Below are 102,979 nucleotides of genomic sequence, written 5' to 3'. Positions count from 1 at the left end.
CCGTCGGGCCGGAGGGCCGACGGGTCGACGGTGCCGAGTGACGGGTGGCCGTCAGCGGTCGAGGAGCAGGGTGGCCGAGAACCTCGCCGTCGACGGCGTCGAGGCGCAGCGTGCGGGCTTCCGTGGGGCCGGCGGCCCGGTCGGCGGCGAGGGCGGGAACGGTGCCGTCCTCCGTCGTCGACACCGACTCGGAGGCGGGACCGGCGCCGAGCACGGCGAGGCCGACGGCGGCGACGGCGACGAGGCCGGTGAGCACGCGCAGGGGGACCCGGGACACGCTGCGCGGGGCTGCGGTGAGGCGGTCGGCGCCGAGGACGAGCAGGGCGATCGCGCCGATGCTCGTCAGCGTCACTCCGGCCGCGGGATACGACCCGATGAGCGCGAACGGGCCGACCTGGGCGGGCAGGTGCGCCTGGATGATCGAGACGACGAGGCCGGTGAGGTAGAGCCCGACAGCCCAGGTCAGCACCGTGAGCGGGATGCGGGCCTCGATGAGGGTGAGGAAGGCGAGCAGAAGCATCGGCAGGACGATGAAGAGCGCCCACAGCTGGCTGACGCCGGTCACCCCGAGAGGTTCGAGCAGCCCTGTCAGCCACGTGGGATCGAGCGGGGCGGGGAACCCGACGGCGAGGAGGTACGTCGGAGCGGTGCCCGGGGACAGTGTCTGACCGGGCATGACGAAGAGGGTGCCGGGGTGGGTGACGACCCCGACGAGCCACGGCCACGTGAGCACGAGGGTCGGGACGAGCAGCCAGAGATGACGCAGACCCCGCCGGCGGAGCACGAGGGCGATCGTGAGGACGAGGCCGACGACAAGCATGAGCGGGACGCCGGCGATGATGACGACGAGGAGCAGCCCGGCCGCCGCGGCCGCCGAGACCGAACCGGTGCGCAGACTGCGGGTGAGAGCGATGATGAACAGTGGTGCGGCGATCCACATGAGGATGACGCCGAGGCGGCCGGTCGACAGCCCCATGACGAAGAGCGGGGCGACGAGCCAGAGGAGGCCGGCGAACCCGCGGACCCACTTGCGGGACACGAGGATCCCGGCGCACGCGTAGGCGGCGATCGCCGCCGCGATCGGGGCAGCGAGGATGAGGACGCGGACCGTGACGTCGAGGTTGCCGAGGAACGGCAGACCGAGCACCGCGAGGACGAGCTGGAGCGGATCGGCCGGGGTGTCGATGCCCGTGCCGGCGTCGAGGAAGCCGCCGAGGAGCCGGGTGACGAGCTCGCCGTAGCCGATGTCGGTCGACCCCAGCGCACCCCCGACGAGGTGGCCGGGACCGAGCAGCCGGTGGGAGACGAGACCGCTGAGCAGACCGGCGGCGAGGATGAGGAAGAAGAGCGGGTGCGTGAAGATGCCGGCGCCGCCGCTGACCTCGAGGCGGGAGAACGAGTCGATGGCCTCCTCGGTGTCACCGACCTGGTTGAGGTCGGCCTCGTCGAGGGTGTCGTGGTCCCCATCGCCGGCACCGGTTCCGGTCCGGCGGGCCGCCATGCTGCGCCGGTGGACGGCGAGTTCCTCGGGGTCGGCGAACAGGGAGTTCAGGTGCGCGGTGTTCGCGCGCTTCGCCAGCCAACCGCGCGCGCGTGGCCGGCGCAGGCGGGCGTGGCGCGACCGTCGGCGGGCAGGCCGACAAGCGCGGCGAAGCGCCAGCCGACGGTCCGACGTCGTTGCCGAGCAGGGAGAGGAGCCCGGCGCCGAGCTGGGTGGCGGCCAGGATGATGAGCAGCCGGACGAGGCCGGGCCGGGCGAGGCTGAGCCGGTAGCGCTGTTCGGTGCGCACCTGCGCTCGGCGCGGTCGGGGGCTTGGCCGAGGTGCCGAGCTGGGCCGCCTCGGCGGCGGAGATGTCGAGTCGAGCGCCGGGGGCCAGGGCCACCCGCCGGCCGAGGTCGCGGAGGCGACGGGAGTATTCGATGCCGCGGTAGGCCGGGCCGAGTCCGCGGCTGGGAGCGCCGATGCGATCGAGGTCGGCGGTGGCGATGAGCATCCCGGGCAGGTCGAGCGCGAGCGTCTCGGACTCCCCGTCCCGCTGTCCCTGGTCGAGCTCTCCCGATCCGACGGGATTGACGCGCACCCCCGCCGAGGTGGTCGTCACCCCGGCGGAGACGATCCGCTCGCCGCTGAAGAGCTTCGGCCCGACCGCCGCGACCGAGTCCGCAGCACTCATCGCGTCGAGGAGCTCGTCGAGGCACCCCGGCGCGGGGCGGGAGTCGGGAGTGAGGAACCAGAGGTAGTCGCTGCCGGCGACGGCCGGCAGGGCGAGCGCCTCGGAGACGGCAAGGCCCCCGAGATCGACGACGGGGATCTCGGGGTGGATCCTGCTCAGGGTGGTTTCGAGCTCGGCCTTGCGGGAGTCGTCGCCGGAGATGACGACGACCGTGACGGCAGGTCTCACACGACTCGCTTCTTGAGCCGACGGCGTTCGCGCTCGGACATGCCGCCCCAGATCCCGAACCGCTCATCGTTGGCCAGCGCGTAGTCGAGGCATTCGGAGCGGACCTCGCAGGACTCGCAGACGCGTTTGGCCTCGCGGGTCGATCCGCCCTTCTCCGGGAAGAACGCCTCAGGGTCGGTCTGGGCGCACAGCGCCTGGTCCTGCCACGACAGCTCGCCGTCCTCGGCGGCGCCGAGGAGGAGCGAGAGCGGCGACACTGCCGCATCGTCGACGGGCAGCGGTGTGAGATCGTTCGGATCGATCGCCAATGGGTCCGGCAGCGTGTCCGGTGTGCGGGCGCCGGGTTCGACGAACCAGTCGCCGGCGCTGCGGGAGGTCACCCCCGGTACGGAGACGAACTCCTCATCCTCTAGTCTCTTGCTCTGTGCGCTCTGCACGGTTCTCCCCTTTCTCACGCTCAGCGTGTTGTGCCATGCGAATCCGAGAATTCGTGCTAAGCGCGTTCCCCTTAGGTATAAATTACACGCGTGTCATTACCGCTGAGTCAAGCCCTCGTGCAGTAATCAAGCGGGGAGAAACCGCGTATTCGAACACATCTTCACATACACACGCGCCGCCAACACAAGATATGGGGACCGGCATGCGCACCTGCCACAATCCATGGTGTCCACCTGATGGGATCGTGAGAATTTCGGATTCGTTCGGCTGGGATGGGAATATGGAGGAATGAGCCAGGGTGACGGTCCGCGAGCAGGCATGAACGACAGACTGCTGACCGTCTACGCGCCTCCCCTCGACGACGACATCCGGCCCGGTTCGGACCTCGCGGGCATCCTCATCACCAGTCTGCGGCGCAACCGCATCGATCTCAAGGACGGCGACATCCTCGTCATCGCCTCGAAGGTCGTGTCGAAGGCCGACGGGAGACTGACCTCGGTGGCTGACCGCGCCGAGTTCGAGGACCTCGTCCGAGCGTCCTCGACCCACCTCGTGGCCGAACGCAGCTATGCGTCGGGAACGACGGTCCAGGTCGTGCGGACTCAGGCCGGCACGGTGCAGGCCGCGGCCGGTCTCGACCAGTCGAACTCCGGCGGCGACGTCGTCCTCCATCCCGCCGACGCCGACCATTCCGCCGCTCAGCTGCGCGCCCGTGTCGAGGAGGCCTTCGCGGTGCGCATCGGCGTCGTCGTCTCCGATACGACATCGCGGCCGTGGCGCGTCGGGGTCGGAGACATCGCGCTCGGCCTCTCCGGGTTCTCCGGCCTCGACGACCAGCGCGGACTGCCCGACGACGACGGGCGCGTGCAGACGGTGACCGTGCGCGCCGTCGGCGATGAGATCGCCGCCGCCGCCGACCTCGTCAAGGGGGCCGCCCGCGGTCTGCCGATGGCGCTGATCCGCGGTGCCGGCGGCTACCTCGACAACGGCGGCGGCGGAGCGAAGGCACTGTGCCGGGACCTCGGCGAAGACTGGTTCCGCTTCGGTCACGTCGAGGCGATCCAGCGCGGGCTCGGCGTCGATACCGTACCCGGCCGTGCTCCCGCCGGGGACGGCGGCGACGACATCCTCGAGCGCGTCTCCCGGGCCATCCGCGTCGTCCGCGGCGGCAACGCGCGCACCCCCGGCCATGCGGCCTGGCGGATGCGCATCGAGGGGTCGGGCTCGCGGATCATCATGAGCCCCTCGACCTCCCCGGCGACGACGCAGGCCGACGGACCTCCGATCCTCGAAGCGATGGTCGGACTCGGCTCCCTCGTCGAGCGCATGCACACCGCGCTCTTCGCCGAGGACCTCTCCGCGACGACGAAGTGGCATTGGGCCGAGGGGGACCTCGGCAGCTTCCCGCGAGGAGTGACGATCGACATCGGACTCCTCTCCCCCGACAGCACGCACTGATCCCCCGACAGCACACGCTCGAGAAAGCAGGACAGATGGATCTCACCCGCCTCGCTGGCACCGGCGGTCCCGTGCTCTTCTGGCGCGGGCCCGACTTCGACACCCTCGACCTCACCGGCCCGGTCATCGCGAACTGGGTGAATAAGGGAGTCGGTCTCTTCGGCGACTACGATCTCGGCCCCGACTTCACCCTCTTCGTCCCGCTGCCCGGCGGTCTCCACTGGCGCGAACTCGTCGCGATCCTCAGCGTCCTCCTCGCCGGTGGCCGCGTCGTCCTCGGCGAGCAGGGCGATGCCGGTGGCACCGCTTCAGCCGGCGGCAGCATCTCGGCCGTCCCGGACGGGGACTTCCACGCGCTCGTCCCGGTCGGGTTCGAGTCGGACCCGGCGATCGCCTCGGCGGAGGAGATCTTCGTCTTCAATCCCCCGGCACTGGCGCTGAGCACTCCGGTCGATGCCGACTTCATCGACGTCAACTCCGCGATCCGGGCGTATCCCGACGTCACCCCGCGCCGCCTCGACGGCTCGGGCACCCTCGCCGTCCTCGGGGCTGCGGGGACGACGGAGATCCCGTGGACCGCGGCGATGACCACCGGTTCCGCGGGTCCCCCCGCGGGGATCCTCGTCTCCCACTCGACCCCGCAGGAGGACCAGTGGCCGGACCTGCTGGGCCACCTCCTCGGCGGGGGTGAGACCGTGCTCGGCACGGGAGTCGATGAGGCTCGCATCGCGGACCTCGCACGGGAGCTCGGTGAGGTCCGTGGCAGACTGGGGACATGGACAAAGTAGTTGACACGCCCGCAGAAGCAGTGGCCGATATTGCCGATGGATCGTCGATCGCCGTGGGCGGATTCGGGGTCGTCGGAGTCCCGGAATTCCTCATCCGCGCGATCAGGGAACAGGGGACGACGGACCTCGAGGTGATCTCGAACAACGCGGGCGTCGACGGCCGCGGGCTCGGGGTGCTGCTCGCCGACCATCGGATCCGGCGGATCATCGCGTCCTATGTCGGGGAGAACAAGGAGTTCGCCCGGCAGTACCTCTCCGGTGAGCTCGAGGTCGAGCTCACCCCGCAGGGCACGCTCGCGGAGAAGCTGCGCGCCGGCGGTGCGGGCATCCCCGCGTTCTACACGATCACCGGCGCCGGCACCCAGGTCGCCGAGGGCGGCATGCCGTGGAAGTACGACGCGGACGGCAACGTCATCAAGGAGTCCCCGGCGAAGGACACCCGGGTCTTCGACACCTTCGGCGAGGAGCAGACCTACGTCCTCGAGGAGTCGCTCGCCCCCGACTACGCCCTCGTCCGCGCCGCCGTCGGCGACCGCGACGGGAATCTCGTCTTCCACTCCTCGGCCCGCAACTTCAATCCGCCGGCCGCGCAGGCCGGTCGGATCACGATCGCCGAGGTCGAGAAGCTCGTCGAACCCGGTGACATCGATCCCGACGAGGTGCATCTGCCCGGTGTCTTCGTCCACCGCGTCGTCCCGCTGACGGCGGAGCAGATCGCCGACAAGCCGATCGAGAAGCGCACCCTCCGTCCGACCCCGACCGCCGCGAACGCCTGAGGAGAGCCCACCATGGCACTGACACGCAACCAGATGGCCGCGCGCGCGGCGCAGGAGCTCGCCGACGGCAGCTACGTCAACCTCGGCATCGGCATGCCGACCCTCGTCCCGAACTACGTGCCCGACGGTGTGCGGCTCGTTCTCCAGTCGGAGAACGGCCTCCTCGGCGTCGGTCCGTACCCGACCGAGGACGAACTCGACCCCGACCTCATCAACGCGGGCAAGGAGACCGTGACGATGCTGCCGGGCGCCTCGTACTTCGATTCGGCGGCGAGCTTCGGCATGATCCGCGGCGGCAAGATCGATGCCGCGATCCTCGGCGCGATGCAGGTCGCGGTCAACGGCGACATCGCGAACTGGATGATCCCCGGCAAGATGGTCAAGGGCATGGGCGGGGCGATGGACCTCGTCCACGGCGCCAAGCGCGTCATCGTCGTCATGGACCATGTCGCAAAGGACGGCACGCACAAGCTGCTCGGCGCCTGCGACCTGCCGCTGACGGGCAAGGGCGTCGTCGAACGCGTCATCACCGACCTCGCCGTCCTCGACGTCACCGGTGATGCCTTCACCCTCGTCGAGCTCGCACCGGGAGTCACCGTCGAGGAGGTCAAGGAGAAGACCGGCGCCGAGGTGGTCGTCCCCGACGACGTCGCAACCATCACCGTCCCCGACGTCTGAGTCGCGCGCGCCGCTGCCCACTGACGCTCCTTCGGAGTGTCGGTGCGCGGCGGCCTTGTGCGCTGTCCCGCCGCAGCCCGCCACGCGCAGCCCGGACCCGTAAATCGCAGTCCGCATCCGCACCGACAACGCCGACCCTCACACGCAACTCGTGGCCTCACGCACAACCCTGGGCTCTACACACAACGCGCAGCCCCACACACAACACTGGGCTTGCCGAGAGGCACCCGCAGCCGCGAACACACCGCGTGCACGGGTAGTGAAAGCCGCTCCACAGGCGGGATGCCGGAAACGCGCTCGATCACGCGCCGCTCAGCTCGCCACGCACAACCCGGAGCCGCCCTGACAACGCAGCACGTCACGCACAACCCTCAGCCCCACACACAACACTGGGCTCGCCGAGAGGCACCCGCAGCCCCGAACACACCGTGTGCACGGGTAGTGAAAGCCGCTCCAGGGACAGGGTTCGCCCGCGCGCTCCGCTCAGGAGCGAGGCAGCCTCAGTAGAGGGGAAACCTGAGGTGCGAGGCAGCCTCAGGCGAAGGGCAGCGCGCGATCGAGTCCGGTGGTCGCGACGAAGAGGTCTCCGTGACCGTCGGCCGTGACGGCGGGTTCGTTGGCGCCGACGAAGACGCTCTGCCCACGCGTCAGGGTCGTTGAGTTCCCCACCGACGTCAGGGTGATCGTCCCCGAGGTGCACAGCACGATGGCCGCCCCGCGCCGGTCGATGCGCTTCAGGCGCGGGCACCGCAGGGCCTGGAGAGCGAAGTCCTCGGTCGCACCGGTGAGGACGCCGTCGCGGTCGGGCTCGAGCAGCTGCGGGGGCGCGGCCGTGAACGTCGCGATCCGGGTGAGCTCGGGGATGTCGACGTGCTTGCTCGTCAGGCCCCCGCGCAGGACGTTGTCGCTCGAGGCCATGATCTCGATGCCCGTCCCGCCGAGGTAGGCGTGGAGGATCCCCGATTCCATCGCGAGCGCCTCGCCCGGCTGGAGGTGGACGCGGCAGAGCATGAGCGCGACGAGGACACCGGGATCGTCCGGATAGTCGGTGACGAGCTCGACGAAGGTCTGCATCGGGTCGACGGCCGTGCCGAGCTGGGAGGCGTGCCCGCGCGGCGGGGTCGCGAAGTCCTGGCTCGCGATCTCCGCGACGAGTCCCGGCGCGCGGTCGTCGCCGAGGATGAGCTCGACCGTCCGCGCGAACGCCTTGGCATCGCTGAGCGCCTTGAGCGACGCGAGGATCTCGCCGAGGAGGTCGAGCGAGGACGCCGACAGCGACAGGGAGAGGAACCGCTCGAAAGTCGCCCGCACGGCCTTGCGCGGGCGGAAGCCGGAGAGGGCGTGGAACTCGGTGAGGGCGTAGATGAGCTCGGGCTTCGCCGAGGCGTCCTTGTAGTTGCGGTCGGGAGCGTCGAGATCCGGCCCCGTCTCCTCCTCCCGGGTGAAGCCGGCAGCGGCCTGCTCCGGGGTGGGGTGGACCTGGATCGACAGCGCCTTCTCCGCGGAGAGGACCTTGAGGAGGAAGGGCAGACGCGGCCCGAAGACCTCGAGCGAGTCGCGTCCGAGAAGTCCCTCGGGATCACCGGCGATGTATTCGATGAGGTTGGGCCCGAGGTCGAGTCGCCCGGAGGTGCGGACATCGACGGACGAGGACGAGCCGACGTGTCCGTAGCCGACCGCCCCGTGGGTGCCCTGGGCGGCGGAGAGTTCGAGTCGTGAGGGGCTGAGCGGGTGCGCTCCCAGCCAGAGTTCGGCGCACGGCGTGCCGTCCGGGACGGTGCCGAGGATCGCGGGAATCGCGTCCGGGGTGCCCCAGTCGAAGTTCTTCACGGTGTTGTGCAGCCGACGCACTGGCATCACCTCTCCTGCGAATCGTCCGTGCGCTCTCGCGCATCCATCCCTCAACCGTAGCGTGTGCGCCTGCCGGAATTCCGCGATGACGCCGTGACTTCACTTTCTGTTCAGGCCCGGTCACACAGTGTTCACCGCACACACGCCAGCGGCCCCGAGACGCGGGTGCGTCTCGGGGCCGCTGCCGATGTGGTCACTCCCCAGTGATCACTGCGCGATGATCAGCCGATGACCCGGATGACCTTGGCGCCGCGGCTGAGCATCCACTCGTAGCTGCGCTTCGTCGTGTTCGTCCGCGTCGAACCCGCGTCGTACATCTGGCCCTTGGTCTCGGAGATGATTCCGATGTGACCGGGGATCCAGATGAGGTCGCCGGGCTTGGCGTCCTTGATCGAGATCTCCTTGCCGGCATTGCGCTGCTGGCTAGTCGTGCGCGGCAGATCGATGCCCGCCTTGCCGTAGACGTACTGGGTGTAGCCCGAGCAGTCCCAGCCGTTCGGCGTGGTCCCGCCCCAGACGTACTTGGTCCCGACGTACTTCTTCGCCTGTTCGATGACCTTGTCCCGCTGCGCCTGGATCTGCTCCTCCTTCGAGGGCTTGTCCTCCTTGGGCGGCTCAGTGGGCTTCGGCTCCTCCTTCGGAGGCTCGGTCGGCTTGGGCTCTTCCTTCGGCGGATCCGAAGGGGTGGGCTCCTGCGTCGGCTCATCGGTCGAACCGCCGTTGTCGGAGCCGTTGTCTGATCCGTTCGCGTTTCCGTCGGCTGCAGCACCTTCCCCGGAGTCTGCACCCGAACCGCCATCGGCGGCGCTGTCCCCCGGCGGGGGCGAGTCGCCCGGCGCGTTCTCATCGACTGCGGTGCCCGAGATCGAGCCCCTGGCGGAGAACTCCGTCGTGCCGTAGCCCTCGGCCCACACGAGCTTCGCTCCCTCGAAGAGCTGCTCGGCACGGCCGTCCTTGATCACCGGGTTGGACTTCGGGTAGCCGAGGTGGCCGCGCTCGTAGCCCTTGTCCTTCCAGTACTTGAGCAGGGTTCCGGTGGTGTAGGCCGCCCCGGTCTGGGGCGACCAGTGGAACGAGCCCTTCGAGAACGTCTGGTAGACGCCCCCGCCCTTGAGGCCGCCCTTCTCCGTGCTCACGGGCAGCCCCAGCTGGGTGATGGCCTCACCCTTGTACGCCGAGGCGATCGCCCCGGTGACGTGGTACGCGCCGGTCTTCTGCGACCAGTAGACGACGCCCTTCTCGTAGTTGCGGGCCTTGGCGCCGTCGACGCCCTTGACGTCGTACTCGCTGCCGGTGGCCTTGCCGAGGTTGTTGTCCGCGGCGTACTTCTCGATCGCGGTCTGCGGTGCCGGCTTCGGGGTCTCGTTCTTGCCGTCATCGCTGCTGTCCGAGGGCAGATCGCCGGACTTGAGGATGTTGTTGACGGTGTCGCGGACCTCGCCGAGCTTCGCGTAGAACGCATCGCCCGGGCAGTCGGTGCTGCCGAGGTCGCGGTGGCCGACGAGCGTCGACTTGCTCGCCGTCAGTCCGTACATCGAGAACTTCCACGCGATCGCCGAGGCGACGGCGTCGCGGGTGACCTTCGGCGGAGCCGAGCTGTTGTACGTGCCGAGCACCGAGATGCCGAAGGTGCCGGTGTTGTGACCGGAGGTGTGAGCGCCGACCACGGCCTTCGAGATGTCACCGTCACGGGCCTGCCACAGGCGACCGTACTTGTCGGCGACGACGTTGTATCCGATGTCGGACCATCCGCGTCCCTTCTGGTGGAAGGTCTGGATGCCGCGGATGATGCCGGGAACGTCCTCAGCCGAGTAGCTGTTCGATCCCGAGGTGTGGTGGACGACGGCCTGCTTGATGCTGCTCGCGTAGCTGGGGCTGCCCTTGTACGACTTCGCTCCCCACGACTTCCGCGAGGCGATGTCGGGCTTGGGCACCTTGGCCGACTTCGCGACGGTGTTGACCTGCGCGTCACCGGGCACGTAGTTCTGCGTCGTCACCGTGGCCGCACCGGTCGCCGACACCGTCGTGGCATCGGTCGCGCCGGTGTCGGTGGTGCCGGATTCGTCGACGGCGGGTGCGGTCGAGCCGGACTCGTCGGTCGAGGCGGCCGGATCGATCTGGACGGGCGCGTTGTCCGCGACCGCCTGCGCGTCGGCTTCGGAGAACTTGGGGTCGACGAGGACGAGTTCGGCATCCGTGGGCGCCTTGTCGCCGAGGATGCGCAGCTGCACGCCGCTGGCCTCGTTGACGGTGAACGGCTCGGAGCCCTCGTTCTTCGCCTCCTCCTGCTTGTCCTCGTCGAGATCCTGCCAGGATCCCCACCCGGAGTCGCTCTTGACGCGCACCTGGATGCGGATCGTGCTCGGCGCATCGGCGAAGGTGACTCCGACGAGGCTCGGGTTCTTCGTGGGCACGTCGAGGACGTCGGAGATGAGCGCGATGTTGACGCCGTCCTCGGTCTTCTGACGCACCGTGCCGGAGATGTCCTCGTCGTCCTGCGCGTCGTCGGCGGGGGTCGAGCCCTCGGTGGGCTCCTGGGCGGCCTCTCCGCCGTCACCGGCATCGCCGGACTCGGCGGGGGCGGTGCCCTCGGCCGGTGCGGGAGTCTGCGATCCCTCCGGGGAGGTCAGGCCCGCCGAGGTGGGGGCGACGGTCGCAGCGACCGGCTGAGCGCTCACGTTGACGGTCTCAGGCACCTGCGCGGCGGCCAGCGCCGACTGGGACTTGAAGATGTCGGGAAGGTTGGTCGCGCTCTGGTTGGAGACGCTCGCCTCGGCGCTGCTCGAATCGCGCGCGCCGGGGACGTCGAGTCCGTCTTCGCTCACATTGAGCGCTTCTTGGGTCACTTCCGGTTCGACGGTGGCAGCAAAGGCGTCCGTCGCCGTGACCGCTAAGGTGCCGACGAGTGCGACAGAGGCGCAGCCCGCGACTGTGGGCAGTATGTATTTCATCGTTACAGCCTTTTCGAGGAAGTCAGGGAAGTTCAGGCCCGGGAGTCCACTTCACCGTCGGCATACGGTGGGCGACCCCAACATCTCAAAATTGTTACACATTTCCGGCGTGTCAGAGTGGAAAATAACGAATGAAGATAATTACACCGGTGTGGTTCCCAGTGTTGGCAGGCGACACACCGTGCGAAAGTTTTTTCGCCGGGACGTTCTCAGGTCGTCATCGACCGGGTCGCCGGAGCGTCACGGGACGTAGCAGATCGCCCGTGCGTCGGCCTCTTCGCCCTCGTCAGGAGTGGTGTCACCGGCCCCGGAGGCCGTCACCGAGGCACCGGTGCCGATGCCCGCGGACACGCCCGCCCCGACGCCTGCCGGCATCGCGAGCGCCTCGGTCTGCTTCTCAGCGTCCCTGGAGGCGGCATCGATCTTCTCGGCAACCAGGCGACGGGCTTCGGCGAAGTCCGGTTGTGATGGTGTCACGCGCGGCGGAGTGAGGTCAAGCGACTCGATCTTCTGGCTCTTGACCTTGAGCGCGAGATCGACGAACGAGTCGACCTGTGAGGACGGGATGTCCGTCGACAGGGCTCCGGGGGTCGCCTTCGCGATGTCCTGGTAGCGGGTGAGCACCGTGGCCGGGTCGAGCTGCTTGACCATCGCCTCCTGGACGCACCGCTGCCGGATCATCCGCTCGTAGTCGCTCGAGAACTCACGGGAACGGGCGTACCAGAGGGCGTTGAAGCCGTCGAGCTTCTGCTCCCCGGGCTCGATCCACCCCTTGACCGGCCCGTGCTTGCCCGTCGTCGGGTCGACCTTCGAGGAGATCGGGACGCGTTTGCCCGAGACGATGGTGATCCCGCCGAGGGAGTCGATGAGGTTCTCGAAGCCCTTGAGGTTGATCATCGCGTAGTACTGGACCTCAAGGCCGGTGACGGCGGACACGGCGTCCATCGTCGCCTGCTCGCCGGCCCGCTCCGGGTCCTCGAACCGGTCCTTGTACTTCTCACCCTGCTGGAACACGGCGTTGAGCAGGCATTCGCTGCCGCAGTTGAAGCCCTGCGGGTAGACCGAGGCCAGGGGTGAGCCCTCGGCGAAGGGAACGTTCTGCATGTTGCGCGGCAGGCCGATGATGACGGTCTTGCCGGTCTCCGCATCGATCGAGACAAGAGACAGCGAGTCGGGTCGGATGCCGGTCCTGCCCTTGCCGGCGTCCGAGCCGAGGAGCAGGATGTTGTAGCGCCCGTCGACGGGCTTCGCGACCTTCCCGGAGGCGAAGAGGTCGCTGACGAGTCCGCGCTGGCTGTTGAGCATGTTCGTGCCCCACGCCAGCGGCCCGACGACGATGAGGACGAGGGCGCAGAAGGCGGCGAGGAAGCGCGGACGGGCCTTCTTCGACAGCGTCACCAGCCGGATGCGGCGAATCGTGTCGACGAGGCAGACGAACCAGTTGAGCCCGACGATGGGCACCCAGAGCGTGAGGAATGTGAGGATGATCGGGTTCGTCCCGATCGTGAACGCGAACGTGCGGTTGATGAGGATCGCGATGACGGCGACGATGAAGAGCAGCCAGCTGAGCGCGGTGATCGACAGCGAGATCCGCGCCCAGCGCCGGCTGCGGAAGAGCAGCTGGACACCGCCGGGCAGGAGGATGGTGACGAGAAGCAGCAACCACGCACGGACGTCCCTCGTCGGCTGCGAGGCGTACGACGGGAAGTGAATGGGGTCGATGTATCTCGTTTCGGCCACTGCCTCACCTTCGTCTCACGCGCTTCTCGCAGCAGCCGTTCGCGGCCGCGCCAGTGACCACTCTGCCAAAGCTTCGTCAGAGTCCACTGTGTTCATCCATTGTGTCGCGTGGATGCCGTGGATTCCCGCACCTGGGATCTGCGCATGTCGCGGCGGCCGAGTGATACTCCTCACACGCTGGTGACAGCCCCCAGCGGGCACGCCGACGCCCGCCGCCGACACGTCGGGCCGACAGCGGGCGCACCGGGTCTCAGCCGAGCAGCTGGCGACCCATGACGAGGCGCTGGATCTGGTTCGTGCCCTCGTAGATCTGGGTGATCTTCGCGTCGCGCATCATCCGCTCGACGGGGTGGTCGACGACGTAGCCGGCCCCGCCGAGGAGCTGGACGGCGTCGGTCGTGATCTCCATCGCGGCATCGGAGGCGAACGCCTTCGCGGCGGCCCCGAAGTACGTGAGGTCGGCGTCGCCGCGCTCGCTCTTCGCCGCCGCGGTGTAGGTGAGCTGGCGTGCGGCCTCGAGCTTCATGCCCATGTCGGCGAGCATGAACTGGATGGCCTGGAAGTCGGCGATGCGCTTGCCGAACTGCTGGCGCTCCTTGACGTAGCCCAGCGCGTAGTCGAGGGCGCCCTGGGCGATGCCGATGGCCTGGGCGGCGATCGTCACGCGCGTGTGGTCGAGGGTGCGCAGCGCGATCTTCAGGCCCTCCCCCGGGGCGCCGACGATGCGGTCGCCGGGCAGTCGGACGTTGTCGAAGAGCAGCTCCCGGGTCGGGGAGCCTTTGATGCCGAGCTTGCGCTCCTTCTCACCGAACGTGAAGCCCTCGTCGGACTTCTCGACGACGAACGCGGAGATGTTGCGTCCGCGGGCTCCGTCGGGATCGGTCACGGCCATCACCGTGTAGTACTCGGAGACGCCGGCGTTGGTGATCCACGTCTTCACGCCGTTGAGGATCCAGTCGTCGCCGTCACGGGTCGCCCGCGTCTTCATCGAGGCGGTGTCGGAGCCGGCCTCGCGTTCGGAGAGCCCGTAGGAGAACCCGGCCTCGCCGCGGGCGACGGGGGTGAGGTACTTCTCCTTGATCGCATCGTCGCCGCCGAGCTGGACGGGCATGCTGCCGAGCTTGTTGACCGCGGGGATGAGCGAGGACGAGGCGCAGGCGCGCGCGACCTCTTCGATGATGATCGCGACCGCGAGCGCGTCGGCCCCGACTCCCCCGTACTGCTCGGGGATGTGCGCGGCGAAGAAGTCGGTCTCGACGAGCGCGTCGTGGGCTTCCTGCGGGTACCGGGACTCGGCGTCGACCTCGGCCGCGAAGGGGGCGATCCGCTTCTCGACGACGTCGCGCACCGCCGCGCGGATCTCTTCGTGCTCTTCACTGGGCTGGTAGAGGTCGAACATCGTGCTCCTTTGACTGATCGATCGTTCAGTCAATAATTATTGCCCGAGTGCCGCCCCTTTGTCGAGGGCGACCTGGCGGAGGGCGGCCCGGTAGTCGTCGAGTCGGCCGCGGAGAGCGACCGCCTCGGCGTCGGTGCCGGCTGCGAGGATCCGTGCGGCAAGCAGTCCTGCGTTCTTCGCTCCCCCGATCGAGACCGTCGCGACGGGCACGCCGCCGGGCATCTGGACGATCGAGAGGAGGGAGTCCATTCCGTCGAGGTGTTTCAGCGGCACGGGCACCCCGATGACCGGCAGGGACGTCATCGAGGCGATCATCCCCGGCAGGTGCGCCGCTCCCCCAGCCCCGGCGATGATGACGCGCAGTCCGCGCTCGGCAGCGGTCCGCGCCCACTCGACCATGTCCTCGGGCATGCGGTGGGCCGAGACCACCTCGGCGGTCGAGGCGATGCCGAGTTCGGTGAGCGCCTCGGCGGCGGCCCGCATCGTCGGCCAGTCCGAGTCGGAGCCCATGACGATCCCGACGGGGACGCTCGCCGAGGCGGCCGCCTCGTCGGTCTGCTGCGTGGAGGTGGTCATGTCAGTCCCTTTCCTCGGGTGAGGTCTGGCGGGGCGCGGTGTCCTCCGCGCCCTCCGGGGTGAGGTCGGCCGGGGTCGGCAGGCTCGGGTGCGGGTCGACGTCGACGCCGGCGATGAAGTCCGCGGCGTGCCGGGCCCGGGCGAGGACGAGCGCGCGATCGGCGCCGTACGCGTTGACGTGGCCGACCTTCCGCCCGGGGCTGACGTCCTTGCCGTAGAGGTGGACCTTGACATCGGGGTCGTGGGCCATGACGTGGAGGTAGGGGTGGTAGAGGTCCTCGTGGTCGGCGCCGAGGATGTTGACCATGACCGAGACCTCGTCGCGGGCCGCAGGGCTGCCGAGCGGCAGGTCGAGGACGGCGCGCAGGTGCTGTTCGAACTGGCTCGTCACCGAGCCGTCCTGCGTCCAGTGCCCGGTGTTGTGGGGGCGCATCGCGAATTCGTTGATGAGGAAGCCGTCCGGGGTCTCGAACATCTCCATCGCCATCACCCCGGTGACGTCGAGGGCACCGGCGACGGTGAGGACCGCCTCGGTGATCGCGGTCGCCTTCTGCCCGGGCAGCCCGGGGGCCGGGGCGATCGCCTCCTTGCACACGCCGTCCTGCTGCCACGTCTCGACGACCGGCCACACGGCGGTCTGGCCCATCGGGGACCGGCCGACCATGACGGCGAGCTCCCGGGTGAAGTCGACCTTCTCCTCGGCGAGGAGGACGGGGACCTCGGCGAGCCAATCGGTGACCTCGGCGAGGTCGGAGATGACGCGCACGCCCTTGCCGTCATAGCCCCGCGCGGGGTCTTGAGGACGAAGGGCAGGCCCACCTCGGCGGCGAAGGCCTCGGCATCGGCGAGGCTGCCGATCTCCGCCCACCGGGGGTTGGGCAGGCCGAGGTCGTCCATCTTCCGGCGCATGAGGATCTTGTCCTGGGCGAAGATGAGCGCCCGCGGTCCCGGGCGGACGGTGTACCCGGCGGCGACGAGGGCCTCGAGGTGCTCCGGCGGGACGTGCTCGTGGTCGAAGGTGATGACGTCGACGGTCTCGGCGAAGGACTTGAGCGTCGCGAAGTCGGTGTAGTCGCCGACCGTGACGTCGTGGATGACCTGCGCGGCGGGGGCGTCAGCGGACTCGGAGAGGACGGCGAATCTCACGCCGAGGGCTTCGGCGGCGGGGGCGAGCATGCGGGCGAGCTGACCGCCGCCGATGACGCCGATGGTAGGAAAAGTCACGCCTGCCATCCTATCGCGGGGCCGCTCCGAACGGTGCGTGAGGGCAGTCCTCCGGCTCCGGTCGGCTCCCCTGTCCGCAGAGAACGTCTCTGTCTGCAGGGAGCTCTGTTGTCCGCAGGGAACACCGATCCGGCTGTCGTAGGATGACCTCGGGTCGGCGACCACGAGTCAGGGACCCCGATCCACGAGACCGCGATCCACGAGATGAGGAGGGGCATGGGACGCACCCGGTCCGAGCTCTCCCGTCTGGCGAAGTTCACCGCCGTCGGGACGATCGCGTTCCTCGTCGACCTCGGCGTCTTCAACCTCATCCTCTTCACCACCGACATCGGCCCGCTCATCCCCAAGGTCGTGTCCGTGGCGGCGGCGACGACGGTGAGCTGGCTCGGCTCCCGGCACTGGACGTTCCGCGACGGCCGCACGAGCCGGCCCTGGCGCGAGGCGATCGGCTTCTTCCTCGTCAATCTCGCCGGGCTCGGCATCGCCGGCCTCTGCCTCATCGTCAGCCATTACGTCATGGGCTGGACCTCGCCGCTGGCCGACAACATCTCCGCCAACGTCGTCGGCGTGCTGCTCGGCAACATCTTCCGCTACATCATGTACAGCCGTGTGCTCTACCGCGTCCCCGGCACCGCCTCGCTGAGGCGGGCCATCGTCCCGACCGACGACAACGACGCGATCGACGACGACGACGCGACCGACGTCAACGCCGCGACCAACGACGGCGAGAGCGCCGGCGCCACCGTCCGCCGGGTCCCGCGGACAGGCGTCAGACGACGAGGAGCGGAATCTCGAGTTCGCGTGCCGTAGTCGCCCCGTGATGGCCGATGAGCGCGAGCGCCGAGGCTGACTCCGTCTCCGAATCGACGACGGCGAAGCCGTCGGTGCAGATGACGACGACGTCCCCGATGCGCCCGATGACCCGGGGATCGACGGGACCGAAGTAGTCGCGGCGCACCGCTTCGGCCTGCGGCAGCACGAGGGCCCGGTCCCCCAGCGTCTCCGTCCACGCCGCCGCGACATCGCCGGCGGCACCGGGCTGCGCGTAGAGGTGAAGGGCCCGCGGCTCCCCGCCGAGGTGGCGCAGACCGGCCTTGAGCTCGGGAGCGTCGACGAGGTCGAGGCGCGTGTCGTGGTCGATGTCGACCATCCCGTGGTCGGCGGTGACGATCATCGCGGCATCGTGCGGCAGGTCCTGGGCGAGCCGGGACAGGGCGAGGTCGATGCGTTCGAGCTCCTCGGTCCACTGCGCCGAGTTCGAGCCGTGGACGTGCCCGGTCTTGTCGAGGCCGCCCCAGTAGAGGTAGACGAGCCGGGTGCCCGGAGCCCGCACCTCGGCGAGGGCCTGCGCACACCGCTCCTCGAGCGTCTTCGACGCCCGGAACCGGCCCCCGCGCAGGGAAGCGCGGTTGAGCCCGCGTCCGGCGAACTTCGCCTCACCGAGGCTGACGACGTCGACGTCGGCGGTCTCGAGGCGTTCGAAGAGCGTGGCATCGGGCACCCAGGTCACGGGATGACGTCGAGATCCCAGGTCAGCTGGTTGAACACCGCGTCCTTCGCGGGATCGAGCAGCCGGTAGCCGACGACGCCGTGGGCCCCTGGCAGCCGCCCGGTGGCGAACGAGGACAGGGAGTTCGCCGTCGTCGACGGGAATCCCGTCGACACGGTCCGCCGCTGGCCGGCCAGGGACCGGAAGAAGGGGGTGTAGCCGCTGTCGCGGGACAGCAGCTGCTCACCGAGGCCGTCGATGAGGACGACGATCGCGGTGCGCACCTCGCGGTCGAACCCGAGGCGCTGCGCGCGCAGGGCCGCGGTGTCATCGAGCACGCCGCCGGCACCGAGGCTGAGCGCCGCGGCCGGGACGACATCGGAGAGGAGGGGATTGCCGTAGTCGGGAGGAGCGAGCAGGCTCGCGGTGGGGGCCTGGTCCGAGGGGAGGTCGGCCATCAGCGCCGCGACCGGAGGCGGGCGTGGAAGACGGCGGCGCGCAGGCGGTCGGCGAAGTCGGCGATGCGGTCGACGGCGGCCTGGCCTTCGGCTTCGGCGGAGACGCGGAGGAGGACATCCTCGGCGAAGATCGATCCCCCGTACCCGTGGTCGCCCATGCAGTCCGGGTCACCGCAGGTCTCGGGGAACGCCTCGATGCGCCGGGCAGCGCCCCACGACAGCGTCAGCGAGACCTCGACCGGGGCATCGCCCGGCGCATACGAGGCGGGGTCGGCGAAGGTGCGCCCGACCATGACGGTGCCGAGGCGCTCGAGTTCGATGTCCTCGCTGCTCGTCACCGCCCGCGCCTTGCCGCCGGGGGCGACGGCGGGATCATCGTCGACGTGGGCGAGGAGGAGTCGGGTCTCGGTGAGGACGAACGCCGTGACGTGCCGGTGGATCGATTCGATGTCGACGTGGGTGTCGATGTGGACGAAGTGGCTGAGCACCGGTTCGTCGTAGAGGGAGTCGGCGAGGATCCCCTCGGTGAGCTGCGGGTAGTAGCCGGCCGATTGGAGATCGCGGACGAGGACGTCGGGTAGAGACATGCCCTCCATTGTGCCGTACTCGCACACCCGATCCCAGCCGCGAACGCACCGGTCGGGCACCTATGCTTGGGGTATGGAAGACTATCCTGCCGCGTGGGAGGCCGACGTCGTTCTGCGCGACGGCGGCACCGCGCACCTGCGTCCGATCGTTCCCGACGACGCCGAGGCGCTGTCTCGGATGCACGAGGCGCAGTCGCCGGAGTCGATCTACCTCCGCTTCTTCGCGCCACTGCCCAAGCTGCCCAAACGCGATCTCGACCGCTTCGTCAACGTCGACCACCACGACCGGGTGGCGCTCGTCATGACGATCGGCGACGACATCATCGGGGTCGGCCGCTTCGACAAGATCTCCCCGGGCACCGCGGAGGTCGCGTTCAACATCGCCGACGCCCACCAGGGCCGCGGGATCGGCTCGATCCTCCTCGAGCACCTCGCCGCGGCCGCGCGCGAATCGGGCCTGCGCAAATTCACCGCCGAGGTGCTCCCCCAGAACCGCTCGATGCTCCAGGTCTTCCAGGCCGCCGGCTACGAGGTCAGCCGCGGCTTCGACGACGGGGTCGTGGCCGTGAGCTTCGACATCGACCCCACCGCGCGCTCGCTCGAGGTCCAGGCCACCCGCGAGCACCGCGCGGAGGCCAAGAGCGTGCGCACCGTCCTCCATCCCGCCTCGGTGGTCGTCATCGGCGCCAGCCGCAAGCGCAACTCCACGGGCAACCTCCTCATCCGCAACATCGTCTCCGCCGACTTCAAGGGCGAGCTGTGGGTCGTCCACCCCGAGGCCGACCAGGTCGCCGGGGTCCCGGCGTACCCGAGCCTCGGCGAGCTGCCGGGCACCGCTGACCTCGCCGTCATCGCCGTGCCCGCGGAATCCGTCACCGAGGTGGTCCAGGAGTGCGCCGCCCACGGCGCCAAGGGCGTGCTCGTCATCTCCTCGGGCTTCGCCGAGACCGGCCGCGCCGGTGCCGAACTCCAGCGCCAGGTCGTCGCGACCTCGCGGGCGTACGGCATGCGGCTCATCGGGCCGAACTCCTTCGGCATCGTCAACGAGGCCGAGGACGTCTCCCTCAACGCCTCACTCGCCCCGTTCCTCCCCGAACCGGGCACCCTCGGCCTCTTCAGCCAGTCCGGGGCCCTCGGCACGGCTCTGCTCGCGGCGGCGAAGACACGGGGCCTGGGCATCTCGACGTTCGTCTCCGCCGGCAACCGCGCCGACATGTCCGGCAACGACGTCCTCCAGTACTGGGAGGAGGATCCGGCGACGAAGACCGTCGGCCTCTACCTCGAATCGATCGGCAACCCGCGCAAGTTCTCCCGCATCGCCCGGCGCGTCTCCCGCGTCAAACCCGTCATCGTCGTCAAGTCCGATGTCACCGGCCGCGAGCTGCCGCCCGGCCACGTCGTGCGCACGTCCTCGCTCGCCCCGCACACCCTCGACCAGGTGCTCGGCCAGGCCGGGGTGATCAGGGCCGACACCGTCCACCAGCTCTTCGATCTCGCACAGGTGTTCTCGACCCAGCCGCTGCCGGCGGGGCGGCGGGTCGGCGTCATCGGGAACTCCGCGGCCCTGTCGACCCTCATCGTCCAGCGGGCCCGGGCCGAGGGGCTGAGCGTCGAGTCCGCGACCGTCTCCCTCCACCCCGAGGTCGATGCCGAGACCTTCGGCGAGAAGCTCGCCGCGATGTACGACCGGGACGACATCGATTCCGTCATCGTCAACTTCACGCCCTCGGCCGGAGCCGAGGAGAGCGAGATCGCCGCGGTGCTCGCCGAGACCGCCGCCCGGTCGTCGAAGACGACGGTGGCCTGCTTCCTCGGCATCCTCGGCGTCCAGGACGAGCTCACGAGCTTCCTCACCGACTCCGACGGCAAGCGCGTGACCCACACCGTGCCGAGCTATGTCGGCCCCGAGGACGCCGTGTGGGCGCTCGCGCGGGCGACGGACTACGCCCGGTGGCGCTCGGCCGATCACGGCAACTTCCTCGAGATCGAGGACCTCGACGACAAGGGCGTGCGCGACATCGTCGACGCCGCGCTCACCGATGCGCGGCCCGGCTGCCCCGTCGTCCTCGAGCGCGACCAGGCCAGGGCGCTGCTCGACTGCTACGGGATCGAGACGATGCCCTACATCACGGCCGCCTCGGTGGACGAGGGGCTCGCGGCGGCCGAGACGCTCGGCTACCCGGTCGCGCTCAAGGCGGTGACGAAGGCCCTGCGCCACCGCATGGAACTCGGCGGGGTGCGGCTCAACATCGACACCCCCGACGAACTCGTCGAGGACTTCACCGCCCTCCAGACCCTCATCGAATCGCTCGGCACCGACGAGGAGCCCCTCGTCGACGTCCAGGCGATGGCCCCGCCCGGGGTGCCGTGCGTGATCCGCGCCGGCGAGGACCGCCTGCTCGGGCCGATGCTCTCGTTCTCGCTGGCCGGGGACACGACCGAGCTCCTCGGCGATGTCGAGCACCGCGTCTCCCCGCTCACCGACAAGGACGCGGGAGAGATGATCCGCGCGATCAAATCCTCGCCGAGGCTGTTCGGCTACCGGGGTCTGCCCCCGGTCAACATCGATCCGCTCATCGACGTCCTCGAGCGCCTCTCCGTCCTCGTCGAGCGCCATCCGCAGATCCTCGACGTCGAGATGCACCCGATCGTCGCGACGGAGACCGACAGCTACATCCTCAGCGTGCGGATTTCGCTGCTGGCGGACGCGACGCGGATCGATACGACAAGGCGCCTGCTCAGCTGACCTTGCCGAGACGGACCTTTAACGGGACAGAACGCGTCGGACCTGCGAATTCGACCCGATAAGTGGGAACCGACTGGCAGTTTGGCGCGTCTTATACCAATTCCGGCACCGAACCTGTAGTGTCTGATTCCGTTCCTCCATGAATAGTTATCGTTTTGTGCCATTCAACGAGAAGGTGAAAACGTGACATGGCAGTGAGCAGTGTTCGTCCTTCACCGTCAGCAGGCACCCTTGATCGGGAACAGCCGCATGAGAGCGAGGCTGAGAGTATTGATTTCGCGTAAAGATGTCGTCACGGATTCCGCGATCGCCGTCGTCGCCGAACAGGGAGTCCGCGGACTCACCCATCGGGCCGTCGACGCGATGGCGGAGCTGCCGGTCGGTTCGACGTCCAACGTCTACCGCACCCGCGACGCCCTCATCACCGGGATCATGGAGAGGATCGGCGAACTCAACGCCCGTCGCCTCGAGCGACTCCTCGACACTGCAGGAAACGACGAGACCACCCAGCTCGATGCCGCGGTCAGCCTGTGCATGGAGCTGCTGACCACCGACCGCAGCCGCTTTTACACCTCGGTGATGCTCGGCCTCGATCCCGCGCTGCCGACCGAGGCCGTCGCCGCGAAGCAGGCGAACATGGACCAGGTCGACGCCTTCGTCGCCCAGCTCAGCGGCGTCGAGCCCGAGCTCGCGAAGCGGATCTCGAGTTCGGTGCTCGGCATGATGATTACCGAGCTGATCTCGGGCACCGCGAGCCGGGAGCGCGTCGAGAAGTTCATCAGCGAACTCGACAAGTGGCTGCGCGCCGAATTCGCCTCCGCCTGAGCTGAGGTCCGCCCCTCTGCCCTCGCCGCACCCGGGTCCGCCCGTCCGGCCGGCCTGTCATGGGCGGAATCCGACACGAACCGGCGGAGATGAGCCGGTGAACCCCGCGCGAACGCTAGAATCGACGGGTGCCGTCAGCGCTCGGCGGCGCAGCAGTGGTCCACGTGTCGAAGGAGTTCCATGACCGAAGGCAGAGTCATCGATGTCGACGTCTCGGCGGAGATGGAGAGTTCGTACCTCGAGTACGCCTACTCGGTCATCTACTCACGCGCACTGCCCGACGCCCGCGACGGACTCAAACCCGTGCAGCGGCGCATCGTCTACCAGATGGGCGACATGGGGCTGCGCCCCGACCGCGGCCATGTGAAGTCCTCGCGCATCGTCGGCGATGTCATGGGCAAGCTCCATCCCCACGGTGACACCGCGATCTACGACGCCCTCGTTCGGCTCAGCCAGGACTTCATCATGCGCGTCCCGCTCGTCGACGGTCACGGCAACTTCGGCACCCTCGACGACGGTCCCGCGGCCCCCCGCTACACCGAGGCGAGGCTGACGACGGCGTCGATGCAGATGATCGCCGGCCTCGACGAAGAGGTCGTCGACTTCGTCCCCAACTACGACAACACGCTCACCCAGCCCGAAGTCCTGCCGAGCGCGTTCCCCAACCTCCTCATCAACGGCGCCTCGGGCATCGCGGTGGGCATGGCGACGAACATGGCTCCGCACAATCCCGGCGAGGTCATCGCCGCGTGCTGCCACCTCATTCGCAACCCCGAGGCCGATCTCGCCGAGCTCATGCGCTTCATCCCGGGTCCCGATCTGCCCACGGGCGGGCGGATCATCGGACTCGACGGCGTCCGGGAGGCGTACGAGACGGGGCGCGGGACGTTCCGCACCCGTGCGACGGTCTCGATCGAGAACATCAACGCCCGGCGCAAGGGCATCGTCGTCACCGAGCTGCCCTATCTCGTCGGCCCGGAGAAGGTCGTCGCGAAGGTCAAGGACGCGGTCGGAGCGAAGAAGCTCACGGGAATCGCCTCGATCGACGACTACTCGGACCGGAAGAACGGTCTGCGGCTGGTCATCGGGATCAAGAACGGGTTCAACCCCGAGGCGGTGCTCGCCGAGCTCTACCGGCAGACGCCGCTCGAGGAGTCCTTCGGCATCAACAACGTGTGCCTCGTCGAGGGCCAGCCGCGCACCCTCGGGCTGCGCGACCTCCTCACCGTCTACCTCTCCCACCGCATCGACGTCGTGCGTCGGCGCACGGTGTTCCAGCTGCGCAAGGCCAAGGACCGCCTCCACCTCGTCGAGGGTCTGCTCATCGCGATCCTCGACATCGACGAGGTCATCCAGCTCATCCGCTCATCCGATGACGCCGCGACCGCGCGGACCCGGCTGATGGACGTCTTCGATCTCTCGGAGCTCCAGGCCACGTACATCCTCGACCTGCAGCTGCGGCGCCTGACGAAGTTCTCGCGCTCGAGCTCGAGGCCGAACGCGATGAGCTCAAGAACCGCATCGAGTACCTCGAGGGTCTGCTCGCCGATGAGGCGAAGCTGCGTGAGCTCGTCGCCACCGAACTCGATGCCACCGCTGAGATCATCGGCACCCCGCGCCGGACCGTGCTCATCGAGGGGGCGATGAAGGAGCTCACGGCCAAGGGCAAGAAGGCGCCGGAGAACCTCAAGATCGCCGACGCCCCGACCCGGGTCCTCCTCTCGACCTCGGGTCGCATCGCGCGGACCTCCGATGCCGCGGTGCTCGCCCGGTCGGGCAAGCGGGCCAGCCACGATGCGCTCGTCTCGGAGATCGTGACGACGACGCAGGGCCGGATCGGTGCGGTAACCTCGACCGGTCGGCTCCACATGGTCGATGTCGTCGACCTTCCGGCGCTGCCGCCAGGGGCGGCGCGACCCAATGTCGCCGGCGGGGTGAAGATCGCCGAGTACATGGCGCTGGAGAAGGCCGAGAAGGTCATCGGGCTCATCGACCTCGACCGCGAGTTCCTCCTCGGCACCGCCGAGGGCGTCGTCAAGCGGGTGTCGGTGGCCGGACGGCCGAACAAGTCCGATTGGGATGCGATCGCCCTCAAGGGCAAGGACGCCGTCATCGGCATCGCCCAGCCGCGCGACATCGATGCGTCGCGGGCCGTGTTCGTCACCTCGAACGCCCAGCTGCTCGCCTTCGACGCCTCGGGGCTGCGGGCGCAGGGCTGGAACGCCTCCGGCGTCGCCGGCATCAAACTCGCCGCCGAGGCGACGGCGATCTTCTTCGGCGCCGTCCCCGCCGAGCCCGATGAGGAGATGGCGCTGTCGGTCGTGACGATCGCCAGCGGCGAGAACTTCTACGGTGCCCCGTCGTCGTCGATCAAGGTCAGCGAGTTCGTCGAGTTCCCGACGAAGGGTCGGGCGACCGCCGGTGTGCGGGCCCACAAGTTCCTCAAGGGCGAGACCGAACTCTCGCTTGCGTGGGTCGGCGACTCGCCGCAGGCGGCGGCCTCCGCCGGCGGTGCGCGGACGCTGCCGACCGAGATGTCGAGGCGCGACGGCTCGGGCTCCCCGCTCGAGTCGAAGATCGATGTCATCGGCACGCTCCCCCGCCTCGGCGGTCCGGATGATGTCGCTTCCGCAGGTGGCGGGGATGCCGGCGTCGGTGATGCCGGTGCAGGTTCCGCTGACACCGCGGCGGATTCCGGAGCGGCACAGGCACCGGGCACGGGAGGCCTGGCGACGAGCTTCGACGGCTTCGACCTCGACCTCGACGACGCGCGGGAGGAGATCGCCCGCGCCCGCATCGACACCGACAACGGCGTCATCGTCTCCCACGACGAAGACGACGCTGACGACGATTCAGGCGACGACGGCGACTCCGCGCTCTTCTGAGTTCCAGGGCGCTCTGAGCGCTGATCACTACCCGCAGCGTCACGCACACCGCGCAGCTTCGCGAGAGGCACCCGGAGCTTCACGCACACCGTGCAGCTTCGCGAGAGGCACCCGCAGCTCGACACACTCCACGTGCACGGGTTGTTCATGGAGCTGCGCGTGCGGGGCGCGTGCGCCAATGGCGACGGCGCACGGCGGTAGTGAAAGCGCAACCACCGCGCGTGACGTGGACACCCGACCACCGCGCGTGACGTGGACACCCGAGCCCGGCGTGTGACGTGGACACCCGAGCGGGGCGCGTGACGTGGACACCTGAGCGCGGCGCGCTCTCAACTGCGGGCTCAAGCCTCGGAACTCAGGACCCGGAACTCAGCTCTCGTCGTCGAGGTCGAGCTTCATCCGTGCCGCGGTGCCGCGCAGCATCTGGCAGATGCCCGTCTCCCCGAGACCCTGCAAGGTGAGCGATCCGCGGGGTTCGAAGACGTAGGCGTCGGAGGTCGACAGCACGCGCGCGGTCTCCTCGTCGGTGAAGATCGTTCCGGGTTCGGCGACGGCCGTCAGCCGGGCGGCGAGGTTGACGCTCGATCCGAAGATGTCGCCGAGGCGGGAGAGCACCCTCCCCCACACGAACCCGACCCGCGCCTGGGGCAGATCGGCGGCCGCGGTCACGCGCTCCATGAGGGTCATCGCGATCTCGGCGCCGGCCATCGGGGTCTCGGCGGCGAAGAACACCTCGTCGCCGACGGTCTTGATGATCCGCCCGCCGCCGGTGGCGACGATGTTGTAGCAGATGCCCTGGAACTCCTGGACCATGTTCGCCAGCTGCCTCGGCTCGAGCTTCTGCGACAGCCGCGTGTACGAGACGAGGTCGATGAACCCGACCGCCCGCGCCAGCGGCATCGACGAGTCGTACCAGCCCTGCCGGTTGTCCATCGCGAGACCGTCGGACACGTTGACGTTGAGGCGGCCCATCACCTCGGCGAGGTTGCGCCGCCACGAGTAGACGAGCATCTTCTGCATCGGATCGATGAGATCCTCGATGACCTCGAGCGCCTCCCGCCGGGCCTCGGGCTCGCTCATGCCCTTCTCCTCGGTGAGGTACTCGACGAGCGTCTCCATCTGCCACACGACGAGGCGGTCCGTCGTCTGCCCGATCGCGCGCGCCAGCGACAGCGCCGTCTCCTGATCGATGAGCCCGTCGGCCACCGGCTTCGCCCACATCCGCAGCGCATGCGCATCGCTGACCGTGTACGCCTTGTCATGCTCATCGGTCTGCGACATCCCGAGCGCCCGCCACATCTTCCGCGCCGAGACCGTCGAGATGCCGCCGAGCTTCGCCGCTTCACGACGATCGAGCACGCGCTTCCCGTCGAGGAGGATCTCCTCGAGGCGTTCGGCGGCGCTGCGGGTCTCGTAGATCGGATCGTCGTCGGTGTCCTCGTCGACGATGCTCAGCGCCGAGGTGCGCGGATCCTCGTGCAGGCCACCGAAGAAGTCGGACGACTTCGGCTTCCCGGTCGGATGTGCGGTCGTGTTCGACTCGGAGGCGTCGTCGTCTTCGCCAGACTCCGCTGACCGGATGACCGGCATCACCGAGGTGGCCGGCAGTTCGGCATCGGCCGTGGCCTGGGGTGAGCGCCCGTGATCGTGGTCCTCTGCCGCGGCCCGGTGCGCGGGCTCGTCAGCGTCGGCGGCTTGTGCCGAAGCGTCCTGTGCCGTGACATGGAGTGAGGATACGTCGTCATCGTCGCCCGTAGCCGTGGCCCCGTGCGCGGGCTCGTCAGCGTCGCCATCGGTGTTCGGTGCCGTGGCACGTGGTGCGGAGTTGTCAGCGTCGGCAGCTGATGCCGGCGCGACCGGGGCCGGCGTCGAATCACCGATCGAGGTCGCCGGTGCGGAGTCAGCGGTCGTGGCCGCGGGGGTGACCGGTTCGGGGGCGGGTGTGACCGGTTCCGGCGCGACCTCAGGTTTCGGGGGCGCCGATGCGGCCGGGGTCGGGGATTCCGACGTCGGAGAGGCTTCGGTCGCCGATGACTGTGCGGCACTAGCTTCGACCGCTGCAGTGTCGGTTCCGGTCTGCCGGCTCGGATCGGTCGACACAGGAGTAGCTGCAGACGAGGCCGTCCCGGCAGCTGACGGCGCGTCAGCCGACAGTGTCTGTGTGCGATCCTCGCTCACGGTGTCGAGAGACGCGTCGCGTTCCGCAGACGGTGCGGCACTCGGTTCGCCCGCTGCAGGGTCGGTTCCGGTCGGCCGGCTCGGATCGGTCGACGCAGGAGGCGCGGTGCCGCGGCTGTCAGCAGCGCCCGTGTCCTGGCGACGAGACGGGTCAGCGGCGTGCGAGTCACCCTTGGGTCGGGTGCCGGATGCCTGCGCAGAACCATCCTCGGGTCGAGTGCCGGTGGCCTCAGGTCGGGTGCCGGTGGGTGGCACAGACCCGTCCGCGCGGCCGTCCCCGCGCACGTGCGCGCCGCTGCTCGCCCGCACCACGGGGCGCGACTCCGGGTCGCGTTCGACGATGCCGCCCGTCCGGTCCCGACGAGCCGAGCCGTCACCGGTCATCGCTGCGTCGTCCCACTGTCGGGCGGGGTCGCACTCGCCGCACTGTCCGAGGCACTCGCGGCCCCTGCGTCCGAACCGGCCCCGCCATCCGAACCATTCCCGCTCGCCGAACCGGCCCCCTCGGCCGGTGCGGCCGGGCGCAGATGGTGGACGTCGCCGGCGCTCACGGAGACCGCATCGTCGATGACGAGGTCACCCGTCGCGTCGAGGCCGGTGGCCTCGCCGACGAGGAAGCTGCCGTCGGGTCGTTCGACCTTGACCCGCGTGCCCAGCGTCACCATTCCCGCGCGCACTCTCGCGGCGAACGGACTGCGACCGAAGTCCTCTCCATACTCTGCCAACTCCCTCAGGCCGGGAACAAGTGTGCCGAGAATCGACAGTAGCAACCGTTCATGATCGATCTCTGAACCCGCGACGCCGAGCTCGATCGCCAGTGAGCTCGCGTCCTCCCGCGGCAGGTCCGCAGGCTCGAGGCGCGTGTTCGTCCCCATCCCGAGGACGATGCGCGGACCCTCCGGCGTCGTCTCGATGCGGGCGAGGATCCCGCACAGCTTCCTACCCTCGGCGGTGAGCACATCGTTGGGCCACTTGAGCACGGCGGGCACCCCCGCCTCGGCGATCGCCGCGCGCACCGCCTCTCCGGTGATGAGCGGAATCCAGCCCCACGTGCGCACGGGCGTCGTCGGGGCCAGGAGGATCGAGAACGTCAGCGAGCGGCGCGGCGGCACGGTCCACGTGCGCCCGAGTCGGCCGTGGCCCGCACTCTGGAAATCGGTGCCGAGGATCGTCAGCTCCGCCAGCTCCGCAGCGGGGGCGTCCCCGGCGAGGCCACGGACGACACCTGAGGAGGCGGTCGCCTCGGCGGGATGGTGGACCAGGGCCGCGAGCGCATCGTTCGTCGACGGGCACGACTCGTCCCAGATGACGAGCGGAAGGTCGATTCCGATGGCCTCCGCACGGGCGCGGAGCGATTCGACATCGACGAGGAAGGGCGCGTGTTGGCTGGTCACCAGACCACTCTAGATTCTTTTGGTGGGAGTGCACAATGAACTCGGCTCCCCTCGATAGGGTGGGAGCATGACGGAAACTCCACGCACCACCGCCGATCGCATCGACGCCTTCCTGACGCGTCGCGAGGCGGCCCACACCGGCAACGAGAAGTCGGTGGAGAACCAGCACAAGCGCGGCAAGCAGACGGCCAGGGAACGCATCGACCAGCTCCTCGACGAGGGCTCGTTCCAGGAGATCGACGAATTCGCCCGGCACCACAACACCCAGTTCGGGATGGAGAAGAACCGTCCCGACGGCGACGGCGTGGTGTGCGGTCTGGGCACGATCGACGGGAAGACCGTGGCCGTGTTCGCGCACGACTTCACCGTGCTCGGCGGGTCACTCGCCGAGGCGAACGGCCGGAAGATCGTCAAGGTCCAGAAGCTCGCGCTCAAGCTCGGCTGCCCGATCATCGGCATCAACGACTCCGGCGGCGCCCGCATCCAGGAGGGCGTGGGATCGATCGCGCTGTTCGCCGAGATCTTCCGCCTCAACGTCGCCTCCTCGGGCGTCATCCCCCAGATCTCGCTCATCATGGGACCCTCGGCCGGCGGTGCGGTCTACTCCCCCGCCCTCACCGATGTCACGATCATGGTCGACAAGACCAGCCACATGTACATCACCGGTCCCGACGTCATCAAGACCGTCACCGGTGAGGAGGTCGGCCACGAGGAGCTCGGCGGCGGGCGGACGAACAACACCGTCTCCGGCAACGCCCACTACCTCGCCAGCGACGAGGAGGACGCCCTCAACTACGTCCGCGACCTCCTCTCCTTCCTCCCGCAGAACAACCTCGACCCGGCCGACGCCGACGTCTTCGAGTCCGACCTCGAGCTCACGCCTGAGGACGAGGCGCTCGACACCCTCATGCCGGACTCGCCCTCGCAGCCCTACGACATCCTCGACGTCGTCACCACCGTGCTCGACGACGGCGAATTCCTCCAGGTCTCCGAGCTCTTCGCCCCGAACGTCGTCACCGGCTTCGGCCGTGTCGAAGGGGTGAGCGTCGGCGTCATCGCCAACCAGCCCATGCAGCTGGCCGGCACCCTCGACATCGACGCCTCGGAGAAGGCGGCCCGGTTCGTCCGCCTCTGCGACGCGTTCAACCTGCCGATCCTCACCTTCGTCGACGTGCCGGGATTCCTCCCGGGCACCGACCAGGAGCTCGGCGGCATCATCCGCCGCGGGGCCAAGCTCATCTACGCCTACGGCGAGGCGACGGTTCCGCTCATCACGCTCATCACCCGCAAGGCCTACGGCGGCGCGTACTGCGTCATGGGGTCGAAGCAGCTCGGCGCCGACATCAACCTCGCGTGGCCGTCGGCGCAGATCGCGGTCATGGGCGCCCAGGGCGCGGCGAACATCGTCTACCGCCGCAGGCTCAAGGCCGCCGAGGAAGCTGGTGAGGACGTCGACGCACTCCGCGCCGACCTCATCCAGGACTACGAGGACGCCCTGCTCAACCCGTACCTCGCGGCCGAGGAGGGCTACATCGACGCCGTCATCAAGCCGAGCGAGACCCGCAACCGGATCGTCCGCGCACTGCGTGCCCTGAAGAACAAGCACGTCGACGCGCCGGCGCGCAAGCACGGTAACATCCCCCTATGAGCACGGATGCGCAGTCAGATCCCCGGAGCGCCGAGGCGGTCGGAGCCGACCCGGCGGCGACGGCCCAGGCGGGCGCGTCTGCGAGCGTGCCCTCGATCGAGGATCGCGCGCAGGTGCGCGCCGACGACGGCCAGCCGGTGAGCGACGAGATGGCCAGTGCCGCCGCGGTGGCCGCTGTCGTCGCGATCCGCCAGGTCGCCCTCGCCTATGCCGCTCACCAGGCCGAAGCCCTCGCCGAGGTGGAGACGAAGAAGCACGACCGCGCGGGCTTCAACGCTCCGCGCCGCAACGTCCGCAGGCGTCTCCCGCAGACGTGGACGCAGCCACTCGGCCGCTGAGCGCTGCCGCCTGGCGCTGAGCGCTGTCGTCTGACGCCACTGAGCACTCGCTGATAACCGCCCTCTGCGCCGCACGATTGTTCGGCGCGGAGGGCGTCACTGTTCTGCGCGGAGGGCGTCGTCAGCCGTCGTCGAAGATCGTGCGCAGTTCGTCGAAGAGGTCGTGGATGATCGGCGCCGGATCGCCCTCGACGCGACGCAGACGCACGAAGGTCGCCTTGATTGCCATCATCGCGAGCGCCGCGAGCACCTCGGCCTTCGGTGAGACCGGCGGTCCGTCGTCGACCGTGCACCGGCCGACGGCACCCGGATTCTGCCCACAGCCCGACCCCTCGGCGGCACCGACCCTGTCGAGCCGTCGCTGGATCATCTCGCGGAAGAGGCGTTCGTTCTCGCCCATCCGCGACATCTGCGCCTGCATGAGCGCCGGCTCCTGCTTGAGGATCTGATGGTACTGGTGGCGCTCCTCCCGGTGACTGAGCCGAGTGCGCACGATGCCGGCGAGCAGCCGCTCGAGGTCCTCGAGCAGCCGGCCCGTCGGTCCCCCGGCTTCGAACACGGCGATCGCGGTTCGTCCTCGTCGTCGAAGACCGTGTCGGCCCGCCCGAGGAGAGCCTCCTCCTTGCTCGCGAAGTAGTTGAAGAAGGTCCGCCGGGAGACCCCGCAGCGCTCGCAGATGTCCTCGATCGTGATGGTCGAGAACCCCTTCTCCAAGGTCAGTTCGATCGCGGCACGACGCAGTGCGCGCTGGCGTTCGCGCTTCTTCCGCTCGCGCAGGCCCTCCTTCGGGGCAGCGCCTTCCTGCGGAGTAGCTCCCTCCCGCGGGGACATCCCCTCCTTCGGGGCGACGGAGTCCTCTCCGGAGTCGACGTGCGCAGGGCTGTCGGTGATCGCCATATCCTCATTCTCCCACTTCGCGCGGCACACCCTCAGGCACCCGGCTCACACGGACACCGGGGTCTCACGCAGGACCCGGGTCCCACACTGCCGACCGGGTCTCACGCCGGCGCTTGCACACGCACCCGGGTCCGCGGGTCCGCGGTGGGGTCTAGTACCCGAGCTTCGCATTCGCAAGGACGGGCAGCGCCTCGGCGGCCTCATCGGCGAGTCCGAGGTCGAGGTCGACGATCTCGAGGGCCTCCTGGCCGCCGAGGGCGACGATGACGTGCCCGAACGGATCGGACACGAGACTGTGCCCGACTCCCGTCGGTCCTTTCGGGGGCACGGCCACGCCGCTGACCTGCGGATCGGCCTGTCCGACGGCGACGACGAACATGTTCGAGTCGACCGCCCGCGCCCGGGCCAGCAGCTCCCACTGCTCGACCTTCCCCGGCCCCGCACCCCACGATGCGGAGACGATGGCCAGCCGCGCGCCTCGGCGGCTGAGTTCGGCGAAGAGCTTGGGGAAGCGGATGTCGTAGCAGATGGCGATGCCGACGTCCTCTCCGCTCAGGGCGACGAGCGCCGGGTCCTCGCCTGCCTCGACGGTGTCGGACTCCTTGAACCCGAACGCGTCGTAGAGGTGGATCTTCGCGTACTCGGTGCGCGTCCCGTCCGGGGCGTAGACGGCGAGGAGGTTGACGACCTTGCCGGCGGAGACTGCGAACTCCCCGACGACGATCGCCGTGTCGGTGTCGGCGGCGAGCAGGGTGAGCGCCTCGCGCCACCCCTCGGATTCGCGTTCGGCGATCTCCCGCAGACCCGACCCGAACGCCGACATCGTCGCCTCGGGGAAGATGACGACCTCGGCACCGGCGGCAGCGGCCCGACCCGTGTAGTCGCGCACCTTCTCGAGGTTGCCGGCGACATCGGTGGTCGTGTTGATCTGGGCGAGTCCGAGCTTCATCCTCATCCTCCGTGGGCAGTCGGTGACGTGCTCTCAGGCTACTCGGATCACCCGCCGAGGTCACCCGACGAATTCGCGTCCCGGCCGGCCACCGCGTCCGCGACCGTGGACGACGAGGTAGACGAGCATCGAGACGACGACGAGACCGGCGCACAGCAGGAACATCCCGCTGCCCCCGGTGATCGGCATGAGCGCGCCGAGGATGATCGGACCGATCCCCGAGCCCGCGTCGAGGAGGAGGAAGAACGAGGCCGTGGCCACCGGGACCCGGGACATCGGCACGGACTTCACGGTGATCGTCTGCGCGCTCGGCATGAGGGAGCCGAAGCCGAAGCCGATGAGGATGCCGGCGATGACGATGCCCGCCGTCGTCGGCCACAGCGCGAGGAGGACGTTGCCGAGGGCGTTGAGGATGAGCACGGGGTAGATGACGACGTTGTCGCCGTAGGCGTCCTGGATCCGCCCGATGAAGAGGCGGGCGACGAGGGAGGCCGCGGCGTAGGCGATGAAGAAGAGGGACGCGGCGCCGGGCACGCCGTTGTCGGCGGCGTAGCCGGCGAGGAAGACGAGGGCCGCAGCGAACGCGACACCGGCGATGAGCATGATGAGCCCGATGCGCAGTCCGTCCCGATCGACCATCGTGCGCGGATGGAGATGCCATTTCGTGTCCCGCTGGGCCTGAGTGAGCTCCTGCTTCGGCAGGTCGAGGAAGAAGCAGAGGACGAGGGAGATGGCCGACATGACCGCCGAGGCGATGAAGAGGACGGTGAAGTCGAATTCGGCGGGCAGGAGCACGCCGAGGTAGGGCCCGAGCGCCGTCGACAGGGTCGTCGCGGTGCCGAAGTAGCCGGTGCCCTCGCCGCGCCGCGAGGCCGGGATGACCGACTGGATGGCCGTCATGATCGCCGTGTTCCCCGCCCCGAAGGCGATGCCGTGAATGAGGCGGATGACGATGAGGAGGGTGAGGGTGTCGGCGGCGATGTAGGCGAGGGAGGCGAGGACGAAGACGGCCATCGAGATGACGAGCAGGGTGCGGCGGCCGATGAAGTCGAGGTACTTGCCGGTGAGGATGCGGGCGACGACGGCGCCGACGATGAAGCTCGAAGAGGCGAAGCCGGCTGCGGCCTGACCGGCGGAGAAGCGCGCGACCGCGTATCCGGCCATCGAGGTCATGAGCAGGTAGAAGACCATGGACATCGTGAGATTGAGGCCGATGCCCACGATGAAGTCCTTGGTCCACAGCTGTGCTCTTGCCACGTTCTCTTCTCTCGATTCACGGTTGTCCGGCGGTCGGGCTCAACCAGGGTATAGCTTCAGCGAATTCCCAGACGGCGCATTCCAGCCCGTGGCCGTGTGCCTCTCCTCATAGGCTGTCGGCCCGGTCACGGGGTGTGTCCGGCCTCATATATGGTGAGGTCATGACTGAGAAGAGAACCCCGTCGGCCGTTGACGCCGTCGCCGAAGAGTACGTCGATCGCTCCCTCGCCCTCTCCCCCTCGCTCGCCCTCTACCTGGGGATCGACGGGGCGAAAGGCTTCGACGACTTCTCCCCCGCCGGGCTCGCCGCCCACCACGAGCTCACCGTCGAGACGCTGGCCAAGCTCGACGAGGTCGAGGCGAGCGCCGACCTCGACGACATCGATCGGGTGACGATCGACGCGATGCGCGACCGCCTCGGCGTCGACCGGGACCTCTACGACGCCGGCTTCATACATGCCAGCCTCAATGTCATCGCCTCCCCCGTCCAGGACATGCGCGACATCTTCGACCTCATGCCCACGGCCACCGTCGCCGACTGGGAGACCGTCGACGAGACGCTCGCGGCGATTCCGGCCTCGGTGACCGGGTACGAGGAGTCGCTGGCTCTGGCCAAGGACCGCGGGCAGGTCGCCGCGCGCATCCAGATCGAGAAGGTCATCGACCAGGTGCAGGCGATCGCCGGGGACGAGTCCCCGTATCTCACCGTCATCGCCGGGGCCGACGACGTCGCCGAGGTGCCCCAGACCCTGCGCGATGATCTGGCCTCCCACGCCGAAGCGGCCCGCACCGCATTCGCCGGACTCGCCGATTTCCTCGCCTCCGAGCTCCTCCCGGTCGCCCCGGAGAACGAGGCGGCCGGCCGGGCCGCGTACGCCCTGCATTCGCGGGACTTCCTCGGCGCCGAGATCGACTTCGACGAGACGTATGCGTGGGGTCTGGCCGAACTCGAGCGCATCGACGCCGAGCAGCGGCGCGTCGCCGAGCAGATCATGCCCGGCGTCGACCTCTTCGACGTCATGAAGGCCCTCGACAAGGACCCCGAGCGGATGCTCGTCGGCAAGGAGGCCCTGCGCGAGTGGATGCAGGGAGTCGCCGACGAGGCGATCGCCGAACTCGGGAAGACCCACTTCGACATCCCCGAACCCGTGCGCACGATCGAGTGCATGATCGCGCCCTCGTCGACCGGCGGGATCTACTACACGGGCCCGACCGACGACTTCTCGCGGCCGGGACGGATGTGGTGGTCGGTGCCCGAGGGGGTCACCGAGTTCGCGACGTGGCAGGAGAAGACGACCGTCTACCACGAGGGAGTGCCCGGTCATCACCTCCAGGTGGGGCAGGCGACGTACGTCTCCGACACCCTCAACCGCTGGCGCCGGCTCATGTGCTGGGTCTCCGGGCACGGCGAGGGCTGGGCGCTCTACGCGGAGAAGCTCATGGCCGACCTCGGCTACCTCGACGACCCGGCCGACTACCTCGGGATGCTCGACTCGCAGCGTCTGCGGGCGGCCCGCGTCGTCCTCGACATCGGCTTCCACCTCGGTCTCGAGGCCCCCGAGAGCCTCGGCGGGGGCACGTGGGATCGGGAGAAGGCCTGGCAGTTCCTCACCGACAACGTCGCGATGGACCGCAGCTTCCTCGCGTTCGAACTCGACCGCTACCTCGGCTGGCCGGGGCAGGCGCCGAGCTACAAGATCGGCCAGCGCCTGTGGGAGCAGTTCCGCGACGAGGCGGCCGCCGAGGCGGGCGAGGACTTCGACCTCAAGGCCTTCCATTCGAAGGCGCTGGGTCTCGGATCCGTCGGTCTCGACACCCTCGGCCGGGCGATGCGGCGCTGAGGTCACGGCCCCGCCTGTCCGGCATCGGGTGCCCACCGTCCGCGCGACGGTGGGCACCCGTGTCCGTGCCCCGCGAAGTGAGAGAATGAGCGCGTGAAGAACAACGACACCCCCCGGTCGGAGACGCTGCGGGTCACCGAGGTGCTGCGCGGTGAGATCATCGACGGTCAGCGGGCGCCGGGCAGCCGCCTCGTCGAACGCAACCTCGCCTCCGAGCTCGGGGTGAGCCGGGTCCCGATCCGGGAGGCGCTCAAGCAGCTCGCGTCCGAAGGGCTCGTGACGCACCGGCCGAACACGTGGGCGACGGTGCGCGAGTTCTCTCCCAGCGATGTCGCCGACCTCGCCGAGGTGCGGCAGGCCTTCGATCTCCTCTCCTTCGAACTCGCCGCTCAGCGTCACACCCGCGAGGGGCTGGAGCGGCTCGAGGCGACGATGACGGCCGGTCGCCGCCAGGCCGAGGCCGGAGACGCCGTGGGGGCGCATCGGTCCGCCGCGGACTTCCACGCCATCGTCACCGAGCTCTCGGGCAACCGGCTCCTCGTCGAGGTCGGCGAGCTCCTCGATTCGCGGATGCGGTGGCAGCTGAGCCAGCATGACGAGCTCGACGTCGTCGCAGCTGAGCATGCCGAGCTCTTCGATGCCATCGCCCACCGCGACCTCGAACGGGTGCGCGCGCTGGCCGCCCACCATCTCGACACGAGCCGGCAGCAGCACGACAAGCACCGCGAACGTCTCGCGCACGAACCGCAGGAGATCTCCGACCCCGGCGGGGCCGCGGATTCGGACTGACCGGGCCTCAGGAGGCCCGGGTGACGGGGTCGTGCCGCGTCACGGTCTGCGGGTCCGACGGGGACGCTCCCGCTGCCGCGGCGAAGGGCCAGCCGTCGAGGCGCTTCGGGCGGGCCGGGGCGTACGTGCGCACCTTCGACGTCGTCAGCCCCAAGCCGACGAGCGCCTCGGCGAGCCTGACCGCGGCGGCCACGCCGTCGACGACGGGCACCGCGCAGCGGCCGACGATCGTCTCGGTGAGGTCGGCCATCCCGCCGCAGCCGAGGACGATGACCTCGGCACGATCGGTCTCGACGGCCTCGGCGGCCGCCTCGGCGATCGCGGCCACTGCCCGATCGGGATGGGCCTCGAGGTCGAGCACGGGCATCCCCGACGCCCGCACGGACGTGCAGTGCCGGTCGAGTCCGGCGAGCAGCAGGCGGTCCTCGATGAGGGGAACGGTGCGGTCGAGGGTGGTGACGACGGCGTACCGGCGCCCGAGCATCATCGCCAGCTGCGCCCCCGCCTCGGTGATGTCGACGACGGGGACGTCGAGGAGCTCCTGGAGGCCCTCACGTCCGTGCTCGCCGTACCCGGCCTGGATGACGGCGTCGTAGTCCCCGGCATAGCCGAGCACGGCATCCATGACGCCGAGCGCGGCGAGATGGCTCTCGACGTTGCCTTCGCAGGATTCGGCGCCGAAGGTCGGCGTGAGACCGATGATCTCGGTGCCCGCCGAGGCGGCCTCGCTGGCCGCCCGGGCGATGCCGGCGGTCATCGCCGCAGTGGTGTTGACGTTGACGACGAGGATTCTCATGGGCGAAGTCCTTCGCAGGATCGGAGGGGTGTCGGGGTGCGTGTCAGAGTGAGCGTCTGAGCGGGCCTCAGTGGGCGGTGGGCACGGCGATCTCCTCGCCGTCGACCTCGCGGAACGTGAAGTCCCGGCGGGCGATGACGAAGTAGATGACCGCGGCGATCCCTGCGCCGAGGAACCAGGAGAACTGCGAGACGCCGGAGAACGCGGGGACGAGGGCGAGGATGAGCGAGAGGATCGCGGCGGGGATGAACGCCCCGATCGCCCGCCAGTTGACGCCGTGGTGGTAGAAGTACTCGCCGTCGTGGGCCTCGGTGTAGAGCTGCGGGACGTTGACCTTCGTCTTCCGCACGAGCCAGTAGTCGACCATGATGACGCCGAACAGGGGCCCGAGCAGCGCGCCGAGGCCGCCGAGGAAGTAGACGATGACGACGGGTGAGTCGTAGAGGTTCCACGGGAGGATGACGAATCCGATGATCGCGGAGATGATCGCGGCCCGGCGGAAATTGAGATGGCGCGGGAAGAGGTTCGTCAGGGCGTAGGTCGGGGCGACGAAGTTCGCCATGAGGTTGACGGCGATCGTGAGCACGAGCAGGGAGAGCGAGGCGGCGGCGAGCAGGACCGGATTGCCGATGGCCTGGACGATGTCGGCGGGCGAGCTGATGACCGTGCCGTCGATCGAGTACTGGGCGCCGGCGAGCGAGATGACGACGAGGCCGAAGACGAGCATGTTGATGGGGATGCCCCAGAAGTTGCCGACGACGATCGAGCCCTTCTTCTTCGCCGACCGGGTGAAGTCGGAGAAGTTGAGGACGAAGGTGCCGTAGATCGCCACCCACAGAGCCCCTCCGCCGAGGATGTTCGTCCACATCTGCCACCCGGTGAGCGGGTCGTCGATCGACCACGCGATGCGGAAGTCGACGCGGACGAGCATCCAGATCGCCAGGGCGAGGAAGGTGACGAGGATGATCGGGCCGGCGATCGCCTCGTAGCGCCGGATCATTCCCATCCCGTAGCTGACGATGATGACCTGGACGATCCACAGCAGGGTGAAGGAGAACCAGCCGAGGCCGCTCAGTCCGAGGAACTCGACCTCAGTCCACGCCTGGAGGCCGGGGATGAGGGTGATGGGGAGGACGTTGAGGACGTTCGCGGCGAGGTAGGTCTGGATCCCGAACCAGGCGATCGCGACGATCCCCCGCACCGAGGCGGCCAGCTGGGCCCCGTGGATGCCGAAGGCGATGCGGCACATCACCGGATAGGGAACGCCGGTCTTGTGACCCATGAACCCTGAGAGGGTGAGGAGGACGAAGAGCAGGGCCGCACCGACGAGGAGGGCGACGAGGATCTGCCACGCGCCGAGGCCGAGGGCGAAGAGGCCGAGGGCGAACCCGTAGTTGCCGAGCGAGTGGACGTCGTTGGCCCAGAGCGAGAAGACGCTGTACGCCGTCCAGCTGCGGCCCTCCTTCCTGCTCGGCGCGAGATCGGCGTTGTAGAAGCGCGGGCTGATCCGGTGCGCGGCGAGCTGTTCCGGGCTCGGTCCGAGCCGGTGCGGCATGGTGCTCGACTGCGGGTCGGGCACGGACTGGTCGGACGTCACGGTGTGGGCCATGGGAGTTCTCGAATCAGACGGGCGCGGCGCTGGAATACCAAAGTCGTTCTTCCCGGCGTCGCGGCGGTGAGAGCTGACCTCGTGAGCGTAACCTGGGTCACAGTGATTCCGCAATGGGGTCATCGCCGTCAGTCCAGCAGTGACAACGCCTGGTGTGCGCGAGTCAGACTGCCGGACCTGGGATGATGCCGGCGGATCGGCGGCGCTCGGTAGTGGAATATTTGGCATACCATTTAATCGGATCACCGTCGGCGGTCACGGCCGGCGCACGGGCCGCCCTTGACTTCGACTCGAACACGTGTTCGAATGCCGGTGTGAGATGGAATGACACGGAACCGACAGCCGGGCTCTTCGGAGTCACCGGGCTCATCCGCACCGTGCGCGCCCCGGAGTTCGCGGGGATGACGTTCCACGAGGTCCTCGCGAAGTCCGCGCTCAACCGTGTCCCGCAATCGAGTGCGATGCCGTTCTCGTGGACGATCAACCCGTATCGGGGCTGCTCCCACGCGTGCGTCTACTGCTTCGCCCGGAGCACCCACCGGTATCTCGACCTCGACTCCGGCGGCGACTTCGACCGGCAGGTCATCGTCAAGGTCAACACTCCGGAGGTGCTCGCCGCGGAGGTCGCCAAGCCCCGCTGGTCACGCGACCTCGTCGCCCTCGGGACGAACACCGACCCCTATCAGCGAGCCGAGGGCCGCTACCGCCTCATGCCCGGGATCATCACCGCCCTCGCCGAACACGGCACACCGCTGTCGATCCTCACGAAGGGCACCCTGCTGCGTCGCGACCTCCCGCTGCTCGCCGAGGCCGCCCGCGACGTGCCCGTCGAGATCAGCATGTCGATCGCCGTGTACGACGACGAGCTCCAGCAGGCGATCGAACCCGGGACGCCGACGACCGCGGCGCGGTTGGCGACGGTGCGCGCGGCTGCCGAACTGGGCTTCCGAGTCACCGTGTTCATCATGCCGGTGCTGCCCAAGCTCACCGATTCGCGCGAGCATCTCGAAACGGCGCTCGCGGCGATCAGGGACGCCGGTGCGAGCAGGGTCGTCTACGGCGCCCTTCACCTGCGCCCGGGCGCTCGCGAGTGGTTCTTCGCCTGGCTCGACCGCGAGCACCCCGAGCTTCTCCCCCGCTACCGGCGCATGTATGCGAACTCGGCGTATGCCTCGAAGGAGTACCGGACCTGGTTGGCGGCGCGGATCAATCCGCTCATCGACCGCTACGAGCTGCGCGGGACCAGCGACGACGACTATCCCGCGACGAAGCGGTGGACCCGGCGCGGCACCACCGGCGGCGGGCAATCGTCACCGAACGCCGCTGCCGAGTCCGCCCTGCTCGATCCCCAGGCGGCACTGTTCTGACAGCACTGTTCTGACGCCGCTGCTGTGACGGCACTGTTCTGACGGCGTCGCCTCCCCATCGTCCGCGACGGTCGGGTCCTCCAGGTCGAGACAAACACCTCGGCGGGTCGCGCCTCCGGGTCGAATGTGACGACGGTCGCACCCGGCCCCGCGGCGGGAATAACCTCCATGGGCAGGTAGTTGAAAAGTGTATGAAAATTGAGATCTGGTCGGACATCGCCTGTCCGTGGTGCTACATCGGCAAACGTCGCTTCGAAACCGCGCTCGAGGTTTCCCGCACAAGGATGACGTGGAGGTCGAGTGGCGCAGCTTCCAGCTCGATCCCACCCTTCCCGCCCATGTCGAGGAGTCGGAAGCGAATTACCTCAGCCGGTCGAAGGGCATGCCCGCCGAACAGGTGCGGCAGATGTTCGCCCAGGTGAGCGAGCAGGCGGCGCGCGAGGGCCTCAACTACGACTTCGATTCCGTCGTCGTCGCGAACAGCTTCACCGCCCACCGCTTCCTCCACTTCGCCAAGAGCCACGGTGTCATGGCGGCCGCCGAGGAGGCGCTGATGTCCGGGCATTTCGAGTCCGGTCGTGACATCGGAAGCATCGACTACCTCGCCGAGGTGGGTGAGTCGCTCGGGCTCGATCCCGCCGAGACCCGTCGGGTCCTCGAATCCGACGCGTACACCGACGCTGTCGAGGCCGATGTCGCTCAGGCCCGGATGCTCGGCGCCAATGGGGTGCCGTTCTTCGTCATCGACCGCAAATACGGAATCTCCGGCGCGCAGAAGCCGCCGGTCTTCACCCAGGCGCTCGAGACCGCGTGGGACGAGAGCCGGAAGCTCACCGTGCTCACCGGCACCGGCACCGACGGCGCCGACGACTACCCCGAGGGTGCCGTCTGCGGCCCCGAGGGCTGCAACTGACACAGCTCCATCCCCATCACCTCCACAGACGTCGAAAGGACCACCACCCATGACTGAGACCCCGTCCACCCCGCTCATCCGCATCATCGTCGGCAGCGTCCGACCGGTGCGCGTCGGCGACCAGATCGCCTCCGCCGTCGCCGAGATCATCTCCGATGCCGCCGATGCGCGCACCGAGATCATCGACCTCGCCGATCTTGACCTGCCGCTGCTCGACGAGCCGCGGATGCCGGCGCTCGGCGACTACCAGAATGCGCACACGAAGGAATGGGCGCGGATCATCGACGAGTCCGACGCGGTCGTCTTCGTCACCCCGCAGTACAACGCCGGCTACCCGGCGTCGCTGAAGAACGCCATCGACTACCTCTTCGCCGAGTGGAAGGACAAGCCGTCGCTCATCATCAGCTACGGCGGCCACGGCGGTGGGATGTCCGGCGCGCAGCTGCGTGCCGTGCTCGAGTTCATCGGTCTCGACCTCGTCGGCGACAACGTCGAGATCACTCTGCCGCGCGACTCCTACGGCCCGGACTGGCGACTCACCGACGCCGAGGAGGTCGTCGCCGGCTACGCCGATGAGCTCCGCACCGCGGCGCGGGCGCTCGATCGCAGCCTCGTCCCCCAGTCCTGATCGCTCCGGGCTCCGGCCCGGCCAGCCTTCCTCTTCGAACTCCGCGGATGACATCATCCGCGGAGTTCTCCGTGTCCCGGCTGTCCCACTCGTCTTGTCCCGGCTGTCCCACCCGGCGATGACCGGAACCGTGCTCTCGACGGGGCAACCGGACTAAGGTGAGCGACTATGGGCTCATTCGGCGACATCTTCGGTTCGAACATCCTCCTCGAGGGCACCCTGCTGTTGGCGAGCTTCGTGCTCTGCTCGCTCATCGGCTTCGAACGGCAGTTCCGGCAGAAGAGCGCCGGCTATCGCACGCACGTCCTCGTCGGGATCGGCACGTGCGCGTTCACCCTCGTCTCCGCCTACGGGTTCGCCGGGGTCCTCGACAGCGACGTCCAGCTCGACCCTTCGCGGATCGCAGCCCAGATCGTCTCCGGCATCGGCTTCCTCGGCGCCGGAGTGATCTTCAAGGGCCGGAACATGGTGCGCGGGCTGACCACCGCAGCCTCGATCTGGGTGTGCGCCGCCGTCGGCATGGCGTGCGGGGCGGGAATGCTCGCCCTGGCCACGATGCTCACCGGCCTGCACCTGCTCACGCTCTTCGTCGTCGCCCCGCTCATCCGCAGGATCCCCGACCGCAACCGCGGCAAACTGCTGCGCATCGTCTACCGCGACGGCGGCGGGGTGCTGCGGGAGATCCTCGGGGTGGCGAGCACGATGGGCTTCTCGAACACGATCCTCGATTCCCAGCGCTTCGAGGCCGAAGACGGTGCGAAGATGGTGCGCATCGACGTGAAGTTCGAGGGCAAGCGCCCCCTCGACCACCTCGTTCCGCTGCTCATGGAGCTCGACGGGGTCGACAAGGTGGCCCTGCGCGAGGACCGCGTCCACTCCGTCGATGCCGACGGCGACACCGTCTGAGGCCGCAGCCTGACCCTTCAGCCTGCTTCCTCGGCCTGACCCCTCAGCCGCGCTGCGACCGCTTCCAGGCCAGGGTGGCCAGAGCGGCGGCCTGATCGGCGAGGTGTCGGTCGTCGAAGAGGACCTCTGGTGAGTGGTTGACCGCCGCGGTGTCGGGGTCGACGCCCTCGGGGGTGACGAAGAGGAAGACGAACGCGCCGGGAACCTCCTCGAGGACGTAGGAGAAGTCCTCGGAGCCCATGACGGGGTCGGGGGCGTTGACGACGCGGTCGGCGCCGAAGGTCTCGGTGAGCGTCTCAAGGGTGAACGCGGCCTCCGCGGCGTCGTTGACGGTCACGGGGTACTGCTCGTTCCACACCACCTCGGCGGTGCATCGGTGAGCTGCGGCGATCGAGTCGGCCAGGCGGGTCGCGAGCTCGGGGAACCGCTGCGTCGTCTCCGGGGACAGGGTGCGCACGGACATGCCCAGCGTCGCCGTCGACGGGATGATGTTGACGGCGCTGCCGGCGTCAAGGAGGGTCACCTCGGCGACGATGGGGTCGAAGACGCTGAAGGACCCGGTGATCATCGAGTACACCGCCTGCCCGAACTCGAGGAGGGGACGGACGGGATCGACCGCGTCCTGCGGTCGGGAGCTGTGGCCGCCCTTGCCGTGCATTGTCAGGTGGAAGGTGTTGGCGCCGGCCATGATCGAGCCGGGGCGGGTGACGAACGTGCCGGGGACGCCGGGGGCGACGTGGATCGCGTAGGCGGCGTCGGGCATCTGGCCGGCGAGGTCGAACATGCCCTCGTCGATCATGATCTTCGCTCCGCCCTGCCCCTCTTCGCCGGGCTGGAACATGAAGACGACGGTGCCGGCGAGCTCGTCCTGGTGCGCGGCGAGGAGTGTGGCGGCGCCGACGAGGCCGGAGACGTGGAGGTCGTGGCCGCACGCGTGCATGTTCCCGTTCGTCGAGGCGAAGTCGAGGCCGGTGGCCTCGACGACGGGCAGGGCGTCCATGTCGCCGCGCAGGAGGATCGTCGGACCGGGCCGGCCGCCGCGGAGCACGGCGACGACAGAGCTGAGCTCACGGCCCAGGGTGATCTCGAGCGGCAGGCCCTCGAGCGCGTCGAGGATGCGCTGCTGGGTGAAGGGCAGATCGAGTCCGAGTTCCGGATTCCGGTGGAGGTCCCGGCGGAGGGCGGTGAGTTCAGCGCCGATCGCGGCGGCCTCGGCGGTGAAGTCGATCGTCATGGTGGGGTGGTTCCTTTCGCGGTGGGTGCTCTGGTCGGTGATTGGTCGGGTCGGTGGTTGATCGGTGCTCGGGTCGGTGGGTGGTCGGGTCAAATGCTTCCGGTCGGGCGGATCAGCGTGCGAGCAGCGGCGGGACGGGGGCGTCGGTGAGGCGCGCATCGATGTCCTTGACGACGGTCCCGCCCTGCATGACGACCCTGATGCTGTCGGGATCGGCGAGCGGGGTGATGTCGGCGAGCGGATCGACATCGACGACGAGGAGGTCGGCGAGGCGGCCGGCTTCGATCGTGCCGACCTCGTCGTCGAGGCGCAGCAGCTGCGCTGCCGTCTGTGTTCCGGCGACGATCGCCTGCATCGGAGTGAGGCCGAGTTCGACGGCGTGGACGGGTTCGCGGAGGTTCTCACCGTGCGGGCAGACTCCGGCATCGGTGCCGAGTGCCACCTTCACTCCGGCGGCGAGTGCGGCGGCGACGCGTTCGCGGGCGATCGCCGACCAGCGCACCTTCTTCTCGTAGAGGTACGCGGGCACGACGGCGGGGTCGGGTACGCGCAGTGCGCTGCTGAGTGTAGGCACGAGGAATGTGCCGCTGGTGAGCATGAGGTCGATGCCCTCATCGTCGATGCCGTAGCCGTGTTCGACCGAGCGGACGCCCCCGCGGATCGCCGCCTTGATCCCGGCGGCGCCCTGGGCGTGGGCGGCAACGGGCTGACCTGCACGTTTGGCGGTCTCGGCGACGATGAGACGAACGTGTTCCTCAGGGACGCCGAGGTCGTCGGGAGTGTCGGAGGGACTCGAGACGCCGCCGGTCGTGCAGACCTTGATGACATCGGCACCGGAGCGGACGAGGAGTCGGACGGTGCGCCGCACCTCGTCGTCGGTGTCGATGATCGGGTCGACGGGCAGGTGCATAGGCACTTCGCGGCCGTTGGGCAGCGTGAAGTCGGTGTGACCGCCGGTCGGTGAGAGGGCGGAGATCGCCAGATGCAGGCGCGGGCCCTGGATGAGGCCGTACCCGATGGCGTCGCGGAACCCGCGGTCGATGCCGCCGAGGTCGCGTGCCGTGGTCACTCCTGCCATGAGGGTGCGGCGGGCGTTGAGGGCGGTGCGCAGGGTGCGCTCGGTGGCGAAGCGGTCGGCGTCGGCGGTCTGGTCTTCGATGGAGAGACCGAGATGGACGTGGCAGTCGATGAAACCGGGCAGAACGGTGGCCCCGCGCAGATCGATCGTGCGTGCGCCCGTGCGGGGACGATGGGCGCTGGGGCCGACGCTCGCCGAGGCGGTTCCCGGTTCTCCGGTCATCGGCTGCGGCTCAGGCTCGCCGGGCACAGCTCCCGACTCCCGCGGTCCGGACCGTTCACGGCGTGCCGGTCCCGCGTAGACGATGCGATCGCCGTCGATCTCGATCTCGGCGTCGAGGACGGGGTCCCGTCCGGTGCCGTCGATGAGTCGAGCCCCCGTGAGCAGCAGGTGCTCGGTGCCCGGAACGGTGGCGGGCAGGTGGGCCGCGGCCATGGTGATCCTTTCGGGTCGTATCGAGTGGTGGTCGTATCGCCGGGTGGCCAGCCGTGTGGCGGCCAGCCGTGTGGCGGTCAATCGCGCGGTGGTCTCGCCGGCACGGCCGGTCTCAGTGCTCCGCGCCGACGAGGGATCTCGCCAGGGTGCGGTATCTGTCCGTGAGCGCAGCGTCGTCCGGCAGTGGACTCTCGGTACGGAGTGTCATCGTGAAGAGGGTGAGTCCGGCGAGCGTGTCGAGGATGAGATCGTGGTCGAGCGCGGCGCTCATCTGTCCGCGATCGACGGCGCGGGCAAGGATCGCCCGGCCCCTGGCATGGCGCTCCTCCATGAAGTCGGCGGAGATGAGGGGGATGACGTCCATGTTGAACATCGCGAGCAGGAGGCCGTTTCCGTGCGTGCGGACGCCGAGCGAGCGGCGGAAGTTCTCGATGTTCTGCCACGCATGCGCGACGAGATCGTCGACGACGTCGCCGGTGTCGGGCATCTCGCCGAGTTCGAGGGTGTCGAGGATGGCGGCGGCGACGAGTTCGGGTTTGGTGGGCCAGCGGCGGTAGATCGCCGTCTTCCCGCAGCCGACGGTGGTGGCGATGCTCTCGATGCGCAGGTTCATGAAGCCGTGCTCCGCGACCTCGGCGCGCACAGCGGCGAGCACGCGGTCGGTGAGCTCGGGGTCGAGCGGTCGACCCTTCGGTGTGGCCTGCGTCATGGGCCGAGCCTTTCACGCAGGTCTCTCGTTCCGCAACACTGCGTATCGTTTGTCTCGGATCGTGGTGACCGCGGGATCAGCTCTCGAGCTCGGCGAGGAGCGCGGCCATCGACCCGGTGACGCGCGGTCGGACCGCCGGACCGAGCACGGCAGTCTGGACGATGCCGCCCTGGACCATCGCGAGTGCCGCCGGTGACGTCTCGCGTGCACGCGCCTGCGCCACCATTTCGTCGAGACCGGCAGTGCGGTGGAAATAGGCGGCGAGGTAGGTCTCGAAGCGGGCCTGCACCTCGGCGAAGATCTTCTCGGCGATCGCCGCGAACTCAGGCACGCGGGCGGCTTCGCCCCAGACTTGGAGGACGAGAGAGGGGAACGGGGTGTCGTCGAGAATCGCATCGAGCAGCCGCGGGAAGACGACGCTGGGCGGCGGCACCGCCTCGGTGTCATCGAGATCGCCGAGCACGGTGATGCGCTCCTCCATGATCCGCTGACCGGCGGCGACCATGAGTTCGGACTTCGAGGAGTAGTAGAGGTAGACGGCCCCCGCCGACAGGTCGGCCTCCTTGACGATGTCGGCCATCGACGCCGCCGCGAAGCCCTTGCGCGCGAAGCATGCGAGCGCGGCGTCCTGGATGCGCGTGCGCATCGCAGCCTTGTGTTCCTCTGTGACCTTCGGCACCGATCCCCCAAAAACGAATGTTCATTCTTGATTAATTGTAGACCACGGCGTAAAAATGAACGTGCATTCGTTTTCGAGGATTGGACGACCATGACCACGAGACTTCTCAGGACCTCTTCCGACTCCGGAAGCGGTGCTCCGGGGACCGACGGCGACGACGACCACCTCGGCGCCGACTCCGCGGACCAAGCCGCTGATCAGGGCGGGGATCGAGGCAGAGCCGCTGGTGCGAGCGGGGACCAGGCAGCGGATCCCGCCCCCGGCGCGATCGGCGATGAGCTGCCGAAGCACAGTGTCGGACGCGCGATCCTCGTCGCCCTGTTCGCGGCGGCGATCGTCAGCATCGTCCTTCTGGCATTCAGCTGGCCGACGGTGACGGCCGACCCGAAGGACCTGCCCATGGCCGCCGTCGGCGACAGCGCTCAGGTCGAGCAGATCACGAGCAGTGCACCGGAGGGAATGCTCGATCTCGAGCGCGTGAACACCCGCGCCGAGGCGGAGCAGATGATCCGGGAGCGCGAGGTCTACGGGGCATTCGTCCTCGGTGGCGAGGACCCGGAAATCCTCGTCTCCTCGGCGGCGTCGCCGGCGGTGGCTCAACAGCTGAGAGGCCTCGCCGCGCAGATGCAGCAGTCCATCGACTCCCAGGCGATCTCGGGGATGCAGGACGGCATGGAGCAGATGCAGGAGGCACTCGAGGCGGCTGCTCGGGCGGCCGAGAACCCGCAGGCGCCGGGTCAGGCTCCCAGCGTCGCCGGTGGAGGAGAGGGTGCGGGCACGCTGCCGGATGCCTCGGCGATGGACGTCCCGCAGGTCACGGTCACCGATGTCGTGCCGCTCTCCGACGACGATGCGACAGGGGCCGGGCTGGCGATCGCGGGACTGCCGCTGTCGATCGGCGGCATCGTCGGTGGTGTTCTCACCAGCACTCTTGTGCATTCGCGGCGGATGAGAGCCGTCGCGGTCGTCGCCTATGGGGCCTTCGGTGGAATTGCGCTCTCCCTCATCCTCCAGACGTGGTTCGGCATCCTGCAGGGAGAGTTCTGGCTGAATGCGCTCGCAGCCGGGCTGGCGGTGGCGTCGACGGCGGCGATCATCAACGGCTTCGTGTCGCTCATGGGTCCGGGCGGCATCGCGATCGGTGCCGTGCTCACGATGTTCATCGGCAATCCGATCTCCTCGCTCACTCAACCGAAGGAGTTCCTCGCCGGGGCCTGGGGCGACATCGGCCAGTTCTTCGTGCCGGGCGCGGCGGGCACACTGCTCCGCGACATCTCGTACTTCCCCGATGCGCCGATGGCGATGTCGTGGTGGGTGCTCGTCGCGTGGTTCGTCCTCGGCATCGCCCTCATCCTCATCGGCCACCTGCGTGCGCATGCGAAGCTCGTCGCCGCGCAAGCCGGGAAGGGCTGAGCCCTCGCGGCTTGAGGGACAGACATTCGCCTGCCCGGATGCGGTGACCCACCGCATCGGGGCCGGCACTCCACTTCCGGGGATGACTCACCGCGACCGGGCAGGCTGGGGGTAGGAGGTTCGGGCACTGACGGCATAGGCTCGAATGAATGACGAAGTCGTCGGCATGCGAACCTCGCTGCAGGGTCGGCACCGACACCGGAACCGGCTCCGCAGCGAACTGGTGCCACAGCGAACCGCGACTTCAGACACTCAGCGAGGAGGGTGAGACAGTGACCGATCCCGCGTCGGAGAACGCACGCGATCCACGCGACGAGGCAACAGAACGAGACTCACCCGCGCCCGGCGGACCCAGTGACCCCGGCGTGATGATCTGCCGCAACTGCGGAGTGGAGACCAGTCCTCCTCCCTCGGCGGTGTGCCCGATCTGTGCCGATGAACGCCAGTGGGTGCCGCGCTCGGGCCAGGAGTGGGTGAGCCGAGATGACCTCGAGGCCGAGGGCCACCGTGTCGTCATCGACGAGCGCGAACCTGGGCTTCATGCTCTGCGCGTCGAACCGAGGCTCGGCATCGGGCAGACGTGCTATCTCGCCCAGACGTCGGAGGGCAACCTTCTCTTCGACGTGCCGCCATACATCGACGCCGAAGCAGTGGCGGCCGTGGCCGCGTTCGGTGGAGTCGCAGCGATCGTCCCGAGTCATCCGCACATGTTCGGCATGCAGCTCGCGTGGAGCGCCGCGTTCGATGATGCCTCGGTGCACGTCTGCGCTCGAGATCGCGAATGGCTGCAGAGACAAGGTCCCGCCATCGAGTTCTTCGACGACGGCACCGAGCCGCTCCCCCAGGTCTCGGTGCACCGAGTCGGCGGTCATTTCCCCGGCAGTGTGCTTGCCCTGTGGGAAGGAGGAGACGGTAGCGGCGTCATGCTCGCTGGCGATTCGATCGGGCCGGTCGTGCGCGACGGGTGGGTGACGTTCATGCGCAGCTTCCCCAACTACCTGCCGCTCTCCGCTGCGGTCGTGCAGCGCATCGCCGCCTCGGTGTCGGATCTCGATTTCGACCGCATGTACGGCAACTTCGGTCAGACGATCGCCGGAGGAGCCCACGCGGCAGTCCAGTCTTCGGCCGACCGTTATGCCCGGTGGGTCTCCGGCGAGTACGACGATCTCACCTGACTTCGTCACGACTGTCAGAACGGCGGAGGATCATCGCGGTTGTCCTGATGCCATGTGATCGGCACGCTCCAGAACTGGTCGAGCGGCTCCACCCAGGTGTCACCGGCGTCTTTTCGACGCCGCCGGGCTTCCTTCACTGACAACCGGCGGCCGGGCATCAGCCTCTTCATCGTCACCGGGTCGGATCCTCGCGGCAGGCACAGTGGGAACACCTCGTTGCGCCAGTTGAGCAGCTGGGCAAGCCTCTTCCGGCGGGCGAAATCACGAGCGCGCTCGTATCTCTCCTGGATCCTGCGCTTGCGTTCGGTCTCCTCGGCGGATCTCCGCATCGCGTCGCGGCGCTGTCTGACCAGCTGTTCGTTCGGTTCGAGTTCGATGATGTACTTCGGCGGTGGGACCGGATGCTTCGGCTTCCACACGACGTGGGGTCGCATCCCACTGAGCGCAGCGAGCTCCATCGCCTGGGCCACCTCGATCGGCTGGTCAGGAGCGCGTGAGGTCGCTGTCACTCCGTGCCTGAACTCGTACTCGACACAGCCCGGTTCCGTCATCCGCACTCGCAGGAGGCATGCGGTCTTGAGGGCATGGTGCTTCCTGCACAGCGGATGGAGATTGCCGAACCGTGTGAGACCGCCTTTGAGCGGATCGAGCTTGAAGAACGGAACGATATGGTCGATCTCGGCCTTGACGGCAGCGCGAGCGCACCCCGGGACACTGCAGCACTCCCACTGGGCGATGAGTGTCTTGCGCACATCATTGGGAATTCGGTATGTCGTGGCCTTGGCATCGATCGGGGTGCCCGTCGCCGGGTCGGTGAGGATCCTCGTCACGGTGGAGCTGTGTCCGGCGATGCGACGCGCGGTTTCGGCGGGGATCGGTGAACCGTCGGGCAGTGTGCCCGGCAGGTTCGATTCGCCGAGGAGGGACATCACGGGAACGGTGGTGACCATCGTCGCCTGAAGCGCGATCCACCACGAGTGCATCGGCATCTCAGCGGCGATCCAGCTCTCAACGGTCTGCGTCTCATCGCCTCCGGCCCTGCAGAACGCGCTTCCCCGATCGGCCGCCTCGGTGCCGTGCCCGGGAAGGGGCAGTCCCTCCACACCTGCACTGTTCGCTGAGGTGCTGTTCGTCGCGGTGCCGTCCGCTGGGGCCCTGCCCGCTGAGGCGTCGCTCACCGAGGTGCCGTTCTTCATGATGATGGAGCCGTCGGACCCGAGGTCGAAGAGCAGGTTTCCGTCCTCGTCGAGCAGCGGCTCCTCCTCGACGGTCTGGATCCCGGTCACAGGGTCGATGCGGCGCACCTTGATGCTCAGCTTCGGCTGCGGTCGGGTGACGATGTCGTACATGAGGTTGTCGAAAGCACGATCATCGATGATCTCGACTCCCGGCGGCAGGTCGAATGCCGCACCTCTGCGCGAGTGGATGGCGCGCGCCATCGCTTCGACTCGCAGGTAGCACGCATGGAGTTCCTCGGCCGGCCCTGTCAGGGACATGCAGGCCGAGCCGTTCTTGTACGTGTGCAGATCGACGCGGCGACGCTCCTTGGCTGTCTGCGATCGGTCGTCAACCGGTTCGAGCACGGCGATGAACTTCCGCAGGGCCGTCCGGAGTCGGTCGCTCGTGACATCGGACCGGCGTGCGGCGAGGTGGTCGTCGATCTCCGGGAGGTACCGGAGGGCCACTGTTCGGCAGAGGTCGCCGACGACCTGGACATGGGCGATCGTGAACTCGCCTGCACGGACGCGATCGGCGAAGCGCGGCAGCCCGTGGATGATCGTCATCGCCGTGCGCAGGTGCCGATAGGTGCGGGCGATCGACTGACCGAGGATGGTCGCGGTCTCGATGACGTCCTCGTCGGCAACGTTGTCCTGCACCCATTCGGAGACAGTGGTGTCGAGGCGGAAGCCCGGGAAATCGGGGGCATCAGGTGCGTCGCCTGATTCCTCGGTCTCAGCCGAGACAAGTGCCGTCGACGGCGGGGCGAGAGCCGCTTCGCACCGCCGCCGCCACGCCAGCAGTGCGGGGTCGCGGAGGGCCACGGTCGTCGACGTGCGCGGCACCCTCACGAGCTCGGTCGATGCGGTCACGTCGACATCGGCTGCCATCGCGTCGAATGCGGCGGCGAAGGGAGTCGAGGGCGCCGGCTCCCGTCGCGTCCCGGCGGGTGCTTTCGCGGTCGTGCCCTTTGCTGCGGTTCCCTGTGGCGCTGCGTCTTCGCCGGTCTCGTCGGTCGGCGTGGCGGGATCGGAATCCATAGCCGCCTCAGCGACTTCGTGCCGGAGCACGGATGCGGCGATCGTGGCAAAGCGATACGGTGCGTCGCCGTCAGGCAGGGGGACGTCGAGACGCCGGACGACGCGCTCCAACGTGATGCCTGCCGTGACGTCGAGCGTGCGGAGCTGGATCTGGTCGGATTGTGCGGAGATCTCCGCGAGCTCGCTGATCCTCGATCCGAGTCGAATCGTCGGTCGAGCGGAATCACTGCGAGAGGCACCGTCGGTGATGCACCGTTCACGGGGACCGCGCCCGGTGGTTGCAGCGGAATCGCGCGCGTCGCGCCACCGAGGACCGGCTTCTGCACCAACTGCGTCGAACGACGCGCCCGAGGCACGACCGGGCCGCCGTCCGTCTCCACCGGGGAGGTCTTTCACGCTGGCTCACCTGCCTCTGACAACAGCGTTGGGGAAGCGATCTGTGAATCATAGTGCGTCGTACGTCAATGATAGACTATTCGAACATCGAATGGAATAGCCTGATTGAAATTCATGAGAAAAAGATTATTATCTCTCTCTGACCGATGTTTCCTTGTGCGCTCCATTGTTGCACTCGGCACTGACACGACCTCGGACGTCACTGATGACCTGCGATGATTCTCGTTTCACCACATCTGCCCGCTCGACAGTCCCTTCTTCTCAGCCGCTCCGATCACCCACGGAACCGCGGGAAGGTGCGTCACGCAGGGCCGCCTCGGCGAAGCGGTGCCGCGTTGACCACGACAGGGCCAGGTAGAGGAGGAACGAGATGACGAAGGACGGAATCGTCGCGCCCACGGGGCTCGCCCACACATAGGTGAGCAGGTAGGAGGCGAACGCCCCGACGATCCACACGATGACCGCCGCCCAGTTCACCCCGCGGACGTAGGCGTACATGCCGCCCTCGTCGCGGAGGATGTCCTTCGAGTAGAACCCGCGTTTGACGATGTAGTAGTCGGCGATGACGATCGCGAAGACGGGCACGAAGAACGCCCCGATGACGGTGAGGAACGCGGTGTACTGGTCGAGCAGCGCAAGCCACGTCGACCCGATGATCGAGATCGCCCCGAGGATGAGCGCTACCGGCAGGAAGCGCAGCCGGGACTGCTTCCTCGCACCGATGACGGAGTTGACCATGCCGTAGACGACCATCGTGTTCGTCGCCATGACGGAGAGGAAGATGACGATCGCGAGCGGCCAGCCGAAGCGGTCGGCGAGCGCGGTGGGGTCGAAGGGTTCGGCCGCTCCCCCGTCGAGGAGGATGAAGCTGAAGGCGGTGAGCCCGAGCAGCATCGCGAGCACCGTCGAGGTGATGTATCCCAGCCCCGAGCCGACGATGCCGGCGCGCTGGCTTCCGGCGAGCCGATTGAGGTCGGCGGAGAGCACGGTCCACGAGATCGCCGTCGCGATGACGATGTCGAGTGCGAGGACCGGCGTGAAGCCGAGGCTCTCATCGGCGGGAATGGTGAGGTATTCGCGCGGTGCGTGGCCGATGAACGCGGTGACGAAGATGTAGGCCATGACGACGAGGATGAGGAGCGCGAACCACGGCTCGGCCTTCTCGATGCCCTCATGGCCGAGGATCGCGAGACCGACGACGAGCGCCTGGCAGAGGACGGAGAAGAGGACCGGGTTGGAGAAGCCCGTGGTCTGCTCGACGACGTAGTTGACGCTGATGCCGGCGAGCATCGCCTGCACCCAGCTCCAGCCCATGAGGATGATGACGTTGGCCGCGACCGGCAGGAAGCTGCCCTTCGCCCCGAACGCTCCCCGTGTCACGGCCATCGTCGCCAGTCCCGTCCGGGTCCCGATGTTGCCGATGAGCACGAGGACGACCGTGCCGATCACCGTGCCCGCCGCGATCATCAGCGCCGCCGTGCCGTAGTCGATGCCCGGCACGAAGAGGGTTCCCGTGAGCATCGTCGTCACGACGAGATTGGCAGCGAGCCAGATCATGAACATCCGTCCGGTGCCGAGCCTGCCCTGCACGACTCCCGAATCGTCCGAATCCGCAGCCAATCGGGCGTCGAGGCGGCGGTACCAGTTCACGGTGCGACCTCCTCGGCGGTGGTGGTGTTCGTTTCGGCGGCGACCCCGGCCGGTTCCGGAGCGGTCGCGGCGGTGTCCGGGACCGGGGACAGATGTTCGTGGATTGCGATGAGGTCACCGTCGCCGAGGTGGCGGAACACAATGCTCTCGCGTTCCCGATACGATTCCCGGCCCTCCCCGGTCTCGACGGTCGTGTCGACCGTGTGCGAGAAGACGGCGCCGCCCGGGAACGTCTGGATGAGCGGATCGCTGGAGACGCAGTCGATGACGGACCAGCCGTCGGCGAGCCAGCCGTTCCATGTCTCCTCGTACTCGGCGCGCGAGTTCAGCCGGTGGCTCTCCGGGTGGAAGACGAACGAGGCGTCCGCAGCGAATCCGGCGAAGTACGCTGCGGTGTCGGTGGCGGCGAAGGCGCGCACGATGGCTGCGGCGGCGCGTTCGACGGCCTCGGCGCTGGGCGCAGAGGGGTCTGAGGGCACAGGGATCGACTTCTCTGTCATGATGCTCGGCAACTCTCTGTTGATGGTTGTTGAGCAACTCTAATGACGGAGATTCAGGACGCACTATCCATCCTGGACAAGTTTTCCTGCTCACGCGCCAGCGTGGATACGTGTGGGGTCAGCGGGCGAGCTCGAGCCGGGGGGCAGCGGTGCGGGGTCGGCAGGCGACCGTGGGTCCGGGCGGCGCCGGTGCCGCCGGCTTCCCAGCCTCCCCACAGTCTCGACAGGTGGTTCGGCCCTCGACGCCGAGGCGCTTCCGGGCCCACCCTGGAAAGGGACACCAGTCACGACTCACCGCGGAGGAGACATGGGCAGAGACGACGCGACGGACCGGATCAGAGCGGCCGTCGACGCCAACTTCGCCGAACAGCTGGCGGTGACGGCCGAACTCGTCGGGCTGCCGACCACTCGCGGTGCCGAGGAACCCGGGCAGGATCTCATCGAACGCACCCTGCGCGGCCTCCGCCTCGACGTCGACCGCTGGACGATCGACTCGGCCGAGCTGCGCGACCATCCCGGATTCGGTCCGACCACGGTCGACTACACGCGGATGACGAATGTCGTCGGAACCTATCGCCCCGAGCGCGACCGGGGCCGCTCCCTCATCCTCAACGGCCATATCGACGTCGTCCCCGCAGGACCGACCGGCCGTTGGTCGCGGTCACCGTGGGACGCCGAGGTCCGCGACGGGTGGATGTACGGGCGCGGAGCAGGCGACATGAAGGCCGGGCTCGTGGCGAATCTCTTCGCGTTCACCGCCGTCCGAGATGCGGGGTTCGACCTCACCGGACGGGTGCACATCGAATCCGTCGTCGAGGAGGAGTGCACCGGCAACGGCTCGCTGGCGGCCCTGCTGCGCGGATACACCGCCGATGCCGTCATCATTCCCGAACCGGAGGAGGATGCACTCGTCCGGGCGAATGTCGGCGTCATCTGGTTCACGGTCCTCGTCAGCGGAGAACCCACTCACCCGCGGGAGATGGCCAGCGGCTTCAACGCCATCGACGCCGCCTACCACGTGATCGGCGCGCTGCGCGGGCTCGAGGAGAGGTGGAACGAGCGGAAGGCCGACCACCCGCACTTCGCCGACCTCGACCATCCCATCAACGTCAACTTCGGCGGCATCCGCGGCGGCGACTGGCCCTCAAGCGTCCCGGCCTGGTGCGAACTCCAGGTCCGCGTCGCCATCTACCCCGGCACTGATCCCGACGACGCATGGGCGGAGATCGTCGACTGTGTCACCGAGGCGGCCCGCGGCACCGACCGACCGCTGAGCGGCCCGCCGGTGCCCGCGTTCACCGCGGAGCTCACGCCGAACGGGTTCTATGCGCGGGGGTACGTGCTCGAGCCCGGAAGCGATGCGGAGGCTGTGCTCGCCTCAGCGCACGCCTCGGTCGCCGGCGAGGAGCTGACCGCGTTCACCACCCCCGGTTACCTCGACGCCCAGGTGTTCGCGAACTTCGCGAACATGCCGGCGCTCGTCTACGGACCGGTGACGGAGGACATCCACGGCTTCGACGAACGGGTGAGCGTGGAGTCGATCCGCCGCTGCACGACGACGATCGCCCTGTTCCTCGCACAGTGGTGCGGAATCGACGAGCGTCGACAGGCCTAGGAGCTGACCGGGTTCACGCCCTGGACCAGGAGCGCGGCGGCCGGATCGCTGCCGTGGCGCCCGTCGAACTCCGCGAACGCGGTTTCCACTTCGGCATGGACAGCGCGCACGAGCGGCAGCCATTCCCCGTGGGTGACGATGAGGAACTGGCCGGCCCTCATCGCCTCAACGACCTGTTGCCCGACAGCGTCGGGGTCGGCACCCTCAGCGAGCATCGCCGAATTCGCCGCGACCGCCTCGGCGTTCGCCTCCTCCCCGAGCAGCTCCGCCTGCCCCGCTGCCGCGGTCTCGGCGATCCGGGTCGACACGCTTCCCGGTGCGAGCACGGAGACTCCGATGCCGCTGCCGGCGAGTTCGCTGCGCAGCACCATCGAGAAGCCGACGCTCGCGAACTTCGAGGAGGCGTAGGCGGCGACGTCGGCCATCGGGATGATGCCCGCGAGCGACGCGGTGTTGAGGATGTGCGCGGGCCTGCCCAGGCGGCGGAACCGCGGCAGGAACGTCGAGGCGCCGAGGTACTGTGCGTCGATGTTGATCGTGTGCACCCGGCGCCACACCTCCCACGGGGTGGCCTCCGCCGAGCTGCCGCCGTTGACACCGGCGTTGCTGCAGAGGATCGTCACCGGACCGAGCTCGGCCTCGACGGCATCTGCGGCGGCCTCCCAGGCATCCGGGTCGCCGACGTCGAAGCGCACCGTGGTCACGGTGCCTCCGGCCGCCCGCAGCTCCTCCGCCACCTGGGCGAGGCGGGCGTCGTCGATGTCGACGAGTCCAACCCGGGCCCCGGCCGCGACGAAGGCGCGGGAGAGTCCGAGGCCGATGCCGGAGGCCGCGCCGGTGACGAAGGCGACCTCCCCGCGCGGCCATTCCTCGGTGTGGGCGGTCGCGCTCGCGGTGCCGGGGGTCGCTGTGCTGCTCGTGTTTTCGGGCATGATTCTTACCGCTTTCTCTCGGTGATCTCTCTTCGTGACGGCCGCAGGTTGTTCGGCCGCCGGTGCGGGCACCGCTGGGTCAGCGCGTGCCTTCCGGTGCGGGCACCGCCGGGTCAGCCGGTGCCTGCCGGTGGGGCGGGGCCGGCTACCCGCCGAGGCGGCGCAGGAACTCCGCGCTCATGTAGCGCAGTCGACCGACGGTCGTGCGCGGGTCGTAGCCGAGCCGTGTCGTGATCGACTCGTGCCGGGCCTGCAGGGTCGAATGGTGCATCGCCAGCCTCCCCGCAGCCGCGCGCAGACTGTCGGCGTCGACGAGTTCGCGCAGGATCTCCGTGGTCACCGCGTCGAGGGATTCCAGGGCTGTGACGTCCGGGTGAGGGGTGGTGGGATCATAGGCGCGGGCGAGGATGAGCATCGACCCCAGATCTACTGCGTCGAGCACGGTTCCCGGTCCCTCGCCGAGGAGGCGGTGGGCGATGAGCGCAGCCTCCCACGAGTCCGGGGCCGAGTCCGCTCGGGTCCACGTGCCGATGCCGACGCGGGAGTGACCGTCCCAGGCATGGTCAGCGGGTGCGACTCCGCCGGGGCGCACCTCGAGGGTCGCATGGAGAACGCCGAGCGGAGTCGGGACCGGGGCGGTCTTCGTCCAGCGCGGTCCCGGGTCGTCATCGCTGAGGATGACCCTCACAGAGGCGCCGGGATCGATCCCGAGCCGCACGAGCGCCGTCCTCCTCTCGGCCACCGCCCGTTCGGCATCGACAACCACTTCGATCTCCCGCGTCGGTGAGTGCTGGGACGTCAGTCCCTCGACGGCGACGCCGAGACGATCGGTGATCATCGCATCGTTGGCGTGCGGGGTGCCCTCGCGGACCAGCCACACCGCACCCGACCGGAAGGCGACTGCGGATCCGCGGGGACGGTCGGCCGCCTCGGCGAGGCGCCTGCCAGAGGGATCGTACGCGGTCACCCTGCCGTCCACCTCGGCGACGGCCGGACAGCCGGCGAGCGCCGCAGCGGCACGCAGCAGACTCCCGAGCCCCGCCCCACGGGAGGTCAGGGCGTCGAAGTACCCGACGACCTTGAGCGTTTCGCTCGCCTCCGGGTCGAGGGCGGTGAGTTTTCCGAGGAGATCGCGCATATCAACTCCGCTGTCCGATGACCCCATGGTAGGGCGCGAATCGCTGGGACCTCAACGGTCGCCGATCGTCCTCGCCACCCAGGAATCCCGCGCGGCAAGCGACGCCTGGCTCACCGCAGCGTGCGGGGCGAGCATCTCGAAACCGTGGAACCCACCCGCCCACACGTGGAGTTCGGCATCGACGCCCGCCTCCCACAGCCGCAGCGCATAGGCGACGTCCTCATCGCGGAAGACCTCCGCGCTGCCGCAGTCGATGTACGTCGGCGGCAGGCCGGACAGGTCCGTCGCCCGCGCGGGTGCGGCATAGATCGAGACGTCCTCGGTGCCGACCCGATCGCCGAGGAGGCTCGACCAGCCGTAGCGGTTGCTCTCCCGCGTCCACGTCGTCCGCTCCGTGATCTGCGCTGCCGACGCTGTGGCGTCACGGTCGTCGATCATCGGGCAGATGAGCACCTGCCCGGCCAGCCGCGGTCCCGACCGATCGCGTGCCAGCAGCGCAGTGCCCGCGGCGATGCCACCACCGGCGCTCGCACCGACGATGATCATGCGATCGGGATCGACGCCGAGGTCAGCGGCGTGCTCGGCCATCCACACGAGACCCGCATACGAGTCCTCGACCGGGTAGGGGTCGGGATGCTCGGGAGCGAGCCGGTAGTCGACGGTGAGGACGACGGCATCGTGGTCGACGATCCACGGCAGAGTCTGCTGCACGCCGAGGAGGCGGTGGCCGGTGACCATCCCGCCGCCGTGGACGTGGTAGATCCCCGGGCCGGTTCCGGTGTGATCGGCACGGGAGAAGATCGTCCCGGCGAGCTCGGCGCCGTCGGAGACGGGGATGACGACGTCTCGACTGATGACTCCGAGGGCCGCGAGGTCATCGGGGTCGAGACCGGGCAGCTGCGCCCCGTCAGCATCGCGCATCGCGGCGGCGGTCTCGGCATTCATCGTCCCTGCGGGCAGGGACTCGAGCATCACCTCGAGCGCCGCATCGAGCTCGGGGTCGTGAGGTGGTCGGGTCACGGTCATGGTTCCTCCTCGGTGAGTGAGTGGTCTCATCCATCCTCACCGCGGAAGGGAGCGGGCCGGAACCGCCGGATGCGGCAGATCCGACCGACCCTCCCCGCCGATCGCGCGGTCCCCGCCCTGGACGCGCGGCTCCCCCGCCGCTTGCGCAACCACTTTCACCCCCGACGGCAGAGCCTCACATCTGCCCGGTCGCATGGAACCTCTCGTGCCAGGACAGCGCCTCGGCGAGGAGGTGCGGGGTGTGCCGACCGTGCGGGTTCGCAGCGATCGCCCGGTCGAGGTAGTCGGTGAGCCGGTCGCGGAAGTCCGGGTGGGCGCAGCTGGCGATGATCCGGCGGGCCCTGGCCACCGGTGAGAGTCCGCGCAGGTCCGCCAGTCCCTGTTCGGTGACGAGGACCTGCGTGTCGTGCTCGGTGTGGTCGATGTGGCTGGCGAAGGGCACGATCGAGGAGATCGCCCCGCCCTTGGCCCGCGAGTTCGAGACGAAGAAGTTGAGGTAGGCGTTGCGGGCGAAGTCCCCGGAGCCGCCGATGCCGTTGATGATCGAGGACCCCATGACGTGGGTCGAGTTGACGTTGCCGTAGATGTCGGCCTCAACCATCCCGTTGATCGCGACGACGCCGAGGCGGCGGACGGCTTCGGGATGGTTCGACATCTCCTGGGTCCGCAGGAGGATCCGCCCCTTGTACGACTCGATGTTCGCGTTGAACGCCTCGGCCCGCTCGGCCGAGAGCGAGAACGCCGTCGCCGACACCGAGGTGAGCTTGCCCGAGTCGATGAGGTCGAGCATGCCGTCCTGGATCACCTCGGTGTAGGCGCGCAGGCCCTCGAACTCGCTGTCGGCGAGGTTGGCCATGACCGCGTTGGCGACGTTGCCGACGCCCGACTGCAGCGGCAGCAGGGACGGCGGGAGGCGATCGACGCGGATCTCGTGGCGGAGGAAGTCGACGAGGTGGGCGGCGATCGCCTGCGAATCCGCATCGGCCGGTTTGAACGGCAGGTTCCGGTCCGGGTGGTTCGTCTCGACGATCGCGACGACCTTCTCCGGGTCGACCCGCAGGTAGGGATCGCCGATGCGCTGCATCGACTCGAGGAGCTGGATCGGGAGCCGCTCGGGCGGCCGCCTGGTCCCGTAGTAGACGTCGTGGAAGCCCTCGTACGCCCGCGGATGCCATTCATTGACCTCGAGGATGACTCTGTCGGCGAGGTCGAGCCACGTCTTCGAGTTCCCCACCGAGCTGCCGGGCACGAGCAGCCCGTTGGGCAGGATCGCCGCGACCTCGACGACCGCGACGTCGAGGTTCCCGTAGAAGCCGAACCACGCCTGCTGCGCCGAGTGGCTCAGGTGCGTGTCGATGTACTCCGTCTGCCCGTCGTTGATCGCCTGCCGCATGCGCGGATCGGACTGGAACGGCAGACGCCTGCTCACCGCCCCCGCCTCGGCGAGGATCCCGTCGAGCTCCGGAGCCGTCGAGGCACCCGTCCACAGTTCGACGGCGAAATCCCGGCCTGCGGCATGCTCGGCCTTCGCGTGCGCCGCGAGCGCCGGCGGCACGAGCTTCGGGTATCCGGACCCGGTGAAGCCGCTCGTGGCGACCCGGTCGCCGTTCCTGATGTGCGCGGCCGCCTCAGCGGCGGTGACGACGCGGGGACGCAGGGTGGGGCAGGTGATCCTCGACATGTCCGGCAGTCTATCGAGGCCCCCGGCGTCCGAGATGAGCGGGTGGACCGCCGGCTCAGGCCCGCCCGAGGCCGGCGAGGAACTCCGGGGCGTCGAGGGCGATCCGCGCCTCGGCCGCGACACCGACGGCGAGCATGTCCTCATCGACGTCGAAGCGCTCCGTGTGATGGCCCCACGAGGTCTCCATACCGATCTGGACGTACGTGGCCAGTCCCCCGCGCTCCGTGACCCGCTTCATCATCGCCGTCGCGTCCTCGGATCCGCCCAAACCGCCGGTGTCCCGGATCTCGGCGACCCCGGGCACCCCGGTGAAGGAGGCGCGGATGAATGGCAGCAGCTCCGGACTCGGGGACGCCGTGTCGGCACGTCCGACGACGGTGACCTTGTGGTCGACGCCGTGCATGAGGGCGGCACCGGCGACGACGTCGGCGGCGCGGGCGACCATGAAGTCGTTGATCTCGCTCGTCTCCCCGCGGGTCTCGACGGCGATGCGGGCGGTGCGCGGCACGACGTTGCGGCCCTCCCCGGCGGTGAACGTGCCGACGTTGATCCGGCTCGCACCCGCCGAATGGCGCGGGATCGCGTGGAGCCCTAAGGTCGCCGAGGCGGCCGCCAGCAGCGCGTTGCGTCCCTTCTCCGGGTCGCCTCCGGCGTGGGCGCCGACCCCGGAGAACTCCACGTCGAACTTCGTCGAGGCGAGGTACCCGTCGACGCCGGTGAGGACGCCGCCCTTGGCGTCGTCGGACTTCAGGTGAGTGGCGACGAAGAGGTCGACATCGTCGAACCACCCGGCCGCGACGATCGAATGCGCGCCCCTCACCCCCTCCTCGGCGGGTTGGAAGATGATCTTCACGGTGCCCGTCAGGTCTGCGACCATGCCGGTGAGCACGCTCGCCAGCCCCAGCCCCATCGCCGCATGCCCGTCGTGCCCGCAGCCGTGCATCGCGCCGTCGTTGACCGAGGCGAACCCCTCGGCGAACGGCCGGTGGCTGTCGTCGGCGAGCTCATTGAGGTCATTGGCGTCGATGTCGAAGCGGAAGCACACGACCGGGCCGGGTCGTCCCGTCTCGAGGACGCCGAGGACCCCGGTGAAGCCCTCCCCCATCGCCTCGACGAGCTCCGCATCCGCTCCCTGGTCGACGGCCCGTGCGCGGGCCCCGGCGAGGACGTCGGTCGTCGGCACCCCGAGGCGGGCCGAGGCCTCGTGGAGGTCGGGTCCGAAGATCGTCGCCCAGCCGAGGTCCCGGAGTGCTCCGATGATCGCCGAGGTGGTCCGAAACTCCGTCCACGCCGTCTCCGCATGCCGGTGGAAGTCCCGGCGCCAGCGGGTGAGATTCGTCCGCAGCTCCGCGGAGAGCGTCGGGGCAGGTGTCATCAGGAGGTCTCCTTCGCATCGGGGCGGGCGGTCAGCGGTGGACGCTGTGGTCTGGGCCGTCAGCAGGGTTCAGTGGACGTTGTGGGCGCGCATGAGCTCGGCTGTTCGGGCGTGGTCGCGGGCTTCGATGGCCGCGACGATGTCGATGTGGAGCTGGAGGCGCTCGTCGATGTAGTCATCCAGCGGCACCTCGGGGCCGGGCAGCACATCGACGGTGTGGTCGTCCATGATCGCCATGATGTTGAGGTAGACCTGGCGCAGCAGCTGGTTCGGGGTGATCTCGGCGATGCGCCGGTGCAGGCACCAGTTGGCCGCGAGGAACTCCTGGGGGTCGCCGGCGGCGACGGCGGCGCGCATGTCGTCGATGAGGAGCCAGAGCTCGCGGATGTCGGTGAGCGAGCCGTGGTCGACCGCCTCGGCGGCGATGAGGGGCTCAAGCGAGTCGCGCACCTGCATGGCATCGGCGACCGTCGACGAGTCCGCGTCGAGGGCGAGGAGCGAGCTGCCGAGCTTCGCCATCGGAGTCGGCGCGGCCGCGAAGAGTCCGCCGCCGGGTCCCGGTCGCAGGGTGATGATCCCGCGCAGCTGCAGCAGGCGCAGGGCCTCGTTGAAGGTGCCCTTCGAGACACCGCATTCGGCCTGGATCGCTCCCTTCGTCCCCAGCCGCTGACCGGGTTCGAGACCCTCGGCGAGGGCGGCGACGATGTCGACGGCGCGATCGACCGACGAGGATGATCCCCGCGATGTCGTGACCATGCCATCCTCCCCTCACCGGTGTGCTACGCCAGTCCCGAGGGTACCCGACCGCCATGCTTGACAGCATGACGATCGCGCGGCATCCTGGTTCCCAACAATTAATCATGATTAATTATGCTGAATTGCGAGACGTGCTTTCGCACCTCGGCGCTGAGACGGTCATGATCGGCATTCTCGTCCGAAGGAGAACGACGAATGAGCACTCGTACCACGCCTCCCGTCCGCACCGATGTCCTCGTCGTCGGGGCCGGCCCGACCGGGCTGACGCTCGCGGCGATCCTCGCCCGTGACGGCGTCGACGCGCTGACGATCACCCGGTACCCGACGACAGCGCACTCGCCGCGGGCCCACATCACGAATCAGCGCACGATGGAGGTCTTCCGCGACCTCGGCTGCGAGGACGCCGTCATCGCCGCGGCCACCCCGAACCCGTACATGCGCAACAACGTGTGGGCGACGAGCTTCGCCGGTCAGGAGATCGCACGGCTCGAGACGTGGGGCACCGGCAGCGCGCGCTCCGGCGACTACGAGGTCGCGAGCCCCAGCGCGATGTGCAACATCCCCCAGCACATCCTCGAACCCGTCATCGCCGAGGCGGCCCGCGACTTCGGCGCCGACATCCGCTTCTCCACCGAACTCGTCTCCGCCGTCGAGACCGCCGACGGCGTCGAGGCGACGGTGCGGAACCGGGACACCGGGGAGGAGTCGACGATCCTGGCAACGTACATCGTCGCGCCGACGGCGGCCGGTCGACCGTCGCCGAGGAGTTCGGCTTCACCTTCACCGGCGAGTCCAACCTCGGCGCCGCGCTCAACGTCTGGCTCGAGGCCGATCTCACGAAGTACTGCGACTACCGTCCCGGCACGCTCTACTGGATGGCGCAGCCGGGCAACGACTACTGGGTGGGGTCGGGCACGTGGATCTGCGTGAAGCCGTTCACCGAATGGGTGCTGCTGGCGATGTACGACCCGGCCGAGGGCGAACCGGACACCGACACGGAGGCCCTCATCGCCCGGGCGCACGCGACGATCGGGGATCCCGACGTCGAGGTGACGATCAAGCAGGTCTCGAAGTGGCAGATCAACCACGTCGTCGCCGACGCCTACCGGCGGGGCCGGGCGTTCCTCGCCGGTGACGCCGCGCATCGGCACCCGCCGGCCAACGGCTTGGGCACGAACACGTCGATCCAGGACGCCTTCAACCTCGGGTGGAAGCTCAGCGCCGTCCTCAGGGGTGAGGCCGACGAGGCTCTGCTCGACACGTACGACCAGGAGCGGCAGCCGGTGGGCAGGCGCGTCGTCGACCGGGCGATGAAGAGCGTCGTCGACATGGGTCCGATCTCGAAGGCGCTCGGCTTCGCCCCCGGGCAGTCGGCCGAGGACGGGTGGGCGAGCCTCGAGTCCCTCTTCGACGACCCGGTCCGCCGGCAGGAGCTCACCGAGGCGATCGAGCTGCAGAACTACCAGTTCAACGCCCACGGCATCGAGCTCGGTCAGCTCTACGAGTCCGACGCCATCGTCCCGGCGGCGGGAGCGGGGGCAGAACCGGCGGCGGGCCCTGACGTCGACGTCGATCTCGACCATGTGCCGTCGACGCGACCGGGCGCGCCGCTCCCCACGCCTGGGTCGACCATGACCGTCAGCGGCTGTCCACCCTCGATCTCGTCGGGCGCAGCGGATGGACGCTCATCACCGGCCAGGCCGATGATGGCTGGGCCGAGGCCGCGGCGGCGGTCTCCGCCGACCTCGGCGTCGAGGTGAGGACGGCACAGGTGAGCATGGGCGGGGACTACAACGACGTCCTGCGCCGGTGGGCGGCGGTCAGCGATGTCGACGATTCGGGAGCGCTGCTCGTCCGGCCCGACCGGATCATCGCCTGGAACAGTCGTACCCGACCGGCCGACCCGGAAGCCGCGCTGCGGGAGGCGCTGACGACGGCGCTCGGTCGGGGGTCGTCGGAGTTGACGTCGGAGGCGAACCGCGCTGCCGGAGAGGATTCCGTCGCCGAGGCGCGACTCTGACCCGCGCCGACTGCGGAGGGACTCGGGCTCGGGTCGGTCCACCTCCACGGTGTGGCAGCGGCGATCGCCGTCACGCGACGCGCGATCCGGGTGCGGATCGGGGCGCCGTGCTGCGGAGATCGGTGCGCTAGGCGAAGATGCTCACGCCTCCGGGACCGACGAGGAGGCCGACGACGATGAGGATGACTCCCCAGAGGATCTGCTTCCGGAAGATGGCGAAGATGCCGGAGATGACGAGGATCGCGGCGATGATCCAGAGGATGGTGGCGAGCATGATGTGTCCTTTCCTAGGGGTGGAGCATGGGGTTGGGGTTTGCTGTGGTCTCAGTGACTCGGTGACTCAGTGCCTCGGTGCGCCGTTGCCGGAACCCGAGTCGTCGGTGAAGTCGGTACGGGGGTCGACGCGGTTGCCGTCGCCGCTTCCGCGGCTGCGGGAGAGACGGTACTGGTCGGGGTCGACTCCGTTCGGGTCTCCGCGACGCTGGTCTGCCCCGTTCACTCCCCTGCCGTCAGCGGTGTCGGAGCCCGAACCGTCGGCGGGGTCGAACGTCCGCTGTTCGGTGACCTCGTATTCGACCCCGTCGGCGCTGTCGTAGGCGCGGGTGTCGGATTCGGCGTAGCCGCGGCCATCGGCGTCGTCGAAGGTGCGGCGTTGCGTGGTCTCGTAGCCGACCCCGTCGGCACCGTCGTAGGCGCGGGTGTCGGATTCGGCATAGCCGCGGCCATCGGCGTCATCGAAGGTGCGGCGCTCCGTGGTCTCGTAGCCGACCCCGTCGGCACCGTCGTAGGCGCGGGTGTCGGATTCGGCATAGCCGCGGCCGTCGGTCGTCTCGAACGTCCGCTGCTCGGTGCCGGTGTAGCCGCGTCCGTCGGCGGTCTCGAACCCACGGGCGTCTGCCGATTCCGAGGCGACGCCATCAGCGGTGTCATAGGTGCGGCTCTCGGACGCCGCATAGCCGGTTCCCGCTGCCGCAGCATAGCCGCTGTCACGATCGCGGCCGTCACGATCGCGGCCATCGCGATCACGATCGGTGTTGTCCCAGTCCCCATCGCGGCGACCATCGACATCCCCATCACGGCGGCGATCGGCGTCGCCATCGTCACGGCGGTCAGCGTCGGTGTTCGTGTCCGGATCGAGCTCATCGGCGCGCTGCAGGAAGCGCTCCTGCTCGAGCCGGGACTTCTCCGCGGAATCCTCGAGCTGGTTGGCCGCGGTCTCGTACTCGTCGGCACGGGCTGCGGCCTTGAGGGATTCGACCTCGGCCTGGCGGGCCGCCTCGGCCTTCGCGTCGGCTTCGGCCTGGGCATCGAGGGCGCGGGACCGAGCGGCCTCTGCCTCCGATTCGTAGGCCGCCGTCGTCGGAGCGGCTGCGGCGACCTCCTCGCGGATCTGCGCGGCCTGCTGGCGGCGCTCCTCCATCTTCTTGGCGCGAGCCCGCCGAGCCAGCGCGACGATGACGATGATGGCGATGATGACGACGACGGCTGCGACGACGATCCAGATGATGGTGGTGCCGTTCATGTCTCTTCCCTTTCAGCCCGCTCGATCGACATCGATCGAGGTGAGGTAAACACCAGCGTCGTCTCATCGTGGCACGGATGCAGTTTTCCAGCAAGCATTATTGCGCATATGTCTTGCCGAATGACACAAGTTCGTCACAAGCTGGACGACTGGCCCGAGTCGGCTGTACTTCGCTTCCCTGCTGGGCAACAGTGGAGGGATGGACCAGTCACCCCGCAGTCCCCTCGCCATCAGCGAACTGGCCGCCGAGCACGGCCTCACGCTCGTTCCCGAGTCGGTCTCCATCGATGAGATCGGCCTGGACTTCCGAGTCGCCTTCGCCGAGGCGGCCGACGGCTCAGCGTGGGTGCTGCGCATTCCGCGGCGTCCGGATGTCACCGAGCGCGCCGACGTCGAGGGACGGTTCCTCGGCAGCGTCGCCCCGCACCTGAGCGTCGACGTCCCGGACTGGCAGATCCACACCGACCGACTCATCGCCTATCCCCTGCTGCCGGGCAGTCCGGGGCTCACCCTCGATGAGGATGCGCAGCCTCGGTGGCATTTCGATGTCGAAGCCACCGATTATGCGCACTCGCTCGGAGATGTCCTCGCTGAACTCCACGCCGTCGATCCGGCGGTGGTGCGCGATTCGGGAATTCCCATCCTCTCCCCCGCCGAGGTGAGGCAGCAGAAGCGCGAGGACATCGCTGCCGTGGTCAGGGAGTTCGAGGTCGCAGAGGATCTGCGGGAGCGCTGGGCGGCGTGGCTCGACGACGATCGATACTGGCCGACGTGGTCGACGGTGACGCACGGGGAGATCTACCCCGCGCATCAGCTCATGGAGGGAACCCGCATCGTCGGCCTGCTCGACTGGACGACGGCGGCGGTCGGCGATCCCGCGCGGGACTTCATGTTCCACCAGATGAGCGTGTCCCCCGAGGCGTTCGACCTGACTGTCGAGCGCTATGTCGAACGCGGCGGGAGGGTGTGGCCCAAGCTCGCCGAGCACTGTGCGGAGATGTTCTCGACCGCGGCGGTCGACCTGGGTCTCTACGCCCTCGACACCGGCGACGTCGGCCATCTCGAGGCCGCGCGCGAACAGCTCAATCCCGTCGCAGGGTGAGGATCGGCCCCGACCTCGTCACTGCACGGCTGCGTTTGCGTCCTCTCGTCACTGCCGACGCCGAGGCGGTGCGGCGACTGTGGATCGAGCGCGATCCGCGGGTGCCCGCGGCACGCCGCATCGACGAAGACGGTCGACCGACCGTCGAGGATCTGGCGCAGTCCCTGGCCGAACAGCGCGCCGAGGCCGACGCTGCCGGATTCGGTCTGATGGCTGTCGAGAGCAGAGACTCCGTCGAGTTCCTCGGGTACTGCGGGCTCATCGTCGGCGGCGCGAGCGCGGCGGAACCGGAGATCGCCTTCGAGCTCTGTTCCCAGGCGCATGGTGTCGGCTATGCCACCGAGGCGGCGCGCGCGGTCACGACCGCGGCGCAGAGCGCCGGGCTGCCGCGGCTGTGGGCGTCGGTCCGCGAATGGAACGCACCTTCGTTCGGGGTGCTCGAGAAGGTCGGATTCTCCGACAGCGGTCTGCGCGACCCCGACCCCGTCCACGGCGATACCGTGTGGATGCGGAAGCACCTTCAGCCCTGATTCGACGGGTCGTCCCCGATAGCCTGGTGGCATGGGTGATTTCGTCAAGCAGCGGGCCGGTGCCCCACGGGGATTCTTCGCGGCCGAAGCGGCCGGACTCGAGTGGCTAGCCGCACGGGGAGTCGTGCCCGTCGTCGGCGTGCGCGGGGTCGACGAGGATTCGCTGCGCCTTACCCGGCTTGAGACGATCAGCCCGAATGCCGGTGATGCGGCCGAATTCGGTCGCAGGCTCGCGCGACTGCACGACTCGGGCGCTGCGGCATTCGGTTGGGCACCGGCCGACAAGGCATGGTTCGGTCCGCTCGATTCGCCCTTCGAGGTGCCCGTGACCGCCGACTCGTCCTTCTCCGACTTCTGGGTGCGCACGCGCCTGGCACCCACGGCCTCGGCCATCGCCGGTGAGCTGACGATCGAGGAGAACTCAGCGATCACCTCGGCGATCGAGGCAATCGAGTCCGGAGCCTTCGACGGAATCGCCGGCACCGGAACCGAGCCGCCATCACGCGTGCACGGCGACCTGTGGGCAGGCAATCTCATGTGGACTCCCGACGGCGGCACACTCATCGATCCCGCCGCGCACGGCGGCCACCGCCTCGAGGACCTCGCCCTCCTCGCGCTCTTCGGCACGCCGTTCCTCGAGGAGATCTTCTCCGGCTACGAGGCCGAGCACCCGCTGCCCCGCGGATGGCGGGCCGACCTGCCGGCGCATTCGTTCTTCGCCCTGCTCGCTCACGTCCGCCTGTTCGGCCGGGGATTCCTCGGACAGACGCTGGCGGCCGCGCGGGCCGTCGTCGATCGCAGAGACGAACTCGACGGCTGAGCCTCAGCGGCCTGAGCCTCCTGCACACCGACCCGAGCAGACGGCACCGGTCCGGCCCGACGAACGGACCGGACCAGTGCCGCGATTGCAGCGCGGTCACCTCGGCGAGGTCATCACTTCAGGGAGATCTCCACGGGATCGGAGAAGATCCCGCCTTCGAATGTGAGCCGGTCGGGGCTGACGTCCTTGGGCACATCGAAGACGAGGACGCCTTCGGCGGTGTTGCCGGGGTTGATCTCCTCGAGGAAGAGGATCGAGTCCTCATCGGCGTAGAGCCCGGCCTCCGAATCGGAGGAGTACGCGTTGCCCTTGTCGTCGCCGAGCTTGATTTTGTCCTCGTAGAAGAACGCCGGCTCCGACGTCGTGTTCTTCACGGCCACCGACACCTTGACGAACTGCCCCTGAGCCTGCGTGTTGAGGAATTCGGACCCGACCGTCGAGATGCCGTCCTCGACCTTGTCGACGGTGATCTCCCAGCCGTCGGCGGCCACAGCGTCACCCATGCCGTATTCGGCCGGCGCGGCCTTGTCCTCGGCGGGCTGTTCCTCGGCTTTGTTCTCCTTGGCAGGCTGCTCCTCAGCGTTGTTCTCCTCGGCAGAGCCGGCCTCGCCGCCTTCCTGCGAACTCGTCGACCCGGTGTCCTCGGTGGTGTCGCCGCCTCCGCCGTTGATGGCGTTGATGAGCATGATGACGACGACGATGACGATGAGCCAGAACCACCAGCGCTTGAGCAGCGGCTTCTTCTGCTTCGCGGGCTTCTGGCCGTTCGGCGACCCGGGCTGCCCGAACGCCGGGGCGTAGGCGGGCTGGCCGTATTGCGCCGGCTGCTGGGAGCCGGCGCCCGCGGGAGCGTATCCGCCCTGGCCGTTCGGGTACGGCGAGGCATACTGCGGTTGCATGGGCTGCCCGGCCTGCGGGTGACCCTGGTGGGATGGCGGGCCGGGCTGCTGGGGATGCGGCTGCTGGGGTCCGGGCTGCTGGGATCCGGGCTGCTGGGGTCCAGGCTGCTGAGGGTTCTGCGGGTTCGACATGGTGCTCCTTGATCGGCTGAGGCGGCCGTGACCGGTGTCGTTCGACACCGGATGTTCGGCGGGCGCTTCGCCGCTCGAGGCGAGCGGCGAAGCGAGTGCTTGTGACCCACCCAGCTTCGAGCAGCGCCGCACCGGGCGCGTCCGCCCATCGGCTCGATCGGGTTAGCCGATCGGTGGAGGCCGCTCGACCCGATCGGTGGACTACGCGTGTCAGACCGTGCCGATACGATTCTTCTGTGTCAGGTCATCCACTCCCGCCGCAGCGCGGGCCTCAACCGCCTCGGCGCGACGGGCAGCCGACTGCCGGCGGGTCGCAGCCGCCGGAGCACGGTGCTCTCTCACCCGAACGCGGCGCCCTCCCGCCCCGGCGCGGACGGTCGCAGCACCCCGATCCGCTGTCGGCCGGCGACGGGTCGGCACGGACGCCGCATCCCGAGGCGCCGAGCGTCCCGGCCTCAGCGTCCCGCCGCGGCCCGGTCAGCAGCCGAGCATGCCGCCGACCTCTCTCAACGGTCCCGGCCTGCACGCCGCTCAGCCGCTCCCGGCCGCACAACCGCTCCCGGCCCGGCCTCAGCAGGCGGCCCCAGCTCAGCAGTTGCCCCGCGCCCAGCCGCACGACCGGGCCGCGCAGCCGACAAACGAACACGAGATCGGACCGGCATTCGCTCCGGGACAACGGACACGGATGCCCCGCTGGCTGTCGGTGACCCTGAGCATCCTTGTCGGCGTCGTACTCTTCGCCATCGGCTACCTGCAGTCGGTGATGGCTCTCGTCGCGAACACGTGGGCGTTCGAGGCCGGCGTCGTCAGCGTCATCGGCGTGCTCGTCGTCCTCTTCCTGCTCCCCCTGTGGGGCGCGGTGTTCGTGCGCCGGAGGTGGCCGTGGGTGCCTTTCGCGGTCGGGCTCGGACTGGCGTTGGCCTGGGGCGACTGCCTGCTCATGCTCATCGGCATGTTCCACCTCATCATCCGCGGCACCCGCCGCGCGGCAGCGACCGCAGCGATCGTCGGATCCGGCGTCGCGGTCCTCGCGATCGTGCGCATGTGCCTGATGCCGACCGCGCTCAACCCGTTCAGCTTCCTCTTCATCACCTCCGGCTCCACCCCCGGCAACGTCACGACGCCGGCCCCGCCACGCGATCTGGGGCTGGCTGTCGACGGGGTGACGATCGCGGTCGGCCTGCTCGCTCTCGGCATCAGCCTCGGAGTCGGCTTCCTCCTGCGCCGCACCCGGCGGATGAAGTCCGTCGAGGCATTCGCCTCGCACGAGGCGCAGCGCAATGAGGCACTGAGCGCAGAGCTCGCCCGGCAGTCCGAGCGTGAGCTGCTCGCCCGCGAGCTCCACGACACGCTCTCCCACCGGCTCTCGGTCATCTCCCTGCACAGTGGTGCCCTCGAGGTCGGCGGGAAGGGCGATTCGGATGTCGCGTCGACCGCCTCGGCGCTGCGTCAGGAGGCGCACGCCTCACTCGAGGACCTGCGGCATCTGGTCGGCGGGGTGCGGGAGGGAACGCTCACGGGCACCGGTCCGAAGAAGGAGCAGTCCACTCCCCCGAGCCTGGCGTCCATGCAGTCGATTCCGCAGCTCGTCGCCTCGGTGCAGGCGACCGGAACGGTCATTCGGCCCTCGATCATCATCCAGGACATCGAGGCCGCGTCGACGGTCTTCGACCGGGCGGTCTACCGGATCGTCCAGGAGTCCCTGACGAACGCGATCAAGCACGCCCCGGGCGCTCCGGTCACCGTCGACGTCGGTGTGTCGGCCGACCGCGGCGCCCGGATCGTCATCGCCAATCCCGCCCCGCAGGCCGGTCGACCGGGTGAGCGCCGTGATCCCCGCGCCGAGGAGGTTCCGCCCCGACCGTCGACCCGGCCGTTCACCCACGGCGATGTCCCGTCAGCGATGGGCCGGCACGGCCTGTCCTCAACGGGCTCGGGGGCCGGGCTCGAAGGGATTCGGGAGCGGGCGGCGATGCTCGACGGCACCGCGGACATCGGCGTCCGGGACGGCCAGTTCGTCGTCGACGTCTCGCTGCCGCCGTTCCCCCGTCGGGGGTGAGTCCGGGGCGGCGGGAGACGGTGCGGCACCGGACTCGCGGTGTCCGGGGCCTCGGGTAGTGTTGCGCTCATGACCGAGACCGCCGCACCCATCCGCGTCATCGTCGTCGACGACGATCAGATGGTCGTCACCGGGATCAGGGGGATCCTCGACGCGGCCCCGGACATCGACGTCGTCGGATCGGCCCACAGCGGAGAAGAGGCGCTGGAGAAGGTCGCACTCCACTTCCCCGATCTCGTCCTCATGGACATCCGCATGCCCGGCATCGGCGGCATCGAGGCCATGGAGCGCCTGACCAACGGGGTGCGCCCGCCGAAGGTCGTGGCGCTGACGAGCTTCGACACCGACGACTACCTCTTCCGCGCCCTCGATGCCGGCGCCGTCGGGTACATCCTCAAGGACATCGGTCCCACCGCCCTCGCCGAGGCGATCCGCCGTGTCCATGACGGAGAGTCCTTCCTCTCCCCGCAGGCGACGAAGATGATGATCAGGAAGGTCACGGCCAATCCCGACCAGCGCAGCCAGCGCCTGGCCGAAGAGCAGCTCGCCACCCTCACCGAACGCGAGCTTCAGATCGCCGTGCTCGTCGCCGACGGACTGTCGAACCAGGAGATCGCCGAGGCGACGTTCATGAGTCCGGCCACGGTGAAGACCCACCTCAACCGGATCAACTTCAAGCTCGACACGAACAATCGCGTGCGCATCGCCGTGCTCGTCGAGCGGGCTCGAGTGACACGGCCCGTGCCGCCCCACCTCGGCGACCATCCGCACTGACCGACCACCGAGGCGACCGCCCATCCCGGACGGCCGCCTCGGCGGTGTCAGCGGCGACGCCACACTCCGGTCGCCTGCTCCTCTTCGTTGCCCACGGACAGGTCGATGCCGCGACGGTCGCGGACGACGGAGACGGCGAGCAGCGAGATCGCCGCCATGATGACGAGGTAGAGCGAGACCGAAGCCGTCGTTCCCGTCGCCTGCAGCAGCGCCTGCGCGATCGTCGGGGCGAAGGCCCCGCCGAGGACGGCGCCGAGCGCATAGGAGATCGCCACGCCGCTGAAGCGGATCGAGGCGGGGAAGAGCTCGACGTAGAGCGCGGCCTGCGGACCGTAGGAGAGGCCGAGCCCGATGGAGAACACGCCGAGGGCGAGGTAGAGCAGACCGAGGTTGCCGGTGTCGATGAGCCAGAACAGCGGGAACGCCGTGACGATGAGGATGATGAACCCCATGACGTACGTCTTCACGCGCCCGATCCGATCGGCCAGCACGCCGGAGACCGCGGTGGAGATGAGCCAGACGAACGACCCGAAGGTGATCGCCAGCAGCACCTGGGTCGGTTCGAAGCCGACGGGATCGGTCGCGTACTTCGTGACGAATCCGCCGGTGGTCATGTAGCCGCTGGCATTGTTGCCGGCGAAGATCAGGGCGGCGACGATGACGAGCAGCCAGTGCTTGCGGAACAGGTCGATGATCGGAGCCTTGCGCTTGGCCGCTTCGACCTGGATCTCCTTGAACACGGGCGTGTCCTCGACCGAGCGGCGCACCCAGTAGCCGACGCCGATGAGCACGACGGACAGGAGGAACGGAATCCTCCAGCCCCATTCCATGAACGCGTCACCCGGTGAGATGACTCCGGTCATGAGCGCGATGACGCCCGAGGACAGCAGCATGCCCAGCGGCACACCCAGCTGCGGGTAGCATCCGGCCCGCCCCCGCTTGTCGGCGTCGGCGTGCTCGACGGCGAGCAGCGCCGCCCCACCCCATTCGCCGCCGGCGGACAGGCCCTGGATGATGCGCAGGAGGATGAGGAGGATCGGTGCGGTGACGCCGATCGTCTCGTATGTGGGGATGAGACCGATGAGCGCGGTCGCCACACCCATCGTCACAAGCGTGACGACGAGGATGAAGCGGCGCCCCAGTTTGTCGCCGAAGTGCCCGGAGAGGAACGCCCCGAGCGGGCGGAAGAGGAACGAGATGCCGATCGTCGCGAAGGCGAGCATCTGTCCGATCGCCTCCCCGGCGGGGGCGAAGTAGAGCTGGGCGAAGACGAGGGCGGCCGCCGTCGAGTACGTGAAGTAGTCGTACCACTCGATCGTCGTGCCGATGACCGCGGCGAACGCGACCTTCCGCTGGTTTCGCTTCTGGGCAGGGGTGGTGAGTGCGGGTGTCGCAGTCATGTGAACGTCCTTGTTCAGGTGATGGTCGGGAAACGCCCGCCCCACATTCGGGGCGGGCTGACAGCCGGGGTGGGCTGGGCTGTGCGGCAGATCAGGCCGGGGAGAGTTCTGTCGTGAGGTTCGTCAGCACTCCTTCCGCCCATTCGCAGGCCGCCTCGGCCGCCGGCACGGTTCCCCCGGCATCGTGGCGTCCGTACTCGCCGACCCGGACCCCGCCCTTGGCCTCGAGGGCCTCGGTGAGGCGCTCGCTGCCCCGCGAATAGGTCTTCGTGTAGCTGGCATCGCCCATCCCGAAGACCGCGAAGCGCACTCCGGCACAGTCGACGTCGTCATCGTGGAGGCGGGCGAAGAAGTCCGCCGCCGAGCTCGGGACGTCACCGTCGCCGTACGTCGAGCACACGATGAGGTGGAACCGCGTGGGGTCGAGTTCAGTCGGATCGACCGCGGCGAGGTCGGAGATGACGAGATCGTCGCGCTGGCCGAGGAACGATCCGAGCTCCTCGGCGACGAGTTCGGCGTTGCCCGACTCCGTTCCGAAGAGGATCGTCAGCGGCACGTCGGGGGCCAGATCGCTGCTCGTGCTCGCCGAGGCGGCCGTCAGCTGCCCGTCGAGGCTGGCGTCCCGGGCCACCTCGAGCAGCTCGTCACGCGCGGTGATCTTCGACCGGCACCGTCCGAGGCCGGCACCGAGGCGCTCGCGCAGGTCGATGCGACGCCACCCGTCGAAGTCGGTCGCCCCTTCCCGGGGGTCGAGGCCGGTGGCGCCGACCGTGATCGTCCCGGCGTCGACCTCGGCGGAGATGAGCGCGGCGAGAGCCTTCGCCTCGGTGCGCTGGTCGGGGATCGTCCCCCGACCGTTGCCCTTGAGCCAGCCGATCGCGAAGAGCCGGTCATCGATCCTGCCGTCTCCGGGGATCGGCGAGACCGGGCAGATGCCGAGCTGCCCGATCGTAGGGATGTCGCGGACGAATCCGATCGCCGAGATCACCGAGTCGACGTCGAGGTGGACGGCGGAACCGGCGACGTCGAGGTCGATGCCGGCGACGCTGGTGTCTCCGGTGATCGCCTGCGGAATCGCTCCGAACCACCAGTGGACCTCGATCGCCGCGGCGCCGCCGTCGGCGGCGACGAGATCGCGGAGGGCGTCGAGCTTCGCGTCCTTGCCCGGTGCCGTGGAATCGAGATCGACGCCGTGGAGGACATGGCGGAGGCCGCGGGTCCGGGCGAGTTCGCGGATCATCACGGGGTCGAACTTCGCCGCCGTCGCGCCCGAGCGGCCGACGACGTCTATGCGGGAGACGTCCTCGCGCATTCGGGAGTGGATGCGGTCGTCGATGTCGCTGCCTTCGAGTGCTGTGGACTCGCAGGTGAGCAGGCGGATGATGTCGACGGCGACGTTGCCCTGGCCGACGACGGCGATCCGCGCCCCGAGCCGTGGGAGGACCGCGTCAGCGAAGTCCTCGTCGGGATGACCGTTGAGCAGGCGCGTGATCCGGCCGGCTCCGTAGACGCCGTCGAGCTCGGCACCGGGGACCTCGAGCGCCCGATCGTGGGAGAGTCCGCTGGCGAGCACGACGGAGTCGTAGTTCGCCTTGAGCTCGTCGAGGCTGACGTCCCGACCGAGTTCGGTGTTGCCGATGAACCGGGCCCGCGGGTCGGCGAAGAGCTTGTCGAACTGCGTCTCGACGGACTTCGTGCCCTGGTGGTCGGCAGCGACTCCGTAGCGGAGGAGGCCGTAGGGCACGGGGAGCCGGTCGTAGACGTCGACCGCGGAGCCGGGCACCCGGCGGATGATCTCCTTCGCGCTGAAGCAGCCGGAGGGCCCCGAGCCGACGATCGCGATCCGCGGGCCCGGGCCCTTGTCCTTCTCCGTCGCCGAGGCGGTGGCGCCGGTGTGGGCGGCACCGTAGTCGGGAGCGTCGCTGGCCGAGGTCCACGTGATCGGCAGGGAGAGCATTCCGCGGAACACCCAGCCGCCGATGCGGGTCTCCCGGCTCTCGTCGATGTCGAGCCCTTTCAGGCTGTTGAAGAGCAGGGGAAGGGCCACCTCGGCGATCTCCGACCGGGCCGCCCAGTTGCCCAGGCACACGTGCACGCCCTTGCTGAAGGCGAGGTGCGGCTTGACCTCCCGGTGGATGTTGAAGGTGTGGGCGTCGGTCCAGATGCTCTCGTCCCGGTTCGCCGACAGCACGCAGATGCCAGCTGGGCACCGGCGGGCAGCGGGGTGCCGGCGAGGACGGTGTCGTGGGTGACCTGGCGCGAGTACATGCCGATGGGGGCGATCCAGCGAATGGTCTCCTCGAACACCGTCGGCCACAGGGAGGGATCGGCCATCGCCGCGGCCCGCTGTTCGGGGTGGGTGAACATCGCGTAGGCGGCGACCCCGAGGGCGTCGCGCGGTTCGTTGAGCCCACCGCCGATGGTCATCTTGATGTTCGCGCGGATCTTCTCGATCGGCATCGTCTCCCCCGGCATCGAGAGCAGACCCGACAGCAGGGAGTCGTCCCGATGGGTGAGGTGGTATTCGAGCATCTCGTCGAGCGCGTCGTCGACCTCGTTGAACGAGCGCTCCGACTTCGCCCACACCTCAGGGTCGTCGGCGTAGTTGCCGACCCCGTCGATGAGGGTCTGCGACCAGCGCTGCATGTCGGCCTGGTCGACGTTGTAGAGGCCGATCATCCGGCGCAGGGTCTCTGCGGCGTAGGGTGCGGCGAAGTCCCAGATGAGGTCCGCTCCCGTGCCCTTGTTTTTGAGGTCGGCGAGGAGGCCTTCGGCGACCTCGCGGTACATCTGCGTCCACACCCGCTTGACGTAGCCGGGCTTGAGGACGGTCTGCCAGGCACGGCGCTCGGGGTAGTGCTCGGGATCGTCGCGGCGGAGCATCGAGTGGCCCATCGCGCGGATCTGCAGCGAGCCCTTCTCGTTCGCGGAGTAGGTCTCCTGGTCGTGCTCGGTCTCACTGACCGCCTCGTAGCTCGTGATGAGGTAGCGGTTGACCGAGGGCACCCAGTGGACTCCGCCTTCGGCCCGCAGACGATCGTAGATGGGGAACGGATCGGCGTAGAGCTCCGGGATCGTCACCCAATCGGCAACCGGTGCGGTCTCGATTCCGGTCGGAGAACCGGTGTGGATCTGAGAAGTCATCGTCGTCTTCCCCCTCGACTGTGAGATGTGATGGCGTTCACTGACCAGTATGTGGAGAATGGAAGCAAAGGAAAAGCGGAATTATCCGCACATCATATTCAGGAAAAACGGAAATGCATTCTGATCAGCCCCCACGGTTCAGCCTCCGCCAGCTCTCCTACCTCCTCACTGCGGCGAGGCTGGGCACGATCTCCGCCGCCGCGGCCGAGCTCCACGTGTCCTCCTCGGCGATCTCCGATGCGATCACCGCGCTCGAACATCAGCTCGACGCCCACCTGTGCATCCGGAAGAAGGCCCACGGCCTCGTCCTCACAGCCGCCGGCCGCCAGGTCGCCGCCCGCGCTCAGACGCTGCTCGCCGAGGCGAACGAACTCGAACGCGAGCTCACCCCCGTCGACGGCGAGCTCGTCGGTCCCATCACGATCGGGTGCTATCCGACGCTGGCTCCGATGATCCTGCCCGTCCTCCTCGCCGACTTCGGCCAGCAGCATCCCCGGGTGAGTCTCGAGATCGTCGAGACGCCGCAGGACCGGCTGGCGGGAAAGCTCGAGTCGGGAGAGATCGACGTCGCCTTCGTCTACGAGACCCTGGTGCCCGGCACCCCGAACCGGGCCCGGCTCTTCGCCCAACCGGCCCATGTCATCCTCTCCCCCGACGATCCCTTCGCCGAGGCGGAGACGGTGCGTCTCGAGGACCTCGTCGACCGGGACATGATCCTCCTGGACTCCCCTCCCTCGAGCCAGCACACGCTGACGATGTTCCATGACCGCGGGCTCGATCCCCATGTCCGCTACCGGACGACGAGCTACGAGGTCGTGCGCACACTCGTCGCCCGCGGACTCGGCTACGGCGTCCTCGTCCAGCGGCAGAAGAACCCGGCCAGCTACGAGGGCTATCCGCTGGTGGTCAAAGAGATCGAACCGGCCGTCGAGCCCGTCGCCGTCGAGGTCATCTGGCCCTCCGGCGTCGAGGTGTCGGCACGGGTTCAGGCCCTCATCGACTTCGCGCTCGACGTCGACTGGGATCGACGGCAGAACGGAGACTGACCCCTGCCTCAGGTGCAGGAAACAACACCTGAGGCAGGGGTCTGTCGGGGTTGGGACTGTGGAAGCCACCGTTCAGGTGACCGGACGCCTGGTCACGGCGTGCCGGTTCGGCGCGGACGTTCCGGAAGGCTCCAACGAGGCGGTGAGGCGGTCAACCGTCGCGGTGCTCGGCTGGTGACCGCCGTCGAGGTCCGCATTCCGCGGATGTTCTCCGTCGTCGGATTGCTCGCCGTCGTCCACCGGGCGACTTGCGACGACAGCAATGATGCCGATGATCGCACAGAGCGCCCACACTCCGGCGATGAGGAACGGACCGGCCCCGGGGACGAGAATGAACGCCGATGCGACGACCGGCATCAATCCCGAGCCCAACGCTGCCGCCATCTGATATCCGAGAGAGGCACCCGAATAGCGAACCTGGGGAGGGAAGAGCTCTGAGACGAAAGCCGCGATGGGGCCGAACAGCATACCCTGCACGAGGCCATTGCCGACGACGATCGCCACGGCAAAGGGTCCGATCTCGCCCATGACGAGGAGGAGCGTGAGCGGCAGCGCCATGATCACGGCGATGCTGTGTGCGAATATCAGAGTCCGTTTGCGCCCGAGCTTGTCGCTCAACCGGGCAACGATGAGGGTGACGATGACCGTGATGATTGCACCCGTAGCCTTCCAATTGAGCACTTCAGAGTTGTTCTCTCCGGCGGCGACCGCAACAGAGACGCCCCATACCGTGGTCAGCCCCGATGTCACGTACATCGTCGCTGTTGCAGCCATTCCGATGAGCAGCTGCTTCTTATATCGTCCGAAGATGGTGACCAGCGGCACCCTCCGCTTCTCGCTCTCCTCTTCGAGTCGTTTGAAAGCGGGAGTCTCACTGACCTTGAGTCGGATGAAGAGTCCCAGCGCGATCAGTGCCGCGGAGAAGAGGAACGGAATGCGCCATCCCCAGTCCGTGAAGGCGTCTCCCGTCAGCGCCGCTGTCAGTGAGAGTGCCAGTGTGGCGAGCACGGCGCCGGCGGGTCCGCCCGCATTGGCGAATCCGGCTGCGAACCCTCGGCGATTCTTGGGAGCGTGTTCCAGCGCCATCAGTGCCGCTCCACCCCATTCACCGCCGACCGCCACACCCTGGATGATGCGAAGTACGAAGAGCGTGATCGGAGCGATCACGCCGATAGTCGCTGTCGGCGGGAGGAGGCCGATGATGACGGTCACCCCACCCATCATGACCATCGAGACGACCAGGGCGATCTTGCGTCCGACCTTGTCGCCGAAATGCCCGAAGATCACTCCGCCGAGCGGTCGAGCGAAGTATCCGGCAGCCAATGTGCTGAAGGAGGCCAGCAAGGACAGCCCAGGACCGAGGTCGGCGAAATAGAGCTGTGCGAAGACGATCGAGGACGCCGTCGCGTAGAGCATGAAATCGTAGAACTCGATCGCCGAACCGATGAAACTGGACGCGAGAATCCTCTTCATCTCAGGCGTGCGCAGAGATGTCTGCAGGCCTTCGGAATCGACAACGCCGTTGTTGTGATTGACCACGGTGTTCAGCTCCTGTGCGAAAGATCGGCGTGCGACTTGACCGGGATCACGTCAAGATCGTCGGGAACGAGGAACTGTCCGTTGAAGAGTTCCTGACCGTGCGCCCAACTGCCCTCATCGGCAGCGCCCGGCACGAGATGGTGGAGAGCCAAAGTCTTCGCTCCTGCCGCATTTCCGATCCTGACGGCTCCGTCGAACGAGGTGTGCGACTTGTAGTGGTGGTCGCGCGAGGCGCGGCCCTCCTCATCGGTGCGATGCTCATACATTCCGTCGACCCACGAGAAGTCAATCGCTTCGTGGAGGAGGATGTCGGTATCGTGCGCAAGACGAACGAGATTCGCAGCTTCGCGGGTGTCGCCGGAGACGGTGACCGATCCGAACTCGCTGTCGAACCGGAAGGCGAATGCCGGGGCGATCGGCGGATGCTCGACGAGGGTCGCCGTGACCGTGACGCAGTCGTCTTCGAAGACGACGAACGGCTCCATATCAGGGTGCGGATTCGTGTTCGGATGAAAGCCGATGGTCTCTGGGACAGTGATGTCGCGCGGGTCGAACAGCACTTCGGGCGACGTTCGCAGTGAGTCGAGCACCCGATCATTGATATCGGTCGCATACGCCGCGACAATGCTGTTGAACATCCCGACCACACCCGGCGTCGGATTCGCCGGGGCCACGGGCCGTGGAGTCACGATCGCTCGCGGCGAGACGGGGGGGAAGGGCTCCGCGCTGTCCCGGGCCGACAATGGGCACCGGATGGTCAGCACGATGCTGCAATTCGTGCATGCCGAACACGATGAGCGCTGGAAGATCGAACGTGTGATCGGAGTGGAGGTGGGTGATGAACACGCCTCCGAGGTCACTGAGCTCAAGGCCCGCCTGGCGGATCCGGCGTCCGACCCCATGGCCGGCATCGACGAGGTAGAACCGATCTCCGACGACGATCGCCGTGGCGATCCCAGAACGGTCGCGAAGGTTCCCTTTCCACCACCGCGGTCCCCCGGAAGTCCCCAGGGTGATGACTTTCATCTTCGATTCATCCATATCGTGGCGCGCCCTTCTGCCTCATTGCGATGTCGGGTTGACGTGACCAGTCTTTCGCAGGATCATCAAAAGAAAAAGCAAAATTAATACGTGAACAACATAGGAAGACTCGATGAATGATTTCACGCTCCGCCAGGTCGAGTACTTCCTTGCCGTCCTTGACCACGGGTCGGTGAGCGCAGCAGCGAAAGCGTGCCGGGTCTCCCAAGCGACGGTCTCCGCAGCACTCGGTCAGCTTGAGAAGCGGCTCGGAGTCACACTTCTTGCGCGCGGACCGGCCCGCAGCGCACGCCCGACCAGCGAAGGGCGCGAGTTCGCTTTCCATGCCAGAGCGATCCTCGCGACCGTCACCGAGGCGGTCGAATCGATCGGCGACGTGGCAACTCTGCAAGGCAACCTCCGTATCGGCTGCATCCCCACCGCGGCACCGCGCATTTTCCCCGGCGTGGCGGCCGCGTTCAGCCGCGAGTATCCAGCCCTCGACATCTCCTTCCACGAGGCGGCCCCTGTCGAATGCCAGCGCCGCGTCCTCGACGGGGAGATCGACATTGCCGTGATGTATCTCCGGCAGCTGCAATTCGCCGGGCTACAGAAACATGAACTCATGGCCGTGCAATCCCATGCGGTGATCGCCGCCGATCACCCTCTCGCAGGTCAGGCAGAACTGGACCTTCGCGCCCTGCGCAATGACTCGTTCATTCTTCTCGATTCACCGCCCACAGCTGATCTCGTCGTTGCACAGATGCGCACCCTCGGTCTCGAACCTCAGGTGCGCTGGCTCATTCCCGATGCGGAGACGATCCGCTCGATGGTGGCCATGGGACTGGGGGTGTCGATCGCCAATGCTGTCCCGCACCCGACCACACGGTCGTTCCACGGGCTGCCGGTGAACTACGTTCCGCTGATCAATCCGGAGGTCTCGAACACGATCATTGCGGTGACTAGAGCAGAGACGCGGATGTCGAAGAAGCTCACAACTGCACTGTCCACGCTGCGGGCCACAGCTGAGGAGACCAACCCTCTCGGTTGGCACGCGGGGCACCAGGTGCAGCCCTGATCGCACCGACCTGGCGGACGTGACGACCGTCAGCGGTTCTCCGGATAATCGCCACCGACAGATCCCACTACCCCAGTCGTGACATCCGGTTTCCAGCCGGTAGGCTCACGACATGGTGACGTTGATCCCGGAGGAACCGGATTTCGGAAAGTCGAGCGCCGAGGCAGCGGTGTGGAAGGCGCTGAAACGGCAGCTGCCCGACACTGTCACCCTCATCCACGGCCAACGCGTGACGACCGCGACGAAGGACGTCGAAATCGACGTCCTCGTCCTCTGGCCCGGACTCGGCATCGCCGTCATCGAGGTCAAGGGCGGGCGGATCGACGTCGTCGACGGCACCTGGTACACCCACGACGCGAAGAAGCAGCGCCACCGGCTCAACCAGTCCCCGATCGACCAGGCGATGGTCGCCAAACACGGACTCCGCCGCTTCCTGCAGCCTCGACTCTCCCGCATGCCCGGGCCCTTCATCCACTTCGCCGTTCTCCCCTACACCGAGCTCCCGGCCGATTGGGACCTGCCCGACGCGCCACGGCACTTCCTCGCAGACGCCACCGATATGCACCGATTGGCCGAGGCGATCGCCGCGGCCCTCCGTCACGCCCGCATCCCCGAGCGGGATGACCCGAGCGTTCCGCTGGATGCGGTGACGAAGAATCTGCGACGCACCCATCTGGCGGTCGCCAACCTCCGCGTGCGCGCTCAGGCCATCGAAGACCGCGCCAGCCAGCTCTCCCAGGAGCAGGCGCGACTCATCCGCGTCCTCCGCCATCAGACCCGCGCCGAGATCAGCGGCGGCGCCGGCTCCGGCAAGACCTACCTCGCCCTCCGGAAGGCGCAGGCCCTGACCCAGGAGGGCAAGTCGGTCGCGCTCATGTGCTATTCGCGGGGCCTGGGCCGATTCCTCCAGCTCGTCACCTCGGCGTGGCCCGAGGCGGATCGACCCGCCTACGTCGGTCTCTTCCACGACCTGCCGGTCAGCTGGGGCGCTGAGGAGGGCAGCGACGACGACTCCGCCTACTGGGAGGAGGAGCTGCCGCGCCGCCTCCGGGAGCTCGCCGACGACCGTCCCCGCCGTCAGCTCTTCGACGCGATCATCATCGACGAGGGCCAGGACTTCAGTCCCCTGTGGTGGGAGGCCGTGGCATCGTGCCTGCGCAACCAGGCCGAGGGCACCCTCTACGTGTTCACCGACGAGCGCCAGCGCGTCTTCGGCAGGCACGGCACCTCACCGATCACGATGAATCCCATCCAGCTCGACGAGAACCTCCGGAACTCCGAACAGATCGTCACCGCGTTCTCCGGCTTCGCCACCGACCCTCCGATCAGCCGAAACGGCCCCGCGGAGGACATCGACGTCATCCCCGTCCCCGCAGATGAGGCCCTCGCCGAGGCGGACGGACAGGTCGAAGCGCTGATGGACGCCGGATGGCAGCCCGGTGACATCGCCCTCCTCACCACAGGCAGCCGACATCCGGTGCAGCGGGAGATCGTCGAGGAGGAGGGCTACCAGGCGTACTGGGATCAGTTCTTCTCCGCCGAGGAGGTCTTCTACGGGCACGTCCTCGGGTTCAAGGGACTCGAACGTCCCGCCGTCGTCCTCTGCCTCAACGGATTCCGCGACGAGTCGCGAGCCGCGGACATGATCTACGTCGGAATGTCGCGCGCGACGACGAAGCTCGTCATCGTCGGCGAGACCGGCCGCATCGACGAACTCCGCCAGTGAGCGCGCCGACGACCGGACTCCTGCTCTTCCGGATCAGGAGCCTCGGTCGCGCGTCAGCTCAGTAGTTCTCCGGCGGGTCGCTGGCCGGGAACGATTCGTCGCCCCACTCCTCGACGAGCTGGTCATCATGCTCACGAGCCGCGTCGCGGGCGTCCTTCTGCGCGGACGACTCCTCGGTCGCCTCGGTGGGTTCCGGTGTCTCGGACATGATCAGTGACCTCCAATGCCAGCGAACGGATCTGCTATCTCCATCTTGCCCGGTCAGAACGGATCTGGGTACCGTGACCCCGCTCAGTCCTGCGCCGCGGTCGTTCGCGTGCCCGCGTCGACGTGGGCGGCGAGGATCCTGTAGTGCCGGTTGCGCACCGACAGCCAGACCGCTCCGAGCAGCGCGGCGAGCAGTGAGCCGAAGAGCACCCCGACCTTGACGACCTGCGCCCGCGGGTCATCGGCACCGAAGCTGAGGTCGCCGATGAGCAGGGAGACGGTGAAGCCGACACCGGCGAGGCACGAGACTCCGACGACGTCGACCCACTGCATCGTCCGGTCGAGGGAGAATCCGCGGACTCGGGTGATGAGGAAGGTCGCCAGCGTGATGCCCAGCGGCTTGCCGACGACGAGTCCGAGCATGATCCCCAGGGCGACCGGACTGCCCAGGGACTCCGCGAGTCCCGACAGTCCCCCGACGTTGACGCCGGCGGCGAAGAACGCGAAGATCGGCACCGCGATCACCGCCGAGGGGATGCTCCACTTGTCGGCGAACTGCGCCGCCGGACCGTGGCCCTCGGTGCCGTGGATGCCGTCGTGCGCGTGGAAGCCGCGCTGGTCCCCGGTCCGTCGACCGCCGTGGCGCTTAGCGGCCACCGGCACCATGAACCCGAGGAGGACCCCGGCGATCGTCGCGTGGATCCCCGCAGCGTGGACGAGCGTCCAGGTGGCGAACGCCAGCGGGAAGAGCAGCCACCAGGCGTGGATGCCCCGCTGCACGGCGACGGCGAACGCGAGCAGGGGAAGCAGCGCCAAGCCCAGCGGCAGCCAGGAGAGGTCGTCGGTGTAGAAGATCGCGATGATGGCGATCGCCAGCAGATCGTCGACGACGGCGAGCGTGAGCAGGAACGTCCGCAGCGACGGCGGCAGGAACTTGCCGACCATCGCGATGATCGCCACGGCGAAGGCGATGTCGGTCGCGGCAGGGATCGCCCAGCCGCTCAACGCGCTGCCGCCGGAGTTGAGGTTGACGAGGACGTAGAGGAGCGAGGGGATCGCGACGCCGCCCACGGCCGCCGCGACGGGCACTGCGGCGGTCTTCGGGTTGCGCAGCTTGCCGGCGACGAACTCCTCCTTGAGCTCGAGGCCGACGACGAAGAAGAAGATCGCGAGGAGGCCGTCGGAGGCCCAGCTGCTCGCCGAGAGGTTGAGCTTGAGGGCCTCGGGGCCGAACTTCGTCGACCGCACGGTCTCATACCAGTCGGCGGCCGGTGAGTTCGCGATGATGAGCGCCGCAGCCGTCGCCGCGAGCAGGAGGATGCCGCCGACGGCATCGTGCTTGAGCACGCGGGCGAGGCGCTCCCGCGCCGGCCGTGCGGTGAGGGTGGAGGGGGTCGGATCAGTGGGGTTCGGGACAGCCGAAGACATCGGTGGGGTCGCTTTCGCAGAGGTGAGAAGTGAACGCGAGTGCGCGACGATCCGGTGTGCGGTCAGCCCTGCTGACCGGCAGAGATGCGGATGCGCGCAGTCAGCGCCGTGGCGGCGGGCAGCCGGCGATCTCACCGTGGGCGTTCGTGCCCCACGAGCTCATCCACCCGTTCGTGCCGTTCGACAGCGTCGTCACGATCTTCGCCTTCGGGAAATCGGCAGCACGAGCTGCTTCGAGACGGGACGCGACGGAGTAGGGCACCGTTCCACCCTAGCGAGTCGCCCGACCCGGTTCCAAACGGTTCGGCATCTGGACTCGTCCTCGTGCTAGCGTGCTGGCATACCTCCAGCGCCCACGAGAACAGGGAGAATCGATGACGGTCTCAAACGCCGACCTCTGGGATGAACGAGGTCCCGAGCTCTACTCGATCGCACTGAACTTCACCGACTTCGGGGACAAGGTCGCGTTCTCCGGTCCGGCCCGGACCGTGCGGTGCTTCGAGGACAACGCCCTCGTCAAGACGGTGCTCTCCCAGCCCGGCGACGGCGCGGTCCTCGTCGTCGACGGCGGCGGCTCGATCGCCACGGCGCTCATGGGCGACATGATCGCCGGGCTCGCGATCGACAACGGCTGGGCCGGCGTCGTCATCAACGGCGCCGTGCGCGATCGCGAGGTCCTCTCGACCCTCGACATCGGCATCAAGGCGCTGGCGAGCAATCCTCGCAAGAGCGGCAAGACGGGCGCGGGCGACCACGACGTCACCGTCGAGTTCGGCGGTGCGACGATCCGCCCCGGCGCCATGGTCTTCGCCGACGCCGACGGAGTCGTCGTCGACCGCTGACGACCAGACATCCGATCTCAGCCCCCGCACTGCCCTCGAGCATCTCCGGCGCTGCGCGCCTCGCGCACTCCCACCTCGGCGACGCATTCCGCCCAGCACACCCTTGACCACTCAAACATCCTATGTTTAGACTCAGGTCAGCGAAACGATTCCCTGAACCGACCGATCGCTCCCAGGACCGGCCGTTCAGACATCCGATCACAACGCTGCTGTTGTGCGAAAGGACGAAATGTCTCAGATCACTGCGATCGACGTCGTCGACCTGCGATTCCCCACCTCGGCGAGTCTCGACGGTTCGGATGCGATGAACCCCGACCCCGACTACTCCGCCGCCTACCTCATCGTCTCCACCGATGCCGGCGACGCCGGCCACGGCTTCGTCTTCACGATCGGCCGCGGCAACGACATCCAGACCGAGGCCGTGCGCGTCATCGCCGAGACCCTCGTCGGACGTGAGGTCGAACCGATCCTCACCGACATGGGCGGCTTCTGGCGCGACCTCGTCCACGACTCCCAGCTGCGCTGGCTCGGCCCGGAGAAGGGCGTGAGCCACATGGCCATCGGCGCGATCGTCAACGCGATGTGGGATCTCAAAGCCAAACGCGCGGGACTGCCCCTCTGGGAGCTCCTCGCCGGGATGAGTCCCGAGGAGATCCTCGACCTCCTCGACTTCCGCTACCTCAGCGACTTCATGACCCGCGACGACGCCCGCGCCATCCTCGATGCCGCCGAGCCCGGGAAGGCCGAGCGGATCGCCGAGCTCCGCGAGACCGGATACATGGCCTACACGACGACGCCCGGTTGGCTCGGCTACTCCGATGAGAAGCTCGCCCGCCTGTGCCGAGAGGCCATCGACGAGGGCTTCTCCCAGATCAAGCTCAAGGTCGGCGCGAACCGCGACGAGACATCCGCCGCCTCGGCATCGCCCGAGAGATCTGCGGACCCGGGTTCCCCATCGCCATCGACGCCAACCAGCACTGGGGCACCGCCGAAGCGATCGACTGGATCGGCGACCTCGCCCGGTTCGATCTCCGCTGGGTCGAGGAGCCGACCTCGCCCGATGACATCCTCGCCCACGCGGCCATCCAGCAGGGCATCGCCCCGGTTCCGGTGGCCACCGGCGAACACTGCCAGAACCGGATCGTCTTCAAGCAGATGCTCGAAGCCGACGGCCTGCGCGTCATGCAGATCGACGCCACCCGGGTCGCCGGGGTCAACGAGAACATCACCAACCTCCTCCTCGCCGCCCACGCGGGAGTGCCCGTGTGCCCGCACGCCGGCGGCGTGGGACTGTGCGAACTCGTCCAGCACCTCTCGCTGTTCGACTTCGTCGCGGTCTCGGCGACGATGGACGACCGCTGCATCGAATACGTCGATCATCTCCACGAGCACTTCGTCACCCCTGTCGACGTCCACGACGGCAGATACTGGCCGCCCTCGGCACCGGGCGCCGGCGCCGAGATCCTGCCCCGGACGCTCACCGACTTCGCCTACCCCGACGGCCCCGAATGGGCAGCGCGCACCGCCTCGGCGACCACTTCGGCGACACCCGTCCCCGAGTCCGCCTGAACCCCGCCTCCTGCCCCCGGCCGCCGTAGCACCGCTCGACGCAGCGCGCCCCTGCGCAAGGCACCCCAGCATGATGACCATCACCTCGTGAGAAACCAGGTTCCCTGCTGTGACTGACCACACGACCTCCGACACCGGACTCGCCCGCAACCACGCGAACGAGCCCATCCCGACCAAGATCATCTTCATCGCCATCCTCGCCGGCTTCTCCGGACTCCTCTACGGCTACGATTCGGGAGCGATCTCCGGAGCCCTGCCCCTGCTCACCGAGCAGATGGGCCTTGATGCCGGGCAGCAGGGACTCATCACCTCCCTCCTGCTCTGGGGAGCACTCCCCTCGATCATCGGCGCCACCCTCGCCGCCCGCCGCTTCGACCGTCGTCACCTCCTCATCGTCGCCGCGGTGATCTTCTTCCTCGGATCCCTCGCCTGCGCGTTCGCCCCGACCCCCGAGGTCCTCGGCGCCGCCCGCTTCTTCCTCGGCCTCGGCGTCGGCATCGCCAACATGTTCGGACTCATCTACCTCTCCGAACTCTCCCCCACCCGCATCCGCGGCCTGCTCACCGGCCTCTACCAACTCGCCGTCAACTTCGGCATCCTCGCCGCCTACATCGTCGGCGACGCCTTCCAGGCCTCGGGTCTGTGGGAGTGGATACTCGGCATCGGCGCGATTCCCGCCGCCGTGTTCTTCGTCGGCATGATCCTCTCCCCGGCCAGCCCCCGCTGGCTCATCACCCGCGGACGCGACGACGACGCCCTGGCCGTGCTCACCTCCCTGCGCGGGACCCAGGAGATCGCCCGCCTCGAATTCGACGACATCAAGTCGAGCCTCGCCCAGCAGGACAGCGGCCTGACCGCCCTGACCCATTCGGCGAGGCGGCCGATGACCGTCCTCCTCGTCCTCACGTTCTTCCAGGTCTTCACCGGCATCAACGCCGTCGTCTACTATGCGCCGATCATCTTCGCGCAGTCGGGCATGGGCGACCGGGCCGGCAGCTACGCGAACTACGGGGTCGGCATCGCCCTCGTCGTCTCCACGGCGATCGCCCTGCCGATCATCGACCGGCTCGGCCGGGTCCGGCTGCTCGCGATCTCGATGCTCGGTCAGACGATCGCCATGCTCGCCCTCTGGCTGCTGCCCGACGCGGGCTGGATCAGCATCGCCGCCGTCTTCGCCTACACCTTCGCCTTCGGCATCGGCATGGGTCCGGTGTTCTGGCTCCTCGTGCCCGAGGTCCTGCCCCTGTCCGTGCGGGCGATCGGCACCGGCGTCATCACCTTCGCCCAGTACCTCTTCAACGCGATCTTCGCGTGGGCGTTCCCCGTCGCCCTCGATGCGATCGGACCGCTCGTCTTCCTCCTCTTCGCCCTCCTCTCGGCCGCGGCCCTGTGGTTCGTCCTCACCCGCGTCCCCGAGACCTCGGGCCGCTCGCTCGAGGAGATCGAAGCATACTGGAGAACGTCGGCTGCCTCGGCGACGAAGCAGAGCTGAACCCGGCACCCACGAGAGGAGCCACAATGCTCACCACCCCGCTCACCCACCCCGAACTCCTCGCCGCGCTCGCCCGGTGCGGTCACGGCACGAAGATCCTCATCGCCGACGGCAACTACCCGCATCTCACCGGGGTGCCCGCCGGCACCACCCGCATCGCGCTCAACGTCACCCCCGGGCTGCTCACCGTCGATCAGGTCCTCGAGCCGCTCGCCCGGACGATCCCGCTCGAGGCCTGCGAGTTCATGCTCACCGCCGAGGCCGGGACCGCACCGGCGGTCGACGGGTACGCCGCACTGCTACCCGGTGTGCCGTTCACCGGTCATGAGCGCTTCGCCTTCTACGACACCGCACGGCTGCCCGATGTCGGGCTCATCATCGCCACCGGCGATCAGCGCCAGTACGCGAACCTCCTGATCACCGTCGGAGTCGTGACCCCATGACCGGTGCCCCGCCGCAGGTCGTCGACTCCCACCTCCACCTGTGGGACCGGCGCCGCTTCTCCTACCCGTGGATGACGGAGCTGCCCGCCCTCCCGGAGACGAGCCTGCCGATTCAGAGAACAGCGTCCGCGACCGCGGCGATCGTCGTCGAAGCCGGCATCAGTCCTGATCAGCGAACCGCAGAGGTCGAATGGCTGACCGCCCTCGCGGCGGAGGAACCGCTCATCCGCGGCATCGTCGCCGCCGTCGACTTCACCGACCCCCACCTCGCCGAGGTGGTCGCCCGGCTCGCCGACACCCCACTCGTCGTCGGGGTGCGCGACAACTTCGAGTCCCGCCCCGCCGGGGACCTCGACCCCCGCACCTCGCCGACAGCCGGGGCGCTGCTGCGCGGACTCGACTGCGCGCGCCGGGTCGGGCTGACCGTCGACCTCTGCGTCCGCGCCGGCCAGCTGGCCGAGCTCGACGCGCTGCTCACCTCGGTCGTCGCGGTGACCGGCTCGGCCGACGGGCTCGTCCTCGACCATCTCGGCAAACCCCTGCCCGCCGATCCCGACTTCTCCTTCGAGGAATGGGCGGAGGCGATGAGCGCCCTGGCCGCCCATGCCGGCCTCCACGTGAAGTTCTCCGGACTGCCCGGCCAGATGCCCGGTGCCGTCGACCCTGAGGCGGCCCGGGAGCTCGCAGACCGCTTCATCGGCGAGGTGCTCACGGCCTTCGGTCCGGAGCGCACGATGTACGGGTCCGATCACCCCGTCTCGACGACCGGCCACGGTCTCGGGGACGGCGAGTGGGAGCAGGCGGCGGCCGCAGCGCTGCACCACGTCGTCGACGACACCGACTTCGCCGCCGTCATGGGCACCACCGCAGCGGACTTCTATCTGACGAGGAGGACTCAGTGACTGAGAAGAACCCCGTCGTGCAGCGCCTGCACGACCTGCACACCCTCGGCTTCGGGGGCGCCCCGATCGGCAATCTCTACCGCGTCATCGACGACGCGACCGCGACCACGGCAGTGGCCACGGCCTGGGATCTGGGCATCCGCTATTTCGACACCGCACCCCATTACGGTCTCGGGCTCAGTGAGCGCCGCCTCGGCGAGATCCTCTCCGACCGACCCCGCGAGGACTTCCTCCTCTCGACGAAGGTCGGCCGGCTCATCCGCCCCGCCGACGCACCCCGGGACTGGGACGACGAGGGCTTCGCCGTCCCCGGTGACCTCCACCGGGTGCGCGACTACTCTGCCTCCGGGGTGCGCCGGTCGATCGAGGAGTCGCTGACGCGCCTGCGCCTTGACCGCGTCGACATCGTCTACATCCACGACCCCGACGACTACTGGCAGGAGGCCCTCGACGGTGCGGTTCCCGAGCTCAACCGACTGCGCGACGAAGGCGTCATCGGGGCGTGGGGCGCGGGGATGAACCAGGCGGAGATGCTCACCCGCTTCGTCCGCGACACCGACATCGACGTCGTCATGCAGGCCGGCCGCTACACCCTCCTCGAACAGGGCGGGCGGGACGAGCTCATCCCCGCGGCCGCGTCCCGTGGGGTCGGCGTCGTCAACGTCGGCGTCTTCAACTCCGGCATCCTCGCCAACACCGACCCCCGGCAGCAGGCGAAGTACAACTACGAGGACGCGCCGCGGGAGGTGCTTAACAAGGCGGAGAAGCTCGCGGCACTGGCGACCGCGCACGGCACGAGCCTGCCGGCCGCCGCCGTCCAATTCAGCCTCCGCGATCCCGCGATCACCAATGTCACCCTGGGCATGCGCACGGCTGAGCAGGTCGAACGCAACGTCGCCCTCGCCCACGCCGAGGTCCCCGAAGCGTTCTGGGCCGCCGCTGTGGCCGATGGTCTGCTCGCCGTCGACCCGCGCACCTACGCAGACCGCCCGGGCACTGTCGACCCGGGCGCAGGCGACCAGTAGAGCACGAGCCTATTCCCCGCACTCTCCGCACCACACCGACCGGAAGGAACCATGACCGCCATGACCACCGCTGAAGAATTCGCCGGCCTCACCGCCCTCGTCACGGGAGGCGCCTCGGGCATCGGCGCCGCCGTCACCGAACAGTTCCTGGCAGCCGGGGCGAACGTCGCCGTCCTCGACCTCGATCCCTCAGGCTCCCCCGCCGGTGCCCTGGCGCTGCAGTGCGACGTCTCCGACCGGGACTCCGTCGAGTCAGCCGTCGCCGCGGCAGCATCCGAGTACGGCGGCATCGACATCGTCGTCAACAACGCCGGCATCGGGGCGCAGGGGCAGGTCGATGCCAACGACGACGCCGAATGGAATCGCGTGCTCGGCGTCAACGTCATCTCCGTCGCCCGCGTCACCGCGGCCGCACTGCCCCACCTGCGCCGGTCCGAGCACGCCGCGGTCGTCAACACCTCGTCGATCGCCGCGACAGCGGGGCTGCCCGACCGCGTCCTCTATTCCGCCTCGAAGGGGGCGATCTACTCGATGACGCTCGCGATGGCCGCCGACCACGTCCGCGAGGGCATCCGCGTCAACGCCGTGTGCCCGGGCACCGCGAACACCCCGTGGGTGATGAAGGGCCTGATGTCGAAGGCGGAGAACCCCGAGGAGGAGCTGCGCCAGCTCAATGCGCGCCAACCCCACGGTCGTCTCGTCGAACCCGCCGAGGTGGCCCGGACGATCCTCTTCCTCGCCAGCCCGCTCCAGGGCTCGACGACCGGCACGGCGATCGCGTCGACGGCGGCATGCAGGGACTGCGACTGCGCGCAGAGTGAGGCTCAGTCCGCGCCCGGTCCGGGGGCGTCGTCGGCGACGACGTCGACCTCGTCGACCCAGCGCTGCACGCCGGTGACGTGGAGGATCATCATCGACTGCGCCAGACGCGCGTCTCCGGCGGCGAGGGCGTCGATGATCGCCCGGTGCTCATCGAGGGTGCGCTCGATGGCGCCGGGATCGGTCATGCCCCGCCAGGTCCGCGCCCGCGTCGTCTTCATCGACACGGCTTCGAGCATCGCGGCGAGGTAGTCGTTGCCCGCGTGCTTGGCGATCGTCGCATGGAAGTCGAAGTCGTGGGAGACGAGGGATTCGACCGAGTCGGGGTCGGTGTCCCTGATCGTCTGCCGCAGATCCTCGAGCCCGGCCGCGTCGATGCGGGTCGCCGCGCGGTACGCGGTCTCGGCTTCGAAGATGCGCCTGACCTCGAGGATCTCCCGCAGCGACCCCGAGGCGTGGACGTCGACGAGGAAGGACACCGCCTCGGTGAGGTCCTCGGCCGAGAGCGAGGTGACGTAGGTTCCCGACCCGCGTCGCACGTCGAGGACGTTGATGAAGTCGAGGGCCTTGACCGCCTCCCGCAGGGAGTTGCGGGAGAGGCCGAGCCGCTCGGAGAGCTCGGCCTCCGGGGGCAGACGGTCCCCCGGTCTGAGCTCACCGGTGACGATGAGGTCCTTGATCTTGTCGAGCGCGTCATCCGTCAGTGCCATGGCTCCCACCTTATGTCCTCACCGGGCATGATCGTCGCCAGCACCGCGGTCGCCGATCCTCACTCGTAGAGGAGCTCGGCGATCTTCGGGTCCTCGATGTTGTTCTTGTCGTACCAGTAGAACGCGGTCGGGATCTGCTTCTCGAGGTCCTTCCCGTCGATCGCGTCAACGGCGGCCTGCACGGTCTGGCTGCCGATGTCGAGCGGGCTCTGCGTGACCGCGCCGAGCATCGACCCGTCCTTGATCGCGTCGAGCTGGGCCTTGCCCGAGTCGAAGCCGACGATCGTCGCGTCGGTGTTGCCGAGCTCCTTGGCTCCTTGGACGACGCCGATCGCCGCACCTTCGTTCGTGCCGTAGAGACCGGCGAGGTCGGGATTGGCCTGGAGCATCGCCTTCGTCGCGTCCGCGGACTTCGCCTGATCGCCGTCGGCGTTCTGCTCGGCGACGATCTCGATGTTCGGCTCGTTCTGCTCGAGGTACTCGACGAAGCCATCGCGGCGTTCGACCCCGGTCTGGGCCGTCTCCGAATGGGTGACGATCCCGACCTTGCCCTCCCCGCCGAGGGCTTCGGCGAGCTTCTTCGCGTCCTCGGCGGCAGCGGCCTTGTTGTCGGTGGCCACGGTGGTCAGCGGGATGTCGCTGTCGACGCCGGAGTCGAAGGCGATGACGGGGATGTCGTTCGACTGCGCCTGCTGGAGCAGCGGGATGACGGCCTTGCTGTCGAGCGCGGCGATCGCGACTGCGTCGGGCTGCTTGTCGAGCGCCGTCTGCAGCTGGGTGACCTGCTGTTCGACGTCGGTCTCGCTGTCGGGGCCCTCGAAGGTCACGGTGACGCCGAGTTCCTTCGCCTTCTCCTCGGCTCCCGTCTTCACCGTCTGCCAGAACTGGTGCTGATAGCCCTTCGAGATGATCGCGATCGTCCGCTCTCCGTCCCCGCCGCTCGATCCGGTGTCGGCCGAACCGCAGCCGGTGGCGATGAGGGCGATGGACGACAGTGCCGCGAGCGAGGTGAGCAGCTTTCCTATCCTCATGGTGATCTCCTTCGATTCTTCGTGAGGGCGATGGTGGGTCAGAGTGGTGCGGATCCGGTGGAGGAGTTCTTCTTGCGCACGATGTCGAGGTAGACGGCGAGCAGCACGACGACGCCGATGGCCACCTGCTGCCATTCCTGGGCGACGCCGGCCATACGCAGACCGTTGTCGAGGACGGCCATGATGAGGGCGCCGATGACGGTGCCGACCATCGACCCGCGGCCTCCGGCGAGCGAGGTGCCGCCGATGATCACCGCGGCGATCGCCTGGAGCTCGATGCCGGCGCCGCCGGTCGGCTGCGCGGAACTGAGACGGGAGGCCGAGAGCACCCCGGCGAGGCCGACGAAGAGTCCGCAGAGGACGTAGACGGAGATCAGCCAGCCGCGGACGTTGACGCCCGAGAGCCTCGTGGCCTTCTCGTTCGAGCCGATCGCGAACGCCGTGCGGCCGATGAGGGTGCGCTGGAGGACGATGACCGAGACGACGATGAGGATGAGGAAGAGCACGGTGCCCAGCGGCAGCCGCATCCCGGGGATGAGCGAGACATTCATGATCGCCCCGAAGCCGGGGCTGTCGGTGAAGTAGATCGGCTTGGTCCCGCTGACGACGAGCGACAGTCCCTGGGTGATCATCATCATGCCGAGCGTGGCGATGAACGGCGGCAGCCCGAGGACGGCGACGTTGAAGCCGTTGACGAGGCCGATGAGGCCGCCGAAGGCGATCGTCAGGGCGATCCCGACGATGAGCGGCAGACCCAGGTTCGTGATGAAGACCCCGGCCATGACACCGCAGAGGATCATCCCCGTGCCCACGGACAGGTCGATGCCGCCGGTGATGATGATGAACGTGACGCCGAGGGCGAGCAGCCCGACGGTCGTCACCGTGGTGAGGATCGTCGAGAGGTTCGTGACGGTGAGGAACGAATCGGGGTTGATGATCGCGAAGACGATGATGATGACGATGAGGCTCGCCACAGCGAGGAGCTGCTGCAGCGAGTTGCGCCAGAAGCTGCGCGTCCCGGCGGGACGACCGGTGTCGGCGGCCGGGGCATCAGAGGTCTGCGGGCGGGCGGCGGAAGCGGTTTCGGCATTCATTCAGGCGACGATTCCCATCGATTCGGTGTGCTGCGTGGCCAGGGCCATGACGGAGTCCTGCGTGGCATCGGCGGCGGTGAGGATGCCGGTGAGGTGGCCTTCGCTGAGCACGGCGATGCGGTGTGAGAGCAGGAGGACTTCGGGCAGTTCGGAGGAGATGACGATGATCGACTTGCCCTGCGCGCTGAGCTCGCGCAGCAGGGCGTAGATCTCGGCCTTCGCGCCGACGTCGATGCCCCGGGTGGGTTCGTCGAAGATGAAGACGTCACAGTCCTTGACGAGCCATTTCGCGATGGCGACCTTCTGCTGGTTGCCGCCGGAGAGCTTCTCGAGCACCTGCGTGATCGACGGCGTGCGGATCCGCAGCCGTGACACGAGGTCACGGGCGGTGGTGTCGATGGCCGTCTCGTCGGTGAACCCGAAGCGGCTGAAGCGCCGCAGGCTCGGCAGGGCGATGTTGTCGCGGACGCTCTGCCCCACGAGCACGCCGAGCTGCTTGCGGTCCTCGGACAGGTAGCAGATCCCCAGCCGCGCGGCCGCCGCCGGACTGCCGATCGTCACCGCTCGGCCGTTGACGGTGACCGTCCCGGCGGTCAGGGGGTCGGCGCCGATGATCGCGCGGGCGGTCTCCGTGCGGCCGGCTCCCATGAGACCGGCGAGTCCGAGGATCTCGCCGCGGCGGAGGTCGAAGCTGATGCCGCGCAGCTTCGCCTTCGTCTGCAGGTCCGTCACGGCGAGGACCACCTCGGCGGTGTCGTCATGGGCGGGTGCGTCGGCGACGGCGGCGAGTTCGCGTCCGACCATCATGCGGATGACCTCGGGCATCTCGGTCGTCGCGGTCGGCACGGTGCCGATCTTCTCGCCGTCGCGGATGACGGTGATCCGCTCCGTGATGGCCTTGAGCTCCGGCATCCGGTGCGAGATGTAGATGACGCCGGTCTCCGGGGTGATGAAGCGGCGGATGAGCCCGTGGAGGACCTCGACCTCCTCATCGTTGAGGGCGGCGGTGGGTTCGTCCATGATGAGGATCCGCGCATCCTGGTTGAGCGCCTTCGCGATCTCGACCATCTGCTGCGCGGCGACGGTGAGCCGCCCGACGACGGCGCGCGGGTCGAGCGCGAGACCGAGCCGGGTGAAGAGGGCCTGCGCATCCCGGTTGAGCTGACGTTCGCTGATGAAGGGACCGATGCGCGGTTCGCGGCCGAGATAGATGTTCTGGGCCACTGTGAGATCCTCGACGAGGTTGAACTCCTGGTGGATGATGGCGATGCCGAGGCGCTCGGCGTCGGTCGTCGACCCGATCGTCACCGGGGTGCCGTCGATGCGGAACTCCCCGGCGTCCGGGGTGTAGACGCCCGAGAGCAGCTTCATCAGCGTCGACTTCCCGGCTCCGTTCTCCCCGACGAGGCCGAGGACCTCTCCGGGATACAGGTCGAGGTCGACGTCGGAGAGGGCTCTGACGCCGGGGAAGGATTTGGCGGCGCCGCGGATGTCGAGCAGCGGAGTGCTCGTCGTCTCTGACATGTGGCGGTGACTCCTCGTTGAATACCGTGTCCCACGTCATCACGCGAGACATCCTATGTCTGTTGCTCAGACTAGAGGCACAGTCGAGCAAAGACAAGATCTCGCCGGGATTATTTGTCGAAACGCAATGGATGGATTGTCAATACATTGGATGACTGACGGGAGTTTTGCCGGTCCCGCTTGAGCGTCGGGTGCGCACGGCAGGGCTCTTCCGTCCCGCCGGGCATGGCCACCGCGCTCCACCGCGGATATACTTCAATATTCAACCATCTTGATCTGGAGCGCCCGATGACCTCTGCCCCCAGCACCGTCCTCCCACCCGATGCCGGAATGGACGCCGTGACCCTGCGCGTCGGCGACCTCGACCTCATGACCGACTACTACCGGAATGCGCTCGCCCTCGAACCGCTCGAGGAGGCTTCCCGGGGGCGCGAGGTCCACCGCGTCCTCGGGCGCGGCACGACGCCGATGGTGAAGTTCGTCTCGACCCCGGACCTGCCGGTCGGCAGCCGCCGGAGCGCCGGACTCTTCCACACCGCCTTCCTCTTCGAGACTCCCGAATCCCTGGCCGCGACCGTCGCACATGCCGCGGCGAACACCCGCAGCCGGTTCCTCGCCGCTCAGGATCACCTCGTGTCGCAGGCGTTCTACTTCTCCGACCCCGAGGGCAACGGCATCGAACTCTACGTCGATCGGGACCGCGCGCAGTGGGGCCACTCCCCCGCCGGTGAGATCGAGATGGACTCGATCGGCTTCGACCCCAACGCCTTCCTCCGCGAGCATCTCGACAGCGGCACGCTGACGAGCGCATCGGAGCTGCCCGGCACCGTCGGCCATGTTCACCTGCAGGTCGGCGATCTCGACGCCGCCCGCGAGTTCTACGTCGGCGCGCTCGGCTTCGAACCGACGAACTCGACGATGCCCGGGGCCGTCTTCGCCTCGGCCGGCGGCTACCACCATCACGTCGCGATGAACACGTGGAACAGCCTCGGCGCGGGACCGCGGGCCGCGAGCCTCGGCCTCGGCGATCTCGCGATCACGGTGCCGGCCCGCGAGGACCTCGATGCCCTCGTCGAGAGGCTGACGGCGCGGTCGCTGCCGTTCGCCGACGAGGAGCGTTCGGTGCGCCTGGCCGACCCGTGGGGCACGCAGGTGACCGTCGGGGTCGGCGGCAGCACGCTCGAGGAGACCCTCGAGCGCTGAGGACTCAGCGCTCGGCGGGATGGCGCTCGGCCGCGGCGACGACGGCCTCGGGCCGCAGGTCGAGGCGGCGCAGGAGCTGCGCGTTGAGGGCGACGACGACCGTCGAGGCCGACATGAGGATCGCACCGACGCTCATCGGCAGGACGAACCCGATCGGCGCGAGGATGCCCGCGGCCAGGGGGACGGCGAGGAGGTTGTAGCCGGCGGCCCACCAGAGGTTCTGCTTCATCTTCCGGTAGCTGGCCCGCGAGAGCTCGAGGACGGAGAGCACCGAACGGGGATCGTCGGAGGCGAGGATGACTCCCGCCGAGCCGATCGCGACATCGGTGCCCGCACCGATCGCGATGCCGACATCGGCCTGCGCGAGGGCGGGGGCGTCGTTGACGCCGTCGCCGACCATCGCGACCGTCTTCCCCTCGGCCTGGAGTTCGGCGACCTTCGCCGCCTTGTCCGCCGGGCGCACGCCGGCGAAGACCCGGTCGATGCCGAGGTCAGCGGCCACGGATCGGGCGACCGCCTCGGCGTCGCCGGTGATCATGACGACCTCGATGTCCTGGGCGTGGAGGGCCTCGACGGCCTGCCGGGACTCGGCCCTGATCTCATCGGCGAGGCGCAGCGCGCCGACGACCTGCCCGGCGACGAGGACGTGGAGGATGATCGCTCCCTCGGCCCGCCAGGTCTCGGCGATCGGGGCCTCGACGGCCCCGCGGGCACTGAGGAGGTGGGGTCCTCCGACCTCGACCTCGGTGCCGTCGACCTCGGCGCGCACTCCGACGGCCGGTGAGGACGAGAAGTTCTGTGCCGTCGGCACGGTCAGTCCCCGCTCGTCGGCGGCGCGGACGATCGCTCGGGCGAGCGGGTGCTCGCTGTCGGTCTCGGCCGCGGCGGCGAGAGCGAGCACCTCGTCGTCGCTGCGCGTCCCGGTCGTCTCGACGGCGGTGACGGTCGGCTCGCCCTTCGTCAGGGTTCCCGTCTTGTCGAAGAGCACGGCGTCGACGGTGCGCATCGTCTCGAGCGCGAGTCGGTCCTTGATGAGGACCCCGGCGCGTGCGGCGCGTTCCGTGGCGATCGAGACGACGAGCGGGATCGCCAGTCCCAGGGCATGGGGGCAGGCGATGACGAGGACGGTGATCGTGCGCACGACCGCCGTGTCGGGCATGCCGACGAGCGTCCAGACGATCGCGGTGATGACGGCGGCGCCGAGGGCGAACCAGAACAGCCACGCCGCGGCGCGGTCGGCCAGGCGCTGGGCGCGTGAGGAGGAGTTCTGGGCGTCGGCGACGAGTTTGCGGATGCCGGCCAGCGCGGTGTCGTCACCGGTCGCGGTGATCTCGATCCGCAGGCCCGAGTCCGTGGCGACGGTGCCCGCGACGACGGTGTCGCCGACGCTGCGGCGCACCGGTCGGGACTCCCCGGTGATCATCGATTCGTCCATCTCCGCGGTGCCGTCGACGATGCGCCCGTCCGCCGGCACGGCGGAGCCGGGGCGGACGAGGACGACATCGCCGACGACGAGGTCGGCGGGTGCGACCGTCACGGTGGTGCCGTCGACGATCTTCACCGCCTCATCGGGCAGGAGGGCGGCGAGGCTGTCGAGCGCCGAGGTGGTCTGCGCGAGCGAGCGCATCTCCAGCCAATGGCCGGCGAGCATGATGACGATGAGGAGTGCGAGCTCCCACCAGAAGTCGAGTTCGGCGTCGAGGATCCCCAGCGAGGCGCCCCACGAGGCGACGAAGGCGACGGTGATCGCGAGCGCGATGAGGAGCATCATCCCCGGCTTGCGGGCCTTGAGCTCGCTCCACCCGCCGGTGAGGAACGGCTTGCCGCCCCACACGTACATGACCGTGCCGAGCACCGGAGCGATCCAGCGCACCCAGCCCCACGGCCCCGATTCGGGCACCATGTAGCCGACGAGGTGGCCGAACATCGGGCTGAAGGCGATGACCGGCACCGCGATGACCGCCATGATCCCGAAGAGCCGGCCGAACACCGCGGCATGCCCGCCGTGGCCCCCGTGGCCGGAGTGGTCCATGCCCGAGTGGTCCATCCCCGAATGATCCATGCCGGAGTGATCCATTCCCGAGTGATCCATCGCCCCGTGCCCCGCGAGATCGTGGCCCGCGTGATCGTGGCCCGAATGATCATGGCCCGAATGTTCGTGGCCCGCGTGATCGGCCCCGGGCTGCTGGTGTCCGGCATGGTCATGGCCCGCGTGGCTCTGCTCGAGTTCCGTCGCTCTCTGGTGATCCCGTTCCGTGTCCATATCGTCAACCTATACCCCCTAGGGGTATGAATCAAGCTCGATCCGCAGGAATCTGCGAGAAATTTCTTTGCACTTCTGAGCAGTTATGGCACATACTTGCTCATGCTGTGCATAACGGTGCGTCGCTGACCGCCCGCACCGCGCACCTCTGGCCGGACCGACCGGTCAGCCTCAATGTGGAGGACCCATGGACCTGCAGCTCATCCTCGCCCTCGTCGCCGGGATCGCGACGATCGTCGTCATCGTCCTGGCCACGCGCCTCGACGCCTTCATCGCTCTCCTCCTGGCAGCGATCGTCACCGGCATCGTCGCCGGTGAGGATCTGCTCTCGATCGTCGACGCCGTGACCACCGGGTTCGGCAACACCCTCGCGAGCATCGGAATCGTCATCGGCCTCGGCGTGGGCATCGGCAAGATCCTCGAGGTCTCCGGCGCCGCCGACTCGCTCGCCCGCGCCTTCCTCCGCGCCTTCGGCAAGGGCCGTGAGCCCTGGGCGATGGGCACCGTCGGGTCCCTCGTCTCGATTCCCGTGTTCTGCGACTCCGGGTACGTCATCATGAACCCGCTCGCCCGCTCGATCGCCCGCGTCAAGCGCGGCGGCTACATCACGCTCGCCCTCGCCCTCGGCGCCGGCATGACGCTGACCCACCACATGGTCCCGCCGACTCCGGGCCCGCTCGCGGCCACCGGCATCCTCGGCGCCGATCTCGGTGCCGTCATCCTCACCGGTCTCGTCTTCACCGTCATCCTCCTGCCGGTCGTCGTCATCTACGCCCGCTGGATCGGACCGAAGCTCGAACCCTTCCTCAACGTCACAGTCAAGCACGACGTCTATACGACGGTGACCGCGGGAGCACCGGAGACCGCAGGGGCAGCGGAGACCGCGGCGCCGGTCTCGCCGACCACGGAGACGACGACCGCCGGAGGCGCAGCGGACACCGGAGACGGCACCGGAAGCCCGCGGACCGCCGGTGGCAGGCAGCCGGGCGCGGTCCTCGGCTTCCTCCCGCTCATCATCCCGCTGCTCCTCATCGTCGCGAACACCGTGTCGACGGCGATCGACCGCAACGCCCAGGGGATGCTCGCCGGCGACGACTACGAACCGTCCGCGTGGGTCGCTCCCATCGCCTTCCTCGGCAACCCCGTCGTCGCGCTCATCATCGGCCTCGTCCTCGCCGTCTACACCCTCCTGCCGCGCCTGACCCCGCGCACCCAGGTCCAGGCCTGGCTCGCCGACGGCGCCGCCTCGGCCGGACTCATCCTCCTCATCACCGGCGCCGGCGGCAGCTTCGGCATGGTGCTGCGCGAATCCGGGGTCGGAGACGCCCTCGCCGAGGCGATCGCCTCGATCAGCCTGCCCGCCCTCCTCGTGCCGTTCATCATCGCCTCCCTCGTGCGCATCGCGCAGGGTTCGGGCACGGTCGCCATGATCACCGCCGCCTCGGTGACGGCCCCGCTCATCGCCCCGCTCGGGCTCAGCCCGCTCGTCGCGGTCATGGCCTGCACCGCGGGATCGATGGTCTTCTCCTACTTCAACGACTCGTACTTCTGGGTCGTCACCCGCTTCGCCGGCCTCGACGGGGTGCAGGCGATCAAGGGCTGGTCGGGGATCACGACCGCCGTGTGGCTGGGTTCCATTCCGCTCCTCTTCGTGCTCGACTTGGTCGTATGAGCAGTGCAGACGGCGACGCGGAGACGTCGCGCATCCTCATCATCGCCGACGACCTCACCGGCGGAAACGCGTGCGGGGCCCTCTTCGCCGAGGCGGGTCTGCGGACGATCACCGTGACGTCCACGAGTGCGACGGAGACGGTCGACCTCGACGTCCTCCTCGACGACTACGACGCCGTCGTCCTCAATGCCGACTCCCGGCACCTGCCCGCCGCCACCGCGGCCGAGCTCACCGCACAGCTCGTGGCGAGCGCCGGGAACATCGACCTCGTCGCGTGCCGGATCGACACGACGCTGCGGGGCAATGTCGGGGTGAGCGCCGAGGCGGCGCTGACCGCCCGACGCCGGCTCGCCGCCCGCGCGGACGGCCCGGCGAAGAGGGTCATCGGCCTCTGCATCCCCGCCTTCCCGGCCGCCGGACGCACGACGGTCGAGGGCCTGCAGCTGCTCGACGGGCGGCTGCTCGAGCACACGGAGCTGCGCCGCGACGTCCGCTCCCCCATGCACACCTCCGATGTCGCGCAGATCCTTCGCGACGGCACCGACCTCGACTGCCATCTCATCGACATCTCCCAGGTGCTCGCCGGTCGCCATGCCGTCCGGGAGGCGGTGCTCGCCGGGATCGCCTCGGGCGCCGACGTCATCATCGTCGATGCGCTGACCACCGAGCACATCGAACTCGTCGGCTCGGTCGTCGCCGCAGTGACCCGGGAGATCGCCGCGGAAGCACCCGATGCAGGGGCGGACCCGCCCGGCGGTGAGACCCTCGACTGGGTGACGATCGATCCCGGTCCCGGCAGCCTCGCCCTCGCCCTGCCGCTGCTCCCGACGCGGCCGAACGGGATCATCCTCGGGATCTCCGGATCGGCCACCGAGGTCACCCGCGCGCAGCTGGCCACACTGTCCGAAGACCCCCGCAACGCCGTCGTCCGCGTCGTCCTCGACGAGGAGGCCTGCCCGCTGTCGAGGCCACGATCGCCCGGGTCGAGGGCGTCACCTCGGCGAAGGCGATCATCATCGCCACCGTCGTCGACGCCTCCGATCTGCGCAGTCTCAGCGCGCGGCCGCGGAGGAGACGACCCGCCGGCTCGCCGCCATCGCCGAGCTCATCAT

At 68.6% G+C, this 102,979-nt stretch carries 82 protein-coding genes and 8 pseudogenes; 40 read left to right on the top strand and 50 right to left on the bottom strand.

All coding sequences use genetic code 11. The annotated features are described in order from the left end of the window. The 3 genes and pseudogenes from AC2W7K_RS10210 to AC2W7K_RS10200 all read right to left on the bottom strand — a co-directional run. Positions 1 to 1,501, bottom strand: a pseudogene (locus AC2W7K_RS10210) (glycosyl transferase); the annotation flags it as partial. 47 nt (positions 1,502 to 1,548) lie between these two features. Next, the gene (locus AC2W7K_RS10205) at positions 1,549 to 2,403 is read right to left on the bottom strand and encodes a glycosyltransferase family protein (RefSeq protein ID WP_486006102.1); all 855 of its coding nucleotides are present in this window, start codon (positions 2,401 to 2,403) and stop codon (positions 1,549 to 1,551) included. Next, positions 2,400 to 2,660, bottom strand: coding sequence for a WhiB family transcriptional regulator (locus AC2W7K_RS10200; RefSeq protein WP_332839545.1), 261 nt, complete (start codon positions 2,658 to 2,660; stop codon positions 2,400 to 2,402). Before AC2W7K_RS10200 ends, AC2W7K_RS10205 begins: the two co-directional genes overlap by 4 nt. Positions 2,661 to 3,159: 499 nt before the next feature. On the opposite strand from AC2W7K_RS10200, the gene AC2W7K_RS10195 reads away from it, so the two are divergent. The 4 genes from AC2W7K_RS10195 to AC2W7K_RS10180 are packed head-to-tail and all read left to right on the top strand — an operon-like array spanning position 3,160 to position 6,541. Continuing rightward, entirely contained in the window at positions 3,160 to 4,299 is a 1,140-nt protein-coding gene (locus AC2W7K_RS10195) for a coenzyme F420-0:L-glutamate ligase (RefSeq protein WP_232623549.1), read from the top strand. A gap of 35 nt (positions 4,300 to 4,334) precedes the next feature. After that, positions 4,335 to 5,087: a hypothetical protein gene (locus AC2W7K_RS10190; protein ID WP_198498380.1), complete on the top strand. Its 753-nt coding sequence runs from the start codon at positions 4,335 to 4,337 to the stop codon at positions 5,085 to 5,087. After that, positions 5,075 to 5,863 carry a CoA transferase subunit A gene (locus AC2W7K_RS10185; RefSeq protein ID WP_198498379.1) on the top strand — a complete coding sequence of 263 codons (789 nt, stop codon included), beginning with the start codon at positions 5,075 to 5,077 and terminating at the stop codon, positions 5,861 to 5,863. Before AC2W7K_RS10190 ends, AC2W7K_RS10185 begins: the two co-directional genes overlap by 13 nt. 12 nt (positions 5,864 to 5,875) lie before the next feature. Then, the gene (locus tag AC2W7K_RS10180; RefSeq protein WP_198498378.1) at positions 5,876 to 6,541 is read left to right on the top strand and encodes a CoA transferase subunit B; all 666 of its coding nucleotides are present in this window, start codon (positions 5,876 to 5,878) and stop codon (positions 6,539 to 6,541) included. 534 nt (positions 6,542 to 7,075) lie between these two features. Here the strand turns inward: AC2W7K_RS10180 and manA are convergent. The 6 genes and pseudogenes from manA to AC2W7K_RS10150 all read right to left on the bottom strand — a co-directional run bounded on the left by manA (position 7,076) and on the right by AC2W7K_RS10150 (position 16,234). After that, positions 7,076 to 8,398: a mannose-6-phosphate isomerase, class I gene (gene manA / locus AC2W7K_RS10175; RefSeq protein WP_232623548.1), complete on the bottom strand. Its 1,323-nt coding sequence runs from the start codon at positions 8,396 to 8,398 to the stop codon at positions 7,076 to 7,078. A gap of 215 nt (positions 8,399 to 8,613) precedes the next feature. Continuing rightward, complete coding sequence (locus AC2W7K_RS10170; protein WP_198498377.1) at positions 8,614 to 11,343, bottom strand: NlpC/P60 family protein; 2,730 nt, start codon at positions 11,341 to 11,343, stop codon at positions 8,614 to 8,616. 240 nt (positions 11,344 to 11,583) lie between these two features. After that, complete coding sequence (locus AC2W7K_RS10165; RefSeq protein WP_198498376.1) at positions 11,584 to 13,083, bottom strand: LCP family protein; 1,500 nt, start codon at positions 13,081 to 13,083, stop codon at positions 11,584 to 11,586. 250 nt (positions 13,084 to 13,333) lie between these two features. Then, the gene (locus tag AC2W7K_RS10160; protein WP_198498375.1) at positions 13,334 to 14,482 is read right to left on the bottom strand and encodes an acyl-CoA dehydrogenase family protein; all 1,149 of its coding nucleotides are present in this window, start codon (positions 14,480 to 14,482) and stop codon (positions 13,334 to 13,336) included. Between the two features lie 36 nt (positions 14,483 to 14,518). Next, positions 14,519 to 15,058: a 5-(carboxyamino)imidazole ribonucleotide mutase gene (gene purE / locus AC2W7K_RS10155; protein WP_198498374.1), complete on the bottom strand. Its 540-nt coding sequence runs from the start codon at positions 15,056 to 15,058 to the stop codon at positions 14,519 to 14,521. 1 nt (position 15,059) lies between these two features. Beyond that, a pseudogene (locus AC2W7K_RS10150) lies at positions 15,060 to 16,234 on the bottom strand (5-(carboxyamino)imidazole ribonucleotide synthase). Between the two features lie 264 nt (positions 16,235 to 16,498). Here AC2W7K_RS10150 and AC2W7K_RS10145 point away from each other — a divergent pair. Beyond that, positions 16,499 to 17,092 carry a GtrA family protein gene (locus AC2W7K_RS10145; RefSeq protein WP_198498372.1) on the top strand — a complete coding sequence of 198 codons (594 nt, stop codon included), beginning with the start codon at positions 16,499 to 16,501 and terminating at the stop codon, positions 17,090 to 17,092. On the opposite strand, the gene AC2W7K_RS10140 is transcribed toward AC2W7K_RS10145, so the two are convergent. Genes AC2W7K_RS10140 through AC2W7K_RS10130 form a run of 3 tightly spaced genes read right to left on the bottom strand, consistent with a single transcriptional unit; the run spans position 17,052 to position 18,816 of the window. Beyond that, the gene (locus AC2W7K_RS10140) at positions 17,052 to 17,792 is read right to left on the bottom strand and encodes an alkaline phosphatase family protein (protein ID WP_486006101.1); all 741 of its coding nucleotides are present in this window, start codon (positions 17,790 to 17,792) and stop codon (positions 17,052 to 17,054) included. The two genes, AC2W7K_RS10145 and AC2W7K_RS10140, sit on opposite strands and share 41 nt — an antisense overlap. Further along, positions 17,789 to 18,229, bottom strand: a complete 441-nt coding sequence (locus AC2W7K_RS10135; protein ID WP_486006100.1) for an alkaline phosphatase family protein — start codon at positions 18,227 to 18,229, stop codon at positions 17,789 to 17,791. The genes AC2W7K_RS10140 and AC2W7K_RS10135 overlap by 4 nt, the downstream gene beginning before the upstream one ends. Further along, the gene (locus AC2W7K_RS10130) at positions 18,229 to 18,816 is read right to left on the bottom strand and encodes a DUF5998 family protein (RefSeq protein ID WP_137824148.1); all 588 of its coding nucleotides are present in this window, start codon (positions 18,814 to 18,816) and stop codon (positions 18,229 to 18,231) included. Before AC2W7K_RS10130 ends, AC2W7K_RS10135 begins: the two co-directional genes overlap by 1 nt. A gap of 73 nt (positions 18,817 to 18,889) precedes the next feature. On the opposite strand from AC2W7K_RS10130, the gene AC2W7K_RS10125 reads away from it, so the two are divergent. The 3 genes and pseudogenes from AC2W7K_RS10125 to AC2W7K_RS10115 all read left to right on the top strand — a co-directional run bounded on the left by AC2W7K_RS10125 (position 18,890) and on the right by AC2W7K_RS10115 (position 25,272). After that, on the top strand, positions 18,890 to 21,562 hold the full coding sequence (locus AC2W7K_RS10125) for a bifunctional acetate--CoA ligase family protein/GNAT family N-acetyltransferase (RefSeq protein WP_198498370.1): 2,673 nt from the start codon (positions 18,890 to 18,892) through the stop codon (positions 21,560 to 21,562). Positions 21,563 to 21,832: 270 nt separating this feature from the next. Beyond that, complete coding sequence (locus AC2W7K_RS10120) at positions 21,833 to 22,387, top strand: TetR/AcrR family transcriptional regulator (protein ID WP_198498369.1); 555 nt, start codon at positions 21,833 to 21,835, stop codon at positions 22,385 to 22,387. Between the two features lie 180 nt (positions 22,388 to 22,567). After that, positions 22,568 to 25,272, top strand: a pseudogene (locus AC2W7K_RS10115) (DNA gyrase/topoisomerase IV subunit A). A gap of 369 nt (positions 25,273 to 25,641) precedes the next feature. Here AC2W7K_RS10115 and AC2W7K_RS10110 read toward each other — a convergent pair. Both AC2W7K_RS10110 and AC2W7K_RS10105 read right to left on the bottom strand, forming a co-directional pair. Then, on the bottom strand, positions 25,642 to 26,862 hold the full coding sequence (locus tag AC2W7K_RS10110) for an adenylate/guanylate cyclase domain-containing protein (RefSeq protein WP_486006099.1): 1,221 nt from the start codon (positions 26,860 to 26,862) through the stop codon (positions 25,642 to 25,644). A 968-nt stretch (positions 26,863 to 27,830) separates the two neighbouring features. Continuing rightward, positions 27,831 to 28,844 (bottom strand): biotin--[acetyl-CoA-carboxylase] ligase, encoded by a 1,014-nt coding sequence (locus AC2W7K_RS10105; protein ID WP_198498367.1) that lies wholly within the window; start codon positions 28,842 to 28,844, stop codon positions 27,831 to 27,833. 67 nt (positions 28,845 to 28,911) lie between these two features. Between AC2W7K_RS10105 and AC2W7K_RS10100 the strand changes: the two genes are divergently transcribed. Both AC2W7K_RS10100 and AC2W7K_RS10095 read left to right on the top strand, forming a co-directional pair. Further along, positions 28,912 to 30,492 carry an acyl-CoA carboxylase subunit beta gene (locus tag AC2W7K_RS10100; protein WP_198498366.1) on the top strand — a complete coding sequence of 527 codons (1,581 nt, stop codon included), beginning with the start codon at positions 28,912 to 28,914 and terminating at the stop codon, positions 30,490 to 30,492. Further along, on the top strand, positions 30,489 to 30,830 hold the full coding sequence (locus AC2W7K_RS10095; RefSeq protein ID WP_232623547.1) for a hypothetical protein: 342 nt from the start codon (positions 30,489 to 30,491) through the stop codon (positions 30,828 to 30,830). Before AC2W7K_RS10100 ends, AC2W7K_RS10095 begins: the two co-directional genes overlap by 4 nt. Before the next feature lie 121 nt (positions 30,831 to 30,951). Here the strand turns inward: AC2W7K_RS10095 and AC2W7K_RS10090 are convergent, their stop codons facing one another. The 4 genes and pseudogenes from AC2W7K_RS10090 to AC2W7K_RS10075 all read right to left on the bottom strand — a co-directional run bounded on the left by AC2W7K_RS10090 (position 30,952) and on the right by AC2W7K_RS10075 (position 33,933). Beyond that, a complete protein-coding gene (locus AC2W7K_RS10090) occupies positions 30,952 to 31,389 on the bottom strand; it encodes a hypothetical protein (protein WP_486006107.1) in 438 nt (145 codons plus the stop codon). Positions 31,390 to 31,502: 113 nt separating this feature from the next. After that, positions 31,503 to 31,661 (bottom strand): annotated as a pseudogene (locus tag AC2W7K_RS10085) (hypothetical protein); the annotation flags it as partial. Between the two features lie 217 nt (positions 31,662 to 31,878). Then, positions 31,879 to 32,676: a carbon-nitrogen hydrolase family protein gene (locus AC2W7K_RS10080; protein WP_198498365.1), complete on the bottom strand. Its 798-nt coding sequence runs from the start codon at positions 32,674 to 32,676 to the stop codon at positions 31,879 to 31,881. Between the two features lie 60 nt (positions 32,677 to 32,736). After that, the gene (locus tag AC2W7K_RS10075) at positions 32,737 to 33,933 is read right to left on the bottom strand and encodes an MFS transporter (RefSeq protein WP_198498364.1); all 1,197 of its coding nucleotides are present in this window, start codon (positions 33,931 to 33,933) and stop codon (positions 32,737 to 32,739) included. 161 nt (positions 33,934 to 34,094) lie between these two features. On the opposite strand from AC2W7K_RS10075, the gene AC2W7K_RS10070 reads away from it, so the two are divergent. Both AC2W7K_RS10070 and AC2W7K_RS10065 read left to right on the top strand, forming a co-directional pair. Then, a complete protein-coding gene (locus AC2W7K_RS10070) occupies positions 34,095 to 35,774 on the top strand; it encodes a DUF885 domain-containing protein (protein ID WP_198498363.1) in 1,680 nt (559 codons plus the stop codon). 93 nt (positions 35,775 to 35,867) lie between these two features. Beyond that, positions 35,868 to 36,563, top strand: coding sequence for a GntR family transcriptional regulator (locus AC2W7K_RS10065; protein WP_198498362.1), 696 nt, complete (start codon positions 35,868 to 35,870; stop codon positions 36,561 to 36,563). A gap of 7 nt (positions 36,564 to 36,570) precedes the next feature. Here the strand turns inward: AC2W7K_RS10065 and AC2W7K_RS10060 are convergent, their stop codons facing one another. Continuing rightward, positions 36,571 to 37,359: an aspartate/glutamate racemase family protein gene (locus tag AC2W7K_RS10060; RefSeq protein WP_198498361.1), complete on the bottom strand. Its 789-nt coding sequence runs from the start codon at positions 37,357 to 37,359 to the stop codon at positions 36,571 to 36,573. 67 nt (positions 37,360 to 37,426) lie between these two features. Further along, complete coding sequence (locus AC2W7K_RS10055) at positions 37,427 to 38,914, bottom strand: NCS1 family nucleobase:cation symporter-1 (RefSeq protein WP_486006106.1); 1,488 nt, start codon at positions 38,912 to 38,914, stop codon at positions 37,427 to 37,429. Between the two features lie 368 nt (positions 38,915 to 39,282). Here AC2W7K_RS10055 and AC2W7K_RS10050 point away from each other — a divergent pair, with 368 nt between their 5' ends. The 4 genes and pseudogenes from AC2W7K_RS10050 to AC2W7K_RS10035 all read left to right on the top strand — a co-directional run bounded on the left by AC2W7K_RS10050 (position 39,283) and on the right by AC2W7K_RS10035 (position 42,782). Then, positions 39,283 to 40,335: an Rv2578c family radical SAM protein gene (locus tag AC2W7K_RS10050; protein WP_232623545.1), complete on the top strand. Its 1,053-nt coding sequence runs from the start codon at positions 39,283 to 39,285 to the stop codon at positions 40,333 to 40,335. Positions 40,336 to 40,526: 191 nt separating this feature from the next. Further along, positions 40,527 to 41,077, top strand: a pseudogene (locus AC2W7K_RS10045) (DsbA family oxidoreductase); the annotation flags it as partial. Positions 41,078 to 41,297: 220 nt separating this feature from the next. After that, positions 41,298 to 41,876 (top strand): NADPH-dependent FMN reductase, encoded by a 579-nt coding sequence (locus AC2W7K_RS10040; protein ID WP_198498358.1) that lies wholly within the window; start codon positions 41,298 to 41,300, stop codon positions 41,874 to 41,876. Positions 41,877 to 42,044: 168 nt separating this feature from the next. Then, on the top strand, positions 42,045 to 42,782 hold the full coding sequence (locus AC2W7K_RS10035; protein ID WP_198498357.1) for an MgtC/SapB family protein: 738 nt from the start codon (positions 42,045 to 42,047) through the stop codon (positions 42,780 to 42,782). Positions 42,783 to 42,825: 43 nt separating this feature from the next. Here AC2W7K_RS10035 and AC2W7K_RS10030 read toward each other — a convergent pair whose 3' ends face one another. From AC2W7K_RS10030 to AC2W7K_RS10015, 4 genes are all read right to left on the bottom strand, one after another. Continuing rightward, positions 42,826 to 44,016, bottom strand: coding sequence for a M20 metallopeptidase family protein (locus tag AC2W7K_RS10030; RefSeq protein WP_198498356.1), 1,191 nt, complete (start codon positions 44,014 to 44,016; stop codon positions 42,826 to 42,828). A 112-nt stretch (positions 44,017 to 44,128) separates the two neighbouring features. After that, entirely contained in the window at positions 44,129 to 45,529 is a 1,401-nt protein-coding gene (locus tag AC2W7K_RS10025) for a metal-dependent hydrolase family protein (protein ID WP_198498355.1), read from the bottom strand. A gap of 112 nt (positions 45,530 to 45,641) precedes the next feature. After that, on the bottom strand, positions 45,642 to 46,238 hold the full coding sequence (locus tag AC2W7K_RS10020) for a TetR/AcrR family transcriptional regulator (protein WP_198498354.1): 597 nt from the start codon (positions 46,236 to 46,238) through the stop codon (positions 45,642 to 45,644). 76 nt (positions 46,239 to 46,314) lie between these two features. Beyond that, positions 46,315 to 46,884 carry a TetR/AcrR family transcriptional regulator gene (locus AC2W7K_RS10015; protein WP_198498353.1) on the bottom strand — a complete coding sequence of 190 codons (570 nt, stop codon included), beginning with the start codon at positions 46,882 to 46,884 and terminating at the stop codon, positions 46,315 to 46,317. Positions 46,885 to 47,007: 123 nt separating this feature from the next. Between AC2W7K_RS10015 and AC2W7K_RS10010 the strand changes: the two genes are divergently transcribed. Both AC2W7K_RS10010 and AC2W7K_RS10005 read left to right on the top strand, forming a co-directional pair. Further along, positions 47,008 to 48,330, top strand: a complete 1,323-nt coding sequence (locus AC2W7K_RS10010) for an ABC transporter permease (protein ID WP_232623544.1) — start codon at positions 47,008 to 47,010, stop codon at positions 48,328 to 48,330. 473 nt (positions 48,331 to 48,803) lie between these two features. After that, positions 48,804 to 49,505 (top strand): MBL fold metallo-hydrolase, encoded by a 702-nt coding sequence (locus AC2W7K_RS10005; RefSeq protein WP_486006098.1) that lies wholly within the window; start codon positions 48,804 to 48,806, stop codon positions 49,503 to 49,505. A gap of 14 nt (positions 49,506 to 49,519) precedes the next feature. Here AC2W7K_RS10005 and AC2W7K_RS10000 read toward each other — a convergent pair whose 3' ends face one another. The 3 genes from AC2W7K_RS10000 to AC2W7K_RS09990 all read right to left on the bottom strand — a co-directional run bounded on the left by AC2W7K_RS10000 (position 49,520) and on the right by AC2W7K_RS09990 (position 54,309). Continuing rightward, positions 49,520 to 51,763, bottom strand: coding sequence for a DUF222 domain-containing protein (locus tag AC2W7K_RS10000; protein WP_486006097.1), 2,244 nt, complete (start codon positions 51,761 to 51,763; stop codon positions 49,520 to 49,522). A gap of 657 nt (positions 51,764 to 52,420) precedes the next feature. Beyond that, entirely contained in the window at positions 52,421 to 53,809 is a 1,389-nt protein-coding gene (locus tag AC2W7K_RS09995; protein WP_486006096.1) for a purine-cytosine permease family protein, read from the bottom strand. After that, positions 53,806 to 54,309, bottom strand: coding sequence for a YybH family protein (locus AC2W7K_RS09990; protein WP_486006095.1), 504 nt, complete (start codon positions 54,307 to 54,309; stop codon positions 53,806 to 53,808). Before AC2W7K_RS09990 ends, AC2W7K_RS09995 begins: the two co-directional genes overlap by 4 nt. A 307-nt stretch (positions 54,310 to 54,616) precedes the next feature. Between AC2W7K_RS09990 and AC2W7K_RS09985 the strand changes: the two genes are divergently transcribed. Then, the gene (locus AC2W7K_RS09985; RefSeq protein WP_486006094.1) at positions 54,617 to 55,924 is read left to right on the top strand and encodes an ArgE/DapE family deacylase; all 1,308 of its coding nucleotides are present in this window, start codon (positions 54,617 to 54,619) and stop codon (positions 55,922 to 55,924) included. Here the strand turns inward: AC2W7K_RS09985 and AC2W7K_RS09980 are convergent. From AC2W7K_RS09980 to AC2W7K_RS09955, 6 genes are all read right to left on the bottom strand, one after another. Continuing rightward, positions 55,921 to 56,856, bottom strand: a complete 936-nt coding sequence (locus AC2W7K_RS09980; protein WP_198498348.1) for an SDR family NAD(P)-dependent oxidoreductase — start codon at positions 56,854 to 56,856, stop codon at positions 55,921 to 55,923. The genes AC2W7K_RS09985 and AC2W7K_RS09980 overlap by 4 nt on opposite strands. Before the next feature lie 145 nt (positions 56,857 to 57,001). After that, the gene (locus AC2W7K_RS09975; protein ID WP_198498347.1) at positions 57,002 to 57,994 is read right to left on the bottom strand and encodes a CdaR family protein; all 993 of its coding nucleotides are present in this window, start codon (positions 57,992 to 57,994) and stop codon (positions 57,002 to 57,004) included. A gap of 51 nt (positions 57,995 to 58,045) precedes the next feature. Then, entirely contained in the window at positions 58,046 to 59,020 is a 975-nt protein-coding gene (locus tag AC2W7K_RS09970; protein ID WP_198498346.1) for an alpha/beta hydrolase, read from the bottom strand. Positions 59,021 to 59,195: 175 nt separating this feature from the next. Further along, positions 59,196 to 60,701 carry a succinyl-CoA:acetate CoA-transferase ScpC gene (gene scpC / locus AC2W7K_RS09965; protein WP_198498345.1) on the bottom strand — a complete coding sequence of 502 codons (1,506 nt, stop codon included), beginning with the start codon at positions 60,699 to 60,701 and terminating at the stop codon, positions 59,196 to 59,198. 55 nt (positions 60,702 to 60,756) lie between these two features. Beyond that, positions 60,757 to 62,076, bottom strand: a complete 1,320-nt coding sequence (locus AC2W7K_RS09960) for an amidohydrolase (protein ID WP_198498344.1) — start codon at positions 62,074 to 62,076, stop codon at positions 60,757 to 60,759. Positions 62,077 to 62,145: 69 nt separating this feature from the next. Continuing rightward, a complete protein-coding gene (locus AC2W7K_RS09955) occupies positions 62,146 to 62,832 on the bottom strand; it encodes a FadR/GntR family transcriptional regulator (protein ID WP_198498343.1) in 687 nt (228 codons plus the stop codon). 195 nt (positions 62,833 to 63,027) lie between these two features. On the opposite strand from AC2W7K_RS09955, the pseudogene AC2W7K_RS09950 reads away from it, so the two are divergent. Together AC2W7K_RS09950 and AC2W7K_RS09945 are read left to right on the top strand one after the other, a co-directional pair. Continuing rightward, positions 63,028 to 64,592: pseudogene (locus tag AC2W7K_RS09950) on the top strand (FAD-dependent oxidoreductase). After that, entirely contained in the window at positions 64,478 to 64,852 is a 375-nt protein-coding gene (locus AC2W7K_RS09945) for an aromatic-ring hydroxylase C-terminal domain-containing protein (RefSeq protein ID WP_486006105.1), read from the top strand. The pseudogene AC2W7K_RS09950 and the gene AC2W7K_RS09945 overlap by 115 nt, the downstream one beginning before the upstream one ends. Before the next feature lie 127 nt (positions 64,853 to 64,979). Here AC2W7K_RS09945 and AC2W7K_RS09940 read toward each other — a convergent pair whose 3' ends face one another. Both AC2W7K_RS09940 and AC2W7K_RS09935 read right to left on the bottom strand, forming a co-directional pair. Next, on the bottom strand, positions 64,980 to 65,126 hold the full coding sequence (locus tag AC2W7K_RS09940) for a GPGG-motif small membrane protein (protein ID WP_009374756.1): 147 nt from the start codon (positions 65,124 to 65,126) through the stop codon (positions 64,980 to 64,982). A 66-nt stretch (positions 65,127 to 65,192) separates the two neighbouring features. Beyond that, a complete protein-coding gene (locus AC2W7K_RS09935) occupies positions 65,193 to 66,374 on the bottom strand; it encodes a hypothetical protein (RefSeq protein ID WP_486006093.1) in 1,182 nt (393 codons plus the stop codon). A gap of 199 nt (positions 66,375 to 66,573) precedes the next feature. Here AC2W7K_RS09935 and AC2W7K_RS09930 point away from each other — a divergent pair, with 199 nt between their 5' ends. From AC2W7K_RS09930 to AC2W7K_RS09920, 3 genes are read left to right on the top strand one after another with little or no spacing between them, the layout of a single operon-like run. After that, positions 66,574 to 67,476, top strand: coding sequence for a macrolide 2'-phosphotransferase (locus AC2W7K_RS09930; protein WP_198498340.1), 903 nt, complete (start codon positions 66,574 to 66,576; stop codon positions 67,474 to 67,476). Between the two features lie 35 nt (positions 67,477 to 67,511). Further along, complete coding sequence (locus AC2W7K_RS09925; protein ID WP_486006092.1) at positions 67,512 to 68,006, top strand: GNAT family N-acetyltransferase; 495 nt, start codon at positions 67,512 to 67,514, stop codon at positions 68,004 to 68,006. Positions 68,007 to 68,037: 31 nt separating this feature from the next. Further along, positions 68,038 to 68,826, top strand: coding sequence for a fructosamine kinase family protein (locus AC2W7K_RS09920; protein ID WP_198498338.1), 789 nt, complete (start codon positions 68,038 to 68,040; stop codon positions 68,824 to 68,826). Positions 68,827 to 68,939: 113 nt separating this feature from the next. Here AC2W7K_RS09920 and AC2W7K_RS09915 read toward each other — a convergent pair whose 3' ends face one another. Further along, positions 68,940 to 69,857, bottom strand: a complete 918-nt coding sequence (locus tag AC2W7K_RS09915; RefSeq protein ID WP_486006091.1) for a DUF4352 domain-containing protein — start codon at positions 69,855 to 69,857, stop codon at positions 68,940 to 68,942. A gap of 685 nt (positions 69,858 to 70,542) precedes the next feature. Here AC2W7K_RS09915 and AC2W7K_RS09910 point away from each other — a divergent pair. Both AC2W7K_RS09910 and AC2W7K_RS09905 read left to right on the top strand, forming a co-directional pair. After that, a complete protein-coding gene (locus tag AC2W7K_RS09910) occupies positions 70,543 to 71,916 on the top strand; it encodes a sensor histidine kinase (RefSeq protein WP_198498336.1) in 1,374 nt (457 codons plus the stop codon). A gap of 69 nt (positions 71,917 to 71,985) precedes the next feature. Further along, positions 71,986 to 72,690, top strand: a complete 705-nt coding sequence (locus AC2W7K_RS09905; protein WP_198498335.1) for a response regulator transcription factor — start codon at positions 71,986 to 71,988, stop codon at positions 72,688 to 72,690. A gap of 47 nt (positions 72,691 to 72,737) precedes the next feature. On the opposite strand, the gene AC2W7K_RS09900 is transcribed toward AC2W7K_RS09905, so the two are convergent. From AC2W7K_RS09900 to AC2W7K_RS09890, 3 genes are all read right to left on the bottom strand, one after another. Next, on the bottom strand, positions 72,738 to 74,090 hold the full coding sequence (locus AC2W7K_RS09900; protein ID WP_198498334.1) for an MFS transporter: 1,353 nt from the start codon (positions 74,088 to 74,090) through the stop codon (positions 72,738 to 72,740). Between the two features lie 91 nt (positions 74,091 to 74,181). Then, the gene (locus AC2W7K_RS09895; protein WP_486006104.1) at positions 74,182 to 76,047 is read right to left on the bottom strand and encodes a flavodoxin domain-containing protein; all 1,866 of its coding nucleotides are present in this window, start codon (positions 76,045 to 76,047) and stop codon (positions 74,182 to 74,184) included. A gap of 59 nt (positions 76,048 to 76,106) precedes the next feature. Then, on the bottom strand, positions 76,107 to 77,234 hold the full coding sequence (locus tag AC2W7K_RS09890; RefSeq protein ID WP_486006090.1) for a cytochrome P450 family protein: 1,128 nt from the start codon (positions 77,232 to 77,234) through the stop codon (positions 76,107 to 76,109). Between the two features lie 113 nt (positions 77,235 to 77,347). On the opposite strand from AC2W7K_RS09890, the gene AC2W7K_RS09885 reads away from it, so the two are divergent. After that, positions 77,348 to 78,280, top strand: a complete 933-nt coding sequence (locus AC2W7K_RS09885) for a LysR family transcriptional regulator (RefSeq protein WP_198498332.1) — start codon at positions 77,348 to 77,350, stop codon at positions 78,278 to 78,280. A 72-nt stretch (positions 78,281 to 78,352) separates the two neighbouring features. Here the strand turns inward: AC2W7K_RS09885 and AC2W7K_RS09880 are convergent, their stop codons facing one another. Genes AC2W7K_RS09880 through AC2W7K_RS09870 form a run of 3 tightly spaced genes read right to left on the bottom strand, consistent with a single transcriptional unit; the run spans position 78,353 to position 80,845 of the window. Continuing rightward, on the bottom strand, positions 78,353 to 79,819 hold the full coding sequence (locus AC2W7K_RS09880) for an MFS transporter (protein ID WP_232623542.1): 1,467 nt from the start codon (positions 79,817 to 79,819) through the stop codon (positions 78,353 to 78,355). A gap of 5 nt (positions 79,820 to 79,824) precedes the next feature. Next, positions 79,825 to 80,457: an MBL fold metallo-hydrolase gene (locus AC2W7K_RS09875; RefSeq protein ID WP_344251326.1), complete on the bottom strand. Its 633-nt coding sequence runs from the start codon at positions 80,455 to 80,457 to the stop codon at positions 79,825 to 79,827. Beyond that, complete coding sequence (locus AC2W7K_RS09870; RefSeq protein ID WP_486006103.1) at positions 80,414 to 80,845, bottom strand: MBL fold metallo-hydrolase; 432 nt, start codon at positions 80,843 to 80,845, stop codon at positions 80,414 to 80,416. The genes AC2W7K_RS09875 and AC2W7K_RS09870 overlap by 44 nt, the downstream gene beginning before the upstream one ends. A gap of 127 nt (positions 80,846 to 80,972) precedes the next feature. Here AC2W7K_RS09870 and AC2W7K_RS09865 point away from each other — a divergent pair, with 127 nt between their 5' ends. Then, positions 80,973 to 81,917 (top strand): LysR family transcriptional regulator, encoded by a 945-nt coding sequence (locus AC2W7K_RS09865; protein ID WP_198498331.1) that lies wholly within the window; start codon positions 80,973 to 80,975, stop codon positions 81,915 to 81,917. 112 nt (positions 81,918 to 82,029) lie between these two features. Further along, entirely contained in the window at positions 82,030 to 83,643 is a 1,614-nt protein-coding gene (locus AC2W7K_RS09860; RefSeq protein ID WP_198498330.1) for a nuclease-related domain-containing DEAD/DEAH box helicase, read from the top strand. A 58-nt stretch (positions 83,644 to 83,701) separates the two neighbouring features. On the opposite strand, the gene AC2W7K_RS09855 is transcribed toward AC2W7K_RS09860, so the two are convergent. From AC2W7K_RS09855 to AC2W7K_RS09845, 3 genes are all read right to left on the bottom strand, one after another. Continuing rightward, positions 83,702 to 83,851, bottom strand: coding sequence for a hypothetical protein (locus AC2W7K_RS09855; RefSeq protein ID WP_171006942.1), 150 nt, complete (start codon positions 83,849 to 83,851; stop codon positions 83,702 to 83,704). A gap of 83 nt (positions 83,852 to 83,934) precedes the next feature. After that, complete coding sequence (gene nhaA, locus AC2W7K_RS09850) at positions 83,935 to 85,278, bottom strand: Na+/H+ antiporter NhaA (RefSeq protein WP_198498329.1); 1,344 nt, start codon at positions 85,276 to 85,278, stop codon at positions 83,935 to 83,937. A 100-nt stretch (positions 85,279 to 85,378) separates the two neighbouring features. Then, positions 85,379 to 85,540 (bottom strand): hypothetical protein, encoded by a 162-nt coding sequence (locus AC2W7K_RS09845; protein WP_198501040.1) that lies wholly within the window; start codon positions 85,538 to 85,540, stop codon positions 85,379 to 85,381. A gap of 112 nt (positions 85,541 to 85,652) precedes the next feature. Between AC2W7K_RS09845 and rraA the strand changes: the two genes are divergently transcribed. From rraA to AC2W7K_RS09810, 7 genes and pseudogenes are all read left to right on the top strand, one after another. Further along, positions 85,653 to 86,120 (top strand): ribonuclease E activity regulator RraA, encoded by a 468-nt coding sequence (gene rraA / locus AC2W7K_RS09840; protein WP_198498328.1) that lies wholly within the window; start codon positions 85,653 to 85,655, stop codon positions 86,118 to 86,120. Positions 86,121 to 86,349: 229 nt separating this feature from the next. Then, positions 86,350 to 87,689, top strand: a pseudogene (locus tag AC2W7K_RS09835) (enolase C-terminal domain-like protein). A 109-nt stretch (positions 87,690 to 87,798) separates the two neighbouring features. Beyond that, the gene (locus tag AC2W7K_RS09830; RefSeq protein ID WP_198498326.1) at positions 87,799 to 89,181 is read left to right on the top strand and encodes a sugar porter family MFS transporter; all 1,383 of its coding nucleotides are present in this window, start codon (positions 87,799 to 87,801) and stop codon (positions 89,179 to 89,181) included. A 26-nt stretch (positions 89,182 to 89,207) separates the two neighbouring features. After that, entirely contained in the window at positions 89,208 to 89,624 is a 417-nt protein-coding gene (locus tag AC2W7K_RS09825) for an RbsD/FucU family protein (RefSeq protein ID WP_198498325.1), read from the top strand. Then, complete coding sequence (locus AC2W7K_RS09820) at positions 89,621 to 90,526, top strand: amidohydrolase family protein (protein ID WP_198498324.1); 906 nt, start codon at positions 89,621 to 89,623, stop codon at positions 90,524 to 90,526. Before AC2W7K_RS09825 ends, AC2W7K_RS09820 begins: the two co-directional genes overlap by 4 nt. Continuing rightward, a complete protein-coding gene (locus AC2W7K_RS09815) occupies positions 90,523 to 91,551 on the top strand; it encodes an aldo/keto reductase (protein WP_198498323.1) in 1,029 nt (342 codons plus the stop codon). Before AC2W7K_RS09820 ends, AC2W7K_RS09815 begins: the two co-directional genes overlap by 4 nt. Before the next feature lie 60 nt (positions 91,552 to 91,611). Next, positions 91,612 to 92,372, top strand: a pseudogene (locus AC2W7K_RS09810) (SDR family NAD(P)-dependent oxidoreductase). Positions 92,373 to 92,375: 3 nt separating this feature from the next. Here AC2W7K_RS09810 and AC2W7K_RS09805 read toward each other — a convergent pair. From AC2W7K_RS09805 to AC2W7K_RS09790, 4 genes are read right to left on the bottom strand one after another with little or no spacing between them, the layout of a single operon-like run. After that, positions 92,376 to 93,080: a FadR/GntR family transcriptional regulator gene (locus AC2W7K_RS09805; RefSeq protein WP_198498322.1), complete on the bottom strand. Its 705-nt coding sequence runs from the start codon at positions 93,078 to 93,080 to the stop codon at positions 92,376 to 92,378. 59 nt (positions 93,081 to 93,139) lie between these two features. Next, the gene (locus AC2W7K_RS09800) at positions 93,140 to 94,111 is read right to left on the bottom strand and encodes an ABC transporter substrate-binding protein (RefSeq protein ID WP_198498321.1); all 972 of its coding nucleotides are present in this window, start codon (positions 94,109 to 94,111) and stop codon (positions 93,140 to 93,142) included. A gap of 38 nt (positions 94,112 to 94,149) precedes the next feature. Then, positions 94,150 to 95,205, bottom strand: coding sequence for an ABC transporter permease (locus AC2W7K_RS09795; RefSeq protein ID WP_198498320.1), 1,056 nt, complete (start codon positions 95,203 to 95,205; stop codon positions 94,150 to 94,152). After that, entirely contained in the window at positions 95,206 to 96,729 is a 1,524-nt protein-coding gene (locus AC2W7K_RS09790) for a sugar ABC transporter ATP-binding protein (protein WP_198498319.1), read from the bottom strand. It lies immediately after the preceding gene. 288 nt (positions 96,730 to 97,017) lie between these two features. Between AC2W7K_RS09790 and AC2W7K_RS09785 the strand changes: the two genes are divergently transcribed. After that, complete coding sequence (locus AC2W7K_RS09785) at positions 97,018 to 97,932, top strand: VOC family protein (RefSeq protein ID WP_198498318.1); 915 nt, start codon at positions 97,018 to 97,020, stop codon at positions 97,930 to 97,932. Positions 97,933 to 97,936: 4 nt separating this feature from the next. Here the strand turns inward: AC2W7K_RS09785 and AC2W7K_RS09780 are convergent, their stop codons facing one another. Beyond that, the gene (locus tag AC2W7K_RS09780) at positions 97,937 to 99,994 is read right to left on the bottom strand and encodes a heavy metal translocating P-type ATPase (protein ID WP_376904040.1); all 2,058 of its coding nucleotides are present in this window, start codon (positions 99,992 to 99,994) and stop codon (positions 97,937 to 97,939) included. On the opposite strand from AC2W7K_RS09780, the gene AC2W7K_RS09775 reads away from it, so the two are divergent. The 3 genes from AC2W7K_RS09775 to AC2W7K_RS09765 form a co-directional block, all read left to right on the top strand. Further along, complete coding sequence (locus AC2W7K_RS09775; protein WP_376870658.1) at positions 99,986 to 100,225, top strand: hypothetical protein; 240 nt, start codon at positions 99,986 to 99,988, stop codon at positions 100,223 to 100,225. The genes AC2W7K_RS09780 and AC2W7K_RS09775 overlap by 9 nt on opposite strands. A gap of 157 nt (positions 100,226 to 100,382) precedes the next feature. Further along, the gene (locus AC2W7K_RS09770) at positions 100,383 to 101,867 is read left to right on the top strand and encodes a GntP family permease (protein ID WP_198498316.1); all 1,485 of its coding nucleotides are present in this window, start codon (positions 100,383 to 100,385) and stop codon (positions 101,865 to 101,867) included. Further along, positions 101,864 to 102,979, top strand: a 1,116-nt coding sequence (locus tag AC2W7K_RS09765; protein WP_486006089.1) for a four-carbon acid sugar kinase family protein, incomplete at its 3' end; no start/stop codon positions are given. The genes AC2W7K_RS09770 and AC2W7K_RS09765, both read left to right, overlap by 4 nt.

It is taken from the genome of Brevibacterium sp. LAARM2_SD2 (assembly GCF_057364785.1).
This window is presented reverse-complemented; position numbering and strand designations above follow the sequence as displayed.

Coding starts and splice junctions, on each gene's coding strand:
- AC2W7K_RS10195 (WP_232623549.1), top strand. CDS start 3,160: ATGAACGACAGACTGCTGACCGTCTACGCGCCTCCCCTCGACGACGAC.
- AC2W7K_RS10190 (WP_198498380.1), top strand. CDS start 4,335: ATGGATCTCACCCGCCTCGCTGGCACCGGCGGTCCCGTGCTCTTCTGG.
- AC2W7K_RS10185 (WP_198498379.1), top strand. CDS start 5,075: ATGGACAAAGTAGTTGACACGCCCGCAGAAGCAGTGGCCGATATTGCC.
- AC2W7K_RS10180 (WP_198498378.1), top strand. CDS start 5,876: ATGGCACTGACACGCAACCAGATGGCCGCGCGCGCGGCGCAGGAGCTC.
- manA (WP_232623548.1), bottom strand. CDS start 8,398: ATGCCAGTGCGTCGGCTGCACAACACCGTGAAGAACTTCGACTGGGGC.
- AC2W7K_RS10170 (WP_198498377.1), bottom strand. CDS start 11,343: ATGAAATACATACTGCCCACAGTCGCGGGCTGCGCCTCTGTCGCACTC.
- AC2W7K_RS10160 (WP_198498375.1), bottom strand. CDS start 14,482: ATGTTCGACCTCTACCAGCCCAGTGAAGAGCACGAAGAGATCCGCGCG.
- purE (WP_198498374.1), bottom strand. CDS start 15,058: ATGACCACCTCCACGCAGCAGACCGACGAGGCGGCCGCCTCGGCGAGC.
- AC2W7K_RS10145 (WP_198498372.1), top strand. CDS start 16,499: ATGGGACGCACCCGGTCCGAGCTCTCCCGTCTGGCGAAGTTCACCGCC.
- AC2W7K_RS10135 (WP_486006100.1), bottom strand. CDS start 18,229: ATGGCCGACCTCCCCTCGGACCAGGCCCCCACCGCGAGCCTGCTCGCT.
- AC2W7K_RS10130 (WP_137824148.1), bottom strand. CDS start 18,816: ATGTCTCTACCCGACGTCCTCGTCCGCGATCTCCAATCGGCCGGCTAC.
- AC2W7K_RS10125 (WP_198498370.1), top strand. CDS start 18,890: ATGGAAGACTATCCTGCCGCGTGGGAGGCCGACGTCGTTCTGCGCGAC.
- AC2W7K_RS10110 (WP_486006099.1), bottom strand. CDS start 26,862: ATGCCGGTCATCCGGTCAGCGGAGTCTGGCGAAGACGACGACGCCTCC.
- AC2W7K_RS10100 (WP_198498366.1), top strand. CDS start 28,912: ATGACGGAAACTCCACGCACCACCGCCGATCGCATCGACGCCTTCCTG.
- AC2W7K_RS10095 (WP_232623547.1), top strand. CDS start 30,489: ATGAGCACGGATGCGCAGTCAGATCCCCGGAGCGCCGAGGCGGTCGGA.
- AC2W7K_RS10080 (WP_198498365.1), bottom strand. CDS start 32,676: ATGAAGCTCGGACTCGCCCAGATCAACACGACCACCGATGTCGCCGGC.
- AC2W7K_RS10070 (WP_198498363.1), top strand. CDS start 34,095: ATGACTGAGAAGAGAACCCCGTCGGCCGTTGACGCCGTCGCCGAAGAG.
- AC2W7K_RS10060 (WP_198498361.1), bottom strand. CDS start 37,359: ATGAGAATCCTCGTCGTCAACGTCAACACCACTGCGGCGATGACCGCC.
- AC2W7K_RS10055 (WP_486006106.1), bottom strand. CDS start 38,914: ATGCCGCACCGGCTCGGACCGAGCCCGGAACAGCTCGCCGCGCACCGG.
- AC2W7K_RS10040 (WP_198498358.1), top strand. CDS start 41,298: ATGACTGAGACCCCGTCCACCCCGCTCATCCGCATCATCGTCGGCAGC.
- AC2W7K_RS10035 (WP_198498357.1), top strand. CDS start 42,045: ATGGGCTCATTCGGCGACATCTTCGGTTCGAACATCCTCCTCGAGGGC.
- AC2W7K_RS10030 (WP_198498356.1), bottom strand. CDS start 44,016: ATGACGATCGACTTCACCGCCGAGGCCGCCGCGATCGGCGCTGAACTC.
- AC2W7K_RS10025 (WP_198498355.1), bottom strand. CDS start 45,529: ATGGCCGCGGCCCACCTGCCCGCCACCGTTCCGGGCACCGAGCACCTG.
- AC2W7K_RS10020 (WP_198498354.1), bottom strand. CDS start 46,238: ATGACGCAGGCCACACCGAAGGGTCGACCGCTCGACCCCGAGCTCACC.
- AC2W7K_RS10015 (WP_198498353.1), bottom strand. CDS start 46,884: ATGCGCACGCGCATCCAGGACGCCGCGCTCGCATGCTTCGCGCGCAAG.
- AC2W7K_RS10010 (WP_232623544.1), top strand. CDS start 47,008: ATGACCACGAGACTTCTCAGGACCTCTTCCGACTCCGGAAGCGGTGCT.
- AC2W7K_RS10000 (WP_486006097.1), bottom strand. CDS start 51,763: ATGGATTCCGATCCCGCCACGCCGACCGACGAGACCGGCGAAGACGCA.
- AC2W7K_RS09990 (WP_486006095.1), bottom strand. CDS start 54,309: ATGACAGAGAAGTCGATCCCTGTGCCCTCAGACCCCTCTGCGCCCAGC.
- AC2W7K_RS09985 (WP_486006094.1), top strand. CDS start 54,617: ATGGGCAGAGACGACGCGACGGACCGGATCAGAGCGGCCGTCGACGCC.
- AC2W7K_RS09980 (WP_198498348.1), bottom strand. CDS start 56,856: ATGCCCGAAAACACGAGCAGCACAGCGACCCCCGGCACCGCGAGCGCG.
- AC2W7K_RS09975 (WP_198498347.1), bottom strand. CDS start 57,994: ATGCGCGATCTCCTCGGAAAACTCACCGCCCTCGACCCGGAGGCGAGC.
- AC2W7K_RS09970 (WP_198498346.1), bottom strand. CDS start 59,020: ATGACCGTGACCCGACCACCTCACGACCCCGAGCTCGATGCGGCGCTC.
- scpC (WP_198498345.1), bottom strand. CDS start 60,701: ATGTCGAGGATCACCTGCCCCACCCTGCGTCCCCGCGTCGTCACCGCC.
- AC2W7K_RS09960 (WP_198498344.1), bottom strand. CDS start 62,076: ATGACACCTGCCCCGACGCTCTCCGCGGAGCTGCGGACGAATCTCACC.
- AC2W7K_RS09955 (WP_198498343.1), bottom strand. CDS start 62,832: ATGGTCACGACATCGCGGGGATCATCCTCGTCGGTCGATCGCGCCGTC.
- AC2W7K_RS09940 (WP_009374756.1), bottom strand. CDS start 65,126: ATGCTCGCCACCATCCTCTGGATCATCGCCGCGATCCTCGTCATCTCC.
- AC2W7K_RS09935 (WP_486006093.1), bottom strand. CDS start 66,374: ATGAACGGCACCACCATCATCTGGATCGTCGTCGCAGCCGTCGTCGTC.
- AC2W7K_RS09930 (WP_198498340.1), top strand. CDS start 66,574: ATGGACCAGTCACCCCGCAGTCCCCTCGCCATCAGCGAACTGGCCGCC.
- AC2W7K_RS09920 (WP_198498338.1), top strand. CDS start 68,038: ATGGGTGATTTCGTCAAGCAGCGGGCCGGTGCCCCACGGGGATTCTTC.
- AC2W7K_RS09915 (WP_486006091.1), bottom strand. CDS start 69,857: ATGTCGAACCCGCAGAACCCTCAGCAGCCTGGACCCCAGCAGCCCGGA.
- AC2W7K_RS09910 (WP_198498336.1), top strand. CDS start 70,543: ATGCCCCGCTGGCTGTCGGTGACCCTGAGCATCCTTGTCGGCGTCGTA.
- AC2W7K_RS09905 (WP_198498335.1), top strand. CDS start 71,986: ATGACCGAGACCGCCGCACCCATCCGCGTCATCGTCGTCGACGACGAT.
- AC2W7K_RS09900 (WP_198498334.1), bottom strand. CDS start 74,090: ATGACTGCGACACCCGCACTCACCACCCCTGCCCAGAAGCGAAACCAG.
- AC2W7K_RS09895 (WP_486006104.1), bottom strand. CDS start 76,047: ATGCTCTCCCTGCCGATCACGTGGACCTCGGCCAGCGACGCTCCCGAC.
- AC2W7K_RS09890 (WP_486006090.1), bottom strand. CDS start 77,234: ATGACTTCTCAGATCCACACCGGTTCTCCGACCGGAATCGAGACCGCA.
- AC2W7K_RS09885 (WP_198498332.1), top strand. CDS start 77,348: ATGCATTCTGATCAGCCCCCACGGTTCAGCCTCCGCCAGCTCTCCTAC.
- AC2W7K_RS09875 (WP_344251326.1), bottom strand. CDS start 80,457: ATGTTCAACAGCATTGTCGCGGCGTATGCGACCGATATCAATGATCGG.
- AC2W7K_RS09870 (WP_486006103.1), bottom strand. CDS start 80,845: ATGAAAGTCATCACCCTGGGGACTTCCGGGGGACCGCGGTGGTGGAAA.
- AC2W7K_RS09865 (WP_198498331.1), top strand. CDS start 80,973: ATGAATGATTTCACGCTCCGCCAGGTCGAGTACTTCCTTGCCGTCCTT.
- AC2W7K_RS09860 (WP_198498330.1), top strand. CDS start 82,030: ATGGTGACGTTGATCCCGGAGGAACCGGATTTCGGAAAGTCGAGCGCC.
- AC2W7K_RS09855 (WP_171006942.1), bottom strand. CDS start 83,851: ATGTCCGAGACACCGGAACCCACCGAGGCGACCGAGGAGTCGTCCGCG.
- nhaA (WP_198498329.1), bottom strand. CDS start 85,278: ATGTCTTCGGCTGTCCCGAACCCCACTGATCCGACCCCCTCCACCCTC.
- rraA (WP_198498328.1), top strand. CDS start 85,653: ATGACGGTCTCAAACGCCGACCTCTGGGATGAACGAGGTCCCGAGCTC.
- AC2W7K_RS09825 (WP_198498325.1), top strand. CDS start 89,208: ATGCTCACCACCCCGCTCACCCACCCCGAACTCCTCGCCGCGCTCGCC.
- AC2W7K_RS09820 (WP_198498324.1), top strand. CDS start 89,621: ATGACCGGTGCCCCGCCGCAGGTCGTCGACTCCCACCTCCACCTGTGG.
- AC2W7K_RS09805 (WP_198498322.1), bottom strand. CDS start 93,080: ATGGCACTGACGGATGACGCGCTCGACAAGATCAAGGACCTCATCGTC.
- AC2W7K_RS09800 (WP_198498321.1), bottom strand. CDS start 94,111: ATGAGGATAGGAAAGCTGCTCACCTCGCTCGCGGCACTGTCGTCCATC.
- AC2W7K_RS09795 (WP_198498320.1), bottom strand. CDS start 95,205: ATGAATGCCGAAACCGCTTCCGCCGCCCGCCCGCAGACCTCTGATGCC.
- AC2W7K_RS09790 (WP_198498319.1), bottom strand. CDS start 96,729: ATGTCAGAGACGACGAGCACTCCGCTGCTCGACATCCGCGGCGCCGCC.
- AC2W7K_RS09785 (WP_198498318.1), top strand. CDS start 97,018: ATGACCTCTGCCCCCAGCACCGTCCTCCCACCCGATGCCGGAATGGAC.
- AC2W7K_RS09775 (WP_376870658.1), top strand. CDS start 99,986: ATGATCCATGCCGGAGTGATCCATTCCCGAGTGATCCATCGCCCCGTG.
- AC2W7K_RS09780 (WP_376904040.1), bottom strand. CDS start 99,994: ATGGATCATTCGGGGATGGACCACTCGGGCATGGACCACTCCGGCCAC.
- AC2W7K_RS09770 (WP_198498316.1), top strand. CDS start 100,383: ATGGACCTGCAGCTCATCCTCGCCCTCGTCGCCGGGATCGCGACGATC.